General features: G+C 46.4%; 99 protein-coding genes and 1 pseudogene (1 of these 100 running past the window's edge). 64 read left to right on the top strand and 36 right to left on the bottom strand.

Going from position 1 to position 115,343, the window contains the following annotated elements:
* Both HII30_RS09025 and mobB read left to right on the top strand, forming a co-directional pair.
* Positions 1–437: the 3' end of a molybdopterin molybdotransferase MoeA gene (locus HII30_RS09025; RefSeq protein WP_169504690.1), read on the top strand. The gene continues 838 nt to the left of window position 1, outside the view; 437 of the gene's 1,275 nt are visible here — the last part of the coding sequence; the start codon falls outside the window, past its left edge; its stop codon occupies positions 435–437.
* Positions 434–955 carry a molybdopterin-guanine dinucleotide biosynthesis protein B gene (gene mobB, locus HII30_RS09020; protein WP_169504689.1) on the top strand — a complete coding sequence of 174 codons (522 nt, stop codon included), beginning with the start codon at positions 434–436 and terminating at the stop codon, positions 953–955. Before HII30_RS09025 ends, mobB begins: the two co-directional genes overlap by 4 nt.
* A 3-nt stretch (positions 956–958) precedes the next feature.
* Here mobB and xerS read toward each other — a convergent pair whose 3' ends face one another.
* Positions 959–2,047, bottom strand: coding sequence for a tyrosine recombinase XerS (xerS, locus tag HII30_RS09015; protein ID WP_169504688.1), 1,089 nt, complete (start codon positions 2,045–2,047; stop codon positions 959–961).
* A 115-nt stretch (positions 2,048–2,162) separates the two neighbouring features.
* Here xerS and HII30_RS09010 point away from each other — a divergent pair, with 115 nt between their 5' ends.
* The 3 genes from HII30_RS09010 (at position 2,163) to HII30_RS09000 (ending at position 4,447) form a co-directional block, all read left to right on the top strand.
* A complete protein-coding gene (locus HII30_RS09010; protein ID WP_169504687.1) occupies positions 2,163–2,669 on the top strand; it encodes a GNAT family N-acetyltransferase in 507 nt (168 codons plus the stop codon).
* Positions 2,670–2,712: 43 nt separating this feature from the next.
* Positions 2,713–3,486 carry an SDR family NAD(P)-dependent oxidoreductase gene (locus HII30_RS09005; protein ID WP_169504686.1) on the top strand — a complete coding sequence of 258 codons (774 nt, stop codon included), beginning with the start codon at positions 2,713–2,715 and terminating at the stop codon, positions 3,484–3,486.
* Positions 3,487–3,556: 70 nt separating this feature from the next.
* A complete protein-coding gene (locus tag HII30_RS09000) occupies positions 3,557–4,447 on the top strand; it encodes an aldo/keto reductase (RefSeq protein ID WP_169504757.1) in 891 nt (296 codons plus the stop codon).
* A 622-nt stretch (positions 4,448–5,069) separates the two neighbouring features.
* On the opposite strand, the gene HII30_RS08995 is transcribed toward HII30_RS09000, so the two are convergent.
* Positions 5,070–6,020 (bottom strand): helix-turn-helix transcriptional regulator, encoded by a 951-nt coding sequence (locus HII30_RS08995; protein ID WP_169504685.1) that lies wholly within the window; start codon positions 6,018–6,020, stop codon positions 5,070–5,072.
* Positions 6,021–6,229: 209 nt separating this feature from the next.
* Here HII30_RS08995 and modA point away from each other — a divergent pair, with 209 nt between their 5' ends.
* Positions 6,230–7,009 (top strand): molybdate ABC transporter substrate-binding protein, encoded by a 780-nt coding sequence (modA, locus tag HII30_RS08990; RefSeq protein ID WP_169504756.1) that lies wholly within the window; start codon positions 6,230–6,232, stop codon positions 7,007–7,009.
* Positions 7,009–7,683, top strand: a complete 675-nt coding sequence (modB, locus tag HII30_RS08985; protein WP_169504755.1) for a molybdate ABC transporter permease subunit — start codon at positions 7,009–7,011, stop codon at positions 7,681–7,683. The genes modA and modB overlap by 1 nt, the downstream gene beginning before the upstream one ends.
* Before the next feature lie 308 nt (positions 7,684–7,991).
* Here modB and HII30_RS08980 read toward each other — a convergent pair.
* Both HII30_RS08980 and rsgA read right to left on the bottom strand, forming a co-directional pair.
* Positions 7,992–9,003, bottom strand: a pseudogene (locus HII30_RS08980) (phosphotransferase).
* Positions 8,987–10,072: a ribosome small subunit-dependent GTPase A gene (gene rsgA / locus HII30_RS08975; RefSeq protein WP_169504684.1), complete on the bottom strand. Its 1,086-nt coding sequence runs from the start codon at positions 10,070–10,072 to the stop codon at positions 8,987–8,989. Before rsgA ends, HII30_RS08980 begins: the two are co-directional and overlap by 17 nt.
* A 626-nt stretch (positions 10,073–10,698) precedes the next feature.
* Here rsgA and HII30_RS08970 point away from each other — a divergent pair.
* A complete protein-coding gene (locus HII30_RS08970) occupies positions 10,699–11,622 on the top strand; it encodes a tyrosine-type recombinase/integrase (RefSeq protein WP_169504683.1) in 924 nt (307 codons plus the stop codon).
* Between the two features lie 117 nt (positions 11,623–11,739).
* Here HII30_RS08970 and HII30_RS08965 read toward each other — a convergent pair whose 3' ends face one another.
* Positions 11,740–12,669 (bottom strand): L-lactate dehydrogenase, encoded by a 930-nt coding sequence (locus HII30_RS08965; RefSeq protein WP_169504682.1) that lies wholly within the window; start codon positions 12,667–12,669, stop codon positions 11,740–11,742.
* A 137-nt stretch (positions 12,670–12,806) separates the two neighbouring features.
* On the opposite strand from HII30_RS08965, the gene HII30_RS08960 reads away from it, so the two are divergent.
* The gene (locus HII30_RS08960) at positions 12,807–13,415 is read left to right on the top strand and encodes a LysE family translocator (RefSeq protein ID WP_246246211.1); all 609 of its coding nucleotides are present in this window, start codon (positions 12,807–12,809) and stop codon (positions 13,413–13,415) included.
* A 44-nt stretch (positions 13,416–13,459) separates the two neighbouring features.
* On the opposite strand, the gene tlp is transcribed toward HII30_RS08960, so the two are convergent.
* On the bottom strand, positions 13,460–13,687 hold the full coding sequence (gene tlp / locus HII30_RS08955) for a small acid-soluble spore protein Tlp (protein WP_169504680.1): 228 nt from the start codon (positions 13,685–13,687) through the stop codon (positions 13,460–13,462).
* A gap of 245 nt (positions 13,688–13,932) precedes the next feature.
* Here tlp and HII30_RS08950 point away from each other — a divergent pair, with 245 nt between their 5' ends.
* The 10 genes from HII30_RS08950 (at position 13,933) to HII30_RS08905 (ending at position 23,274) form a co-directional block, all read left to right on the top strand.
* Positions 13,933–15,222, top strand: a complete 1,290-nt coding sequence (locus HII30_RS08950; protein ID WP_343045086.1) for a YCF48-related protein — start codon at positions 13,933–13,935, stop codon at positions 15,220–15,222.
* 168 nt (positions 15,223–15,390) lie between these two features.
* Entirely contained in the window at positions 15,391–15,792 is a 402-nt protein-coding gene (locus tag HII30_RS08945) for a DUF2500 domain-containing protein (protein WP_169504679.1), read from the top strand.
* Between the two features lie 103 nt (positions 15,793–15,895).
* A complete protein-coding gene (locus tag HII30_RS08940; protein ID WP_169504678.1) occupies positions 15,896–16,645 on the top strand; it encodes an SDR family NAD(P)-dependent oxidoreductase in 750 nt (249 codons plus the stop codon).
* Between the two features lie 393 nt (positions 16,646–17,038).
* On the top strand, positions 17,039–17,365 hold the full coding sequence (locus HII30_RS08935; protein ID WP_211184501.1) for a hypothetical protein: 327 nt from the start codon (positions 17,039–17,041) through the stop codon (positions 17,363–17,365).
* Between the two features lie 791 nt (positions 17,366–18,156).
* A complete protein-coding gene (locus HII30_RS08930; RefSeq protein ID WP_169504676.1) occupies positions 18,157–18,765 on the top strand; it encodes a copper resistance protein CopC in 609 nt (202 codons plus the stop codon).
* A gap of 2 nt (positions 18,766–18,767) precedes the next feature.
* Positions 18,768–19,850 carry a copper resistance D family protein gene (locus tag HII30_RS08925; RefSeq protein ID WP_169504675.1) on the top strand — a complete coding sequence of 361 codons (1,083 nt, stop codon included), beginning with the start codon at positions 18,768–18,770 and terminating at the stop codon, positions 19,848–19,850.
* Between the two features lie 125 nt (positions 19,851–19,975).
* Entirely contained in the window at positions 19,976–20,398 is a 423-nt protein-coding gene (locus HII30_RS08920) for a cell wall hydrolase (RefSeq protein WP_169504674.1), read from the top strand.
* Between the two features lie 137 nt (positions 20,399–20,535).
* Positions 20,536–20,943 (top strand): spore coat protein GerQ, encoded by a 408-nt coding sequence (gene gerQ, locus HII30_RS08915; RefSeq protein WP_169504753.1) that lies wholly within the window; start codon positions 20,536–20,538, stop codon positions 20,941–20,943.
* A gap of 383 nt (positions 20,944–21,326) precedes the next feature.
* Positions 21,327–22,649, top strand: a complete 1,323-nt coding sequence (locus HII30_RS08910) for a hemolysin family protein (RefSeq protein ID WP_169504673.1) — start codon at positions 21,327–21,329, stop codon at positions 22,647–22,649.
* A 142-nt stretch (positions 22,650–22,791) separates the two neighbouring features.
* Positions 22,792–23,274, top strand: a complete 483-nt coding sequence (locus HII30_RS08905; protein WP_169504672.1) for a hypothetical protein — start codon at positions 22,792–22,794, stop codon at positions 23,272–23,274.
* Positions 23,275–23,364: 90 nt separating this feature from the next.
* On the opposite strand, the gene HII30_RS08900 is transcribed toward HII30_RS08905, so the two are convergent.
* Together HII30_RS08900 and HII30_RS08895 are read right to left on the bottom strand one after the other, a co-directional pair.
* Entirely contained in the window at positions 23,365–24,207 is an 843-nt protein-coding gene (locus HII30_RS08900) for a DUF4367 domain-containing protein (RefSeq protein ID WP_169504671.1), read from the bottom strand.
* Entirely contained in the window at positions 24,188–24,775 is a 588-nt protein-coding gene (locus tag HII30_RS08895; RefSeq protein WP_169504670.1) for a sigma-70 family RNA polymerase sigma factor, read from the bottom strand. The genes HII30_RS08900 and HII30_RS08895 overlap by 20 nt, the downstream gene beginning before the upstream one ends.
* A 260-nt stretch (positions 24,776–25,035) precedes the next feature.
* Between HII30_RS08895 and HII30_RS08890 the strand changes: the two genes are divergently transcribed.
* A complete protein-coding gene (locus HII30_RS08890) occupies positions 25,036–26,907 on the top strand; it encodes a sensor histidine kinase (RefSeq protein ID WP_169504669.1) in 1,872 nt (623 codons plus the stop codon).
* A gap of 91 nt (positions 26,908–26,998) precedes the next feature.
* On the opposite strand, the gene HII30_RS08885 is transcribed toward HII30_RS08890, so the two are convergent.
* Together HII30_RS08885 and HII30_RS08880 are read right to left on the bottom strand one after the other, a co-directional pair.
* On the bottom strand, positions 26,999–28,228 hold the full coding sequence (locus HII30_RS08885; RefSeq protein ID WP_169504668.1) for an aminopeptidase: 1,230 nt from the start codon (positions 28,226–28,228) through the stop codon (positions 26,999–27,001).
* Positions 28,229–28,349: 121 nt separating this feature from the next.
* Positions 28,350–29,582 carry an aminopeptidase gene (locus HII30_RS08880; protein WP_169504667.1) on the bottom strand — a complete coding sequence of 411 codons (1,233 nt, stop codon included), beginning with the start codon at positions 29,580–29,582 and terminating at the stop codon, positions 28,350–28,352.
* Between the two features lie 149 nt (positions 29,583–29,731).
* Here HII30_RS08880 and HII30_RS08875 point away from each other — a divergent pair, with 149 nt between their 5' ends.
* A complete protein-coding gene (locus tag HII30_RS08875) occupies positions 29,732–30,001 on the top strand; it encodes a hypothetical protein (RefSeq protein ID WP_169504666.1) in 270 nt (89 codons plus the stop codon).
* Between the two features lie 84 nt (positions 30,002–30,085).
* On the opposite strand, the gene HII30_RS08870 is transcribed toward HII30_RS08875, so the two are convergent.
* Positions 30,086–31,444: a TrkH family potassium uptake protein gene (locus HII30_RS08870; RefSeq protein WP_169504665.1), complete on the bottom strand. Its 1,359-nt coding sequence runs from the start codon at positions 31,442–31,444 to the stop codon at positions 30,086–30,088.
* Positions 31,445–31,511: 67 nt separating this feature from the next.
* Here HII30_RS08870 and HII30_RS08865 point away from each other — a divergent pair, with 67 nt between their 5' ends.
* The 6 genes from HII30_RS08865 (at position 31,512) to HII30_RS08840 (ending at position 36,208) form a co-directional block, all read left to right on the top strand.
* Positions 31,512–32,438 (top strand): DMT family transporter, encoded by a 927-nt coding sequence (locus HII30_RS08865; RefSeq protein WP_169504664.1) that lies wholly within the window; start codon positions 31,512–31,514, stop codon positions 32,436–32,438.
* Between the two features lie 191 nt (positions 32,439–32,629).
* On the top strand, positions 32,630–33,343 hold the full coding sequence (locus HII30_RS08860) for a glycosyltransferase family 2 protein (RefSeq protein ID WP_169504663.1): 714 nt from the start codon (positions 32,630–32,632) through the stop codon (positions 33,341–33,343).
* 9 nt (positions 33,344–33,352) lie between these two features.
* A complete protein-coding gene (locus HII30_RS08855) occupies positions 33,353–34,588 on the top strand; it encodes a glycosyltransferase family 4 protein (RefSeq protein ID WP_169504662.1) in 1,236 nt (411 codons plus the stop codon).
* Between the two features lie 7 nt (positions 34,589–34,595).
* Positions 34,596–34,763, top strand: coding sequence for a hypothetical protein (locus HII30_RS08850; RefSeq protein ID WP_169504661.1), 168 nt, complete (start codon positions 34,596–34,598; stop codon positions 34,761–34,763).
* Between the two features lie 27 nt (positions 34,764–34,790).
* Positions 34,791–35,126: a hypothetical protein gene (locus HII30_RS08845; RefSeq protein WP_169504660.1), complete on the top strand. Its 336-nt coding sequence runs from the start codon at positions 34,791–34,793 to the stop codon at positions 35,124–35,126.
* A 20-nt stretch (positions 35,127–35,146) separates the two neighbouring features.
* Positions 35,147–36,208, top strand: coding sequence for a glycosyltransferase family 4 protein (locus HII30_RS08840; RefSeq protein WP_169504659.1), 1,062 nt, complete (start codon positions 35,147–35,149; stop codon positions 36,206–36,208).
* A gap of 148 nt (positions 36,209–36,356) precedes the next feature.
* Here HII30_RS08840 and HII30_RS08835 read toward each other — a convergent pair whose 3' ends face one another.
* Positions 36,357–37,268, bottom strand: coding sequence for an NAD-dependent epimerase/dehydratase family protein (locus HII30_RS08835; protein WP_169504658.1), 912 nt, complete (start codon positions 37,266–37,268; stop codon positions 36,357–36,359).
* Between the two features lie 187 nt (positions 37,269–37,455).
* Here HII30_RS08835 and HII30_RS08830 point away from each other — a divergent pair, with 187 nt between their 5' ends.
* The 4 genes from HII30_RS08830 (at position 37,456) to HII30_RS08815 (ending at position 42,242) form a co-directional block, all read left to right on the top strand.
* Positions 37,456–39,384 carry an LTA synthase family protein gene (locus HII30_RS08830; protein WP_343045085.1) on the top strand — a complete coding sequence of 643 codons (1,929 nt, stop codon included), beginning with the start codon at positions 37,456–37,458 and terminating at the stop codon, positions 39,382–39,384.
* Positions 39,385–39,533: 149 nt separating this feature from the next.
* On the top strand, positions 39,534–40,529 hold the full coding sequence (gene bioB, locus HII30_RS08825; RefSeq protein WP_169504657.1) for a biotin synthase BioB: 996 nt from the start codon (positions 39,534–39,536) through the stop codon (positions 40,527–40,529).
* A 61-nt stretch (positions 40,530–40,590) separates the two neighbouring features.
* A complete protein-coding gene (locus tag HII30_RS08820) occupies positions 40,591–40,923 on the top strand; it encodes an antibiotic biosynthesis monooxygenase (RefSeq protein WP_169504656.1) in 333 nt (110 codons plus the stop codon).
* 74 nt (positions 40,924–40,997) lie between these two features.
* Positions 40,998–42,242: a DHH family phosphoesterase gene (locus HII30_RS08815; RefSeq protein ID WP_169504655.1), complete on the top strand. Its 1,245-nt coding sequence runs from the start codon at positions 40,998–41,000 to the stop codon at positions 42,240–42,242.
* Positions 42,243–42,566: 324 nt separating this feature from the next.
* Here the strand turns inward: HII30_RS08815 and qoxD are convergent, their stop codons facing one another.
* From qoxD to qoxA, 4 genes are all read right to left on the bottom strand, one after another.
* Positions 42,567–42,854, bottom strand: a complete 288-nt coding sequence (gene qoxD / locus HII30_RS08810) for a cytochrome aa3 quinol oxidase subunit IV (protein ID WP_169504654.1) — start codon at positions 42,852–42,854, stop codon at positions 42,567–42,569.
* Position 42,855: 1 nt separating this feature from the next.
* The gene (locus HII30_RS08805) at positions 42,856–43,452 is read right to left on the bottom strand and encodes a cytochrome (ubi)quinol oxidase subunit III (RefSeq protein WP_169504653.1); all 597 of its coding nucleotides are present in this window, start codon (positions 43,450–43,452) and stop codon (positions 42,856–42,858) included.
* Positions 43,449–45,392 (bottom strand): cytochrome aa3 quinol oxidase subunit I, encoded by a 1,944-nt coding sequence (gene qoxB, locus HII30_RS08800; protein ID WP_169504652.1) that lies wholly within the window; start codon positions 45,390–45,392, stop codon positions 43,449–43,451. Before qoxB ends, HII30_RS08805 begins: the two co-directional genes overlap by 4 nt.
* 69 nt (positions 45,393–45,461) lie before the next feature.
* Complete coding sequence (qoxA, locus tag HII30_RS08795; RefSeq protein WP_169504651.1) at positions 45,462–46,475, bottom strand: cytochrome aa3 quinol oxidase subunit II; 1,014 nt, start codon at positions 46,473–46,475, stop codon at positions 45,462–45,464.
* Between the two features lie 553 nt (positions 46,476–47,028).
* On the opposite strand from qoxA, the gene HII30_RS08790 reads away from it, so the two are divergent.
* The 9 genes from HII30_RS08790 (at position 47,029) to HII30_RS08750 (ending at position 58,656) form a co-directional block, all read left to right on the top strand.
* Positions 47,029–47,934, top strand: coding sequence for a metal ABC transporter solute-binding protein, Zn/Mn family (locus HII30_RS08790; RefSeq protein ID WP_246246210.1), 906 nt, complete (start codon positions 47,029–47,031; stop codon positions 47,932–47,934).
* A gap of 2 nt (positions 47,935–47,936) precedes the next feature.
* On the top strand, positions 47,937–48,665 hold the full coding sequence (locus HII30_RS08785) for a metal ABC transporter ATP-binding protein (RefSeq protein WP_169504751.1): 729 nt from the start codon (positions 47,937–47,939) through the stop codon (positions 48,663–48,665).
* A gap of 4 nt (positions 48,666–48,669) precedes the next feature.
* Entirely contained in the window at positions 48,670–49,593 is a 924-nt protein-coding gene (locus HII30_RS08780; RefSeq protein ID WP_169504649.1) for a metal ABC transporter permease, read from the top strand.
* A 1-nt stretch (position 49,594) separates the two neighbouring features.
* A complete protein-coding gene (locus tag HII30_RS08775; protein WP_169504648.1) occupies positions 49,595–50,473 on the top strand; it encodes a metal ABC transporter permease in 879 nt (292 codons plus the stop codon).
* A gap of 281 nt (positions 50,474–50,754) precedes the next feature.
* Positions 50,755–52,221, top strand: coding sequence for a DUF3658 domain-containing protein (locus HII30_RS08770; protein WP_246246209.1), 1,467 nt, complete (start codon positions 50,755–50,757; stop codon positions 52,219–52,221).
* Positions 52,222–52,346: 125 nt separating this feature from the next.
* Positions 52,347–53,795, top strand: a complete 1,449-nt coding sequence (gene cls, locus HII30_RS08765) for a cardiolipin synthase (protein ID WP_169504646.1) — start codon at positions 52,347–52,349, stop codon at positions 53,793–53,795.
* 109 nt (positions 53,796–53,904) lie between these two features.
* Positions 53,905–54,966: an acyl-CoA dehydrogenase family protein gene (locus HII30_RS08760; protein ID WP_169504645.1), complete on the top strand. Its 1,062-nt coding sequence runs from the start codon at positions 53,905–53,907 to the stop codon at positions 54,964–54,966.
* Positions 54,967–55,000: 34 nt separating this feature from the next.
* Positions 55,001–56,779, top strand: a complete 1,779-nt coding sequence (locus HII30_RS08755; protein ID WP_169504644.1) for an ABC transporter ATP-binding protein — start codon at positions 55,001–55,003, stop codon at positions 56,777–56,779.
* Entirely contained in the window at positions 56,776–58,656 is a 1,881-nt protein-coding gene (locus HII30_RS08750) for an ABC transporter ATP-binding protein (RefSeq protein WP_169504643.1), read from the top strand. Before HII30_RS08755 ends, HII30_RS08750 begins: the two co-directional genes overlap by 4 nt.
* Positions 58,657–58,727: 71 nt before the next feature.
* Here the strand turns inward: HII30_RS08750 and HII30_RS08745 are convergent, their stop codons facing one another.
* Both HII30_RS08745 and HII30_RS21925 read right to left on the bottom strand, forming a co-directional pair.
* Complete coding sequence (locus tag HII30_RS08745; RefSeq protein WP_169504642.1) at positions 58,728–60,830, bottom strand: collagen-like protein; 2,103 nt, start codon at positions 60,828–60,830, stop codon at positions 58,728–58,730.
* 19 nt (positions 60,831–60,849) lie between these two features.
* Entirely contained in the window at positions 60,850–61,647 is a 798-nt protein-coding gene (locus tag HII30_RS21925; RefSeq protein ID WP_169504641.1) for a collagen-like domain-containing protein, read from the bottom strand.
* Positions 61,648–61,791: 144 nt separating this feature from the next.
* Here HII30_RS21925 and HII30_RS08735 point away from each other — a divergent pair, with 144 nt between their 5' ends.
* Positions 61,792–62,829, top strand: coding sequence for a YheC/YheD family protein (locus tag HII30_RS08735; protein ID WP_169504640.1), 1,038 nt, complete (start codon positions 61,792–61,794; stop codon positions 62,827–62,829).
* A gap of 117 nt (positions 62,830–62,946) precedes the next feature.
* Here HII30_RS08735 and HII30_RS08730 read toward each other — a convergent pair whose 3' ends face one another.
* The gene (locus tag HII30_RS08730) at positions 62,947–64,182 is read right to left on the bottom strand and encodes a nitrate/nitrite transporter (RefSeq protein WP_169504639.1); all 1,236 of its coding nucleotides are present in this window, start codon (positions 64,180–64,182) and stop codon (positions 62,947–62,949) included.
* Between the two features lie 410 nt (positions 64,183–64,592).
* Here HII30_RS08730 and nirB (HII30_RS08725) point away from each other — a divergent pair, with 410 nt between their 5' ends.
* Both nirB (HII30_RS08725) and nasC read left to right on the top strand, forming a co-directional pair.
* Positions 64,593–66,794, top strand: a complete 2,202-nt coding sequence (gene nirB / locus HII30_RS08725) for a nitrite reductase large subunit NirB (protein ID WP_169504638.1) — start codon at positions 64,593–64,595, stop codon at positions 66,792–66,794.
* Positions 66,781–68,895, top strand: coding sequence for an assimilatory nitrate reductase catalytic subunit NasC (gene nasC, locus HII30_RS08720; RefSeq protein ID WP_169504637.1), 2,115 nt, complete (start codon positions 66,781–66,783; stop codon positions 68,893–68,895). Before nirB (HII30_RS08725) ends, nasC begins: the two co-directional genes overlap by 14 nt.
* Before the next feature lie 572 nt (positions 68,896–69,467).
* On the opposite strand, the gene HII30_RS08715 is transcribed toward nasC, so the two are convergent.
* Positions 69,468–70,502, bottom strand: coding sequence for an anthranilate phosphoribosyltransferase (locus HII30_RS08715; protein WP_169504636.1), 1,035 nt, complete (start codon positions 70,500–70,502; stop codon positions 69,468–69,470).
* Positions 70,499–71,122 (bottom strand): ANTAR domain-containing response regulator, encoded by a 624-nt coding sequence (locus tag HII30_RS08710; protein ID WP_169504635.1) that lies wholly within the window; start codon positions 71,120–71,122, stop codon positions 70,499–70,501. Before HII30_RS08710 ends, HII30_RS08715 begins: the two co-directional genes overlap by 4 nt.
* Before the next feature lie 316 nt (positions 71,123–71,438).
* Here HII30_RS08710 and nirB (HII30_RS08705) point away from each other — a divergent pair, with 316 nt between their 5' ends.
* The 5 genes from nirB (HII30_RS08705) (at position 71,439) to HII30_RS08685 (ending at position 77,208) form a co-directional block, all read left to right on the top strand.
* The gene (gene nirB, locus HII30_RS08705) at positions 71,439–73,871 is read left to right on the top strand and encodes a nitrite reductase large subunit NirB (RefSeq protein WP_169504634.1); all 2,433 of its coding nucleotides are present in this window, start codon (positions 71,439–71,441) and stop codon (positions 73,869–73,871) included.
* A gap of 14 nt (positions 73,872–73,885) precedes the next feature.
* Positions 73,886–74,224 (top strand): nitrite reductase small subunit NirD, encoded by a 339-nt coding sequence (nirD, locus tag HII30_RS08700; RefSeq protein ID WP_169504633.1) that lies wholly within the window; start codon positions 73,886–73,888, stop codon positions 74,222–74,224.
* A 41-nt stretch (positions 74,225–74,265) separates the two neighbouring features.
* Positions 74,266–75,063, top strand: a complete 798-nt coding sequence (cobA, locus tag HII30_RS08695; RefSeq protein ID WP_169504632.1) for a uroporphyrinogen-III C-methyltransferase — start codon at positions 74,266–74,268, stop codon at positions 75,061–75,063.
* A gap of 208 nt (positions 75,064–75,271) precedes the next feature.
* Positions 75,272–76,072 (top strand): hypothetical protein, encoded by an 801-nt coding sequence (locus tag HII30_RS08690; RefSeq protein ID WP_169504631.1) that lies wholly within the window; start codon positions 75,272–75,274, stop codon positions 76,070–76,072.
* A 68-nt stretch (positions 76,073–76,140) separates the two neighbouring features.
* Complete coding sequence (locus tag HII30_RS08685; RefSeq protein WP_169504630.1) at positions 76,141–77,208, top strand: suppressor of fused domain protein; 1,068 nt, start codon at positions 76,141–76,143, stop codon at positions 77,206–77,208.
* A 124-nt stretch (positions 77,209–77,332) separates the two neighbouring features.
* Here the strand turns inward: HII30_RS08685 and HII30_RS08680 are convergent, their stop codons facing one another.
* Positions 77,333–78,148 (bottom strand): phytanoyl-CoA dioxygenase family protein, encoded by an 816-nt coding sequence (locus tag HII30_RS08680; protein ID WP_169504629.1) that lies wholly within the window; start codon positions 78,146–78,148, stop codon positions 77,333–77,335.
* 125 nt (positions 78,149–78,273) lie between these two features.
* Here HII30_RS08680 and HII30_RS08675 point away from each other — a divergent pair, with 125 nt between their 5' ends.
* Positions 78,274–79,080, top strand: coding sequence for an AraC family transcriptional regulator (locus HII30_RS08675; RefSeq protein WP_169504628.1), 807 nt, complete (start codon positions 78,274–78,276; stop codon positions 79,078–79,080).
* A 93-nt stretch (positions 79,081–79,173) separates the two neighbouring features.
* The gene (locus tag HII30_RS08670) at positions 79,174–81,576 is read left to right on the top strand and encodes a glycoside hydrolase family 95 protein (RefSeq protein WP_169504627.1); all 2,403 of its coding nucleotides are present in this window, start codon (positions 79,174–79,176) and stop codon (positions 81,574–81,576) included.
* A gap of 98 nt (positions 81,577–81,674) precedes the next feature.
* Here the strand turns inward: HII30_RS08670 and HII30_RS08665 are convergent, their stop codons facing one another.
* A complete protein-coding gene (locus HII30_RS08665) occupies positions 81,675–82,532 on the bottom strand; it encodes an AraC family transcriptional regulator (protein ID WP_169504626.1) in 858 nt (285 codons plus the stop codon).
* Positions 82,533–82,658: 126 nt separating this feature from the next.
* Here HII30_RS08665 and HII30_RS08660 point away from each other — a divergent pair, with 126 nt between their 5' ends.
* From HII30_RS08660 to HII30_RS08595, 14 genes are all read left to right on the top strand, one after another.
* Complete coding sequence (locus HII30_RS08660) at positions 82,659–83,531, top strand: amidohydrolase family protein (RefSeq protein ID WP_169504625.1); 873 nt, start codon at positions 82,659–82,661, stop codon at positions 83,529–83,531.
* Positions 83,531–84,481 carry an aldo/keto reductase gene (locus tag HII30_RS08655; protein ID WP_169504624.1) on the top strand — a complete coding sequence of 317 codons (951 nt, stop codon included), beginning with the start codon at positions 83,531–83,533 and terminating at the stop codon, positions 84,479–84,481. Before HII30_RS08660 ends, HII30_RS08655 begins: the two co-directional genes overlap by 1 nt.
* Positions 84,478–85,491 (top strand): zinc-binding alcohol dehydrogenase family protein, encoded by a 1,014-nt coding sequence (locus HII30_RS08650; RefSeq protein WP_169504623.1) that lies wholly within the window; start codon positions 84,478–84,480, stop codon positions 85,489–85,491. The genes HII30_RS08655 and HII30_RS08650 overlap by 4 nt, the downstream gene beginning before the upstream one ends.
* Positions 85,492–86,079: 588 nt before the next feature.
* Positions 86,080–87,876 (top strand): ABC transporter ATP-binding protein, encoded by a 1,797-nt coding sequence (locus HII30_RS08645; protein WP_169504622.1) that lies wholly within the window; start codon positions 86,080–86,082, stop codon positions 87,874–87,876.
* On the top strand, positions 87,873–89,675 hold the full coding sequence (locus tag HII30_RS08640) for an ABC transporter ATP-binding protein (RefSeq protein ID WP_169504621.1): 1,803 nt from the start codon (positions 87,873–87,875) through the stop codon (positions 89,673–89,675). Before HII30_RS08645 ends, HII30_RS08640 begins: the two co-directional genes overlap by 4 nt.
* A 306-nt stretch (positions 89,676–89,981) precedes the next feature.
* Positions 89,982–90,959: a substrate-binding domain-containing protein gene (locus HII30_RS08635; RefSeq protein ID WP_169504620.1), complete on the top strand. Its 978-nt coding sequence runs from the start codon at positions 89,982–89,984 to the stop codon at positions 90,957–90,959.
* Positions 90,956–92,425 (top strand): sensor histidine kinase, encoded by a 1,470-nt coding sequence (locus HII30_RS08630; protein WP_169504619.1) that lies wholly within the window; start codon positions 90,956–90,958, stop codon positions 92,423–92,425. The genes HII30_RS08635 and HII30_RS08630 overlap by 4 nt, the downstream gene beginning before the upstream one ends.
* Positions 92,400–93,965 (top strand): response regulator, encoded by a 1,566-nt coding sequence (locus tag HII30_RS08625; RefSeq protein WP_169504618.1) that lies wholly within the window; start codon positions 92,400–92,402, stop codon positions 93,963–93,965. The genes HII30_RS08630 and HII30_RS08625 overlap by 26 nt, the downstream gene beginning before the upstream one ends.
* A gap of 11 nt (positions 93,966–93,976) precedes the next feature.
* Entirely contained in the window at positions 93,977–95,098 is a 1,122-nt protein-coding gene (locus HII30_RS08620) for a D-xylose ABC transporter substrate-binding protein (protein ID WP_246246208.1), read from the top strand.
* Positions 95,099–95,365: 267 nt separating this feature from the next.
* Positions 95,366–96,469 carry a sugar ABC transporter substrate-binding protein gene (locus tag HII30_RS08615; protein WP_169504617.1) on the top strand — a complete coding sequence of 368 codons (1,104 nt, stop codon included), beginning with the start codon at positions 95,366–95,368 and terminating at the stop codon, positions 96,467–96,469.
* Positions 96,470–96,554: 85 nt separating this feature from the next.
* Complete coding sequence (locus HII30_RS08610; protein WP_169504616.1) at positions 96,555–98,075, top strand: sugar ABC transporter ATP-binding protein; 1,521 nt, start codon at positions 96,555–96,557, stop codon at positions 98,073–98,075.
* 113 nt (positions 98,076–98,188) lie between these two features.
* Positions 98,189–99,307: a sugar ABC transporter permease gene (locus tag HII30_RS08605; protein ID WP_246246216.1), complete on the top strand. Its 1,119-nt coding sequence runs from the start codon at positions 98,189–98,191 to the stop codon at positions 99,305–99,307.
* A 239-nt stretch (positions 99,308–99,546) separates the two neighbouring features.
* Positions 99,547–101,928, top strand: a complete 2,382-nt coding sequence (locus HII30_RS08600; protein WP_169504614.1) for a polyprenyl synthetase family protein — start codon at positions 99,547–99,549, stop codon at positions 101,926–101,928.
* A gap of 77 nt (positions 101,929–102,005) precedes the next feature.
* Positions 102,006–102,503: a lysozyme inhibitor LprI family protein gene (locus HII30_RS08595; RefSeq protein ID WP_169504613.1), complete on the top strand. Its 498-nt coding sequence runs from the start codon at positions 102,006–102,008 to the stop codon at positions 102,501–102,503.
* Between the two features lie 279 nt (positions 102,504–102,782).
* Here the strand turns inward: HII30_RS08595 and HII30_RS08590 are convergent, their stop codons facing one another.
* From HII30_RS08590 to HII30_RS08530, 13 genes are all read right to left on the bottom strand, one after another.
* Positions 102,783–103,295: a hypothetical protein gene (locus HII30_RS08590; RefSeq protein ID WP_169504612.1), complete on the bottom strand. Its 513-nt coding sequence runs from the start codon at positions 103,293–103,295 to the stop codon at positions 102,783–102,785.
* Between the two features lie 97 nt (positions 103,296–103,392).
* Complete coding sequence (locus tag HII30_RS21450) at positions 103,393–103,563, bottom strand: hypothetical protein (protein WP_211184500.1); 171 nt, start codon at positions 103,561–103,563, stop codon at positions 103,393–103,395.
* Positions 103,564–104,148: 585 nt separating this feature from the next.
* Complete coding sequence (locus HII30_RS08585; protein WP_169504611.1) at positions 104,149–105,639, bottom strand: hypothetical protein; 1,491 nt, start codon at positions 105,637–105,639, stop codon at positions 104,149–104,151.
* A gap of 13 nt (positions 105,640–105,652) precedes the next feature.
* Complete coding sequence (locus HII30_RS08580) at positions 105,653–106,504, bottom strand: hypothetical protein (protein WP_169504610.1); 852 nt, start codon at positions 106,502–106,504, stop codon at positions 105,653–105,655.
* 861 nt (positions 106,505–107,365) lie between these two features.
* A complete protein-coding gene (locus HII30_RS08575; protein WP_169504609.1) occupies positions 107,366–109,048 on the bottom strand; it encodes a UvrD-helicase domain-containing protein in 1,683 nt (560 codons plus the stop codon).
* Positions 109,030–111,174, bottom strand: a complete 2,145-nt coding sequence (locus HII30_RS08570) for an ATP-dependent nuclease (RefSeq protein ID WP_169504608.1) — start codon at positions 111,172–111,174, stop codon at positions 109,030–109,032. Before HII30_RS08570 ends, HII30_RS08575 begins: the two co-directional genes overlap by 19 nt.
* 603 nt (positions 111,175–111,777) lie before the next feature.
* The gene (locus HII30_RS08565) at positions 111,778–111,966 is read right to left on the bottom strand and encodes a hypothetical protein (RefSeq protein ID WP_169504607.1); all 189 of its coding nucleotides are present in this window, start codon (positions 111,964–111,966) and stop codon (positions 111,778–111,780) included.
* Positions 111,963–112,193, bottom strand: a complete 231-nt coding sequence (locus HII30_RS08560) for a hypothetical protein (protein WP_169504606.1) — start codon at positions 112,191–112,193, stop codon at positions 111,963–111,965. Before HII30_RS08560 ends, HII30_RS08565 begins: the two co-directional genes overlap by 4 nt.
* 93 nt (positions 112,194–112,286) lie before the next feature.
* On the bottom strand, positions 112,287–112,931 hold the full coding sequence (locus HII30_RS08555) for a DUF2711 family protein (protein WP_246246207.1): 645 nt from the start codon (positions 112,929–112,931) through the stop codon (positions 112,287–112,289).
* Positions 112,932–113,448: 517 nt separating this feature from the next.
* On the bottom strand, positions 113,449–113,757 hold the full coding sequence (locus tag HII30_RS08545) for a hypothetical protein (RefSeq protein WP_169504605.1): 309 nt from the start codon (positions 113,755–113,757) through the stop codon (positions 113,449–113,451).
* 266 nt (positions 113,758–114,023) lie between these two features.
* Positions 114,024–114,497: a GNAT family N-acetyltransferase gene (locus tag HII30_RS08540; RefSeq protein ID WP_169504604.1), complete on the bottom strand. Its 474-nt coding sequence runs from the start codon at positions 114,495–114,497 to the stop codon at positions 114,024–114,026.
* A gap of 154 nt (positions 114,498–114,651) precedes the next feature.
* Complete coding sequence (locus HII30_RS08535; RefSeq protein WP_169504603.1) at positions 114,652–114,888, bottom strand: hypothetical protein; 237 nt, start codon at positions 114,886–114,888, stop codon at positions 114,652–114,654.
* Between the two features lie 89 nt (positions 114,889–114,977).
* The coding region (locus HII30_RS08530) for an ATP-binding protein (protein ID WP_246246206.1) at positions 114,978–115,343 on the bottom strand (366 nt) is incomplete at its 5' end.

Genomic DNA, 115,343 nt, shown 5'->3' with positions numbered 1-115,343 from the left:
GCTGCGGTTCCATGGACATGCTGTTTAATAAAGTGGCCATGAGACCGGGAAGTGTTACTACTGCGGCGGTGAAGGATAGACGGCTGCTCTTTGCTCTTTCAGGCAATCCCGGAGCATGTTATGTCGGTTTTTTACTGTTTGTGAGACCGGCAATACGCAAAATATTAGGTATAGATAAGGATCAGCTGCTGCTCCCAAGGTGGACGGCAGAGCTCGGCAGAGCATACACCAAGGTAAACAATTTCACCCGGTTTGTGAGAGGAACTTTAAAGGTAACGGATGGTAAAGTGGTAGCGTACCCTGCACAACTGGATGAATCCAGTGTGATGGTTACGATCAAGGACAGCTCTTGTCTTATCATTATACCTCCAGAATTAAAAGGGGCGGCCGAAGGAACCAAGGTGGACGTCATCCTGCTGCCTGGAGCACTAGCATGAATGCGAAGCAGATCTGGCAGATTACCGGGTATAAGAACAGCGGCAAAACCACGTTGATTACCGCGCTGCTGCCTATGTTCAAGGGAGAGGGGAAACTGGTGGGCGTTATCAAGCATGATGCCCATGATTTTGTAATGGATCATCCAGGCAGTGATACGTTTCGCTTCACGGAATCCGGAGCAGATCTTACCATCATCACCTCGGCCCATCGCACGGCTGTACTCAAGCCGAAGCCAATGAGTTTGGATGATATCTTGGCGGAAACCGGCCCTCTGGACTGGACTCTGGTAGAAGGCTTTAAGCAGGAGAAATACCCCAAGCTGCTGATGCTTCGGGATTTCGATGATACCGTATTGTATGATGAACTGATCACTATTAGAGCCGTAATCCTTCATCCGGACATGCTGAAAAAACCGGAACGGCTTCATGCCTGGAAGGTAGAAGTAGGCATTACGGTTCCCGTTTTCAGCAGAGACGAAACTTCAGAGATTTTTCATTACATGGTTGATAATGCTTAGGACTCAGCTCGTGGATTCATTTCTGCGCTCAATAGCCTGGGACATGGTCTTATCTGTCAGATGAGCATATACTTCAGTTGTTTCTGTAGAAGCATGTCCGAGCTGCTCTTTGGTTTTGTAGATATCATTTTGGAGATAATAGTCGGTGGCGAACGAATGTCTCAGTTTATGTACAGTTAGAAACGGTTTGCCGAAACGTTTGGCATATTTAATGATCATGGCCTGAATAGCGCGTTTCGTCATACGCGTGCCTTCTTTTTGTCCGTTGCGGATAGCGACGAAAAGCGCCTTTTCCCGTTTGGGCACATGATAGCGTGACTGCCTCAGGTTGATGTAATGCTCCAAATCATCTTTTGCCTGATTGCGGAAATATACAGGAGTCTTGAAGGTCTCATCATTATTACCTTTACGGAACACATGCAGCATTTTGTTCGGGAGATCCAGGTCATCAATGTTGAGATTTACGACTTCAGACACCCGAAGCCCGGAATTAAGGATCAGGCTTGCGATACAAGCATCCCGTTCTTTATTCAGACCATGTGCATACAGCGCCTGTTTATTGTTCGCCACGTCCTCAGCATACCCTTCGTGAATGAAGGAAATAAACTCGATGAGTTCTTCTTCTTCAAGAATTTTACCCTTCAGCTTGGCGGCAGTGTCTTTGGGTTTATGTATTCTTTTGTTCTCGATTTTGGCCATAATATTACGTTTCAGCAGAGGATAAAAGTTTTCATCTTCCGCAATCTGACTTAAATAATGAAAGAGCGAGCGCAGTGATGACAGCTTCCGGGATACGGTGATCCGTGAGTTGGTTCCTTCGCGCCGGGTTGTCAGATACAGACGATATCCGGTTACACTCTCCATGCGCAGGGTTTCTAGTTCTTCCAATAAAATATGGCCATTATCTTCACTTTGTGAAAGCCCTTCTGCACGCAGCCAGTTGAAAAATGTTTCATAATCTCTTACATATTCCAGCAGCGTGGAAGGGGAAAGGTCAGGCAGCTTGTAATCAATAAACTGCTGCACGTACCAGGGCATCATCGGAATTTTCTCATCCAGCTTTGCTCGGTCGATGCCTTTTTGAATATTCATGTGGATGTGAGCTCCTTTCCATGGGTAGAACAGGTGTTTCTTCTTGTTTATCATATCAGACTTTATGCTGTCCTGCGAAGGGTTGGCATCATCCATATTGGGAAAGGAGAAAGTTATGGCGACGATACCCCAAACACAATGCAGGCTGAGCCTGGTTCCTGCCAGGCAAAAGCATATTATTCATAATCTCATGCAGTTTTATTTTTATGACTTCACCCAATTCCTTGACTTTGATGTCAATATGAATGGCGAGTTCGACCCTTATCCGGACCTGGATGAATATTGGATACACCGGGAGGAAAGGTTCCCGTTTCTCATTATCTGTGAGAACTTGCCAGCCGGCTTTGCTCTGGTTGAGCGTATGCCGAACTCCAAGGAGGCAGACTATTATTTAACCGAGTTTTTCGTGATGAAAAAATATCGAAGAAGTGGTCTCGGGACATGGGCTGCGTACGAGGTGTTCGACCGGCTGCAGGGAAGCTGGAAAGTGACGCAAGTCAGCACCAACCAGCCTGCCCAGTCCTTTTGGCGTAAAATTATTCATGCCTATACAGATGGGGATTATCTTGAAAGAACCGACCCCAGCAGCGGTAATCCGTCGCAGTATTTTCAGAGCCGCTAGAATAGAACATATGATTGAAAATACATCTTAAGGAGTGTGCTGCATGTATTTACCGGAATTTAAACTGGAAGGGCAGAAAGCGCTCGTAACCGGGGCAGGGCGGGGGATTGGCCGCGCAATCGCGATTGGTTTGGCTGAAGCGGGCTGTGATGTGGGACTGATCTCGAGAACGAAGCAGGACCTGGAGGAAACCGCTGGACTTATACATAAGCTTCAAAAAGGTAAAGCATTTGTTCTACAGGCGGATTTGAACCAATCCGAAGAGCTAACGGGTGTCATTCATGAATTTAACGAGAGGGCAGGGGGACTGAATCTTCTTGTCAACAATGCGGGGATGAATATCCGTTCCAAAGCGCTGGATGTGACGGATACAGAGTGGGAGCAGATTATGCAGACGAATTTAAAGTCTGCTTTTGTCGCATCTCAAGCGGCGGCGGCAGTCATGAAAGAGCAGGGCGGAGGCAGTATCATCAATGTATCCTCTGTTGCCGGGCATACGGCACTGCGTACAGGTGTTGTGTATGGGGCTTCTAAAGCTGCATTAAGCCATATGACCCGTGTGCTGGCGTTGGAATGGGCAGAATTAGGGATTCGTGTGAATAGTGTGGGTCCGTGGTATTTCAGAACCCCGCTGACCGAAACCCTATTGAATAATGAAGAATATCTTCAGGATATTTTGGATCGCACACCAATGAAACGGGTCGGGGATCTTAAGGAGATTGTAGGGCCTGTTGTCTTCCTGGCATCCGAGGCTGCCAGCTATGTGACAGGGCAGACCCTGCTTGTGGACGGCGGAATGAGCATCTACGGTTTTTAAATTTAGCGCTTTCATTATGATAGAGCAGGGTAATGTATAGAAGCGCTTATTACGAAGGAGAGTGAGAATGATGGAAACAAGAGCATTTGGCAAAACCGGTATGCAGGTTAGTGTGTTGGGATTTGGTGGAGCGGAAATTGGCCAGTCCGATCAAGGTACGGTAGATCGTCTGCTGCATTCTGCGATGGATGCGGGACTGAATATGATCGATACCGCGGAGTGCTACGGCAACAGTGAGGAACTGATCGGCAAATCGCTGAAAGGCCGACGCGATGATGTATATTTGTTCACGAAATGCGGTCATGCAGCAGGTATTGACGGTCCGGATTGGGATCCGTTGGTGCTGGAACAAACGATTGACCGCAGCTTAAAGCGGCTCCAGGTCGATCATGTGGATGTGATTCATCTTCACAGCTGCTCTGAAGAAGTGCTGCGTCAGGGCAGTGTGATTGATGTGCTGCAGCGGGCGAAAAAAGCAGGGAAGACGCGTTTTATCGGCTACAGCGGTGATGCAAGCGATGCCTTGTATGCTGTAAATACCGGAGTGTTTGACAGCTTTGAAACCTCGGTGAGTATCGCAGATCAGCAGGCTATTGAATTAACCATTCCTGAAGCGGTGAAACGTGAAATAGGGATTATCGCCAAGCGTCCGGTTGCGAATGTAGCCTGGAAACACGAAACAATGAGCGATGATAATTATGCCTATCCGTACTGGGTCAGATTGGGTGAACTTCAGTATGATTTTCTGAGCGACGTGCAGGAAGGGGTTAAACAGGCATTAAAGTTTACCCTTAGCATTCCTGGAGTAGCGACAGCGATCGTGGGAACAGCCAATCCTGACCGCTGGAAACAGAACGCCGCCATGCTGGCAGACGGATCGACGCTGAACAGCGAAGCTTTTGAGGCCATTCGGACCCGGTGGAAAGAGATCGCGGGTCAGGATTGGATCGGGAAGATTTAAGTGATTCTTTTATAAAAAGTTGATAAGATCTGGCCATATTGTGGTCAGGTCTTTGTTTGATTTAGTGAATTGAATATGAATCACTATAAGTTACAAAAAATATGTTATGTAAACTTATTTGATTATTTGATTAAGAATAAGTATATTTGTTGGATTATATTATAAAAAAACAACATGTGAAAAATTCACAATAGTTTATAATAAAATCGTTCTTCCTTGATCTTCTTAATACATAATCGAACTATTCCTCACTCTATCAACAACAATCAAGAAAAAGGAACTACCGATCCTGAAATAACCGAAAAGTAGATCTAGAAATAGCAATATGAAGAAAGCGAAACAAACAGCAAAAAACCGAGATGCTGTAACGGCTCTAACGGACATACAGTCCGTTAGAGCCGAAAATACAGGGGTCTTCAGTTTCTAACGGACATGGAGTCCGTTAGAGTTGGCCTTTAAGACACTCGTCAGTCAAAAAGCTCTTCTGGAGGTGAACTTTAGCGGAGGTGACCCGTGATTCTGGAGAGATGGCAGCGGTCGTAAAATCACTTGCCACCGCAGCCACCCAGGAGGGGTCTTCATAAGTTCATCCTATAAGCTTAAATATTTTATTGATCCTGTATTATGTCTCGTAAATAATCTGCCCGGTTAAAGATAAATCGTATCCTGAGATGGCTTGCAGTTCATTTTTAAAACTACTGGATCTTAAAATTTGCAAAACGGAATCCTGCCATTCAAGATTATTGCTGTTCTTCAGCAGTACCAGATCATACCGCTCCTGAATCAAAGGAATAAAGTCTACGTTGGTTACAATTGAAGCTGCTTTTTCAATGCCAACTCCGATATCAGCTTCACCAGAAGCTACTTTACCTGCTACGCCTAAATGATTGGTTTCCTCATTCTCATAACCGCTCAGGTCTTTCGAGCTGATTCCATGCAGACGCAGCTGTTCATCCAGCAGCACCCTGGCTCCAGAACCTTTTTCCCGATTGATTAATCTCAGACTAGGTCGCCTTAAATCTTCCCATGATTGAATGAGGTGTGGATTTCCTTGCTGCACGTATAATCCAGCTCGGCGAGATAGCAGGTTAACAACCAGGTAAGAAGAACTCACAAGAATTTTCCGTATGTAAGAAAGATTATATTCACCAGTGTCCCCGTCCAGCAGATGGGTGCTGACAATGTCCGATTCACCACGGTACATGGAGATCAAACTGTCCAGACTGCCGACATGAGCGCGTAGAGGGCGGACTCCGGTAATATGTTTTTCCATATGTTTAGCCAAAATATCCAAACTGATATCCTGTCCCGTAATGACGATAGGACGAATACCGGCTGTTGGAGGAGAGGAGAGTTGCGCAGGCAGCTGGTCCTTGGTCAGAAGCTTGTTATTCGTCATGAGACCTTTGGCTTTTTGCTTGTACGCTTCCAGATCAGCCGCATCGACTCTCATCTGTTTACCTACACGATAAGAGGGCAGTTCCCCTTTTTTGAGAAGATCGTACACTGTAAGCTTGGACACTTTGAGCAATTTTGCAATTTCTTCTGTGGTATAGGATACCTCGTTCGACATCGATATCATCGCCTCGATCAAGAAATAGTAGTAGTTTCTGTAATCATACCATATTGCGTTATACTGACTGAATTAAGATTTACAAAACACGATTAAGTTATATATAATCATAACTAATTATAACTAGATATAAATACATACGCTTGAGGAGTGGTTTGGTGATTGGAGTGGTGAAAAGAGGGTGGCACTATTTTGTTTTGTTTATATTCATGGTTTTCATGATATCAGGATGCAGCAGTGGGGGAGACTCAGCAGCTGACGGGACAGATTCAGCATCAGAGGAATCGGTGGATCAAGTAACTCTAATTGTGTCAGCTGCAGCAAGTTTAACAGATGCCTTAAATGAGGTTGAGGCAATCTTCGGTAAAGAACATCCGGAAGTGACGCTTAAATTCAATTACGGTGCTTCGGGTGCGCTGCAGAAACAGATACAGGAAGGTGCGCCTGCAGACCTGTTTTTATCTGCATCCCCACAATATATGAACCTGCTTATCGAACAGGGACTCGTTAAAGAAAATCAGCAGAAAACACTGCTAGCTAACACACTAGTAGTAGTTAGGGCGCCAGATAAGGGTGCTCTCACCAAGCTTCAAGACTTAAATCAAGATGATGTAAAACACGTGACGATCGGAATCCCTGAAAGTGTGCCTGCCGGCAGTTATGCCAAGGAAGTTCTAACCGAGGAAGGGCTTTGGACTCCATTACAGGACAAGTTGGTTCAGGCTAAAGATGTAAGACAGGTACTGCAGTATGTTGAAACCGGAAATGCTGATGTAGGGTTTGTGTATAAGACAGATGCTTTGACTTCAGATCAAGTTGAAATCGTATTTGAGCCAGCTCCAGAATCCTATTCATCTATCGAATATCCTGTGGGAGTGGTGGAGGCTTCGAAACATAAAATTGAAGCGGAGATGTTATTGGGATTTCTGCAATCAGAGCAAGCCGTGAATATTTTTAAAAAATACGGCTTTTCCGAGCCTGAACAATGATGACAGGTATTCAATGGGACGCTTATTGGGCACCGGTCCGTCTTTCCCTGGAGGTCGCTTTACTGTCAAGTGTCTTGGTAATTGTTATCGGACTGATTGCTTCATGGTGTATGACACGCAGGAAGAAATTTAAAGGCAAGCTTGTGCTGGAAACCTTATTTCTTCTTCCCTTAGTGCTGCCACCGACAGTGGTCGGCTTTCTACTTCTCAAGTTGATGGGACGGAAGAGCTGGCTTGGCCAGTGGATCGAGGCTTTGTTCTCTGCACCGATTATTTTTTCATGGTGGGCGGCCGTTGTGGCTTCAGTAGTGGTTGCCTTCCCCTTGGTCTATCAAACCTTGAAGGTCGGATTCATGTCAGTGGATCGAAATTTGGAGGATGCCGGCCGGTCGATTGGGGCTAATGAATGGCAGGTATTTCGGCATATTACACTACCACTCATTTTTCCTTCATTTATATCAGCTTGGATTCTTGGTTTTGCAAGGAGCCTAGGTGAGTTTGGCGCTACTTTGGTGATCGCTGGGAATATCCCTGGAAAGACCCAAACAGTACCTACAGCTATATATGTCGCTGTCGATTCCGGAAATATGACGATGGCCTGGATTTGGACGTATTCGATGATCTCGATTTCATTTCTATTGTTGTTTCTAACGGGATATCGCAGAGCGGAGTAGGCCTAAATGAGGGTTTCATACAATTTAGAATAACGGCGGCCTGGATTGGCGTCGTTTTTTTAGTAACACATTAAATTATTTCATCATATGAAAAATTCACAATAATGAAATTATAAAAATGTATTTTGTTACGACATCTTCATTGCATCATAACAACGTATCTTAAACAAATTAAAGTAAAAATAGACCTGAAACATAACTAACATTATGTAAACTATTAGAGGTGCCACTTGAAATAAGTAACCACAGCATACGGAGGAAACTCTGAAAACCTTTCATTGTAAAAGGTTTTCGGAGTCATTTTAAAGTCACATCTTCGCAGTACTTTTTTTCATTTCATAGATTTGTTGCAGCGTTTGGAAATGCTTCGCCTTCTCGTCATTGTCATCTGAGTGAAGATATCCCTCCACAAGTCTGTACCCGAATATGAGAAGAATCAGCTCATGGACACAATGATCCGCGACAGGGGAGACATCCGCATACTCTGAAAAGCCTTTATAATACGCCGGGACACATTGCTCATAGTATTCGACCATGTGATCAATATCCGCTTCATCCGCAATCAGGCTTGCGAGATCCTCACCCAGCCAGCCCCATCCGCATGTATCCCAATCGATGAGCACAATCTTCCCATCGGCATAAATGAGATTGGTCACCAAGAAATCGCGGTGTCATAACACTAGAGGCAGCTTTTCGATGCGGGCAAAGATCTCGTCCGAGTGCTCATCAATATCAATTAGCATCTGCCTGATGTGCTGCGGGAATGCGCATTCCTCAGAGCGGATATAATCGTAAACGAGCGGCCATGACCGGTAATGAAGATATGTATTCTTCATGAAAACCGAATGACTCAGATTGGTTAGGCGCTGCAGCACAGCAGGTTTCTCCACATACAGCTTGCCTTGATAGCGTCCTAACTCCAGCGCGGCTTGTTCAATCATATCGCTGGACAAGTCCGAACTATTAACACCATCGATATATTCCAGCCACAGCTCGTATTTATCTTCTTCCTCATTCATCTCGGAGTGGTAACATATCGGCCAGCGGAAGGCATCCGAGAACGTCGTTCCCAAGTCAGAGGCGTACAGATCATATTCCCGACGCCATGATTCCGGATCTGCGTATCGCTCCCATTTCTTTTGAGTTTTCACTACGATACGGTAGGATTTTTCCATCTGCCGTTTCGGCGGCCCCCGTTACCAGAAACACGTTTCCCACCGTTCCGCCTTGTAAGGTCTTCGTTTGGTAATCGGCGGAGATAATATTCGTTTTGAATTGTTGGCTTAATGCAGAGAATAACGCTTCACGTTTTATATTCATTTTTTCGAGTCTCCTTTTTTTTCGTTTCTCTGTTCGACAAAGCGGTCGTGTTGTTTCGGGATCTCTTATTAATCAAGTAGCTCGATTTATCCTGGACAAAGCTGTTCTCCTGCTGCTGGGAAATATACTGATTCCATCGTTCTCGCTTCAGTGAACCGTCCTCAATCGCAGTGAGAATGGCACAGTCTGGCTCGGACTGATGACGGCAATCATTAAACCGGCATTGTGAGAACCTTTGCTCCACATCGGTAAAGCCTGCGCGGATTCCTTCATCGGCATCAAAAAGCCCAAGCTCTCGCATGCCTGGCGTATCGATGACCATTGCTCCAGACAGGAGCATGAACAGCTGACGGTGCGTTGTCGTATGACGACCCCGGCTGTCGACCTTCCGGATCTCCTGGACCTTCATTACTTCCTGTTCCATTAACACATTGAGCAGAGATGATTTACCGACTCCGGACATGCCTAGAAATACGATTGTTTTACCAGGCTTCAAGTATGGATCCAATTCGTTCTTCCCCAGGCCTGTGTGACTGGAAATCGCGTGAACTGGCACATCAGGAATGCTTTGTGTGATTTCTGCGAGCGAAAGGCTATAATTTGGCGCGATATCCGCCTTGGTCAAAATGACGACCGGCTGACCACCGCTCTGCCTGGCTTGTGTAAGGTACCGCATGATGCGGGAAAAGTTGAAATCGTTGTTGAGAGAAGAAAGGATAAATACATAATCAAAATTGGCTGCAACGACCTGTTCCAGCACGGTTTTAACATAACCTGCACCATGCCCAGAGTAATCGGATCGTGAGAATTTGGAGCGGCGGGGGAGCAGCGTAACGATGAGTGAATCCCCGCTCTCATTAAAACGCAGCAAGACAAAATCACCGACACATGGAAAGTCTGCACGCATCTCAGCATTGTGATAAAATGCTCCTTTGAGTACCGCTGTTACTTCGCCGCACTCGGTCATGACTGTGAAGCGTTCACGCCGAAGCTCTGTCACTCTGCCGGGCAGTAGTCCGGAAGGAGGTGGTTCTGTTTCTGTATAACCATAGGTTTCTAATTTCATCATGGGTTATTGTTAGCTCCTTTAATGTTGTTTTTTGGACGCAAAAATGCCGCAAACAAGCAGCCTCTAAAGAAGCTGCTGTCGCGGCATCAGGACGCAAAAAAGATACGACCTTCATCGTATCCTGCAAACAGCAATATTCACGAAAGGTTACTGTGGATGACATACCAAATAATACGGGCTTATACCCGTCGACTCCTGATATGCCTGCTATTCTGTTTTAAGACTGAACCACCTTATAAATATATATAGCTGCCATAGAAAACATCTCCCTTCGTGTCAGGAACTTGCTTATCGCTAAGCTGTTTCTAAAATATCCTATTTTGTTAAATAGATCAATACTTATTTGTAAAACTTATCCTTTAGAGGTAATATCTTCGTTAATGCCGTCAGCAGAGGGCATTTATCATTGCTTTCACAATCTAGAATTAATCAAAAAAACACTGCATTTATGTCAACAAAAATATGCGTATAACATAAATTATACGCTGTTTTAATTTTAAGCCATTATAATATAACAGGTACGACACTATATCACATTAATCGACTTCTTTTTTCTCTACTATAATTACATTCCAATCAACATGCAGTATGTTAAAATATAATCCGGCACTTTAAGGGGGAGGATCATGTTGAATGATGACGTCAAAGACATTTACGAAGATGAGCTGGAAGCCTTTCGGATCTGGATGAAAGATGCGGGGTATACAGGTCATACTATAAAATCGTATACCGGCGATGTTCTTGAATTTCTTGTTTCCTTGAACGGTAAAACCATTCCTCAGGTCAAAAAAATTCATGTGATGTCCTACTTGTCTTCTGTAAGAGAACGGGGGATCAGTGATGCTTCTCGAAACCGGAAGCACGCAGCTGTGACGTGTTTGTTCAAGGCTCTGATGGAACTGGAGATGGCGGTGACGAACCCAGCCGCCGGGGTGAAGAAATCCAAAACAGATCATAACAAAGCGCCTACCTTTTTAAATGAGGAAGAGTTAATCCGTTTCTTTGAACTGGTACCAGGAAAGTATCGGAAACGGAATATTGCTGTATTCCTGCTGATGGCATACATGGGATTACGTATTGGCGAGGTTCATGCCCTCAACTTATCGGATTACCATGCCTCGCACCGGTCGCTCAGTGTGTTCGGAAAAGGCCGGAAATGGCGCACACTTCCCGTACCAGAAGCTGTTGCTGTCATGCTTGAAACGGCTATAGAAGATCGTCTGCAGCCGAGAAGAGTCAAAGAAGACGCCATGTTTACATCGCAAAAAGGGCGCAGATTATCCATTCGCTGCATACAGCAGATCGCTGCCGATACGTTTGATCGTTTCCAGCAGGACATACCGGCACAGCAGCGCTTGTCTTATTCAAGTCATAAGCTCAGACATTCATTTGCGACCATGCTGCTTCGAAAAGGAGCTGATCTAAGAACGGTTCAGGAATTGCTGGGTCATTCCTCCATCCAGACGACGACGGTGTATACGCATGTAACTAACAAAGAAAAAGTGGAAGCCGTGGAGAGGCTGCATATTCAGCTTCCATCAATTCTATGATTAAAGTATACATATAATACATTATGTAAACTTAATGATTGCATCTTTTTTCACACATATCACAAAAGAGTAATGTATCCACCGGCGATACTGCAGACCGGTGGATGCAGGAAAACGTTAGATATCCAGTTTGGCAATCTCACTCTTCAGCTTATCTGCTGATTTGTGAAACAATGCTTTTTCTTCTTCGTTCAGAGGCAGGTTCAGGACTTCACGGACACCTGTGCGATCTACAATGCATGGTACTCCCAAGTAAACATCAGAGACACCGTTGTAGTCCTGCAGCAGGGTAGATACGTTGAGTACAGCTCCTTGATTCTGCAAAATCGCTGTCACAATACGATCGAGCGCCAAAGCGATGGCATAAAAGGTAGCTCCCTTGGCATTAATGATTTCATAGGCAGCATTTTTGGTACTGTCAAAAATCTTCTCTTTGTCTTCTTCATCGAGTTCTAGAGCTACGCCGGCTACGTTAGCCAAACTCCATACCGGTACTTCCGAATCGCCGTGTTCTCCAATAATGTGAGCATGAATGCTGCGCGGGTCAATTTCTTTATGCTTTCCGAGCAGGTACCGATAACGGGCGCTGTCCAGCAGCGTACCCGAGCCGATGACACGTTCTACGGGGAATCCGCTGACCTTTAAGGTAACATAGGATAAAATGTCGACCGGGTTGGTTGCGATGAGCAGAATGCCTTCTTTGTTGTATTTCGTAATGTTCTTAACAATTTCATCAAAAATAGCAGCGTTTTTCTTTAGGAGATCAATTCGAGTTTCACCCTTTTTTTGGGACGCGCCGGCGGTTACGATCATAATATCGGCACCTTCACAGTCTGAATAGTCACCTGCCCAGATTTTTACACCTCCGACAAAAGGAAGGCCGTGATTCATGTCCAGAGCTTCACCCACTGCTTTTTCATGATTCACATCGATGAGGACGATCTCGGATACTCGTTTGCGAAGCATGAGCGTATAAGCTGTTGTTGTACCTACAGCTCCAGTTCCAATGATAACCGCGCGGCTGGGCCGATAAATAGAGGTGTTCATCTTATCGTCTCCTTTAGTTTCACATTTTTTGAATTACATGACTCTGGAATACATTGGTATGTATTTACCCATAATAGTACGCTATGATGGCCATGAATGACAATGGAAAGGATACAGATATGTTTTCAATAACCTCATTGATTTTTTTTGTAGGTGCGGCCATATTACTTATTCTGGTCCCGGGTCCGGATCTTATATTTGCGGTTACCCAAGCTGTTACGTTGGGGAAGAGAGCCGGAATTCTTACAGCCATTGGCCTTAGTTTAGGGAATGTTGTCCATACACTGGCAGCAGCTCTTGGTTTGTCGCTGATCTTGAAAACTTCAGCCGTCGCATTCACGATTTTTAAAATACTGGCGGCCGTTTATTTGTTTTATTTAGCATATATGTCGTTTAAACACCGTAAAACTCCGATTCAGATGAGAAATGGTATTCCGCAAAAAGGAGTTCAGCTGCTTGCTAAAGGTTTTATTATGAATGTGTTGAATCCGAAAGTAGCCTTATTTTTTCTCACTTTTCTGCCGCAGTTTGTGAATTATTCATATGGACATGCCGCGCTGCAAATGATCATTCTCGGCTTTGTTTTTTTAATTCTTAGTGGATTGATTTTCGGGGGGATTGCCTACTTTGCTGGAACCTTCAGTCAGCGTCTCTTGAGTCAGCCGAGGTTTGGGGAATGGAGCAGCATTACAGGTGGTGTTATTTTCACAGCACTGGGCCTAAATTTACTGGTAACAAAAGTCTGAACAAACAAACAGGAAGCCCAATGGCTTCCTGTTTGTTTTCAGGACTATTCCTGATTACGGTGAGCAGCTTCATCTTTGATCTCAGCCCGGAATCCTGAGATGCTTTTCTTGCGGCGTTCGTTTTTCTCGACGATTTGTTCCTTTTCACCCTCAGAAATCTCATCACCGTATTCATACAGATAATCCTTAGCTTCACGGAAGTTGGCAATGGTGTTCTGAACCGCTTCCTGAAGATGTTCTACATTGTCACTGCGGTCATCTGGTTTTGGCATTACATTCACCTCCTGATTATAATGCTGCTCCAAACTCCAAGCTCCAAGCATAAGGAACAGCACTTCGTCAGTCTTCCATACCTCGATCCAGATTATGCACAATTATGAAAAATCCAGCCAAATTACTACAATATTGTTACGAAATGTAGGGTGATTTTTCCTGATTAACATGTAGGTTTATGATATAATGACCCGGAATATGATGTCTAGGTTATCGTGGGCATGTGGTATAGGAGGGAACAGCTGTGAACATACATAACCACTACCAACTTAGAAAACTGGCGCTGATCGGATGGATGATCCTTATGTTATCTGCTTGTACCTCGGATTCCGGAGCTGAAGTAGAACCTGTCACCCCGCCGCCATCTGCTGAAGATCATCAGCCCGTGGAAGATGGTCAAATGATTACAGTCGTAACACCGGAAACGGCCAAAAATTCACCAGAAGAAAAGAGTAAATACCAGATACAGACCCGGCTGACAGATTTCCATATGCTGAGTGAGACATCAGGCGCTGCATGGGGACTAACCGGTTCGTCTTTACGTTTGTATTTAACGGAGGATTATGGAGAAACATGGGTTGATATTTCACCTTCTTCCCGTATCCATTTCATGGACAAGCTGGTCTATGGCCGCGACCTTTTTTTCACCGATCAAGATCATGGCTGGATCGTGCGAAGCGGGAAAAACCAGACCGACACGATTCTATTAAATACAACCAATGGCGGCCGGGAATGGAAACTTTCTGCGCTTCCTAACATGGGTGAGGTTACAGCAATCGATTTTTCATCCGAACGCGGATGGATTATGACCGCAGGCAAATCTTTTTCCGGTATCCAGGAGAAAGTGCTGCACCGGACAGATAATCAAGGGTCCACCTGGAATCAAGTTATGCAAAATGTAAGTTATCCTGCCTCTAGAGTACCGGACACGGTCATACCCAGAGCAGGTGCAGTAACGGGGATGTCATTCATGAACACCGCCACCGGATTTGCAGCCGTAAGAGAGAATCAGGGGACGGTACTATATGTGACACGTGACGGCGGTAAGACCTGGTCACCCTCCAAACGTGTCTTTGACCATGCAGAAAGCACTAGCTGTCGAATCGGATCAGACAGTTCACCTGTTTTTCTCGGGAGTACACAGAAGCTATGGGTGCCTGTTCAATGTGGAGATGACAGTAAGAGCCGCTATATGGGCTTTTTCTCATTAGACAGCGGGAAGACATGGGAGAAAATTCCTTTTGAGCTCTATCCAAAAACCGGTACAGGAAATATTAAACCGTTCTTCTATCGCATGGATCAGGGCTGGAGTATTATAGATGGTATCGTTTATAAATCCAATGATATGGGAAAAACCTGGACTGCTTTTGAAAAAGACGAAGGCCTTAGTAAAAATCTGGAGCGCTATCCCATCATCTCAAAAATTCAGTTCGCCTCACCTGAGGTGGGCTGGATGCTTGTAGAAACTCAGGATGGCTCAAGATCCAGACTGCTGCTGAGTTCAGATGGTGGTGAAAGCTGGAAGGTGCGTTAATATAGAAAAACTGCGCTGCAGATCATCCATTGGATGATTTGCAGCTATTTTTATGCGTTTTACGAACGGGTAGAGGGAGTACGAGTTATTTTTCGGGGGTGATGCATATAGTTAACTATTGTCAAAGGTCAGGACGTGAATGTACCAACCTGGGGGAGGGAACCGAAAATGGGATCGGATTCATATTGGATGTTCGATTTTTTCGGAAGTGTCATGCCTGTATTCTTGGTCGTTGTATTAGGCATCATCTTGCTGTCCGCCGGGAAAAATATACTACAGTGGAATCGTAACAATCACCAGCCGCAGCTTACCGTAGATTCCAGGATCGTCAGCAAACGAAGCGAAATCAAGCATACCCATGCAGCAGATGACAGTAGTGCAAGCCGTCCTCGAACCTTTTATTATTTAACATTTGAAGTGGAAAGCGGCGATCGGATGGAGTTCGCTGTAAGTGGAGATGAGTTCGGGATATGCGCTCAGGGTGATGAGGGGAGACTATCGTTTCAGGGTACCCGGTATTTGAAATTTGAGAGAAATCCAAAGTCACGCCATGAAGCTGCCGGCGGCTGAAATATTTGCTAAGTCCGGTTTAGATCACGGTTCTTCCATGGTATATACAATACAAGACATCGCATAGATGAATTATATTTGGAAGTAAACAAGGAGGAACAGCATGAACTTTAACAATCAGACTGTCATCATCACAGGGGCATCCAGGGGGATTGGAAGAGGAGTGGCGGAATCTTATGCTGAAGCAGGTGCCCATGTCATACTGGCAGACGTACAGGAAGACGAAGGCCGCAAACTGGAACAAAAATTGAAAGATCAAGGAAGATTGGCTGACTTTATACCCTGTGATGTGAGAAAAGAAGAAGATGTAATACGACTGGTGGATTTTGCAGCAGAGTCTGCTGGAGGCATCAATATCGTCATTAATAATGCCGGCGTATCACGGTGGAAATCTCCTTATGATTTGACGATTGAAGAATGGGATGATGTGTTAAACACGAATGTGCGGAGCAGTTTCCTTCTCTCCCGTGAAGCAGCCAAGCATATGAAAAAACAGGAATCCGGCGGATCCATCGTACAGATATCTTCAACTCGTTCCGTAATGTCAGAGCCAAATTCAGAAGCATATGCCGCTTCCAAAGGAGCCCTCGTTGCATTGACACATGCATTAGCGATCAGCCTGGGACCGGATCGAATTCGGGTTAACTGTATCAGTCCCGGCTGGATCGAGACAGGGGCATACGACAAGCTTAGACAAATTGACCATGAACAGCACCCCTCAAGGAGAGTAGGCGTCCCGCAGGATATCGTCAAAGCCTGCTTTTATTTGACAGACCCTGAGAATTCTTTTGTAACCGGATCACATCTTGTCGTTGATGGCGGAATGACCCGAAAAATGATCTATGAGCCTTAAAATAAATGTTGGATACCCTATTAATCATTAATGGCATTAATATTTAATAGCATTAATGAGTAAATCAGTTTTATGATTCCCAAGCCTTGATCTGTCTGAGTTTTTAAGCATAGAAAAAGGAGAACCTCCCACGTCGGTCTATTCATAAATCGCCAGGATCGTAGAATGAATCCCAACTATTAAGGACTTAATCAAACGTCTTCGTGAAGTATCCTGTTCCGATTAGACTGCGGATTTACCCTCATCAGAAAAATCATTCAAAGTGAAGCTCTGGAATAGATGCAGGAATAAGCGATGAACGAGGGTTTCATTCCTGCTGATAAGCGCTAAGCTTGGTTACAGTAATAACAAATAAAGAGGACCAAAAGCCCATCTTTTAAGGTTAGAAAAATAGTGGAAGATTCAATGGAATATTTAATAGTAGCTGTTTGGAATGAATGGAGGGATTGGAGTGTTCCAGGTGTAGTTATGGGAAACAAGCTCAAAAAATTCAAAGTGATTGGTATTAAGAAGTTTTCCAAAAAATCTTTGAGGGAAGCGATTATCGTATCAAACTTACTGTTATTAAACCAGCTTATTCAACAGATTGAGCAGGTAATGTTTATGAAAGCTAAATTAGTAAGAAAGAATTTCTGTAATGAGATTCTTTTTTATTGGATTCCAAAGCTTTATATGGTAATAATTATAATAAGAGGGGTGGTGAGTAAAAGTGAAGAATAAAGTATTGTCTTCCATATTTTTAGTGATAGGTGTGTTTATTTGTTATAAAGGGTTTGAGATACTTACGGTTTCTGCTAGAGGAGAGTCTATTTATAAGATAGGTATGATAATACCGGCAGAGAATTCTTCTCTAAAGCTATACGGTTCTATTTTTTTAGCTGTCGGAATTTTGCTTATATTGGCTCCAGTCCTGTTTAATAAACTAAAGGTATTTAAGAATAGCCAATAGCATGATGTGAATAAATATATAAGATGAATTAAAGTTAACCCTTCTTAAGCGGAGGTGACAAGTGATTCTGGAGAAGCGTCAGCGTCCGCCTTTGTCTCCAAAATGCCACCATAAAGTATAATTCCAAGCAATTTGGAGGCAACAGCGGTTGTAAGAACACTTGCCATCGCAGCCACCAAGAACGGTAACTTTTATCTTCATTCTATATAGCGTTAGAACAACTCATGAATATTTATTTATGCCGGACCAGTCCAAAATAACGGCCATTACTCATTATTCACGATAGCATGCATTATTGCAAATATCGTTAGGATTATTTGATTTAGCTGTATTGTAGAAATTGATTAGTTTAATAAAATTAAATAGTTTCTTAATGAAAGCGTAAACCCGGATGCATCTTCAATATATGATGCATCCGGGTTTTTATAATTTTCTCATAACATATAATATGTAAACTAGTGATAGTTCATAAACAAATTTCACAAAACTCTCATTAGCTTTGTCAGATCGTGTTTGTTATCATGGGGAGGATGAAATGAGGAATATATAAGGAGGAGCTTTTGTGTCTAAATCAACTACATTTATCTCTATGTTCATTGCTGTGCTTCTCATCGTGTCCTTTCCGTCAGGAGCTTTGGCACACTCAAAACTGGTCACAGCATCCCCCTCTGCGGAAACGACAACAACAGAGAATGTAACGGAACTGCTGCTTACGTTTAATGAGAAGATAGATCCCACGCTTAGTACCTTGATTATTTCAGGCACAGATGGACAATCTGCGGGTAAGCCAGAAATTACAGTCGAAGAAGATCAGTTAAAAGCCGTATTTGACAAGCCGCTTGATTCCGGTACGTACGAAGTGGAATGGAAAATCGTCAGTGGTGATTCACATCCTGTATCGGGCACGTACACATTTGCCGTAGAGGCACCTGAAACTCCGGCTGCTCCAGAAGAGAATACATCAGAGGAGGCCCCTACAGCAAACGAAGAGAATGCGGATACACCAGCAGCCCCTGAACCGGAACCAAATGCTGAACCCGAACAACAACCACAAACTTCATCCGAGGATAACAACAACGGCTCTGGAGTTATGCTCTGGGTTGTGGTCATTATTGTCATTGCAGCTGCAGGCGCATTGATTATCTTGAGACAATCTCGCAGCAAACGATAACGATGTACTGGATAAGTGAACCGTTTCTATATCTTGGTTATGCCACACTTGCCGGATTGTCCGTACTTAGTCTGCTGCCGAAGCATCGGAGGCCGGAAATCACATTGCCACTCTGGATCGGGCCTCTTGCTGCGCTGCTTATCATCATCGGCGGATTCATTCCTCTTCTTCAGATCATATTATTCTTTAAAAATGACCTGGGATTGTACGCGTCTTTCGAGTTTGTAATGTTCTCCTTTGATGAAGGGAAGCGGTATATATGGATGGTGATGCTGGCTTTATTGATGGCCGTCATTTCAAGGATAGTCATTAGAAAGCCTGCATCTGCCCTCCGTTTTCTCCTGCCGGTGTTAGTATTGGCCACAGCAGCAGCGATGGCATCATCCAACCATGCCGCATCCTTGATGGGCTGGAAAGGACAGGTGTTCCATTTTGCGCATATGACATCGATGGCTGCATGGACAGGCACACTTCTGCTGGCAGGATTTAGCAGCTACAATAACCAAAGAGACAGCTGGCGTTCGTTTCTAAAGTGGTTCCATCCTTTTGCAGTCATCTGCGTTGTGATTGTGCTGGGCTCCGGCATTCTGTTAATGACCGGCGTTGCACCTCAGCCTGTACAAAGCTGGATTATACCTTATGGACAAGCGCTGCTGATCAAGCATATTCTGGTCATTCCTGTGCTGTTATTCGCGTTCATTAATGGACCTCTTGTGAGAAAAATGCTGGATTACCGGCCCGGGTTTCAGCCGCGTCTCTGGGCCAAATGCGAAGCACTGCTCTTATTTATGATTTATGTTGTAACAGGCTATTTAAATCAACAGCCTGCGCTGCATGCGTTTCCTGAGCGTCTGGAAGCCTCCAATGCGGCCTCAATCTTCACGTTATTTCACCCCGATTACAACGGAGGCCAGATTGCATTTCAATTCAGTGTGACAGGAACGCTGCTTATGCTGACTGCGGTCGGGTTGTTTATTGGAATCATTGTGACATATAAAAAAAGAAAAAGTGCAGTTATGGCATTACTGTTCGCTTTGGCAGGGGCAGCCGCATTGTACTCCGGTATCATGCTCTCCGTTATGTAGTTCATCCAGCAGCATGCTGACCCTTTGGGACAGCATGCTGCTTTTTTTGCGTTTTGGTGTCACTTTTATAGGCGAATGCACATATCATACGATGTGTGAAATTGAAGTGCGGGAGGAGGAGAGCTGTGGCTGTCATTAAAGCGAATGCTGCGGATGTCGACTTGCTTGCAAGATTGCTGCGTGCTGAAGCTGAAGGCGAAGGCGAGCAGGGGATGCTGATGGTTGGAAATGTGGGCGTGAACCGTATTTTATCCAATTGTCTCGATTTCAAAAACATCCGGAATATGAATGATATGGTGTTTCAAAGTCCGGGTGGATTTGAAGCGACACAAAAGGGATATTTTTATCAAAGAGCACGGGAACGTGACCGCAGATTAGCTAGACGAACGATTGGCGGAGAACGGACGTGGCCTGCGAACAATGCGCTCTGGTTTTTCCGTCCAGTAGGTGATTGCCCTCCTACTTGGTTTAACCAGGAGAATACAGGGAGGTTTAAAGCTCACTGCTTCTTCAGACCAACGTCGGCAGATTGTCCAAATGTATACTAAAGATTTGTTTATAATGAAGGAGGAAAATACTTATGTTTAATTTTGGCGGATCAACCAATGGAGCGATCGGGAATGGATATCCTGGTCTGCAGCAGCAAGTTCCCAGCCGCAGCGCTTCTGGATATACCGGTCAGAATATGAATAACGGAGGATATACCGCTAATGTCCCTCAGCAGAACATGGGAGGAGCAGGATACAGCGCGAATGTACCTCCTCAAGTGATGAGCGGAGCACCTATTTCTCCTACCGGCAAAGTGATGCCTGCCCCGCAATTTGAACAGTCTTATATCGAAAATATTCTTCGTCTGAATTTAGGGAAACCGGCCACGTTTTATATGACATATGAGAACAACTCCCAGTGGAATGCTAAAATTTTCTCAGGAGTCATTGAGGCAGCGGGACGGGATCACATTATCATCTCCGAGCGTCAGACGGGCCGCAGAATTATTCTCCTCATGGTAAACCTGGATTATGTCGTATTTGATGAGCCGCTTACGTATCAATATCCAGGTGTCATCGGAAATCCGTCACAAGGTGGGCGGTAACGCCAATCACCAGAAATGCTCTAGAGCGTCAGACCGACAGCCTTCAGGCTGTTGATCTGACGTTTTTTTTCGATAATGGGACCAATGGAACAAACTCCCGATACAGCATGATTCGATGAATGAGGGAGAGAAAGTCATGTTTTGCTAAATATAGCTTGTAACATCACAGATTCATGGCATATCAGCAGGTTTGACTGTGTAGTGTATAACTATATAATTAATGGTATAGCTTCACTACGTTAATAAGACAAGGAGATGAGTCCATTGGGAAGTTGATGCTGAATACGAAGACGCTGAGTGACCTGTTGGCTTCAAACATTTTTAATAACCGAAGGAGGTGTTCCTATTCGCCCTGAGAATTAATGCGGCGGATAGGAGAAATATTGAGTGACCCCTTACCGAGTCTGTTAGGTATATCTTTAGTACTGGTTCTGGTGTTTATTAACGGATTTTTTGTCACTGCTGAAATTGCATTGTTGAAGGTGAAAGGCAGCCGGATCGATGCCTTGGCGGAAGAAGGAAATCGCAGTGCCATGCAGGCTCAAATGATTTTACGCAATCTGGATCCATATTTGTCCGCATGCCAGCTGGGAATTACATGTTCTACACTTGCATTGGGCTTTTTGGGTGAAAGGGCGATCGCGAACATGTTCGCGCCGTGGTTTTCCAATTTGGGATGGAGTGATGCGGCACTTCATGCGGTAGCGATTATTTTGGCGTTTGCCTTGATCGTCACGATGCACATGATTTTCGGAGAGCTGGCTCCCAAAACGGTAGCTGTGCGCAAAGCAGAACGTATGACCCTTTCCACCGTATGGGTGGTGAAATGGTTTCATACGCTGACATTTCCGGTCATATGGCTGGTCAATGGGGTATCCAATCTGATTCTCCGGATTTTCCGAATGACACCGGTTGTGGAGAAAGGATCTGTGCACACCGAAGAGGAAATTCTTGATCTGATGAAAGAGAGCAGTGAGGTTGGATTAATAAATGATACGGAGCTTGCGCTCGTGGATAATATTTTCGAGTTTGCTGACACGACAGCACGGGAAATTATGATACCGCGGACCGATATGATCTGCCTGTACTCCAATCTGTCGATGGAAGAGAATCTGGATATCGCACTGGACAACATGAGGACACGTTACCCGATTTGTGATGAGGATAAAGATCATATCTCAGGTTTTGTCCATATCAAGGATCTCATGCGGGGGCATGTCGGTGATCAGCTATCACTGATCCGTCCCATCATTGCGGTACCGGAGTCGATTAAGATTAGTGAACTTCTGAAACGAATGCAGCGCAGTAAAACCCAGATTGCCATCCTGATTGACGAATATGGTGGAACTTCGGGTCTGGTCACACTAGAGGATATCATGGAGGAAATCGTCGGGGAGATTCAGGATGAATTTGATGAAGAACGTCAGGTTATCGAAATGGTCTCTGAAGATGAGTATTCCATCGACGGCCTGATGTTGATTGAAGAATTAAACGACCGTTTCGGTCTGCAAGTAGATACAGAGGATTATGACACGATTGGCGGATGGCTTTCTGCACGCTTAGAGGCTGTAGTGCCTCACAAAGGGCTTTCCTATGATTATGAAGGGTATTTGTTTGTTGTTGAGGAAAGCGAGCATATGCGTATTTCACGCATTCATCTGATACGTCACCATTCTTCTGAACTGCTGGAGGCTGGTGCTTCATAACGGTATTTAAGAAACCAGCGGATCATCCGCTGGTTTTTTTACGATTGAAACTGGAAAAAAATGCAATGAACATCATCACTCGACATGTTAATATATGGATGGTATTTATTATAAGGGAAAAGGTGATATTATGTCCAAAGTAATGAGACGCACCAAAATCGGAGCTGCATTTATCACAAGCTTGATGCTCAGCTTGGCATTAGCGACCGCGGCTTCAGCTGATTCTTCGACCCATGAACCTTTCATGGAGCCTGGAGCCCTTACACCACCCCCGCCTGTTGAATACAACACCATGTCGGTGAATCAGTCGAATGTGTATTTAGCTGCTATTGAATCTTCATTATTCAAGAATGGTACGATTCAGTTTACCATCTCTGCGTCTACAAATGCGAACAGCATTGTCGATTCTCTGGGTGTAAATTACACACTGCAGCGCTGGAATGGGTCAGCCTGGGTTGACAATGGCACTGATGCTGGACAAGTTAATAACTCGCAAATTTATAGTGGGAACAAACAATTCAGTGCATTAACCGGCTATTATTACAGAGGCAGAACGGTTCACTGGATCAAGAAAGGAACAATTAACGAAGAGAGAACCGCATATACAGAAACGATTTTAAGATAATGGAACTAATAAAATAGGATAAACCAAACAGGCGTGCTCACCGTGGCAGCGCCTGTTTGTTTCGATACAGTATACACTTCTAACAGAAACCTACTGTTCCATACTGTTAGCAATCTTCAAGAGTTCGTCTTTACCAAACGGTCCAGAAATAATAATTCGAAGATTGTCGTGAATAAAGTCTACGTTGTTATGACCATTAGACAGTTCCATGAACTGGCCCTTGTCACCAGATTTTAACGTTATCTCGCTTAACTCCCCTAACACGCCTACAGTGACCTTCCTGCCATCGGCCAGGTTATGAATCGAGAAAGTCAAAGATTGACCCTTATCGTTTAAATAGAGTGTGGTTACCCAATTAATAGGATCCGTTCTTTTTAGCTCCGTAACTCGGATATCATCGAACTCAAATCCTTCAGGAATATACTTAAATTCAGGTAAAACAAAGGTCGCCTGCTGTTTGACTTCTTCCAGCGTAAAGTCGTAATCTGCGGAGTTTGACTCAGCAACAGCGCTATTCTCTTTGTAACCATGCATCTCCGCTTCCGGATCATCATCAAAATATCCAGGAGGAGGAGGTGTCTTGGCACGTGAGTAATCCTCTTGTTTAGGCTCGTCACGTCCGGATACGACCTGCAAGATTCCATCTCCAAAATCCTTGACTTGCTGGTAAATCGGGGATATAGCCTGTGTCATGGCAGGTGGCGAGAAGATAACCGCACCACCAACCACAGATGCTGCAATCACTCCAGCAATTTGATAGTGCTGTTTGCGCTTCCTGCGTTTCTTCTTGTGATCCAGCTGCTGTTTAATCTTTTGCCAGGACTGCTGTTTAGTATCAGGAGCAGGGTAGGGAGAATCAACTTTTGATGCAGCTGCATCAAAAGCTTCTTCAAAAGCTTGATCAAACCTCTCGTCAAATTTTTCGTTGCTCATCTAGTACACCCCATTCCCTCTGTAGCTTTTTCTTCACGGATTCCCTGGCGCGATACAGCCGCTGTTTCACAATCTCTTCCTTCGTGTCCAGCAGGTCTGCTATTTCTTTGTATGATAATCCGTGTTTCCAGCGGTATTCGATCAGAAGCCGGTACTCTGGTCTCATTTCAGCCAAATAGCCTGTAATGGACTCCTCCATTAATTTGGACTCGACTTGGTGTTCTACATTTGTAGAAGATGGGACCAATTCCTCTTCACTTATAAAAACACGGTCAACATCGACTTGGTTACGGTATTTTTTATTTTTTCTTAAAAAATTCATGGTGGAATTTTTAGTGACCACCCGAAGCCAGGCTTTCAGCTTACCTTCACTGTCAAATTCAGGCTTACTCGTGATCACTTTGAGGAAGGCATCTTGTATAATATCCTCTGCTGCCGCATGATCTCTCATGATATACATGATCTGTCCATAAACGAGATCATAAAACTCATAATATATCTCTTCCTGTAGAGATTCGTTAATATTCTCAAAATCTGCTGCCAGAAGCAGTTGTAAACGATTAGACACACGACAATCTCCTCTCCGGTGTATCTCTTTGCTAGTCTATTTTATATATTAACTTATTTCATTAAACAACGTCTATTAATCACTCATTAATTAAACAAAGTTATATTGATCATAAACCTTAAAACTAGGTGCCCAACAAGCAGGACTTTAGTCCGATTATCGTGAACTGTCTGGTTATGTCGACAGGGTTGCTTTTTTGTAAATCATACTCTTTAATGAGGATAGCAGGGTGGAGATCACTATGACAGGAGCGTCTTCTGATGCATGACATGATGAACGGATACAATGAATGGACCGTTGTTCTTTCTGTTTCAATAGCCGTGATTGCTGCTTATCTTGCATTAGATTTAATCGATTGGGTCATCATTCAACAAAAACAATCGTTGTTGTACATATTTCTGATTTCACTGATATTGGGTGCAGGAATATGGGGGATGCACTTTACAGGTATGCTCTCCCTGAATCTGGGTTATTCTGTGAATTACGAACCGGTGATGTTTACCGTTTCATTTCTTCTGCCTGTGATGGCTTCTTTTTTCGCGGTACGCCTGATGTTTAGTGATCATATCATTTCCAAAATGCGTTTTATTCTGAGTGGTCTGCTTATCTCCATGGCCATTGTTTCGATGCATTATGCGGGTATGCTGGCTATCCAATCACCTCTAATCTATCAGCAAAATCTTATGTATATGCTGCTTTCCGTCATTATCACGATGGCTGCTGTATTTACCGGTTTATACCTGGGCATGTACCGATCACCCCGCGACCAGTTCCGTAAAATAACCTTCAAAAAAGTATCAGGTGCTGTATGCCTCGGCATCGCCGTATCGGCTATGCATTACACAGCTATGGCTGGAACGATGTTCACATCGGTCAAACAAAAATCCGGCATTATCGCTGAACGTCATTTAGACACTACAGTGTTGTCTGTGATGGTGAGCGGTGCAGCAATTATACTCGTTTTCTTAATCTTGACCGGACTTTATCTTGACCGTAAAAAGGTGCTTTCGCATGCCAAGTTTAATGAGAGACGATATATGACCTTGTTTGAGCATAATCCGGACCTGGTCATTTGTATTGATCACCTTCAACGTAAAATATTAAGCGCAAATCCAGCCGTACTGGCCACCACAGGATATACGGCTGAAGAACTGCTTTCCGCAGATCTGGACGCCCTGTTCTGGAAGCGGAGAGACTTTCTTATTATGATGGCTGCGGTCCGTCAAGCTGCGGGAGGCAGCCCCAGGCAGGTCGAGGTTCGCTTAAAACACCAGGATGGAAGTATGGTAGTTCATAGCGCGACCGTATTTCCACTTGAAAATCCGGGACACCATTTATCCTATATCATCACCAAAGACGTTACCCACAAGCGTCTGTTCGAGCAGGAATTAATGGCCGCCAAGGAAGCGGCAGAAAGTGCAGCCAACATTAAGAGTGAATTTCTGGCAACAATGAGTCATGAACTCCGGACTCCGCTGAACGGTATTATCGGAATTAATGAGCTGCTCTCGGACGGGGAAGAGGATGAGGACCGCAAAGAACTGCTTGAGCTGCAAGCCAAGAGCAGTCATGCACTGTTAACCGTCATCAATGATATTCTTGATCTATCTAAAATGGAAGCCGGTAAAGTGACGCTGGTCAATGAAATATTCAGTATCCGGCAGCTGATAGAGGAGTGTTTTGACTTATTCGAGATTATCTCGAGAGATAAAGATATTGTTGTCAAGTACAGTCTGGATCAGGAGATCCCGGAGCTGATCCTTGGGGATCCCATGAGGCTGCGGCAGATCCTCGTTAATCTGATCGGCAATGCGCTGAAATTTACAGAGCAGGGCTCGGTTTCTCTGGAGGTTCGGATTGCCGGAGAGACTGCTGGCCGCTATATGCTTGAATTTACCGTTACCGATACGGGCATTGGCATTGACCCGAAGAAAGCGGACAACCTGTTCAAACCATTCTCTCAGCTGAACAATGGGGGAAGTGGTCAGCGCAGATATGAGGGGACAGGTCTTGGGCTTGCCATATGCAATAAATTAGTAGAGATGATGGAAGGGGAAATATGGCTGGAACCGCGTAAGGAACGAGGGGCCCGCTTTGCCTTCCGTGTTCAGATGGAAAAGGCTGCATCTTAATATACAGTCTGCTATGGGCAGAATAATAGAAAGAGGTGTCTATGATCATACGATCGCAGACACCTCTTTACACATAAATCTGTGAAATGATTTAAGCCCAGTTTCCTTTGATGAAAATAGGTTCCTCTTTACCATCGTTAGTAATTCCTGTGATATTGAGATCTTTAGAGCCCATCATAAAATCCACATGGGTAATGCTTGTGTTCAGGCCGCCTGCAGCCAGACCTTCGGCTGACATTGTTTTTCCGCCCTCAAGATTAAAGGCATAAGCACTGCCGATCGCCAGATGGCAGGATGCGTTCTCATCGAACAATGTCGTATAGTATAAAATCCCGCTTTTAGAAATCGGAGAATCAAAAGGTACCAGCGCCACTTCACCCAAGTAATGAGAACCTTCATCCATCTCTATAAGCCGCTGCAGGGTATCCTGACCTTCCTCAGCGGTGTAATCCGTGATCCGTCCATCCTTGAACGTAAGGGAAAAGTTGTTGATGAGATTACCGCCATAGCTTAATGGTTTAGTACTGCGGACCGTACCGTTCACACCGCTTTTTAGCGGGGCTGTAAACACTTCTTCGGTTGGAATGTTGGCGACAAATCGGTCACCTTTCTCGTTCAGGCTGCCAGCCTGTGCCCAAATATGACCTTTTGGAAGCTCAATGACCAGATCCGTACCTTCAGCTATAAAGTGAAGCTTGTGATATTTTTTCTGGTTAAGTTCATCTGATTTGTGCTGCAGAGTCTGAATATGCTCCTCCCAGGCGGCGATGGGATCCTCCTGATCTGCCCTCACCGCTTTGAATATAGCATCCCATAACAGACCTACCTGTTGATCCTGCGGTGCGTCCGGGAACACCTTGGCTGCCCAATCCGGGGACGGGAAGGCCACACCGGTCCAGCTCATCTTGTCTGCCTGCTGATACTGGCGGTATTTGGCCATCGCTGCACCGAACGTACGCTGATGGTTTGAGATACGCTCTGGCTGCACACCCTTCAATAAATCAGGGTTGGAGGAGAGTATCGTCATAAAAGCTGCACCGTTTTCAGCAAGTTCGGTCATCTCTTGAGCATAGTAGGTTGGAGGAGTCAGAAAATCCTCGTCCGGTGCCAGATCGAAACGGATCCGATTAACCTGCTCATCATTGTAATTGACCTTGACATGCTTCGCGCCTGCTTCATAAGCCTTCTTAACGACCAGGCGGACCAGCTGCGCGGAATCAATCATCGCATTCACAACAAGAATCTGACCTGGCTGTACATTGGATCCCACTCTCACAGCAAGATCGGCATAACGTTCCAATTTTTGTTCAAAACTCAGCATAAATACCCTCCATCGATCGAAATATAAATGTCTATTATTTACCATGGGTTAATTAATAGGTGAAAGCTGCCTGCATTGATATAGGGAGCAGCCGGCTTCCTCGTAAAGCCGGCTGCTGTGATTAAAATGCCCAGTTACCGTTGCGAAATACAGGCTCTTCCTTGCCGTCTGCCGTAATACCATTAATGTCCATATCTGCAGACCCGACCATAAAGTCAACATGCGTAACACTCGTGTTCAAACCGTGCTCTGCAAGCTGATCCTGTGACATTTCCTTACCACCCTGCAGACAGAACGCATAGGCACTGCCGATCGCAAGATGATTTGAGGCGTTCTCATCAAACAGTGTGTTGAAATACAGAATATTCGATTCGGAAATCGGGGACTGATGCGGTACGAGCGCAACTTCTCCAAGATAACGTGCACCTTCATCCATATTCAGAAGCCGCTCCAGCGTCTCATAACCTTCTTCTGCAGTAAAGCTGACAACCTTTCCGTTCTCAAAAGTGAGGGAGAAGTTATCTACAATATTTCCTGCATAGCTGAGCGGCTTGGTGCTGCGAACCGTACCATTCACACCTGTTTTCAGGGGCGCGGTGAACACTTCTTCGGTCGGCATATTGGCTACAAAGGCATGTCCCTGCTCATTGATGCTGTCGCCCTGTGCCCAGATGTGTCCGTCTGGAAGCTGTATCGTCAAGTCTGTGCCTGGAGCTATGTAATGCAGTGCCTTATACTGCTTGGCATTCAGCACTTTCGATTTGTTGTCCAGAACTTCCAGATGAGCCGACCAAGCTGCAACAGGATCTTGCTGATCTACACGTACGGTATGGAAGATCGCCTCCCACAGCTTATCCATCTGTTCGGATTCCGGTGCATCCGGGAATACTTTGGCAGCCCATGCAGGGGAAGGTACAGCAATCAGGCACCAGCTGAATTTGTCAGCCTGCTGATAAGCCCGATATGGCTTCATCGCTTCACCGCGGGTTTTGTAAAAGTTAGCGATTCGTTCAGGATCAATACCCTTCAGAAGATCGGGGTTTTCCGCCAGCACATGAAGCACCGCAGCACCGTTTTCTACCAGCTCAATCATTTCACCTGCGAACCATTTCGGTTTTTCGGTAAACACATCATCTGAAGCCTTCTCATATTGAAGTCGAGTTAATGTTTCATCATTCCAAATGATCTTTACCAGGCGTGCACCCGCATCATAGGCCTTGGCAGCGATCAGTCGAGTAAAATCGGCGGATTCCACCGGAGCATGAACGACCAGCGTCTGCCCCTTTTGAATATTGACCCCTACCTTGACGGCCAATTCCGCATATTTGTCCAAAGAAGCTGTGAAATCGGACATTGTGGCATCCTCCAATACAAAATGTAATGTCTAACACCCACATTATACTAAATTGTACTCCAGATGAAAAATGATGATGAATGGTCCTGAAAAGTGATATACTGACATGGATGCAGCAATACTTTTACAGAGTTAAAGGAGAGAACAGAATGCCCCCGTTTAACATTAAACGTGCGGCCATGCAGCTGGACGATGAGAGCCGTTTCGTGGGAAGCACGATTTTTGAGGTAGAAGGACATACCGGTGCTTATGAGATCACATTCTTGAGCAAGAACGGAAAGGACTGGGATTACAGTCTGCATTTCGCGGACGAGCCGGGTCCGGAAGAACAGTTTCTTCTCATTGATGCCCAGCTTGAGGAAAACGAAGATCTGTTTGATGATCTGCTGGATGCGGCTGTTGAAGCAGGAGGATTCTAATCGTATATTTCATTAAGATACGTAAAATAACCGTCCGTCTTCTTTAGGGAAGGCGGACGGTTTGTGTCTGAGGATAGCAGCAGCTTACCCGATAATAATACGGCCTTCCGGATGACGGTAAAGTTCCTTGTGTCCTCTCCGATTCAAGGCATAAGCAAGGGTAAGCGGGCCCAAGCGTCCGAGAAACATGAGGATGGCTACGGTAATTTTTCCAATCTCGGACAAATCTGTCGTCAACCCCATGGATAACCCGCAGGTGCCAAAAGCTGATACCGCTTCAAACAGGATGGCGAGGAACTGGCTGTCTTCCGTTGCGGCCAGAAACATGGAGAAGCCTACCAGCACGATCAGCGCTAAGACCGTCAATGTAACGGAACGATAAACAACAGCTTGAGAAATACGGTTGCGGAACAGAACAACATCGCGTTTGCCTTTAATCATGGCAATAACTGCACCGATGAGGATAGCAAAGGTTGTCACCTTAATGCCGCCGCCTGTAGACCCGGGAGCCGCACCGATAAACATGAGCATAATGAGAAAAAACTGGGAAGACTGCTGCAGGCTTTCAATATCGATCGTACTGATGCCGCCGGATCTCGATGTGATGGACTGGAATATGGACGCCATAATTTTTTGAGGCAGGGAGAGGTGACCCATAGCCGCTGAATGATTAAACTCCAGCAGAAAAAGCATAACGGCTCCGATAACAATTAATGCACCTGTCATGCTCAGAACAACTTTGGAGTGAAGCGAAAGCTTGCGGCATTTCGGATATTCCATAATGTCAAACATGACGATAAAGCCGATCCCGCCCAGGAATATAAGCGCTATATTTACAATGTTAAGATAGGGATCTGTACCATATACAGGAAACCCTGCAAATGGACCATGAATACTGCCTAGGAGATCAAACCCTGCATTGTTAAATATCGATACACTTTGAAAAATACCGAGGTATAATGCTTCGTCAAACGGCATTTCCCTCCAGAAGCGGAACGCAAGCAGCATGGCGCCAATCCCTTCAATCGTAAATGCATAGACCAGTACTTTCCGGATCAAATCGACAATCCCCTGGATCTGATATTGACCCATGGCTTCCTGAAGAATCATTCGTTCACGAAGGGAAATTCTGCGGTTGAGCATTAAAGCGATCCAGGTAGCAGACGTCATAAATCCCAATCCGCCCAACTGAAACAGAATGAGCAGCACAATCTGTCCAAATGTAGACCAGTGGGTTCCAGTGTCCACAACGACAAGTCCCGTAACACTGATAGCGGAGACGGCGGTGAAAAATGCGTCTATTAGCGGTGTACGCGTCCCATCTGCGGACGAGAGGGGGAGCTCCAGCAAAAAAGTGCCGGCTATAATAATAGCAGAAAATCCGAGTGCCAAAAATTTAGGCGGGCTTATCGGTTTTTTACGATCTTTACTTTTCGAAATCATAAACAAACTCCTTACCAGAATGATCAAACAAACTTATACTAATATAACATGAAAGGCAGGCGGCACAATGACAAAATCGGACAAGCCCGCCATTCCGGTTTCCATTCTTTTATTCGTAGGTATTTTGGCCATATCATTTTCTTCGATTTTCGTACGATGGTCGGATGCACCCGTATCGATCCAAGCAATGTACCGGCTCTTGATAACGGCAGTGATCATGATTCCTTTCGGGTGGAAGCACCGCAGGGGCATCTCAATCATTTCCATAAGAGAGTGGATGCTGTTAGCTGTATCTGGAATCATGCTGGCTGTCCATTTTCTACTCTGGATGGGCTCGCTGAACTGGACCAGTGTAGCGAGCTCGACGATCATTTTGGCGATGCAGCCCATTTTTGTGATGATTGGCGCTTTTATACTGTTTAGAGAACGGACACGTGCAGCCGCTTTGGCAGGAATGGCCATTGCTTTCCTTGGGGTTTTCCTGCTCATGGGTGCCGGTATCCAGGAAGGAGAGCAGGGTACTTTAACCGGTGACGTTATGTCCTTCCTTGGGACACTGGCTGTTGCCATTCATATGCTGCTCGGTCAAATGCTGCTAAGAAAAATGCATGCTTATCTCTACAGCTGGTTTGTATTTGTGATCGCTGCGGCAAGTTTAGCGGTATACAATCTGTTGGTTGATATCCCTTTCACAGTCTACAGCCTGAAAGAATGGGGAATATTTCTTCTCCTGGCTGTCGTACCGACCGTATTCGGCCATCTCCTGTTTAATTGGCTGATGACGTTCTCGAACGCCTCAACCATTTCGATGAGTGTTCTTGGTGAACCTGTAGGTGCCAGCTTACTGGCATTTCTATTATTAGACGAGGCGATGAACGTCCAGCAGTTCACAGGCGGTGCTGTCGTTTTATGTGGGCTTTTGCTTTTTCTGCGGCAGCAGTCCCGTGCTCGATCTCTTTCCATCTCTGCAGGAGATGCCGACATTCAAGTCTAGCATTCCTCCAATCATATAAAAATATAGCCGGTCCCTGGTATAAAGGGTCGGCTATTTCTGCTGTAAATGGATGAATGTACTGGGGCACGAAGCCGTTTCCGATAGTCTTTTATCGCATAATGTGTACTAACCCGCAAGCCGCAGCGGATTTTTAATTAGCATGATTTCACACCAGAAGGAGGGAAGTGCGGATGACGCCGAAAGTTACGATCGTCATACCCTTTTATAACTGCCCCTATATTCAGCAGGCATTAACCAGTGCATGTGGGCAAAGTTATCCGGATATCGAGATTATCGTGGTGGACGACGGCTCCTCAGTTCATACCAACCTGCTGGATCCCTTTAGAGACCGGATCTTTTATATGGGCAAAAAAAACGGAGGAACCGCCACGGCTTTGAATCATGGCATCATGCACGCATCCGGTGAGTATGTCGCCTGGCTCAGCTCGGATGATCTGTTCTACCCGAACAAGATCGAGAGACAAGTGACATTCATGCTGGAGCAGGGGCTTGATGTCAGCTATACGGATTTCTCTACCATCGACGCTCGCAGTCGTATTTCAAAAGTATCCAATGGCATCCCGATGGCCAGTCAATCCGACCTTGCACGTCAGCTCGTATACAGCAATCCGATTAATGGCTGCACGGTAATGGCCAGGAAGGATTTGTTTGTAGGGGTTGGTTTGTTTAATGAAAAGCTCCTGTATACGCATGATTTCGAGATGTGGGTGAAAATGGTGATGCACGGCGCTCGTTTTAATTATCTGCACGAACCGCTTACCATGTACCGGTATCACGCCGGAATGGGGACGATGAAGCATCGCAGGGTGATTAACCGGGAATATGGAAGACTCAAAAAAATGTACCGCGGCGTGTTAACCAATATCGCCGCTCAGGGCGGGTGAGGAGAACCAATGAGAATTTTACTCGCTACCATGTGGCTGGTACCTCATGTCGGAGGCGTCTGGAATTTCATGCAGCAGCTGCAAAACCGTCTGACTTATATGGGCCATACAGTCGACTTGCTTGGGAACAGTCCGGATTACGGCAAATTTCATATTGTGAACCGGGGGCAGGAACTGCCAAAGGAGCTTCTCCTGCCCATGCTGAACGCCAAACTTAATGCAGGGTCTTCGCCAATGGTAACCAGTGAAGAGATTCTCCAGTTCTATGAATTTGAGCGGTATTGTCTGGAGCTGTCAGCCGCTTTCTTTGGACTGGATCAGTATGACATCATTCATACGCAGGATATTTTTGCAGCCCGATCTCTTGGCCGGGTGAAGCCTAAGCATGTACCGCTCATTTCCCATGTCCATGGATCTGTAGCGAAAGAAATGCACGATCATTTTCTCTCACATCCCGAGAAAGGAATTTTACCCGGCTCACCGACCTGGAGGTACTTTCCCGAGGTAGAGTACCAGGCCGGAATGTCTGCCGATTTAACGATCGCCGCAAACCAATGGAGCAAGAACATGCTGGTGGGTGAATATGGGGTTTCCGATCATCAGGTGACGGTCTTTCCTTATGGGATGGAAACAGGAACCTTTTATGCGAAGATGCTGGCGGGAACACCAACGAAAAGGCCAGCGGGCAAAAAAGTTATCATCTGTGCCGCCCGTCTGGTAGCTGTTAAAGGCATTGATGTGCTGTTGACCGCTTTATCCATGCTGAAGCAGATGCGAAACGACTGGGTCTGCTGGATTGTAGGAGATGGAGAGATGAGAGATGCCCTCCAGGAATTAACGGTCAGCCTAGCACTTCAGCAGGAAGTGTTCTTCCATGGCACCCGTAATGATGTTCCAGGGATGCTGAACGAATCCGACATCTTTGTCCATACTTGTATCCAGGACAATCAGCCCTATTCTGTCATGGAAGCCCAGCTGGCCGGACTGCCATCCGTCGTCTCTAATGCCGGAGGGCTGCCGGAGATGGTACAGCATGGCGTCACAGGCTTGGTAAGCAGTGTAGGAGATGCATGTTCAGTGGCACAGCATTTATATTTGCTTCTGGATGATGATGAGTACCGGCTGACGCTCGGCAGAAATGCCCAAGCTTTTGCGAACAGCTACTGGTCAATGGACCTGATGATCGACCGTCTCATGGCGATCTACAACCAGGCAATAACCCAAAAATCACATTTGAAAGGGTGAAGGGGTCATGAATCCGGATTCCTATATTGTGATGAGTGATCTGTATAACCGGGTGTTCGCTGTACAAGTGTCCAATCCTGATCTGATGGTAGATTACGTCATTTGGAACCGGATCTTGTCACAGCTTCCCAGAGACTATGTGCTCCCTGATCCGCTTGTGTACAATATCGGCTGACTTATCAGCTGTAAAGGAGGACCTTCAATGTCGGTGTTTCGGATGGACGTGGTCGAGCATGGAACGCTTGACGCCAGATATATTCAAAGTAACGATTTGTGTATCAGCAACATCGGCAGCGAACCATTTGATGTACTGATACATGGGTACCATCCAGAAGGTGTGTTTTATTTAGGGTTAGTTCACGCTGCTCCCGGCAGTACGGTAACACTCCCTGAAATCACTAATCATCATCGCACGTTCAGCTTGCTGCTGGTCACGAATATTAATTATTCCCACACCACTGGAATTACGATATACGCTAAAGATCAGGGCAATCTGATCGCAGTATTCTCCAATTCCCACTTCAGTGTGATGGAGTAGAGAAGGGAGGTCTTTCTCGGATGAAAGTGCTGTTCGTGTATTATACGCCGAGCGGTGGTGTAGAAACATTGAACCGTCAGCGCTGCCGCGCACTGCGGCTTGCTGGAATTGAGGCTCACTGCTTATATTACACTTGGGGTTCAGGCATGCAGAATAGTGTCGACTTTCCGATTTACGTGACCAAGAATGATATTGCGATCAAGCATTATCTGGATGCCAACAATTATGACGCTATTGTCGTGACGACAGACCATGTCAGCTTCTGCCGGCTGCGTATGCTTGGTTACACGGGGAAGTTAATTCTTGAAATCCAGGGATATGGGCCGAAGGAAGTTGCCCGGGCTCAGCTTACATCCGCCGTTTCTTACGTTAACGCTTTTGCTTCTGGTCTCCTCAATCCTTGCACACCTCATATAGCTTCACTGTTTGCCGAACTGTATCCGCACATCCCGCAGTTCAATTTCAACAACTGTTTTGATACAACGACGTTCAGTTATGTGTCTGCGATCCCACCCGAATATCCTGTCATTGCCTGGCTCGGACGCATAGAGGATAATAAGAACTGGCGCGAATTTTTGTATATCGGCTACTATCTCAGTCAATATGTCCCGAACTTGAGATTGTGGATGTTCGAAGATAATCAGCTCAGCCAGCCGGCTGAACGGGAACAGTTCTATCAGCTGATACAAGAGCTGGGCCTCGGGGATCGTCTGTCGATTCGTTCCAATGTCCCTAATGCCGAAATGCCGTATTATTTCTCAGTCATCGGTGATTCCGGAGGGTTCCTGTGCTCCACTTCCAAGGTGGAAGGTGCACCTTACGCCATTCTGGAAGCGATGAGCTGCCGCTGTCCTGTCCTGACCACGGATTCTGACGGCGTGTCGACCTCGATATTCCACAATTATACCGGCAAGTTCTATACGCTCGGCAATATCGAAAATGCAGTTAACGAGGGCCTGCAGCTCATGCAGGAGCAAGGTCTTCGTGAACAGATTCGCGCCTCGGCAATGAGTCATGTACAGCAGGCATTTAACCCGCACATGTATGCGGCTAACTTCTCGAACATGCTGCATTCGATCTGAATGTGTCCCTAAATTTTTATGAGCATAAATCCTAAAAACTACAGATAAGGCGGTGTCAGGATAACTCCTCGACACCGCCTTGTTTTGAGTGTTTTATTAGCTTTATAGAACATTATAGCTTATGCCTATTACTTAACTTGGTAGTGAATCAAATCGGCCAGTGCTTGACGGTTTCTGCCAAGCCTTGCTCGATTGTGTATGCAGGCTTCCAATCCAAAGCTATTTTAGCTTTACTGCTGTTCAGGCAGCTGTGAACGATATCTCCGGTTTTAGCAGGTTTATAATGTGTCTCGATACTCTGATTTAACTGCTCAGCAACGATCTGAATCAACCGGTTAATACTTGTAGGTTGACCGGTACTGACATGAATAGTTTCCCCGTCTCCCTTATACATGGCTGCAAGATTGGCGCTCACAACATCTTGTACATAAATAAAATCTCGGGTCTGATTGCCGTCCCCATACACATTCAAGGACAGCCCCTGAGCCAGACGATCTCCGAATACGGCGATGACCCCGCCTTCTCCCTTAGGCGTTTGTCCAGGTCCGTAGACATTCCCGTACCGGAGAATCGTATAGGTCAGGCCGAAGCACTGCTGATACAGATGCAGATAGCGTTCTCCCGCCAGCTTGGATAAAGCATAGAAGGAGATCGGAGATACCGGATCATCTTCTAGAATCTGATCTTTATTCAGCTCACCGTAGACGCCGGAGGTCGAGGCGAAGATGATTTTACGCACGCCTGCTTTTCTGCTGGCTTCCAGCAGCCGGAGCGTCCCCATAATGTTGACCTCGGCATCGTGGGAAGGATCAGCAATCGATCGCTGAACATCTGCTTGTGCGGCTAGATGAAAGATGATGTCCGGTTTGATTAACGATATGCACGCTGCCGCCTGATCACCGCAGATATCGCATATATGAAGGATTGCTTCATTGTGAAGACGTCCTGCATCACCTGTGCTGAGATTATCAATAACGTGCACCTCACAGCCGTGGGATACAAGGCGATGTACAAGGTGAGAGCCGATAAAACCGGCACCCCCGGTAACGACCACTTTCATGCGGAAACCTCCAGCCTTTCATGGGATGATCTATCGTACGTCGATTGGAGGCATTACGCATGAGACAGGAGACTATTGCACAAGGATTGGGCGGCTGCCACCAGCCAAGCAGCATGGATTGCTATACCTATAACTGATATAATAAGACCTGCTGCGGCGAATTTAGACGCTAAAAGAGGGACGAGAAATGATGAAAGAAGTGCAAAAAAATCGATTAACCTGGTTTGGCGGCATGTTTTTACTGCTGCTGCTCAAGCTGATTGTTTTTCGGCTGTTTATCTTTAATGGTGTGCTTTGGGACAAAGTGCTGACGGACACCTTTTCACTGCTGGCCTTTATGGCTTTGCTGGAAATTGGTTTGACCCGAAGACTCCGGCCAGCCGTGTACTGGATTTTAAATTTGATCCTGTCTTTAATCTTGTTTGCCTCTGTTATTTATCACGCATACTACGGTTCAATCCCCACGTATACTGCTCTTTCGGGATTAGGTCAGGTCACTCAAGTCCGTGGAAGCATTCAGTCACTAATTGAACCTGTACAGTTTATCTTTTGGGCTGATTTGGTTGTCTTGGCATTGGTGTGGGGGATCAGAAAAATACGTAATAGAAGCCGTAGGGGGTTGACTTTTTATACTCCTCAGACGTTCTATGCCGGTGCAAGATCAACAAAACCGGTGTGGAGAATGGTAATGGCCGGACTGTGTGTCGTCGGTGCTTTGCTGTCTGTGATGTACACCCGCAAAGCCTGGTCCATAGAGAATGAACAGGTGCGTGCAGAGCAGATGGGATTTGTGAATTATCAGATATCGGCAGCCATTCGGGATTCGCAGGAGAAAAAGGCGCTGGCACAAGGAAACCTGACGGATACGATAAACCGGATAAACGAACTGCAATCCACATATCCGTATACAGATGAGAAGAAGGTCGGAAGCAAACCCAGATTGTTCGGAAGCGGTAAGGGGATGAATCTTCTGGTCGTACAGATGGAATCCTTGCAAAACTTTGTGATGCACGCCTCATTGGAGGGACAGGAATTAACGCCGGTCATGAATAAACTGGCTGATGAAGGCTTATATTTCCCTTATGTGTACCAGCAGATCGGTCAAGGCAATACATCCGATGCGGAATTCATGTCGAATACGTCGATATATCCGGTGGGATCCCTGGCGATGTCTACCGGTTTTGGAGACCGTAAGCTTCCCAGCCTGCCGAAGCTGCTGAGTGGTAAAGGATATGAATCCAGCACGTTTCACGTCAATGATGTGACGTTCTGGAACCGCAAGCAGATGTACCCGGCATTGGGGTTTGATCATTATTACGACAAACCAAGTTTCGAGAATGATCAGTTCAATGAATTCGGAGCTTCGGATGAGGAAATGTACCGGACTGGACTAGCAAAGCTTCAGACGGCACTTCAGGAGAGCAAAAACTTTTACGGCCAATTTATTACGGTATCGAGCCACTCACCTTTTACGGTGCCGCCGGAGGAGTCCCGAATCAACATCCCTGACTCCCTTCAAGGAACCCAGCTGGGCAATTATCTGGATGCTGCGAACTATTCGGATTATGCGTTAGGCACTCTGATTGAATATCTGAAACAAAACAATCTTTGGGACAATACGGTGCTGGTCGTATACGGCGACCATTTCGGTATCAATCCGAATGATACGGATCCTTCCCAAATTACTTCTACCTTGGGCGTGCCGTATCATGAGCAGATCAGCCGTTTTAACATTCCACTGATGATTCGTGTGCCGGGTTTGGAAAACGGGGAGAAGATTGAGATGACAGGCGGTCAGCTGGACATCATGCCCACGATTGCGAATATTATGGGGATCTCGCTGGCGGAGGAACAATTCACGGCCTTTGGGCAGGATTTGCTGAATATTGATCATAATGTGTTCGGCATGAGATATTATCTTCCTACTGGTTCATTCTTCAACGATGACATTATGTTTGTTCCCGGAAACGGGTTTGAGGATGGATCTGCCATCTCTTTAGAAACACTGGAGCCTGTTCAGGAATTCACGAAATATCGGGATGATTACGAATATGTGCTTCAGCTGATGAAGCTGTCAGATGAATATGTCAAGCTGCTCCCCAAACGGGCGCCTTAACTTTAAATAGTACCTCTGATCTGTTAACCAAACAGCGGGGGTGCTTTTTTTATGGGTGGTCAGTTGTTTAAAGGTCTTGTGTGTTAAATGTTAACTTGTTAATATATTTTTTAGGTTAACAAATAAATGATACATAAGGAGAACACAACATGATCACACTGCGTACCAATGACTGGATCTCGCTGGCAGAACAAGTGCTGGAGGGCAAAAGGTTAACAACCGAAGAAGCTGTAACTATACTTAGGTGTCCTGACGAGGATGTTCTTTCATTAATGCATGCCGCTTTTCAAATTCGTCAGCATTACTTTGGCAAAAAAGTAAAGCTCAATATGATCATCAATGCAAAATCAGGGCTTTGTCCGGAGGACTGCGGCTATTGTTCACAATCCATCGTCTCCGAAGCTCCTATTGATAAATATGCATGGTTAACCAAGGAGAAGATTCTCGAAGGCGCACAGGAATCCATTCGCCGCAAAGCCGGGACATACTGTATTGTTGCTTCCGGCCGCAGACCGACAGATCGCGAAATCCGGCATGTATCAGAGGCCGTCCGTGAGATTCGGGAAACGACAAACTTGAAAGTATGCTGCTGTCTGGGATTTCTGAATGAACATCAGGCGACAGAGCTGAAGGAAGCCGGTGTGCAACGTTATAATCATAATCTGAACACGTCCAAAGACAATTATGAACAGATTACCACCACACACACATACGAAGACCGGATCGGCACGATACAGCAGGTAGGACGGGCCGGAATATCTCCATGTTCTGGAGCGATCTTTGGCATGGGTGAAAGCGATGTGGAAGCGGTTAACATTGCGATAGCGCTCCATCAGCTGGGTGCCGAGTCGATTCCTTGTAACTTTTTGAATCCAATTGATGGGACACCGCTGGAAGGGAAGAGAGAATTGACACCGGCCAGATGTTTAAAGCTGCTTGCCATGATGAGGTTTGTGAACCCCGAGGCCGAAATTCGAATTGCTGGAGGCAGAGAAGTAAATCTTCGCTCACTGCAGCCATTAGGGCTTTATGCAGCCAATTCGATTTTTGTCGGAGATTACTTAACTACCAATGGTCAGGATCAGCAGTCCGATTGGACAATGATTGAAGATCTTGGTTTTGAGATTGAACAATGCGCTCTTTGACAATGATAATCTTTATCATTTAAAATGTTATAGAGAACTCATATATAGGGAGTGTAATTACGTGTTCATAGAAGTCAAAACAATTACAGCAAAAGCGGGTACGTCTGAACGTGTGGTGGAACATTTTACAGGTCCCGGTGAAATTGAAAAGATCCCAGGTTTTATTGATCTTAGTGTGCTTGTAAAAGAGAAACGCAAAAATGATGTGACAGAAGAAGTGATGGTGCTGATCCGTTGGGATTCCAAAGACGCATGGAAACACTGGGAAACAAGTAATGCCCATATTCAAGGACACCGTGAACGAAGAGGAGCAGCACAGCCGGATCATATCATAGGCTCCGAACATGCCACATATGAAGTCAGATCATCGAAAGGCCCTTGGACCGTTGATTAATATGGAAAAACAATGGGAATGTTATGGGAGCAGCGGATATCTGCTGTATTTAAGGAGAAGGAGCTGTTTCCCTGGTGTATTACGTATACAGTCATAACGATCTGGATGGTGTAAGCTGCGGTATACTTGCCAAATATGCATTCGGCGATGAGGTGGAGGTGCGGTACAATTCCATTGGCTCATTGAATATACAGGTTGAGAAATACTTGAACCGGGTGCCGGTCCAGGGAAATCCCGACGATCTGCTGCTGATTACCGATTTGTCCGTGAACAGCGATATTGAAAAAAGGATGGACCTCCATGTGCGCAATGGCGGACGTGCTTATCTCATTGATCATCATAAAACCGCGCTGCATTTTAACGATTATGAATGGGCGCAGGTTCATGTACAGCATCATGATGGTAAGCTGGCCTCGGCCACCTCACTTCTATATGAATATTTGATCCATCATCAGCACCTGGAGCCGAATGCTGCCTTGGATCAATATGTGGAATGGGTCCGCTTATACGATACGTGGGAATGGGAAATACACAATGAAACCCAGGCCAAACGGCTGAATGATCTGTTTTATATGATTTCACTGGATGACTTTGAAAGCCGGATGATTGAACGCTTAAAGAGCAGTGATTCTTTCTCCTTTGATGAATTTGAGGAAAAGATTCTCGATATGGAAGAGGACAAAATTGAGCGGTATATCCGGCGAAAGCGAAGAGAGCTGATTCAGACGTTTATTGGGGAGGAATGTGTCGGGATTGTATATGCGGAATCCTATCATTCCGAGCTGGCGAGCGAGCTGGGAGGATCTAACCCTCATTTGGACTATATCGCTATACTCAATATGGGCGGACGTAAAATGAGTCTCCGAACCATCCATGATCATATCGACGTTTCAGCTATAGCTATGCGCTACGGGGGCGGTGGGCATGCCAAAGCTTCAGGCTGTACTATGGGTGAAGAAGTGTACCGCCTGTTTGCTGCCGAACCGTTTGAGCTGGATCCGCTGCCTATGGATGCCATGAAAAATCAGTTTAATATTAAAGGTTCTGCCAATGGTGCACTCTATGAGGCTGGAGGGGATGCCACTCTTTTTCTGTTCCGCTGCCCTTCAGGGGACTGGGCTGCTGAATGGAACGGGGAACGACTTCCATTTCAATTCCCATCCTTTGAAGATGCCGAACGTCACATCAAACGGCAGTACGGTGCCTGGCTGGCGCGAGACGAAGCTTATGTCAGTCTGCTGTCAGACCATTTGAAGCGCTCAAGAAACCGGGGCCTTGCGCCCGACCACGATGAAGAGAAGATCATCGAAGAGCCGTAGGAAGCTATGCGATCGAAACGTTGTAGAAAAGCTATACGAATCAAAAAAAGAAGCAGCGGACGTAGATTACTCTACACCACTGCTTCTTTTTTTTAAACTGGCTTTTGTCATTATGAGACCTTAGTGTTTCAAAAAATTTATAAGAGTCCGCCTTTGTCTCCGAAATGCCTCCTTTAGAGCAGGATTCCGAGCATTTTGGAGACAACAGTGGTCGTAAGAACACTTGACATCGCAGCAACCCTGAAAGGTAGCTTTAACTTCAGTCTTTAAAATCTTTTGAGCGGACCCTTTTTTAAATTAAAACCTTACTGACTTCTGCTGCCTTTATGCGTACCAGCCCCATACGAAGATGAAGAGCGTCCCGAATATCGTGACCAGTGCCATGAATATCGCAAAGGCTATGTTGATATACAGGGATTTTTTCTCGCTCGATTCACCGATGTGCATGAACATGACCAGCTGGAGAGAAGCCTGTAGAATAGCTGTTACCGCCAGAATGCCTATTTCCACTGCTGCCGGAAGGTCCATCAATACGACCAGAGCAATTAGTGTAAGGACAAGCGAGGCGACATAGCCAACGACGTGCTTTACTGGAAACAGCTGCTTCAACATGTCACATCAGTCCTTTCAAATATACAAAGCTGAAGATAAAGATCCACACGACGTCCAGGAAGTGCCAATACAGAGAAAAGATAAAGGACTTGTTCGCTGTTTTATGATCCAGGCCGTATTTTCTTACCTGCAGAAGTATTGCTGTTCCCCACAGCAGACCGAAGGTCACGTGAGCACCATGTGTACCCAGCAGGGTAAGCAGGCTGGATGTAAACGCACTGGTTGTTATCGCAGCACCTTCGTGTACGTAATGGAAGAACTCATAAATCTCAATCCCCAGGAAAGCGGCCCCGAGAACAAGGGTGATGACCATGAAGATCATCATTTGCTTTTTCAATCCCAGACGCATGCTGTGGACGGCTAGACCAATCGTAAAGCTGGACGTCAGAAGGATGAACGTCTCTGCCAAGACAGGACCAATGACAAACAAATCTGCTCCGCTTGGCCCGGAAGCAAAGCGATCTACCAGAACGAAGTACACTGTAAACAGAGTAGCGAAAAGCGCGATCTCCGCTCCCATGAACAGCCAGAAGCCGAATATTTTATTGCGATTCTCTTCGGTTCCATATTCAAGCGGCTGAGTGGCATCTATCTTCATACCCGTTCACCCCGCAGTCTCTTTTCAGATTGTACAACTTCTTCCACAGGAATGTAATATCCATCGTCTCTGTCGAATGACATGGCTGCCATGGTCAGCAGAACGGCGATCCCGGCAACGATGGCCGGTGTCCACCAGCTGAATACGACAAAGAATCCAAGGAAGAAAAAGGCGATGCCGAGAATAAAAGGTTTGCCTGAATTGCTCGGCATATGAATTTTTTCAATCTTTTTATCCGACAAGGATTTACCTTCTTGCTTGGCGAACCAGAATTCATCACGCTTCGTAATTTCAGGAACAACTGCGAAGTTGTAGACTGGAACCGGACTCGGCATGGACCATTCGAGGGAACGTCCATCCCATGGATCACCTGTTGTGTCACGCGGCTCATAACGTGTGCTCCAGTAAATATTGTACACCAGCAGGATAAATCCGATCGTAAGACCGATGGCACCGACCATAGACAGCATGTTCAGCGGACCAAATCCTGTCTCTTCAGAGTACGTGTACATCCGCCGAGTCATCCCCTGAAGTCCGAGGAAGAAGAGCGGGAAGAAGGTAACGTTAAACGAAATAATGATAAACCAGAAGGCGGTCTTGCCTCTGCGCTCGTTCAAGCGGAAACCGAACACTTTCGGGAACCAGTAATGGAAGCCCGCGATGACCGCGAATACCGTACCCGGAATGAGCACGTAGTGGAAATGGGCAACCAGGAACATCGTATTGTGGTACTGGTAATCGGCGCTGGCCATAGCCAGCATGACGCCTGTTACGCCGCCGATCGTGAAGATCGGAATGAAAGCGAGCGAGTACAGCATCGGTGTCGTAAACTCTATTCGGCCCTTGTGAAGGGTGAACAGCCAGTTGAATATTTTAACCCCTGTCGGTACAGCAATCGCCATGGTCGTGATCGAGAAGAACCCATTGACCATTGCGCCTTGACCCATCGTGTAGAAATGGTGAGCCCAGACAAGAAACGATAAGCCGGAGATGACCAGCATACTGATGACCATGGACTTGTAGCCGTACAGATTTTTTTTGGCGAAGGTAGAAATGATCTCACTGAATATACCGAACGCCGGGAGGACCACGATATAAACCTCAGGGTGACCCCATACCCAGAACAGGTTGGCCCACAGCATATCCATGCCGCCATTTTGCATTGTAAAGAACTGGGTTCCGAATTGACGGTCAAACATCATAAGCAGCAGGGCAACCGTCAGGACAGGGAAAGCAAAGATGATAATTACACTCGTAATAAGTACGGACCAGGTGAACATCGGCATTTTCATCAGTGTCATGCCTGGTGCGCGCATTTTCATAATCGTTACGATAAAGTTCAGGCCTGTCATCAGGGTACCGATACCGGATATCTGAAGAGCCAGTGAATAATAGTTGTTACCTACGTGCGGGCTGAACTCTATACCTGCCAGCGGGAAGTATGCAGACCAGCCGGCATCCGGAGATCCCCCGATGACAAAGGAAATGTTGAACAGCATCGCTCCGGCAAAGAACAGCCAGAAGCTGATCGCATTCAGACGCGGGAAGGCGACGTCCCTTGCACCGATCTGCAGGGGGATAATCACGTTCATTAGTCCGAATATAAAAGGCATCGCCATGAACAGAATCATGATGACCCCGTGTGTGGTGAAAATTTCATTGTAATGCTGTCCATCCAGGAACTTCATATCCGGCATGGACGTTTGAGCACGCATCATGACTGCATCGACACCGCCGCGGAAGAGCATGATCAGTGCCGCTAGGATATACATGACACCTATCTTTTTATGATCAACCGTGGTCAGCCATTCTCTCCATAGATATCCCCATTTTTTAAAGTAGGTCAGACCTACAAGGATCGCCAGGGAAACAAGAACGATACTCACCATGGCTCCATATATCAATGGATCACCGGTAACGAAAAATTCGTCCCATTTCATAAAGGTTTATCTCCTTTCAGGATGTAAGAAGAACAGGGGAGAGAAAACATATGGTCTCCTCTCACGCTTCTAATGTCCTTCATGATGTGTTGATTCATCTCCGGGATCTACAGGAGTCGGATCATCAGGATGAACATTTGGATCAAAATCGAATTCCGCCTCATCTTCATCGGTAGAAGAAGGTTCAGGGAATTTTTCCTTATTATCTTGATGTTCCTGATTTCCGTTCTCTTTTTCTGTACTTCCGCTGTGATGATGGCCTTCCTCTGGTGGAGGACTGAAGGACAGATGGGTGCTGGCGAATGACATTCTGCCAACATGCGGCGTTTCCAGCAGCTTATCGAATTCTGCTTCCGTCAGCTCGCCTTCATTGTTCTTCACGTCCTGAACCCATTCATCAAACTCAGCCTGTGACATGGCCAGCGCTTCAAAGTTCATGTGGGCAAAACCTTCACCGTTAAAGTTCGCGTTCTTACCCATATAAGAGCCTGGAACATCTGCGACCAGATTGATCTTGGTCACCATATCACTCATGGCATACTTCTGGCCTGCAAGCTGTGGAATCCACAAGCTCGTAATCGGGCCGAAGGAATACATCCGGAATTCTACCGGACGGTGAGTTGGCAGATTGACATAATTGACAGTTTCAATCCCTTGCTCTGGATAACTGAAATGCCATTTCCAGTTCGAGGATGAAGCGTAAATGACCAGAGGCTCCTGATTCTCATAACCTTCCGGTACGTTTTCCACAGCCATGGTCGTTCTCACTGTAACCACGGAAAGAATAAGTACGATGATGATCGGAATAACCGTCCATGTGATCTCAAGTTTGGTACTTCCCTCCTCGTGTGGAGGCACGTATCCTTCGTTGGATTTCTTGGCGCGATACTTCACCAGCATGTACACATAAAGGATATAAACGACTGCCAAGACGCCGACCATCATTAATATAGAAAATATGATTGTATCGGACAGGGTTCTTGCAGCCGGTCCTTTCGGATCCAATACGGTGAGCGAGCTGCAACCCGATAAAAGCATGGTTAAACCGAAAAACAATGCAAGTAACGGCCCTCTTTTTTTCATGGTGTACCCCTTTCCTATCGTAATCAATCCTCAAGCGCTTTAGATTAACTATCCCTATAGTAAGTATTAACTGAATCCTTTGCAAAACCCATTTCATTGTTTTAATTACATATAATGGTCTAAGTTTGACGAAGTCATAAACGTTTTGTGATCAAATTGTTTCTAAAGATGTAGTATGGGGCAAAAAGTCCAGTGTTTATGCGGTTTTCTCTAAGTTCAAACTTTGTTCAAATATTCACGAGTGTTACCAACTTCGTCACAAATAACAGCCTATAAAACGCTGCGAACGCTTACTGTATAAGGATTTTTAGGCTAATAAAGATGCTAATCTCTGGCACATAACTGTAGAAGATGAAGCTGATATTGATTAGTTTTGCCCATGAGAAAGATTATTGACAAAACACAACAAAGAGTATATTTTGATATCAAGCATATATTTTGCACTGGGGAAAATTAATTGTTACAGGCCAAGCTGGAATGAATAAGATGATGGAAGAGGAGAGGGTAGTAAATGAGGTCATACTTTAAAAAGGGTTGGTTTCTTTTAGGTTTAATGTTTCTACTGGTTTTAACAGCCTGTTCATCAGAAAAGAATGGGGGCAGCCAGCAGAATGACGGGAAAATCACCATCGTCACGACCATTGCCCAGATTGCCGAACCAATCTCCGTCATTGGCGGTGATAAGGTGAAGGTAGAGAGTCTGATGGGTCCTGGTGTGGATCCCCACTTGTATAATGCGACCCAAGGAGATATCGGCAAACTGGATCGCGCGGACCTGATTTTATACAGCGGCCTCCATCTGGAAGGGAACATGACCAAGATATTCGAACAAATCGGAAAATCAAAATCTGTCCTGGCCATTAGCGAATCGCTGCCGAAAGATCAGCTGCTGCATGATGACAAGGGTGCCATTGACCCGCATGTTTGGTTTGATCTCGATTTATGGGAAGCGGCATTAAATGCTGCCGTTGAAGAAATGAAAGCCTATGCTCCAGAGCATGCGGAAGAATTTGAAGCGAGCAAACAGCGATATTTCACCGAACTTCATAATCTGCAGATTGAGATACAGGAAAAACTCTCTTCCATAGATCCGGACCAGCGTGTCATTGTTACTGCACATGATGCGTTTGGTTACTTCGGAAGAGCCTACGATATGAAGGTCGTGGGATTACAGGGATTAAGCACTGAAGATGAGATCAGTGTTACTGATATTGACCGGACGATTGACATTCTCATGGAGCATCAGGTTCCGGCTGTCTTTGTGGAAACCAGCATTAATTCAAAATCAGTGGAAGCCGTCATCCAGGGTGCTTCCAGTAAAGGGCTGGACGTCAAGCTTGGCGGAGAATTATTTTCGGATGCGATGGGTGACCAGGGGACGGAGGAAGGAACCTACATCGGAATGTACCGCCATAATGCCAATACCATTTATGAAGCGCTGAGCAGGAAGGGTGATTGATGATGAGTGTGATTGAAGTAAAAGACGTGAGTGCTTCTTACCGGAAAAATCAGGTTCTGCATAACGTGAACTTTGAGGTGCAGCCGGGCACGCTGACCGCTATTATCGGTCCCAACGGTGCCGGCAAATCAACGCTGCTTAAGGTGCTGCTGGAGCTGCATCCCAAGCTGTCAGGTTCAGTATCTTTTTTAGGATCAAACCTGAAGCGAATGAAAAAACGGATTGGTTATGTTCCGCAGCGCGGTTCCGTGGATTGGGATTTTCCAACCCATGCGCTGGATGTTGTCACGATGGGACTCTACGGCCATATCGGCTGGTTCCGCCGGCCGAATCGAAAGCATGTGGAGAGAGCTATGGCTTGCCTGAAACAGATGGGGATGGAGGATTATGCCTACCGCCAGATCAGCCAGCTATCGGGCGGACAGCAGCAGCGTGTGTTTTTGGCACGTGCCCTGGTACAGGATGCTGACCTGTATTTTATGGATGAACCGCTGGCTGGTGTGGATGCGGCAACGGAAAAGGCCATTATGCATACGTTAAAAGAACTCAAAGAGCAGGGCAAAACCGTCATGGTGGTTCATCATGATCTCCAAACCGTGGAGGATTATTTCGATCATGTATTATTGCTGAACCGCTCGGTGTGGGCGCATGGTCCAACAAAAGAAGTGTTTACTCAAGATAATGTCTACCGCACATACGGTGGTACTCTGCGCTGGATGAAGGAGGCATAAGACCATGCTGTCTTATCTTTCGCCCAATACACAATGGGTGCTGCTGAGCACACTCATTCTAGGTATAGCTGCCGGGATGATCGGCTGCCTTGCCTACTGGAAGCGTCAGAGTCTGATGAGTGATGCTTTGTCCCATGCGGCTCTGCCGGGTGTGGTCATCGCTTTTGCCTTAACAGGTGTGAAAAGCCTGCCTGTACTGGTTCTTGGAGCAGCCATCAGCTCACTGCTTGGCGCGCTGCTGATCCAGGGCATCCGGTCTTCCAGCCGAATTAAAGAAGATACTGCGATGGGGATCATCTTATCTGTGTTTTTCGGCTTTGGCATTATGATGCTGACCATAGTCAGCCGTTCCGCGGGAGGCAGTCAGAGCGGCCTGGACGGCTTTATCTTCGGTCAGGCCGCCTCCATGGTCAGACAGGATGTGTATACAATGCTCATCATGGCGGCTCTGGTCATCCTGGTTGTGTTTGCCGGCTTTAAAGAATGGAAGCTGTTCTTGTTTGATCCGGATTTTGCGAAAGGGATGGGCTTATCCGGCAAATGGATGAACAGTTTATATCTTTCGGTCCTGGTACTGGTTATTGTGATCGGTATTCAGGCCGTGGGCGTTATCCTGATGGCAGCGCTGCTCATTATTCCTTCGGTCAGCGCCAGATATTGGAGTTCATCATTCCGCAGCATGGTGATCTGTTCCGGGGTCTTTGGAGGTGCGGCCGGAATGACGGGGAGCCTGCTCAGCTCCATTGGAAATGGCTGGCCGACCGGGCCATTTGTCGTATTAGCATCTTCAGCAATTTTTCTCGTATCGCTTATTTTTGGGGCGGAGAAGGGACTGCTGGTGCAGGCGCTTCAGCTGCGGCGACAAAAAAAGAGGCACCACTCGAACTCATGGCAGCATAAGACAGTCCACGTGAAGGAGGCGGAATAAGATGAGTTATGCCATGTGGATTTTATTGACGGCATCTCTTGTTGGCCTCTCCTGCGGCATTGTTGGCGCACTGCTCATCCTGCGACGGATGGCGATGATGGCCGATGCCATCAGTCACAGTGTTCTCCTTGGCATCGTGGTCGCTTACTTAATCACCCGGGAATTAAGCGGAATTCATATGCTCATCGGAGCGGTTATTGCAGGGCTGCTGACCGCAGTACTGGTACAGTGGTTCCATTCCCGCGGTGTTCAGAAGGACGCTTCCATCGGGGTGGTCTTTACCACGATGTTTGCGATTGGAGTCGTCCTGATCGCAACCAAGGTCGGTAATGCTCACCTGGACACCAAGCATGCACTCATGGGGGAGATCACCTTTATTCCATGGGAGAAGGTTCAAGTGCCTTGGCTTGGCGAAATCCCGCAGGCGACCCTGACACTGAGTGCAGTGCTCCTCCTGGTTGTGTTCATTATCTTGATCTTTTATAAGGAGTGGAAAATCACTTCCTTTGATCCGGCGCTGGCTGCAAGTCTCGGTATTCCCGTTGTTCTGATGCACTATATCTTTATGTCAATGGTTTCGCTGACCACGGTAGCTGCTTTTGATGCGGTTGGTGCGATCATGGTGGTGGCGATGCTGATTACGCCGGCGGCCTCTGCCTATTTATGGACAGACCGCCTGTCCATCATGATGATGCTAAGTGCGCTCTTTGGGGTGGTCTCTGCTATAATGGGCTACTATATCGCCGTTTGGCTGGATACTTCGATATCCGGTTCCATGGCGTTTGCTACCGGTCTTGTATTCTTGCTCAGCTTCCTGTTCTCACCAAAGCATGGTCTGGCATCCAGGCTACATTATCGTTCGGCAGCAGCCGACAGCTAATTATATCGGCCGTTGAACGGCTTACAGCCTTCGGGACTTGAACCCCGGAGGCTGTATTATGTTCTATATAGAATGAACTAAAGATAAAACTTATATATAGCGGAGGCGACAAGTGATTCTGGAGAAGCGTCAGCGTCCGCCTAAAAGCTTTCCGAAGGAAAGTAGGATTAATCAGAAGTGCCAAAAATCATGAATAAGTTATAATGATTCCGGAGGTGTAGGCTGTGCATGATCGATCTTTGCAAACGATAGAAAATGCTAAAATGTTCGTACATCAAGAATTGAAACATGATCCAAGCGGTCATGATTGGTGGCACATCGTCAGGGTCACCCGTACGGCAAAAATGCTGGCTATGAGCGAAGGGGCTGATGAGTATATATGCGAGCTGTCGGCACTGCTGCATGATATCCCGGATGAGAAACTCAATCCCAGCAAGGAAGCGGGTACAGTCAAGCTGAAAAAATGGATGGATGAGGAACAGCTGCTGCCTGAAGACCAGGAAACCATTCTAAATATCATCAACTCCATTTCATTTGGCAAACTAAGTGAAGAGTCTCCATTAACACTGGAGGCTCAAATTGTGCAGGATGCGGACCGGCTGGATGCGATGGGAGCGATCGGTATTGCCAGGACATTTACCTATGCAGGCAGCAGAGGGAGACTGATGTTTAATCCAGATATCAAACCGAGAGCATATTTGACACCGCAGGAATACCGCACCGGGCGAAGCACAACGATCAATCACTTCTATGAGAAGCTGCTGAAGCTGAAATCGCAAATGAATACTGAAAGTGCGAAGATATTAGCACGCAAGCGCCACAACGAACTCGAGAAGTACCTTGAAGCCTTTCAGGCAGAGTGGAGCCTTGGTAATGAATCTTTTCTGGAAGAAATGCTAGGTCTGGAGTCTCCCATAAAAAAAGTCCATATCGTCTTTGATCGTCCCTCCTTTGACGTATTGGGAGCCGTTTTATCAGAGAGGCCGCACGAACACATTGTCCTGCTTGGTGACGATTTGAGTATCGGTCCGCTTCCTGGCGTAAACGATGCAGATACCCATAAGTTAAGAAGACAATGGCTGACGGGACTGGAGTCTGATTCAGAGACTAAAGATCAGATGCAGGAAGAGGTCTTGGACAGCGCGTTCAAGTGGAGGGCGCTTCCGGCCAAGCTGGCGATATATCCGCTGACCATCTGGGCTTCAGATTCAGCTCATGAACAGGTGGGATTGAGGAGACTCATGTCCCTGCTTCCGGAAGCAGCGGACATTGCGATCTTGAACCCAACCGCACTCCTGAGCAACCATGCTGTACAGTATTACTATACCGGCGAAATTGTTATGGATAAGCTGGAATCTCTGCTTGGCAAGGAGATTGTACCTTCAGCAGATATCCGCCGTGATCTGGTAATGGATTGGGAGAGACTGCTTCAAGAAGATCAGAAGCTTCGTATCTTGCAGAAAGGAGAGGTCATATCTGTATCAGAGTCTTACTTTGACGTGAACATTATGAAATCTGCGCTGGAGCTCGGTGCACGTAATAAATGGGTGAAAGCTCTCCGAGTTGCAAGTGAAGCCATGTTTAAATATACAGACCAGCGTGTATCTCAACTGTACTTCGAGGACCGGATTCAGCGGCTGGTGTCTCAAAATCTGCTGCAGGCACAAGGCTTACTGACTTCAATGAGAACGTACAGCGTAACCATAACGAAAAGCGGAACAGAATTCCTCTCTTCTCTTGAATCATAACAAAAAGGTTACAGCATTACGGTAGACAGAACCTTCCATTTGTTGATACTCTTATATTTTGAGGCCAATTGTTCTTGTGTAAGGCTTGATCATGGATACCATATATAAAGGAAGATGAATGGAATATGAGCTTATCCTCCGGTTTATTCGGATTCATTATTCTGCTGAACATTACATTTGCCATCGTTGTTATTTTTCAAGGCAGACGTGATATCGGATCGACATGGGCCTGGCTGCTGGTTCTTTTGCTTATCCCGATTGTGGGCTTTATCCTGTATTTGTTTCTCGCTCAGAATTTCAAACGCAAAAAGCTGTTTTACTGGGACGAGTTCAAGAAGAGCGGGCTGGACCGGGGCATCAAATCACAAGTATCCCAATTTCGATCCCAGCAATTCGAGTTTCGCAACAAGATTTCCGAAGAATATCACAACCTGATCACTATGAATTTGCTGAACAATCAGGCAGCGCTTTCGGAAGATAACAGCATGGAGATCATCACAGATGGTCATAAAAAGTTCGAGACCCTGTTTAAAGACATTGAAGCGGCAACCGATTTCATACATATCCAGTATTACATTATACGCAGAGACAAGCTGGGTAAGAAGCTGCTGGAGCTGTTATCCAAAAAAGCAAGAGAAGGCGTCAGAGTCCGGTTACTGTATGATGAGCTGGGTTCTCGAGGAATCGGCAAAAGATTGCTGAAAGAGCTTCGTGAATCCGGCGGACAAGCAGAAGCTTTTTTTCCTTCGAAGTTCAAACTGATTAATCTTCGTCTGAATTACCGGAATCATCGAAAGCTGGTCATCATTGACGGCAAAGTAGGCTATATTGGCGGTTTCAATGTCGGTGACGAATATCTCGGCTTGGACCCGAAATTCGGATATTGGCGGGACACCCATCTGAGAATCCAAGGCTCTGCCGTATATGCCATTCAAACCCGTTTCGTCCTGGACTGGAATCAGGCTTCTCAGGAGCATGACATCACGTATTTTCCTTCCTTATTTCCTGAGGTTCCTCATCGGGGTGTTGTCGGGATGCAGATCGTGTCCAGCGGGCCCGATACCGAATATGAACATATCAAGAACGGTTATCTGAAGATGATCACTTCCGCGGAGGAGTCCATCTACATTCAAACGCCGTACTTCATTCCGGATAACAGTATGCTGGATGCCCTCCGGGTAGCCTGCTTGTCTGGTGTGGAGGTGAACCTCATGATTCCGGACAAGCCGGATCATATGTTTGTTTATTGGGCGACCTTATCGTATATCGGCGAGTTGTTAAAAGCTGGTGCCAATGTCTATCAGTACAATAACGGGTTTGTTCATGCCAAGACACTCGTCGTTGACGAAAAGGCCGCTTCTGTCGGCACCGCCAATATTGATTATCGCAGCTTCCGTTTAAACTTTGAGGTGAATGCCTTTATCTATGACGAGAGTATTGCACGTGAGCTGAACGATAACTTCCGGAAGGATATGGCTGTATCTACACTTTTGACATTGGAGAAGTATCATGCGATGTCCAAATGGGTGAAGTTGAAAGAGGGGATCTCGAGGCTTCTTTCACCGATCCTGTAGCTATGGATAATTATAAAAGCTTGCAGCTTAACCCAAACAGCCCACCGGCTTAACATCCGCAGGCTGTTTTGTTTTACTATAAGATATATATAAAGGCTGGTGATGTTACGTGTTATTTACACAAGAGGAAAAAGAAAAGGTACAAAATCTTTCGCTGGAGATGGACCGGACAAGGACCGTTCATCCTGAACTGCTGGAGCTGATCTATGAGAAAAGATGGTTCCATCTTTTTGTTCCGGATCAGCTGCAGGGACATATGATGACGCTGCCTGAAGCCGTACATATATTTAAAGAATGTTCCCGTCTCGACGGCAATTTGGGGTGGCTGGTCACAATTGGAGCTGGCGGCGGTTTTTTTGCCGCATATATGCAGCGAGACACCGCGGAGGAAGTATATGCCCGCAGAGATGCTGTTATTTCCGGCAGTGGAACTCCCGGAGGTACGGCAGTTCGAGTCCCCGGCGGATATCGGGTAAGCGGAAGCTGGAAGTACAGCAGCGGTTCTACCTATGCTACTGCATTTACGGCCAATGCGATCATCCAGGATGATGAAGCCAGCAGTATGAAGGGTGCAGAAGAATCGCCTGTGGTTCGTTCCTTTACTTTTGAACCCCATCAGGTGGAAATTCAAAGAGACTGGAACGCGTTTGGTTTACGCGCTACGGAGAGCCACACCATTACGGTCAAGGATGCCTTTGTAAGCGAGAGCAGAACGTTCTCCCTAGACGAGCCCACTGCATTTAGGGACGAGCCAATATATCAATATCCATTTCTCCCGTTTGCACAAGCGTCATTTGCTGCTGTCGCACTGGGTATCGGACGTCATTTCATGGAGCTGGCGTATGACATCATCGAGGCCCGCACATCACATGAAGAGCTGATGGAGGAATGGACACGTCAGGAAAAGCAGCTGTTAATGGCGGAAGCAGCTTTTCATCAGACGATCGGTCAATCCTGGGAGATTCTGCTGGCTGAAGGCACACTGCCGGAAAATATTGGAGACAATGTGACTTCGGTCTGTGTGTCTGCTGCCGCTCTTTCGCAGCATGCTTGCGGCAAGCTGTTTCCAATGCTTGGACTATTGGCAGCGATGGAGGATCATCCTGTCAATATCTGCTGGAGAGACCTTCAGACGGCTTGCCAACATACTTTACTTCGAACACATTCGTGAATGTTATGAATTTAGATAGATAAGGAAGTGTTTCATGGAAGGAAATTCTCAGCAGGCTTACACCAAGAGTTGGAGCGTGTACAAGCATATGCTGGTCAAATATGTGTTGCCGCAGAAAAAGCTCTTGTTCAGCCTGTCAGCGCTCCTGCTTGCATCGATCGCACTGCAGCTTGTCAATCCACAGATCATACGTTATTTTATCGACAATGCCCAAGGTAATGGAAGCTTGAACGCCTTGTATTATGCAGCCGGATTTTTTATTCTGTTCTCTTTAATGCAGCAGGGTATTTCCGTGGCAGCTGCTTATTTCAGTGAGAACCTGGGCTGGAAAACAACCAACCGTCTTCGTTCCGAGCTCGTAGAGCATTGTCTGGCCCTGGATATGAGCTTTCATAAAACGCAAACGTCCGGCGCTCTGATTGAACGGGTAGACGGTGACGTCAATGCACTTGCTAATTTCTTTTCCAGTTTTATTATTCATCTGTTCGGAAATTTACTGCTCATGATTGGAATCCTGGTACTGTTGTTCCGTGAAAATATTTGGATCGGATCTACCATGACACTTTTTGTAATAGGCAGTATTGTGGTTCTTCAGTATATCCGGCGTTTAGCCGTTCCGACATGGAAGCGTTGGAGACAGCTGAATGCCGACTTTTATGGCTTTATTGGGGAACATCTTGAAGGGACAGAAGATACACGGGCGAACGGTGCGGCGGGTTATGTCATGAACCGGTTTTATGAAATGGCACGTATTATGCTGCCTGTGCGGGTCCGCGCATTCCTTGGCTTTTTCATGATGTGGAGTACGACCATTTTTGTATTTGCGCTAGGTAATGCTGCCGCTTTCATAGTCTGTGTATTGCTATGGAACCGTCCCGAAGCCGGTCTGACCATCGGTTCAGTATACCTTGTGTTTTATTATACAGAGCTGCTTGCGAAGCCCATCGAGAAGATCCGCACCCAGCTGGAGGATCTGCAAAAAGCAGACGCCAGCCTGCTTCGTGTCACGGAGCTGCTTGCCACCAAGCCGGCTATTCAGGACGGACCTGGTACACCTCTCCCGGAAGGTCCGCTGTCTGTACGTTTCCAAGACATGTCATTCTCCTATGAGGAAGACGGAGAAAGAACGATCAAGGACCTGAATCTTGAGCTTAAACCCGGACAGACCTTGGGTCTGCTTGGCCGCACTGGCAGTGGCAAATCTACATTGGCCCGTTTGCTGCTTCGGTTTTATGATCCGCAGAACGGCAGTATTGAACTGGCTGGCGTAGATATCCGGAAATGCCGGTTACATGAGCTGCGTAGCAAGGTTGCACTTGTGACACAGAACATTGAAATTCTGGAGGGTACCGTTCGTGATAACCTGACCTTGTTTGATGACCGCATACTAGATACCAGGATTACCCAGGTGCTGGATGAGCTCGGATTGAACAACTGGCGAGAATCCATTCCAGATGGTCTAGATAGTGTACTCTCGTCAGGCGGCGGAGGATTATCCGCCGGAGAAGCACAGCTTCTGGCGTTTGCGCGTGTCTTTTTAACCAATCCGGGGCTTGTCATTCTCGACGAAGCGTCATCCCGGCTGGACCCGCTGACCGAATCACGAATTGAAGCTGCCATTACGAAATTGCTGCAAGAAAAAACTTGTATTATCATTGCTCATCGTCTTACGACCGTGCAGCGGGCAGACCAGATTCTGATTCTGGACAAAGGCATAAGTGTTGAGAATGGCTCACGGGACAGCCTGGCATCGAACCCGGAATCCCGGTTCAGCCGCATGCTGGCCATTGGAATGGAGGATGTACTCGCATGAAAACCAGACATTTTTTCTGGCGCATGATCGCCTATCTTCCTGGACTTTATCTGCTGAACTTGTTCGTGTGGTCCTTAATTCACATGGCACCGCTTGTACCCGGCCTCCTTACCAAAGCCTTTTTCGATCATTTAGAGGGTACCTATGAATTCCCTTATGGCGTGTGGGCTATCGCTGTTCTGCTCATTGGTGCGGCACTTGCAAGAATTGCCGTGATCTATGCCGGTTTTATGACAGACGTGCATTTCAGGTTCCGGGTCAGTACGCTGATACGCAGAAATATGCTGGCACATGTTCTGAAGGAGCCTGGGGCTAAAGCAATCCCTTGTTCGCCGGGAGAAGCGATCAGCAATTTCAGGGATGATGTGGAACAGGCAGAGGAAGCGACCAGTTGGTCGGTGGATACGCTGGGACTGATCGGTTTTGTCATAGCCGCCAGTATGATCCTGGTTTCCATTGATGCGGAGCTGACCGTGCTCGTGTTCGTTCCATTGATTCTGGTTGTGACGGCAGCGCAGATTGCAACAGCCAGAATCCAGAAGTTCAGAGCGGCAAGCCGGGAATCCACAGCTAAAGTGACGGGCGCGATCAGCGAAATTTTTGCGAACGTTCAAGCCATTCAGGTAGCTGGGGCTGAGAAAAGAGTAGTTGATAAGTTCAGCAGGCTGAGCGAACAGCGCCGACAGTCGATGGTTAAGGATAAGCTGCTGAGTGAGACCCTATCTTCTGTGTTTACGAATTCAGTCAACTTGGGTACTGGACTCATTCTGGTTCTGGCTGGTTACAAAATGCGTGACGGCCAGTTTACAGTCGGAGATCTCTCGCTGTTCGTCTACTACCTGACATTTGTAACCCAGTTAATCGCGAACGTGGGGAATTTTATGACGTATTATAAGCAGCTGGGTGTCAGCTTTCAGCGTATGAAAACCATGCTGCAGGGTGCGCCAGCATCACTGCTGACAGCGGCTAACTACATCGGAGTTGGCAAGGTGAAGGGCTCTCACGATGAAAGAGGAGTGAAGAATCAGAGCAAAAGTGCGAGCATATCCGGTATGCCTGCTGCTGAAGTACATCTCGGGGCTAGCGAGGATGTTATTCCGAATGTGATGAACGAATTTCACCAGCAAGGCATGTCCGCACTGGCTCCTAAACTGCAGGTACTGCAGGCGAAAGACTTAACCTATCGGTATCCTGAATCCGGCAGGGGAATCAAAGATATCCATCTGCGGCTTGAGCAGGGATCCTTCACTGTAGTTACAGGGATGATCGGAAGCGGGAAAACGACACTCATTCGCACACTGCTCGGTCTGCTGCCTGCACAGCATGGGGAGATCACCTGGAATGGTGAGCGTATTGCGGCACCTGCGGATTTCTTCATTCCGCCGCAAAGTGCTTACACAGCTCAAATTCCGCGGCTGTACAGTGATAAACTAAGCAGTAATATACTGCTGGGATTATCAGCTTCTGAGGAACAGCTCAATAAGGCGATTCACGGCGCAGTCATGGAAGAAGATGTGGCACACCTTCAGCTTGGGCTGGATACGATGGTTGGTCCGCGCGGAGTCAAGTTGTCCGGAGGGCAGGTTCAGCGTACCGCAGCAGCCAGGATGCTGGTTCGTGACGCCCAGCTGTATGTGTTCGATGATCTATCCAGCGCGCTGGATGTGGATACTGAACGGCGCTTGTGGGAGCGCTTGTTTCAGGATCGGGGAGAGGCGACATGTCTAGTCGTATCCCACCGCAAAGCTGCTTTGTCCCGGGCCGACCATATTATCGTGCTGAACGGCGGTGCTATCGAGGCCGAAGGGACGGCAGAATACCTGCTGAAGGTAAGTGAAAGCTTCAGAAAGCTGTGGCATGGGGAAGAGGCGGGGTAGCTGGTAACGGGGCTCGAAAAAAATGATGAAGACAGAGAAGGAAAGGCCGTCCAGCGATGGACGGCCTTTTTTTATGGTGGAGGGGGGATGATTTCTTCATTATTAACAATTAAGAAGATGGTCAGCTGCAAGCCAGGAGGCGCTAAAGGACTAAATCCGGCAGGGAAGATTGGACTTACGGTGTCCGTCGGTCTACCCCAAGGGCGCGTATAGCTGTATTGGTTCTCAATGATCTGTATTTGACCTGTTGAAGGAGCAGAGGTGCCTCCGCTTCGATAATCAACAAATACGGCAAGTCGTTGGGCTACTTGTTGAATCAAAATATTATCTTCGATCAGAATTTCGACAATATTCTGGAAGTAGTTTGCTGCAGCGGCAAGAAAGATTATCGTACTGCCATCCAGTCCTTCATGATTAAAGTAATTCTCTTGAATAAATATAGAGGTGTTGGAAGTAGGTGCATTAATGAGCACAAACTGGGTCCAGCTTGTTCCAAAATTGTTATTAATAATAATGGTATCAAAAGCTAGAGGACCTTCTATCGAAACCATTCTTCGACTTGAGGCATTCCCGCTAAAAATATTACCGTAGACTAGCGTTCTTCCTCTTATCCGTTCAAAAACAAGTCCATCCCGGTTTCCGAGGTGAATGACTGTATTCCCGATAAAGGTGAAGTCCTGTGTATCAATAAATGCCGTTCTTCTGCCACCTTCAAAAATGTTATAGCGCAGAATAATTCCTTCATAGAGCAACACTACAGGTTCGGTTTGAATTGCGGGAATATTAAATAACGAGTTTTGATCTCCAGAAGTCGGTGTGGGACCTGACCATCTAATGTTCTCCAGGATCACGTCATTTGCCCGTATAGACATGTATGAAAAGTCAGGCAGGCCACCGGTTAACACAAAAACTACGTTGGTTTGTTCAGCGGATATTCCGCGAATCGTTAGCGTCTTGTTAATAACAAATTGAACGACAGGGGGATCAAACGGATTCGGACCTCCCTGAACGGGAACAACATAGGTACCTGGTGCCAGTTCAATAACATCTCCAGGATTCGCAGCGGCTACCGCAGCTGGAAGCGTTGCAGGTGTGGTGCCCTGCGTTCGGTTTCGAATCTGGTTTACGATGGCGACAATATTCGTTCCTAGCGTAATCGCGTTGAATTCCTGATTCGGATTAAAGGTTACCGTTGCGCTAGGTGCCGGGGACTGGAGACGGACAGCTGTAGTCCTGGCTATGACGGGGGAGCCGCTGATATCATAGATCCCGGGCTCAAGGATAATACGGCTGATCGACTCATTGTTTAAGGCGGCAAGCAGTTCATCACTGGTTGCAACCGTAACCGTAACTTGTTCACCTAATCGCTGCAGAAACAGGGATGCATTTACATTGCTGGCTGATCCGCCAGCCGGCGTGGTCAATTGGACTTCATTAATGGATACATTATTAAAGTACCTAACGTTCAAAACCGCCGGAGCGGTGTCCACGGTAAAGATGGCAGCACCAAAATTTTGCTGGTTCACATCATCTGAGCCATAAATCGTATTGACTACTAATGTATCATCGAGAAAGAATGCAAACTGATTCACGTCATTGCCTGTCACCGAAAATTGAGCGTAATAATCCCCGGTGTTCGTTATGATCACGTCTGCTGAACCTTCGACATGCGTAAAGCTTCCGAAAATGATTCCGTTACTATCGTATGGAATGTCTTCACCCGGATTTATCGTTTGTACGGTTAGATTATAAATATAGGCATGGTCTGCTGATATCCCGGCAGGTCCCACCGGACCCTGATCGCCAGTGGCACCAGTCTCGCCTTGAGCACCCGTTGCACCTTGGGGGCCTTGAATCCCTTGAAGGCCAACAATTCCTTCAGGTCCTGGCGGTCCCGGAGGGCCGGGAGGAGAGAATCCGATGAGACCGGCAGGCCCCCGCGGGCCTTGCTCCCCTGAAGGACCTGCAGGGCCGGCACGTCCTACCGCTCCTTGTGGACTAATTCCCTGTAATCCTGGCGGTCCCTGTTCACCGGTAAGGCCCGGCGGGCCAACCTCACCTGGCAGACCTTGAACTCCCTGGGGTCCTTCGGGGCCGACGGGTCCTTGAGGTCCTTGAGGACCTGTCAAACGATCGGGACTGCGGCGCCGTCGTCGTTTGTCTATTTCACTCACCATCATTCACCTCCTGCCGTTAGAGTCGTTGAATCAGAATGGATGCTGTCACATTTGCCTCTGTACCACCTGCCAGTGTTTCTAACAGAACAGCGCCAGCTGAAACATGATTTCGTAATGTAACAACCGCTGAATCCGCTACGGTAATGATGACGAAACCTGTATTCTGCTGGTCTACATCAGCTGATCCATATATAGAACCAGGTACGGGATCGGTGCCATTATCCAGGAATATGGCAAACTGATTGGCCTGCTGCCCGGTCACGGAGAACAAAACCTTATAGTTTCCGGGGTCTGTAATTGTTATTTCAGCATCGCCTACTGTGTGAAGGATCCCGCCAAACAAGGTGCCGTTGCTGTCAAATGTCACATCTACGCCAACAGGCACTTCTTGCGCCGTGGATTGGAAAATGTATCCGTAGGTGAGAGAGGCCGCTGTACCTGCAGGTCCAGTCGGTCCAATAGGGCCTGTTGCGCCTGCAGCTCCTTCAGGACCTGTCAATCCCTGAATGCCCGGTATCCCTTGAATACCCTGTGGTCCTTGTGCTCCGGGCGGACCTACAGGTCCTTGTGGTCCTTCAGGTCCAGGCGGCCCCTGAATACCTTGCGGTCCTGCGGGGCCAACAGGCCCCCTAGGACCCGGAGGTCCAGCCGGTCCTTGGGATCCCGGCAATCCAGGCGGTCCTTGAATGCCTTGTGCTCCCCTTGCCCCTTGAGGCCCTTGAGGTCCCTGGGGACCCTGCAGTCCCTGTGGTCCTTGAGGCCCTTGCGGGCCGCGCGGACCCGGAGGTCCTGGAGGACATTTTTTTCTGCCCATGAGACAATCACCCTTCCCTTTTAATCTAAGGCATGATATTCGCGGGTTATTTCACAGGTCCGGGCGAATGGGTTAACAAATTGTTTTTATTTTCCTAATATACGGTATAAGGTGTGACTGTGGCAGGGAGAGGGGGCTTGTAGATTGCAGCAGCCTTTAAAATACTTGGGGATTATGGTGGAGACCGAACCGCTTCGCAAGAAAATACTCAAACCATATGTCCTTTCCAATTCAACTCCTATGAAACTGTATTCGTTCACACCGTTGTCCATTCATTGGAGAACTGGTCTTGTCCGCGGATTGGAATATATCGCAGGCACTTGGAGGGAGCGAATGTTTCCCTTTCCGCATGTCGTATACAACCGCTGTTATAACCGAGAATCCCTACTTTTTAAACGTATAGAGCAGGTCATCGGAAAGGGCCGTTGCTTCAACCATACCAATTACTGGAACAAGATGGACATGATCAGATTTTTGTCCCAGTCTCTGCCGGATCATATTCCCGAAACTTATGTTTACCGGCCGCAGGATCTATTGATGTTATCTGAGAAGCATCCTCTGATGTTCTTTAAACCGTCTTACGGTTCAAAGGGAACAGGTGTCTATCGTTCAGAAAGAAAACCGGAAGGCTCATACTGGGTAGGGCTGCACTATAACCGTCCGATGGCGGTGCTCGAACAGCAAACGGAGTGGGTCGTTTACTTGGAATCCTTGATTGGCAGTAAATCGTACATTGTTCAGAAAGGGATATCCTCCATTTCGCACCCATCCCTTCGAATTTTCGATATTCGTGCACTGCTGCAAAAGAATCGGCAGGGTAACTGGGATCTCACCAACTTAATCAGCAGAATTGCGAATGAAGGCAGTTACAATACCAGCATTTGTGATGATATTCACCCCACTGCATTTTGGCTTCGTACTTTTTTAACAGAATCCAGCAAAAATACAGTTCTTCACGAAATCCTTCAAATTGGAATGCAGACTGCCCACATGCTGGATTCACTCGGAATGGGTTCGGGTGAATTCAGTATTGATTTTATGCTGGACGAACATCTTCATCCGTGGATCATCGAACTGAACGGCAGTCCGCAAAAAGAACTGTACGAAAATATGCCGGAAAGAAGAATCGTGTACCAGCGTCCGGTGGAATACGCCGCGTATCTGGCACGATCTAATGGGTGATAAACAGAAGGCGATCAGCCGGGCAGAAAAACATGGAGAAGGGGTGTCTCAGAGTCATTACTGACTTTGGGACACCCCTTCGATTTAAGCGTGATCATTCACTCGTGCATTTACAGCTCACACGTTCACGGAATCTGCTTGCACATTGACCGGCATACTGGCCAGCCAGCTTCGTTTCCATTTCATTTGCATGATAAAAGTCAGGATGAGAGAAGCAGCAACGATCAGACTAAGAATGATGAACCCTGGTGTATAGGATCCTGTGGCTTGATACAATCTTCCAAGAATTAATGGAAGTGCAAATCCTCCAAGACCGCCAGCTGCACCGACAATGCCTGTAACCAAGCCGATTTCGGCTCTAAAACGCTGCGGTACAAGCTGGAAGACAGATCCATTCCCGGCGCCAAGGCACATCATGCCGATGAACAGAATGACGACGACCATAGGCAGCGGCGGCAGGAACGAAACACCAAGCAGCATCAGTGCAGCAACCGCGTACAGCATCATCAGCATTTTTGAGCCGCCGATCCGATCGGCTAGATATCCGCCCACCGGCCGGAAAAAGCTGCCTGCGATGACGCAAATGGTTGTAATATCTGCGGCCTGTACTGCGGACAAGCCATACTGTGTATTGAAAAAGATCGTTAGATAATTGGCCAAACCGACAAACCCGCCAAACGTTACACAGTACAGGGCGCAAAATACCCAGGCGTCACGCTGTTTCAGCACATGCCCATACTCGGATAACTTTTTGGGTGCTGGGCGGTCGGGACTGTTTTTGGCAAAAATCGAGAAATAAATGAATACGAGGGCAATCGGAATGATAGCAAGACCGAAGACCGCTTCCCAGCTTCCGAAATGTTGAGCCAGCCGGTTGGCAAACAAGGTAGCGATCACCGTTCCGCTGTTGCCTGCACCTGCAATACCCATCGCCAGTCCCTGATGTTCTTTCGGATACCACTGACCAGCCAGCGGAAGAGCAGCAGCAAATGAGGCTCCGGCTATACCGAGAAGAACGGCGACAACATACAGCTGATCCAGAGAACTGACCCACAGCCATCCGAGGATTAAAGGGAGCAGGGTAATCAGCATGCCGAGCTGCGCGGTGAGCTTGGGGCCGATCCGATCAGCCAGATAACCGAGAACCAGACGCAGAATCGATCCCCCCAGGATCGGCAAGGCAACGAGATTCGCTTTTTGGACCGGGTCCATCGGGTAGTCTCCTGCGATCACGACGGCCAGGGGTCCCAGCAGCCCCCAGATCATAAAACTGATATCAAAATACAAAAATGAACCGAACAGGGTTGGCTTATGACCGCTTTGCCAAAAACTTTTTTTCTCTGCATTTTCCATCCATGTTTCACTCCTTCATCCCCATGATTTTTTGTTTATTTTGTTTCTGAGTGCACAAAAATGCCGCAAACGCCCCTGTAAACAACAACAGGTACCGATTGCGGCTTCATTGCCGGCAGACTAGCACTTCATTGTGCCGATCCGTTCAATTTGATACACATTATATGGAATCTCAATTGGATATGTCAATATACTTCACGTTATTTCTTAGAAAATTTAATTTTACCAGTGTTTAATGTTATGTATATTGACATGAAGGAGAGAATCCATTACCCTGAAGAAGACATTTTGATATTGATCCGTACAATGATGTGCGGTTAATGAGCGGCAACGGCGCCCTTTTCCTATACGACGGAGAAGGGCTTTTTGTGTGAATGTAATGAAGGTTCCACAGGGATAGGAGGGATTCCATGAATAAAGAAAAATTATTGATCATAGGAAACGGCATGGCAGGTGTAAGATGCGTGGAGGAAATTCTGGAACTGGATCCCTTGCGCTTTGACATTACCATTGTGGGTGCTGAACCTCGGCCGAACTATAACCGCATACTGTTGTCCAAGGTTCTGCAGGGAGAACAGGGGCATAAAGACATCGTGTTGAATGACTGGAGCTGGTATCAAGAACACAATATCAATTTATTAGCGGGTGAGCAGGTAAGTGAGTTGAATCCCGAAAACCGCCAGGCAATTACCGCTTCGGGGATGGTCATTCCTTATGATTACCTTGTGCTGGCGACAGGATCTGCGCCTTTCATACCGAATATCCCAGGCACAGAAAAAGAAGGGGTTATCACATTTCGAACGCTGGATGATTGCGAAAATATGAAGCGTTATGCCCTTACCTATCGCAAAGCTGTGGTAATTGGCGGAGGGCTGCTCGGGCTGGAAGCAGCCCGTGGACTGCTTCATTTGGGTATGGAAGCAGCTGTGATTCACAATGCTCCATACATTATGAATCGACAGCTGGATGCTCAGGCAGCCGGCATGCTGCAGCAAGAGCTGGAAGGTCTCGGGATGACCTTTTTGCTCGACAAGCATACGGCACGGATCACAGGCAGAAACCGTGTGAAGGAACTTCGATTTACTGACGGATCCAGACTTGGTGTCGATGTGGTTGTGCTGGCAGTGGGAATCCGTCCCCGAATGGAACTTGCGGAGCGGAGTGGCATTCGCACATCGCGCGGAATAGTTGTTGACGATTACATGCGCACCAGCGTTCCGGCAATTTATGCCGTCGGCGAATGCGCGGAGCACCGGGGGATCAGCTATGGTCTTGTGGCTCCGCTGTATGAACAGGCTAAGATTCTGGCAAGGACGCTGTGCGACTCCAATCCGGAGCCTTATACCGGTTCCATCCCTTACTCCCAGCTCAAAATATCCGGTATTGATGTATTTTCTGCCGGTCAAATAACGGGGCCTGACACCGAGGTGGCTGTTCAGCATTATGATGCCTTGTCCCGCACTTATAAGAAAGTCATGCAAAGACATGGCAGAGTAGCAGGCGCAGTGTTGTATGGAGACACCACCGAAAGTGCAGCACTTTTATCCATGGTGAAGACAGGTGCTGCTGCAGAACAGCTTCTCACAAGATCGTCTGATCATAACGAAGACCAGCTTGGAATCAGGGGAATGCCTCTTGAAGAGATCATATGTGCATGCAACAGCGTCTCGAAAGGTCAGATTTTAAGTGCAGTTGATGAGCATCGCCTGCAAACCGTGCAGGAAATCAAAGAGAAAACACGAGCTTCAGGTTCCTGCGGGGGCTGCCGCCCGCAAGTGTCAGTGCTGCTGCAGCTTGCCAAGGATGGCAAAACGAATCAAGCTGTGAAGGTGAAAGAAGGACTGAAACCTGTCTGTTCCTGTACAGATAAGGACCACGCAACACTTCATTCTCTAATCTCAGAGACCGTGATTCATCATGAAGACATAAAATCTCTTACTATGCATGTCCTTTTACAGCAGCTGGGCTGGAGAACCCCCGATGGCTGTCCGGTCTGCCGGCAGGCCATCACTTTCTATCTGCGCATGCAGGACGTGGATGTTCAGGTTTTGAGCCCGGAGTGCTTACATGCTGAAACTGAAGCTTCAGCACCTTGGGTAACCGGCATTAAAGTCTGGCTGGATCCCGGTCTAAAGAAGTGTGAGTTCTATGAACAAGCTCAAAGTCTGAGTAGCACATGTCTCGCCCGCTGGATCGATGTCCCGCTCCCGGATCACCTTAGTGCTGCCATTACCTTGTTGTCCGGGAGCTCGGTCAGTCTGCTGGTACACAGCATTGGTATCTCTGTCTCTCCAGCGGGCTGGGAGGTGTATGCCGGAGGACACTCGGCCCATCCCGTCAAGGAAAGCCAGCTGATCGGTGTTGCAGAAGAAGTGGAGGATGTTGTTGAGCTGGCATCCGCTGCTCTCCAATTGTATCGCCAAAGTGCGATTTCGGGAGAGTCGATATGGCAATGGGTGGAGCGCAGGGGTGTAATGGAAATCCGCCATCATCTCCTCGATGAATCGAGTCGGCAAGCTCTTGCCATTAAGCTGTACCGATCGTGCGGCCGCCCTGCAAAAGCGAATGTGAATTTAGAGAAAATGGAGGGACTGTGTTATGGCGAAGCTTGAGCAGAAATCCGCAGCGATAGAGGGACTTCACACCCAGTGCCCTTTCTGCAGTGTTCAATGCAAAATGACCGTGAAGATTTCATCGCGTGAGCCGGGTGAGACGAAGGAGCGCTATTTTGTCGAAGGAGCAGAGAACGAAGCCTCACAAGGAAGAGTCTGTGTCAAAGGGTTGAATGCCCATCAGCATTCGTTTCATTCACAGAGACTGACATCGCCTCTCATCCGAATCCAGGGTGATCTGGTTCCCTGCTCTTGGGAGCGGGCTATAGGTGAAATGGAACGCCGGTTCAATGAGAGTGCAGCTAGACTTGGTCGAGATGGAAATGCTGTATATGGCGGCGGCTCCTTAACAAATGAGACGGCTTATCTGCTCGGGAAATTTGCCAGAGTCGCTCTAGGCACCCGGTATATTGATTATAACGGCAGATTCTGCATGTCTGCGGCTGCTTCCGCAGGTACCCGGACATTTGGCATGGACCGCGGGCTTACCTTCAGGTTAAGCGATATCCCTAAAGCCCAGTGTATCATTCTGGCCGGAACCAATATTGCGGAATGCCAGCCGACACTGCTGCCGTATTTCAATCAGGCTAAAGACAATGGTGCGAAAATTATTGTCATTGATCCCCGTAAAACCGCCACGGCTGCCATAGCGGACATTCACCTGCCTGTGAAGCCGGGGAATGATGCCCTGCTGGGGGACGCTATCCTCAAGATCATGGTGGGGGAAGGGCTGGTCGACGAGAAATTTATTCTTTCCAGAACTAAGGGATATGAGGAACTGAAAGACTACTTGAACGGTATATCACTTGATGAAGCTGCTGAGACCTGCGGCGTAGAACTGCAAAAAATTCGTGATGCAGCGCTGTGTTTCGGTGCCGCTGAAACCGGAATGGTGCTGACAGCGAGAGGTGTGGAGCAGCAGGCTGACGGTCATCTGGCTGTCAGGCACTTTCTTAATCTATTGCTGGCTTCCGGCAAAATCGGCAGAGAAGGCTGCGGCTATGGTGCTATTACAGGACAGGGAAACGGACAGGGAGGAAGAGAACATGGGCAAAAAGCGGATCAGCTGCCTGGGTACCGCTCAATCGAAAACGAAGAGGACCGTGCGTATGTGGCTAAAGTATGGGGCATAGAACCTGGCAGCCTACCCGGTAAAGGTGTGTCCGCTTACGAGATGATGGAGCTGATCGGCAGCGGAGACATCTCTTCCCTGTTTGTCATGGGCTCCAATCCCGTTGTCTCAAATCCGAACGCGGGTTTCGTGGAAAAAGCTCTTCAGAAGCTGGATTTTCTGGTCGTCGCCGATATGTTTCTGTCCGAAACGGCGAAGATGGCGGATCTGGTGCTTCCGGTAACCAGTTACATTGAGAACGGAGGGACGCTGACCAATCTGGAAGGGCGTGTGCTGTTAAGAGAAGCGCAGGTAAGCCCGCCGGGAGATGCCAGGCATGATTGGGAAATTTTATGCGCGGTTGCAATCCGAATGGGAAAAGGCTCATTTTTTCAATATTCGGATGTTGAAGACATTTTTAACGAACTGCGGGTCGCCAGTCGATACGGTGCAGCAGATTATTACGGGATTACTTATGAACGTCTGCGGCAAGAAGGAGGTCTGTATTGGCCATGCCCATCGCTGGATAAGCCGGGAGAAGGCTTGTTGTTCCAGGATTCATTCCCGCTGCCTGACGGCCGGGCTGCTTTCACCACAGAGACAGGAGAAGTCTGGAAAGGGGAATCCCGGGAGTATCCGCTAACTTTAACGAACGGACGTGTGCTGGCTCATTACTTGACAGGCGTGCAGACGAGGCGCAGTCCATCGCTTCTTGCCAGGGAAATTGAAAATTTCATGGAAATTCACCCGGAGACAGCACGCAAATACGGGGTTCGGGATGGAGAATGGGTGGAGATTACCTCCAAAGAAGGTTTGTTTACTGTGCGTAGCCGCTATAAGGAGGGAATCAGGGAGGATACGGTATTTGTGCCTATGCATTGGGGCGGAGCCCAGAATTTGAACCGGGCGACCCGTCCCGATCTGGATCCTTACTGCAGGATGCCGGCGTTCAAAACGGCTGCCGTGTCAGTCAGGCCGTTAAGGTCTTGATATGATTTAGGTTGGAGCGGAATGTGTGCGAAAACCGCACACATTCTGGGGCACGAGCTAGGTTCGGGCTTAATGTGTGCGGAAAACCACATACATTCTGGCGTACCAGCCGGGTTCGGGCCTAATGTATGCGGAAAACCACATACATTCTAACGCGCGAGCTGGGATCGGGCCTAATGTATGTGGAAAACCACATACATTTCGGTGCACGAGCGGGATTTGAGTGCAATGTGTGCGGAAAACCACATACATTCTAGCGTACGAGCCGGGTTCGGGCCTAATGTATGTGGAAAACCACATACATTCTAACGCGCGAGCTGGGGTGGAGTGCAATGTATGCGGAAAACCGCATACATTCTGGCACACGAACTAGGTTGGAGTGCAATGTATGCGGAAAACCGCATACATTCCGGCGCACGAGCGAATAATCCCGCTATTCTGAATTGAAAAAATAAGCCCGGAAACCGAGCTTATTGAGTCAATCACCTGAAATCAGGGCGGCAGCTGCTTCATAATTTAAAAGCTTAATTATGAGATAGCCTCTTTGCTGCTTTTTTTGTTGTGGCTAGTCATCAAACCGCTTGCGGCTCTTTTTTCAGCATTTTCAGCCAGGTGGTGTACAGTTTGTAAGGCTCTCCTGACTCCAGGACGGCCTTACAGGTGTAGATTCCTTCCTCGATCGACAGAACCCGGCCTGCCAGATGCAGTCGAACACCCCCGTTCAAAAGAACCTGGTGTATAAAAGCCATATCGGCTTCGCCGCGAAGCACGGCATCTGTCGTCTCAGCCTGGAGGGGTGCTGACCATTCTCTCTCTGGCACCGGCGTATCCAGTCCGAAGGCCTCCGGATCGATCATCTGAAGAACGGCCTGGCCGTGTTCCATGCGGCAGGTTCTTGTTGGCCGGTGGATATAAAGCTCATCTGAACCCTCGCTTCCCTGTATAATCATGGACTGCTGATATCCCAGCTGCTCCATTAAGCGGGTCATGCGGTCGAACACCGTATTATGGAATACGCCGAACGACAGGAATGGGGAAGAAGAATAGTCGATCAACTTTTCAACCGTATTCAGCACTGTTCTCATGCCCAGTTCCTCACGAATCGGCCGAAGCTGTTTTAAGGGTGGGCACCATTCTTCAGCATGAACATATAACACCCCGGTCTTCTCGGCCGCCTGGATACAGCTGTCACGCTGCAGCGCTTTGGCATGGATTCCGGCAGACATAAATACATCGGAAAGAGTCACGCCCCATTTGGGAGGCAGAGCTGCTGCACCATGCAGGGTTACCGGCAGTCCGGCTGCAGCAAGAATAAAAGCTGTCGCAATGGAGGCGATAAATGAGGATTTTCTGCCATCATAGGGAGCAGCACAATCTATGCCTCCCTGCATCGGGTGCCGGTGTGCAGCCTTTCGGGCTGTTTTGACAAACGCCTGCAGCTCCTCTACACTTTCCATCTTGATGCGTTCCGCCATCAGGAAGGCTCCGATCTGGGCTGGTGAGGCCTGAAGTCCGAGGATCGACTCTGCTGCCTGGATCGCTTCTTCATAGCTTAAATCACGTGCACCGCGCTTTCCCCGGCCGACTTCTTTTAATAAGTGAATCATGGCTTTGATGCACCTCCTGAACCGGATTCCTGGAGCAGCTGATACAGCTTGACGATCGAGGTCGCCACATCGACCATTCGTTTTCTCTCATTCATGGCCTGTTTGCGAAGAATATCGTAAGCTTCGGATTCCGTAATGTTTTTCATTTCACACAATATGCCCTTGGCCATGTCAATCCACTTGCGTTCTTCGATTCTCGCCTGCAGCTGGCGCTTCTCATCTCTCCACTGCTGCCGGGCGTAAAAATGCTTGGAGCTGAAATGTAATGACCAGTGAAGCTCATGTTCATTCATCGAAGGGAACAGCAGTCCATCGATCACTACCTCATCCTCACATGCTTCGAGCGAGCGGCCTGCCGTAATATCACTGCACCACCAGAGGATCGGCATCGATTTATGCTGTTCCAGCTTATCATTCCAGCTTTTGATTCCCTCCAGAGGAAGGTGAAGAACGGCTCCATCCGATTCCTTCAAGCCGGCTAAGGCTTGTTTTTCATTTCGGGCTGCTATAACCTGGTAGCCGAAAGAACGAAGGATTTGTTCCGGAAGAAGCGTCTTGGTCTGTGAATCATGCTGGGCTGCAGCGGTTGTCATATGATGGATGACCAGCAGTGAACGCATGGGTTGACGCTCCCTTCATGAGTAAATACTTTTTACATGTTAAATTATATAACACAAATAATGTAAAAGTGTCGATATTTATTTTAAAATTTCGTTTTTGATGTTAATTATGTTGACAACCGAATTTAAAAGTTGTATATTTCGAACAAGAACTTCATATTTCTGGATACAACGATGTATCCTTATCACGGCAATGGAGCCTGTGTTTTCACAAGAAGAAGAGTCTGAACTCTTCAGTGGAAATACAGGCTTTTTATGTTTTATCAAGGACAGCGGTCATTACTAAGAGCATTTATCGTTGAGGGGAGAGATAAGCATGGCAAAACAAAAATTGGTGATGATCGGCAATGGAATGGCCGGAGTGCGAACGATCGAGCATTTGCTGAAGCTCGCTCCGGACAAATATGAAATTACGATTTTCGGGAGTGAGCCTCATCCGAACTATAACCGGATTATGCTTTCATCCGTGCTCGCCGGCGGAGCAGATATGCAGGACATTATCATTAACGGCTGGGACTGGTATCAAGAGCACGGTATTCAGCTCCTTTCAGGCCATACGGTAACGGGCATCGATACGGTGAATCGTCAAGTTATCTCGGATCGCGGAGCAGCTGCCACATACGATATTTTAATTTTTGCCACAGGCTCAAATCCATTTATGCTTCCACTGCCCGGTGCGGATAAAGAAGGCGTAATCGCATTTCGGGATATCAGAGATTGTGAAATCATGCTTCAGACTTCCAAGCAGTATAAGAAAGCGGCAGTGATCGGTGGCGGACTGCTGGGCCTTGAAGCTGCCAGAGGACTCCTGCATCTTGGGATGGAGGTATCTGTCATTCACATCGGAGATTATCTGATGGACCGTCAGCTGGATCGAGCGGCTGCCGGTATGCTGCAGGAGGAACTGGAGAAGCAGGGCATGACGTTTTTGCTTAAGAAAAACACCGAGGCTATTTTGGGCAGAAAAAGGGTAAAGGAGCTGCGTTTTACAGACGGCACTTCACTGGATGCTGATCTCGTGGTTATGGCAGTAGGAATCAAACCCAATGTTGCACTTGCCCAGTCGTCGGGTCTTGCAGTGAACCGCGGCATCGTCGTCGACGACTATATGCAATCCAGTATCCCTGGTATATATGCGCTGGGTGAGTGTGCAGAACACCGGGGGATCGCTTACGGTCTGGTAGCCCCTCTGTATGAGCAGGGTGATGTGCTGGCAAAACGTTTGGCGGAAGTGGAGACAATAGGATACGCCGGTTCGGTGACATCAACCAAACTGAAGGTATCCGGAGTCGATGTATTCTCTGCAGGACATTTTGGTGATCCCGAAGGCAGCCGCTCGCTGAGGTACCAGGACGAGTTGGATGGGATATATAAAAAAATCGTCATGAAAGATAACAAGCTGATCGGAGCCGTTTTGTTCGGGGACACCTCGGATGGATCCCGTTTATTCTCTATCATGAAGAGCGGAGAATCCATTCAAGGGAGAGAGAAAGAGCTCCTGCTCGGATTTGCACCAGGCGGCAGTACGGTGTCTGCGGAGCAGAGGCTGGCAGAGCTTCCGGAGGAAGAAATTATCTGCGGCTGCAATGGGGTGTCTAAAGGTACGATCAAGGATGCGGTGCTCAATCAGGGATGCACATCAGCGGCTTCCGTGAAAGCTTGTACCAAAGCTTCCGCATCATGCGGCGGCTGCAAGCCGCTGGTGGAAGGGCTAGTAAAGCTGTATGCCGGAGATGAGGCAGGAACGCCTGTTAAAGAAGGAATCTGCGGGTGCACAACGCTGAATCGGGATGAAATTGTTGCGGAAATCACCAAAATGGGATTGAAAAGCACGAAGGAAGTCATGAATGTTCTGGGCTGGGATCATCCGGAGGGCTGCGCGAAATGCCGTCCGTCGCTGAACTATTATCTGGGAATGCTGTACCCTGAATCTTATAAGGATGAGAAAGAGTCCCGCTTCACCAATGAAAGATATCACGGAAACATCCAGAAGGACGGCACGTATTCGGTTGTTCCCAGAATCTATGGCGGTGTCACTTCCCCAGCGGAGCTGAAGAAAATCGCCGAAGTCGCCGAACGTTTTGATGTCCCTATGGTCAAAATAACAGGCGGTCAGCGGATCGATTTACTCGGCGTTAAGAAAGAGGATCTTCCGCGCATGTGGGAAGAGCTGGATATGCCGTCCGGTTATGCCTATGGCAAGGCACTGAGAACAGTCAAAACATGTGTGGGATCCACCTTCTGCCGTTTTGGAACCCAGGACTCCATCGGAATGGGCGTCCGGTTGGAGAAAGAATTCGAACGTCTGAGCACGCCGGCCAAAGTGAAGCTCGCCGTATCGGGATGTCCCCGCAACTGTGCTGAAGCGACGATTAAGGATTTTGGCGTCGTTGCTATTGATGGCGGCTGGGAGCTTCATGTTGGAGGAAACGGCGGGGTTCATGTCAGAGCGACCGAGCTGCTGTGTGTGGTCAAAACCGAAGATGAAGTCGTAGAATGGGCCAGCGCTTTTCTGCAGTATTACCGTGAGCAGGCCGAATGGAATGAGCGTACTTCCATCTGGATTGGCCGGGTTGGACTGGATCATGTAAAGGAAGCTTTGAAGGACAAGGAAGTACGCACAGCTTTGGGAGAACGCTTGAAGACCGCAATCTCCACACAGAAGGACCCATGGAAAGAGATTTTATCCGAGCCCGAGCTTCGTAAAAATTTCATTCGGCTTACAGAGGCCGAGCCAATCCAAGGCTGAGGAGGAGAAAAGAAATGGTTAGAATACATGTGGGTTATGCATCCGAAATTGATCGCAAAGGCTCCCGGACTTATATATGGAATGGCGTAGAGATTGCATTATTCCGTTTATCGGATGGCAGTATCTTTGCTGTTGAGAATAAATGTCCTCATAAAGGCGGCAAGCTGTCGGAAGGTATGGTTTGCGGCAGCCATGTTCACTGTCCCCTGCATGATTGGAAAATTGAACTGTACAGCGGTACAGTCCAAGCACCGGATCATGGACATGTGAGAACCTACCCGGTCGAAGTCGACCCCGTAAGCGGAGCTGTTTACTTGGACGTGTTAAATGTAGGCGACAGCGCTGCTTCCTGATTGCAGCTGGTGACCAAACCTTTATAGAGGGAGTGAGGAGCATGAAGGAAGGGTTAAGGACGTTACCCCATAACCGTCCCGGGACTGTCCATATAGTAGGTGCCGGTCCCGGCGATCCGGAATTAATTACACTTAAAGCGCTTCGATGTATCCAGGGAGCAGATGTCATTATGTATGATCGGCTAGTCAATGAACAGCTGCTCCAGCATGCGAAGAAGGGAGCTCAACTTCACTATTGCGGTAAAGCTCCCGGGCTGCATTCTGTTCCTCAGGAACAGATTCAGAAACAGATGGCTGAGTATGCCTTGTCCGGTTTGGATGTAGTCCGCCTTAAGGGAGGCGATCCCTTTATCTTTGGCCGAGGCGGTGAAGAAGCAGGGGAGATGGCGGCCAAAGGCATCCCTTATGAGATCATTCCGGGGGTCACTGCGGCAGCAGGGGCAGCATCCTCATCAGGTATCCCGCTGACACACCGGGGCTGCAGCACCTCTGTAGCTTTGGTGAGTGGGACCTGCTGTTCTGAGAACAGCACCGGTGTCAGATGGGATCTTCTTGCTCAGTCTGTCGATACTTTGGTGATCTATATGGGCGTCAGCAATATGCCGGAAATCAGCCGCGCTTTAGTTAATGGCGGCAGACCGAAATCTACTCCTGCTGCCATTGTAGAACAGGGAACCTGCCCGGAAGAAAGAGTCATTACTGGCACGCTGGGAAACATTCATCAGATAGCCTCAGCACTGCATGTACAAAACCCGGCACTCATCATAGTTGGGGATGTGGTTCTGGTTCGCGAGCAGCTCCTTCAATTAGCCGCCGCAGCCCAGGAAAGAACGGGTTGAACGCTAGGGTGAAAGATGGGTGAATTTCATGAATCGATCTACCGGGAACAAATGTTCTTTATTTTGTTGACATCATTTGTTTTATGGATTATATTGTATTTAATATTTTGAAGCGGGAGAAGCACCTCGCTGAACGAGCTGTAGTCAGCTTGTTTGGCAGAGGTGCTTTTTTTGCGTTTATACCATTTGAAATAAGGAGAGGGTTATGATGAGGATGAACACGTCGCGTGCGCAGGGTTTGAAGCATTTATGGATGACATCTTTAATTTGTTTAGTTCTAGGCTTAGGGATTACAGGAATGGGGTCTCCGGCTCTAGCAGCCAGCTCCTCTTGGGATGCTGCATTGAAGAGTGTTGAGCTGCTCTACGATAGCTTTGAAGCTGTAGAGTTATCCAACAAGGTGATCAAGCAGGAGATTACTCAGCTTAGAAAGTTGAATAATAACAGGTTGAGCCGACTGAATGCATCGATCAAGGGGATCGATAAGAGCAAAGTGGATCAACTGCAGGCTTCATATGATAAGACGAAACAGCAGCATGCGCCGCTGCTTGCCGAGTATACCGAGCTGGGTAAGCAGGCTGCGGCCGCACGTAAAGCTAAGAACACTAAGAGTGCGCTGATGTACGACCTGAAGCGCAATAGAATTAAGGAGGAGGCAGCAGCAGCCCGGCTGGATATCAAGAAGAAATATGATGCATTGTCTGCTGCGAAGAAACAGAAAGCGGCAAAAGATAAGGTTGTCAAGGATGCACTCATCCCGGTAAGTGCAGTCAAAAAACTAATTACAGCGGAAAACAAAAGCATTGCAGACATGAATAAGCGTAAATCTGCAGCCGACAAACGTTACAAGAGTGCTGTAAAGACTGGGAATGCGATTACGGCTGCAGCTGAGCTGAATCTGCTGCTGACTGAGTTAAAGAAAATGAATGCTTCACATCAGAAAATACTAGGGTGGGAAAAGGAAATACAGCGCCTGATTGCTGCTGCGGAAAACAAACTAACCCGCTGATTGTACTGGCCCGGATATTTGTTCTGATTCCACCAACAGGTTATGATCATTCCTGGAGGTGTTGACTCTTGAAGAATGAGGAAGAAGAACAGGCTTACGGCTGGGATGCGATTGATCAGTCATTATCAACATTATATGGAGATTTTGAACCCAAACACTATGGCACGTTGATTCCGTATGAACTCGGCGGTCACGATCCACTGAAAGGGATCAGTGCATATGCAGTAAATGAACCTCTGCCTCATTGGCATTTTGTGACCTACGGGTTTACAGAACTGTATGAGAAGGAATCGGAAGACCCGGATATCAGCGGATACGGTTTTGAGCTCACGTTCAGGCTAATGAGGCAGTCAGGTGAAGAGGAGCCGCCGGCATGGGCACTTAACCTGCTTCAGAACATGGGCAGATATGTATTTAACAGCGGTAATGTGTTCCGTCCTGGAGATTATCTGGATGCGAATGGTCCTATCTGTCTCCAGGCTGAAACTGAACTGACAGCATTAGCTTTTATTCAGGACCCCGCTCTTTCACTACGAGAAACACCAAACGGGCGTATGGAGTTTATACAGATGCTGGGTATTACAGCAGATGAACTTGAAGCTATGCAAGTTTGGAACACAATCGGTGTACTCGAATCAGCTGTTAAATACATTCCGTGCTTCATTACTGATTTAGAACGGGAGTCTGTCATGCATATACCTGAAGTGCAGGAGAAAGTCCAGGATGGCATGGAAAATGACGGATCCAGTACCGGATTTCTCTTTGTAGATCAATTAGGATGGGAGCCAGGGAAGAAGAGCCTTTTTCGGAGAACACCAGCGATATTAACTTTAGGAGCGAAGCAGGCAGCCGCGGCTGGCAAGCTATTAACCGGCCGAATTCCCAAACACCGGGAGTTAACATTCGCAGGCAGGGAGCTTACTGTTCAGTTCCGGGCTGGTGACACATCTGGCTGGTCTGAGGAGAATGGCAAAGTCACCATCTCATTAGACCAAAGTGCTGTGGAAGAGATCAGCGGCAAACTTGAGCCTAAGAAGGGTCAAATTATTTTGACCTCGATTCCAAACCTTTCGATACACATTATCGAGACCAAGATCAAAGATCAGGATGGACATGTGGTGAAGGTCATCGGATAATTCAGGCTGGATTCATGCCCTGATAAGAATAGAGGATTCACACGATACGGGAAGATTTCCTAGCTTTATAGTTACAGACTTTCCCGCATCGTGCGTTTTATTTATCTGGATCTCTGATGAAACCTCAATGTGGATACAGGGGTTGAAATTCTACACCGCATGGTCCGCCATCAGGGTTAATATCGAGGTCCACTGCTGTTCCGTCAGCACGGTACAGTGGCCGGTAATGTTCGTTGATGCGAAGGGCTGAAGCGTTTGCGTAATGGCAGATAAAGGCTCGACGGAACTGATCCTTGGTTTTGTTGCGGTAGGAACCATGGATCAGGTTGCCGTTAAAGAATAACACATCTCCCCGATCCATAATTGCAGGAATAGGACTTGAATGTTTGGGAGGCTTAACGAAATGAGTCGTGAACGATTCACTTTCATCTGCCAGCTCCGGACATTCGATCTCATGTTCACTAGTTTTCGGAACAATGAGCAGGCCGCCGTTCTCCAGTGTAGCGGGATCGATGGCTGTCCAGGCAGCAATGCAGTTGCCGGGTTCGACCTGTAAATAAAAGTTGTCCTGATGCAGAGCCTGGCCGCGTGAGCCAGGAGGCTTGTAGTAGAACATACTTTGAGCCGCCAGCGCCTCTTCCCCATAGAGCTGTTCCAGGACTTCCAGTACCGGCTCATGCAGCATATATCTTTTGGCTGTTTCATTAAATCTGTGCGGATGCATGACCCGAGGATATCGTTTAAGCGGATCCTCTGTGCCTGCAGACAATTCAGGCTCATAATAGCCAGGTATGAATTGACTGCTCATTTCGTCAAAGGTATGATCGATTTCCAGCAAATGCTCCTCTGTAAATAATCCTTTGACGATGAGATAACCTTCGGTCTGAAAATGGTCCAGCTGCTCTTGTGTCAGTCTGTTTATATATTTCTCCACTTTCATACAGCTCCTTTATAATAAATAATAAGATTGACAACATCTTACCTGTATTCATAATGAAGGAGAAGCAGTATTTCAGCTGAAAACTGTATGGATTCTGCTATTCTTAATAAATCAGGAGGCTGATGATGGATACCCGCTTGCCGATTGTTCCTTACGAAGCCGCTGATATTGGAGAGATTATTTGTGGTCATATTACTGCCGATCACTCCTATGGAGTGCGTAGACCTCAGGGGCGTGGGGATCTGCTGCTGGTCTATACGCTGCGTGGACAAGGATATTTTCTTACACCGGGCGGCAGAAAGACGACAAGAGCACATGAACTATGCCTGCTGCGGGAATACATTCCACATGAATACGGCACAGTTAAAGGAGAGCAGGAGTGGGAATTCCTGTGGATTCACTTTCGCAGCCTACAGGAGATTGGATATCTACCACAGGAAGAGGTTTTGGCAGCTGGAATCCCTGAGGGGTATGCCAGGCAGCGGGTCTTGTCCGCATATGATCATGTGTTCTACCACGCTGGAGAACGCTCGGATTACTGGTATTCTTTCTGCGAAAATTCGATCCGTGAAATGATTCTTCTGCTTGCCCGGCAGTTCCGGAATAAACGTGATCCCCGGATTGTAGAGACGCTGCAAACTTTATCTCAGTCTATGCATAATCAAATCCGGGTGAAGGATCTTGCTGCCGCTGCTCGTCTCTCTGTATCCCGATTCTCTCATTTGTTTAAGCAGGAAACGGGTGAAGGTATCATTGAATATGTGAACCGCATGCGAATCACACAGGCTGCCAGTATGATGGAGCATATGGACCGGACGGCTGCTGAAGCCGCTCAAGATGTCGGATTTAACAATTATAATCATTTTGCCGCTTTATTCCGCAAACAGTTTGGTGTGAGCCCCCGGTCGTATAAATCACTAAAGAAGGAATAACAACACAGAGCATGAAAACGCTTGATTAGAGCGTATTCATACGGCGTTTTGTTGTTAGTATGGAACTAATACAACGTTTATAGGAGGTAGCGTATGCATTTAAAATACCATCATCCCGCTTCAAGGTGGACGGAAGGACTGCCATTAGGCAATGGCAGGATTGGAGCCATTGTCATGGGAGGGGTCGAGCAGGAGGTTCTGCACCTTAACGATGATACTTTATGGTCTGGAACACCTAAGGACCATAGTAATAAACAAGCCAGGCAGGCGCTTCAGGATCTTCGTCAATTGATCAATCAGGATCAATACGCTGAAGCAGATCAAAAAAGCCGGGAGCTGATGGGCCCTTACACGCAGTCTTACCTTCCCCTGGGGTCTTTACATATCCAGCATGATCACGGAAACTCGGCCTCCCGCTATGAGCGAAAACTGGATATCTCAGAAGCTGCGGTGCACACTTCTTATACCATTGGCACCACACAATATAAGCGTACTGCTTTTATTTCTCAACCTGCACAAGTTCTGGTGATGAAGCTGGAAGCGAGTGAGCCTGATCAATTAAATCTTACGGCAAGGCTTTGGAGTCCGCTGCGGCATAAGACCGGCAATACTTCCGACCGGTTCATTCTTCAAGGCAGGGCACCTGAACATGTGGATCCGAGCTACTATAGTAACGGTCAGCCGATTAAGTATGGGGAATCCGGACTGGATTTTGATGTCCGGATCGCTTGGAAGGTAGAGGGAGGTACCCATTATGCCGACCATGACGGCCTTCATGTTCAATCTGCCCAAAGTCTGACTCTGTACCTGAGTACCTCGACAAACTTTGAGGATTACAAGACCAAACCGGAAGACAGCTCGATCCAGGCTGAGGCACGCTCTGAACAGTGGTTGAAGGAAGCCTTGGATAAGGGTTACACAGAGCTGTATGAGGAACACATCAAAGATTATCAGTCTTTATTTAACCGGGTTGAACTAGATCTCGGTCCTGATTCTCTGGATATTCCGGCAAATCTCTCAACCGATGAAAGAATCTCGTCTTATCGTTCCCAGGACAAACGATCCATTGAGCTGTTATTTCAATACGGCCGGTATCTCCTGATTTCAAGTTCCAGACCAGGTACGCAGGCTGCCAATCTGCAGGGAATCTGGAATGATAAAATGAGACCGCCTTGGAGCAGCAACTATACGCTGAATATTAATGCAGAAATGAATTATTGGCTGGCCGAAACCTGCAACTTGTCTGAATGTCATGAGCCGCTGCTGAGTTTTGTTCAGCATCTTGCGGAATTGGGCCGGCGCACAGCGGATATCAATTACGGGGCAAGAGGATGGGTAGCCCATCATAACAGTGATGTGTGGTGCCAGTCTGCACCGGTTGGTGCATACGGTCACGGAGACCCGGTATGGGCCAGCTGGTATATGGCGGGACCTTGGCTGAGCCAACATTTATGGGAGCATTATGAATTTGGGGGAGACCTGCATTATCTTAGAGATCAGGCATTTCCAGTAATGAAAGATGCTGCGCTTTTCTGTCTGGACTGGCTGCAAGAAGAAGCGGATGGACATCTGGTTACCTCACCTTCATCTTCACCGGAGCATAAATTCAGGACAGAAGATGGTAAGCTGCACGGTACAAGCAAAGGTGCAGCTATGGATTTGGCTCTGATCCATGATCTGTTCACTCACTGTTTGCAAGCGTCAGACGTGCTGGACATTCAGGATGACTTTACGAATGAGATTGCGTCTGCATTAGAACGTTTGATGCCTTACCAGATCGGGAAACACGGTCAGCTTCAGGAATGGCATTATGATTTCGAGGATGAAGATATTCATCATCGTCATGTGTCTCATCTATTTGGCGTGTATCCGGGGAGTCAGCTCACGGTAGAAGAAACGCCTGAACTGATTGAAGCGGTCAAGACATCTCTGGAGCGGCGCAGTGATATTGGAACAGGCTGGAGTCTGGCTTGGAAAATCAATCTGTGGGCACGTCTGGGTGACGGCGATCATACGCTGGGGCTCATTGATAATGTCCTGCATGTAGTCAGGGAAGAAGGAACTTCTGTCACGGGCGGTGGAATCTACCCGAATTTGTTCGGAGCACATCCGCCGTTCCAAATTGACGGCAATTTCGGCTTTACTGCCGGTGTTGCTGAGATGCTTATGCAGTCACACAATGGAGTCATCCGGCTGCTGCCTGCTCTGCCATCTTCATGGACCGAGGGGTCAGTGAAGGGACTGCGGGCGAGAGGAGGATATACGGTAGATCTTGAATGGAAGGACGGACAAATTCTGAAAGCCGAGATCACATCAGACCGGGGAGGTTTGAGTGTCATTCGAACCAAAGCGGCCTCCATAGTAGATTCGATCCATTCCAATGGACAGGAGCAGAAGATTGCTGCGGCTGGAGGAGATGACCGTATTTCATTCGAAGCAGCCCCAGGCCGAACATACACACTGACATTTTCAACAGGGAAAGTAACCTCTGTTTAATACTACTAGAGCTATCTTAACAAGCTGACCACTGATAACAGCTTAAACAAACAGTCCGCAGGATCATGTGTAGAAGATTCTGACGGGCTGTTTCCTGTTTAAAACCGGTTTGTTTTTCGGTAATGAAGAGGAGTAACGCCTGTCAGTTTCTTAAACACTTTAAAGAAATAAGAGCTGCTCTCAAACCCGCACTGCACGGCAATGTCATGACTGGTGTCATCTGTACGGATCAGCAGTTCCTTGGCATAAACGACTCTTTTGGCAACCACGTAATCGGTTAGAGTCATACCGGTCAGCTGGCGGAATACCCGGGAGAAATGGGAGGGTGTTACTGAAGCTTTTTTGCATAATGAGGCAAGTCTCAAGTCAGCTGAAAGATTTCGGTCGATATACTGTAAGGATTCTTTCATCCAAAGCGGCTGGGAGGCAGAGGTCGGTACCTGATCCTTGTTCTGATCCAGCATATGACGCGTCATGAAGAGCAGAAATTGCTGCAGATGCAGAAAAGTCGCCTGACGGTATCCAGGTTTCTGCTGCAGCTGTTCTTCATGCATGAATTGAAGATGCTTGACAATCAAAACTCGGGCTTCATTTGAGAGGGACAGCCGGTACCGGTTGTTTCGTGCAGCAAGTTCAAAGCAGCGCAGCACAGAAAAGTCGGACTCCTGCTCGCCTTGACGTATCCAGGATGCGTTGAAAAATATGGCGGATGAAGTAACTGGCGCATCTGCATCAGGAAAAGCCCGGTGTATCGTGTCTCCAGGAATCAAAAACAGGCTGCCTTCATTCATGTCATAGAAGGTCTGATTAATAAAGAACACTCCCTGTCCATGATGTACATAAACCAGCTCGAACCAGTTATGGACATGATCCGGCAGCTCGCGCTGCGGTGATTTCGTATCCTGATAAACCAGGTGATATGGGTAACGCCCGTTATCGTCAAACTTTTTGTCCATGAGATTCAAGCTTCTCACCCCAATCAACATCAATATAGAGCATAATTTAGCATGATACAGCCCTTACATTCTACCATAATGATGATAAAATGAAATCAATTTCAGATGTATGCAGGAGGGACCTTCATGAACAGCAAGCATATCCGGATCGATGCACACCAGCATTACTGGAGTATTGAGCGAGGGGATTATGGCTGGATTACGCCGGATATCCCTGTTTTGTACCGCGATTTTTTGCCAGATGACTTGTTGCCAAATTTAGAGAAGCATAATATTCAGCACACCATCGTCGTTCAAGCGGCTCCCACTATAGAAGAAACCAAGTATTTATTAAAAATGACCGCAGATGAGCCCTCTGTCATTGGGGTCGTAGGATATTTGGATCTGCAGGATTTGAACCACTGGAATCACTATGAACAATGTGCAGCGTATGAGAAGTATGCCGGGTTTCGCATCATGATTCAGGATATGCCGGATCCATCCGTTATTTTGGATGACGCTTATATTGAAGCCTTGAAGAAGTACGCAGAACACGGTGTACCTGTTGATTTGCTCGTGACTTCGGATCAGCTGGAGACGCTGGCGGAAATGCTGGACAGGGTCCCTGGACTGCATGCGGTCCTGGACCATATCGGAAAACCGGATATTGCGGGATCTCAGAGGGAGACTTGGAGTGATCAGATTCATCGAATCGCAAATCATTCTAACGTGTACTGCAAAATATCCGGAATGGTAACAGAAGCGGATCCTCATGGGTGGTCGAAAGAAGATTTTGTTCCTTATATCACTGAAGTTATGGACAGCTTCGGCAGTGACCGCGTCATGTTCGGCAGCGATTGGCCGGTATGTCTTATGGCAGGTACCTATGATGAAGTGATGGATATTCTGGTTTCCGCGCTGCCTTCGAACTTTGGCGAGAACGAACAAGCTGGCTTGTTCGGGGAAAACGCCAAACGATTTTATAAGATCAAAGCTTCCGCAGAAAAGGAGAATTTGTGATGAAATACAGAACACTTGGCAATACAGGAATGGACGTTTCGGCACTCAGCTTTGGAGCTTCTTCTCTCGGTTCTGTCTTCCGCGAAACGGATGAATCCGAGAGTATCCGAACCGTTCACGAAGCCTTGGATGCAGGTATTAACCTGATCGATGTGTCCCCTTATTACGGATTAACGAAAGCGGAGACGGTTCTTGGCAAAGCCTTGAAAGATGTATCCCGGGACCGATATTTCCTTAGCACCAAAGCCGGACGCTACGGTGAAGATGAATTTGACTTCAGTGCATCGCGAATTTACGCCAGTGTAGAAGAAAGTTTGGCACGCCTGCACACGGATTACCTGGATATTTTATTTTTGCATGATATTGAATTCGTTGATAAAAAGATCATTTTAGAAGAGGCACTGCCAGCACTCCATGATTTAAAGACTCAAGGAAAAATTCGCAACAGCGGTATTTGCGGACTGCCTCTTGAGCTGTTTGAAATCATACTTCCGCAAGCCGATGTCGATGCCATTATCTCATATTGTCATTATTCGCTGAATGACACTTCTCTGCTCCGTCTGCTACCTCTGCTGCAGGAAAAAGGAGTGGGCTTGGTTAATGCTTCCCCGCTGTCCATGGGACTGCTGAGCCTGCGCGGTGCACCAGAATGGCATCCGGCAAGCCGTGAGATTCAAGAAACCTGCCAGAAGGCCGCTCAATTCTGCAAAGACCAGGGGGAGGATATTGCGAAGCTGGCTGTGCAGTTCTCTACCTCCAACCCGGATATTCCTACAACCCTTGTCAGCACGGCAACTCCGGCCAACATAGTGCGCAACGCGAAATGGAGTGCTGAGCCGATGGATGAACATCTGCTGTCTGAGGTGCTGAAGATCCTTGAGCCGATCCATAATCAGACCTGGGTCAGCGGCCGTCCGGAATACAACAGCAAGGCAGGTGAAGTACGTTGAAGACACTGATCTGTGAGCAGCCCGGGCAATGGGAGATGAAGGACAGTGAACCACCGGTACTGACCCAAGGGCATGCTATTGTAAACATTCAAAGAGTAGGCATCTGCGGAACCGACCTGCATGCCTTTCAAGGCAATCAGCCATTCTTCCAATATCCCCGCATTTTAGGTCATGAGCTTGCCGGCGTGATTGAGGAAGTGGATGGGCAGAACCATGGCTTTCAGGCAGGGGATCAGGTTACGATCATCCCATATCTGCATTGCGGCAGCTGTATCGCCTGCCGAAATGGGAAAACCAACTGTTGTACAGACATGAAGGTCATGGGCGTTCATGTCGATGGAGGTATGAGAGAGAAAGTCTCCGTGCCTGTAACTCATCTGATTAACACGCAGGGCCTCACACTGGAACAAACGGCTGTCATTGAGCCGCTGGCGATTGGCGCTCATGCCGTACGCCGGGCTCAGCTGACCCCTGGTGAGTGTGTGGCTGTTGTCGGCGCCGGACCGATCGGTCTCGGGGTTATGGCATTTGCAAAGCAGGCTGGCGCTTCGGTCATCGCCGTGGATATTAACGATGAGCGCCTTGCTTTCTGTAAAGAGTGGGCTGGGGCTTCTCATACGGTAAATGCCCGCAGTTCTGTACAGGAACAGCTGAAAGAAATCACCAATGGCGATATGCCATCTGTCGTCTTTGATGCAACCGGCAATGCTGGTGCCATGGAAGCTTCTTTTCTATATCCCGCTCATGGAGGCACACTGGTATTTGTGGGGCTGGTGAACCGAGAGCTTACTTTTAATGATCCTGAATTCCACAAAAGAGAGCTGTCTCTGCTTGCAAGCCGTAATGCGACACTCGCGGATTTCGAACATGTGATTGAGGTGGTCCGTCAAGGCAATCTGGATTTCGGCCGCTACATCACACACCAGGTTTCTTTTGTAGATATGCCGGAGCAGTTCAGCCGCTGGACAGATCCCGCCAATGGTGTGATCAAAGCCATGATTACCTTGTAAATGAAAGAGTCCATTAAAAAACTCTTTACAATTTTGTGAACAGCGACTAGAATGAAAATAAATTTAATTGAACGGGTGGATAATAATGAAAAACACAATGACAGGTTTTTTAGCTTAACTAAATAAAGCATGCAACAGGTGAATCATATTAAGGCTGCTATCGATACGTGGACGATTGTCTATGTATACAATTCTTAACAGTCTGATGATCTTGTCATGCTTCCTGTCATGAAATTCTTTCATTATTGCTGTGCTATTAGGAAATACAGCTGAATGCTTAGGCTTCAGCTGTATTTCTATTTTCACATAAAGCTGCAGATGAACTTGAATTCATCTGTGGCTTTTTAGCATGTTTATCCTTCCATTTTTTTGTAAGGGGGTGATGGTTTTCCACTATTAATGAACGAACTGCTGATCCAAACAAGTTGCTGTATATGATCAAAATTAAAAAGTGAGGAGCTGTTGGATATGACAATTTGGGTACATGACCAATTCTTTAGAGGAACAGGCTGGGCTTGTCTGGATTCTTCTTAGCTTCGTTCGTGAGTTTGGTATCTACATATTTGAATGTTTCGGAGGTGGGCGAACATGTCCCAACAAACTACAGTATCATCGAATCAAATTGAAAATCTCAAGCAAAAAGAAAATAACCAAAAATTATCCATGACGTGGCTGCTTCAATACTTAAAACCGGTAAAAGGGCGCCTGTTTATACTGCTGACCCTGCTGCTGTCCTCTACCGGCCTGCAGTTGATCCAGCCGCAGATCGTCAAACAATTTATTGATACGGCTGCTGCAGGAGAAGTGATGACCACACTGTTGAAGCTGGCTGGACTGTTTCTCATTGTGGCGGTCTTTAATCAGCTGATTACGGTATTTGTCAGTTACCTGGGAAACGATGTCGCATGGCGTTCGACTAACCGGCTGCGGGGCGATCTGCTTAAGCATTGTTTGCGCCTCGATATGAAATTTCATAATCAGAAGACGCCTGGTGAGATGATCGAGCGGGTCGATGGAGACGTAACGAATATTTCCAATTTCTTCGCGATGTTCATTGTGCAGGTTATCGGCAGCTTCGTACTGTTAGCCGGAATCCTCGGATATATGTTTACGGTGAACGTACCGATCGCGCTGGTCATGACCATCTTCACCGCATTGTCCGTCCTCTTCATGATGTTTGTTCGTAATCTCGGTGTCCAATCTTCCAAGAATGAACGGGAGGCGAGCGCTTCGTTGTTTGGTTTAATTGAAGAGCGGATCGCGGGTATTGAAGATGTGCAGACCAACGGACACGTATCTTATGTCATGAACCGGTTTCACCGGCTGATGCGTGCAGTATTCCTGAAGGGCCGCAGAGCCTGGATGATGCGCGTTATTCCCTGGAACACCACGGTCGTGCTGTTCGCGATCGCGGTCACTGTTGTCCTCCTTTTAGGCGTTCGATATTACTTGAGCGGGGATATCACACTGGGTACCTTGTTTCTCATTTATCAATATACACAAATGCTGAATGAGCCGATTGAACAGCTGGGAGACCAGGTCCAGGAATTTCAAAAAGCCAAATCCGGTATGCTTCGTTCCAGAGAGCTCTTATCCCAGCGCAGCGAAATCGTGAGCGGTACGAAGAATACCCTTCCGGATGGACCGCTTGGCCTGGCATTTAAAGATGTCACGTTCAGCTATAATCCAGATAAACCGGTGCTGCAGCATATTACATTCTCTCTGCGGCCTGGTGAACGGCTCGGTATTATTGGGCGCACGGGCAGCGGAAAGTCAAGTCTGAGCCGGGTTATGCTCAGGCTGTATAACATCAACAGCGGCCGTATTGAAATCGGTGGTGTGGACATTACTCAACTGGAGCTGCCTGATCTGTATCGCCGTGTCGGCATGGTGACCCAGGATGTTCAGCTGTTCGACGGGTCTCTTAGGGACAATCTAACGCTGTTTGATGATCAGATCTCGGATGAATTTATTATGGAGACGACACAGCGGCTTGGCCTCAGCCACTGGATTGACGCTCAACCAGAAGGGCTGGATACACATTTGTCTGCTGGCGGGGCGTCCTTGTCTGCAGGGGAAGCGCAGCTGTTCGCACTGACCCGCGTATTTCTGACACAGCCAAGTCTTGTGATCCTGGATGAGCCTTCTTCCAGACTCGATGCCGCTACAGAGTCCATACTGCAGACGGCAGTGGATCAGATGATGGAGCATTGTACTGGCATTATTATTGCTCATCGTTTGTCTACGCTGGAGCAGGTGGACCGCATCATGGTGCTGGGAGGCGGAAAGATTCTGGAATTCGGCGGGCGGGAGCAGCTTGCGCTGGATCCCAACTCCCATTACGCCAAGCTGCTGTCGTCCGGACAAAAGGAGGAATTGGCATGAGTATGACCACCTTTATCGGCCGTCTGTTTCGTTTCAGACCAGCACTCTTCCTGATCAATGGCATTCTGTGGTGCATCTTTCACTCACTGCCGCTGTTTATTGGACTCGGGATGCAGTGGTTCTTCGACCGGGCCACGGCGAACTCGCCTGACTACGTATGGCTGGCTGCACCGCTCATTTTTATAGCGGTCATCCGCTTCATGCGGGTAGGCACGTTTTTCGCTGCATTTTATGCATGGGTGACGTACATCTACCATATTCAGGCTATTTTAAGGACCAACATGCTGTCCGGGATTATGCGCTGGCCTGGCCGTAATCTCCCGGCTTCTCCGGGGGAAGCCATGAGCCGCTTCCGGGATGATGTTGATGAAGTCGTGGAATATGTGGAATCCTGGGTAGATTTTTGGGGCCGCTTGGTGTTTGCCCTGGTCTCTGTTGTCGTGATGGCGATGATTAACTGGAAGATCATGCTGGTCGCTGTGCTGCCACTCGTGGTAGTCACCCTGCTGAACAATCTGTCCGGAAACAGAGCACGGCAATATGGACAAAAAAACAAGGAAGCCACTGGACGCATCACCAGCTTTATTGCAGAAACTTTTGGAGCTGTTCAGGCATTGAAGCTGGGACAGGCTGAGGATGATGTACATCAACGATTTATGAAGCTGAATGAAGACCGCAGGCAGGCCGCTTTGAAAGATAATCTCTTCAAGCAGTGGATTCGTTCCTTGAATCAGCATGTACTCAGCATCTGTACAGGTCTGATTCTCCTGATGTGCGCAGCAGAGATGCAGGCCGGCCGATTCACCGTCGGAGATTTTGCTCTGTTCAACACGTATCTGGCGAATATCGGCTTCAGTATCTCACTATTCGGTTATATGGTTTTCCAACATAAACGGCTGAAGGTCTCATTCGACCGTATGTGTATGCTGTTCAGGCCGGGTGAAGAAGACCGGATTATGGAATACCGGGAAACGTATCTGAACCAGGATCCGCCTGATGTGGCGGAAGTAAAGCGATCTCCCGACGATCAGCTGCAAGAGCTTACGGTCTCTTCACTGACATATCAATACCCTGGAAGTGACAATGGTATCCGGGATATTGACCTTTCCATTAAGCGCGGACAATTCGTCGTCATTACCGGAAGGATAGGCTCAGGCAAATCCACACTGGTTCGCACACTGCTCGGACTGCTGCCAAAGCAGGCAGGAAGCATTACCTGGAACGGAACAGAAGTGAACCCGGCAGCATTCTTCATGCCGCCTCGGGCAGCGTATACGCCTCAGGTCCCTCGGTTATTCAGCGACTCGCTTCGGGAGAATGTGGTTTCCGGGAAGCGAAGTCAGGTTGAATCTTCGCTGGAACGTGCGATCCGGCTGTCAGTCATGGACAAAGACATCCAGAACCTCGATCAAGGCCTTGAAACTGCTGTCGGTCCTCGTGGCGTGATGCTCTCCGGCGGCCAAATCCAGCGGGCTGCAACAGCCCGGATGCTGATGACTGGTGCAGATCTGTATATCTTCGATGATTTATCCAGTGCGCTGGATGTGGAAACAGAGCAGCAAGTATGGAATGGCCTGTTCCAGGAACGTAACGTTACTTGCATCGCGGTCTCTCACCGGAGAGCTGCGCTCTCCAAAGCGGACCATATTATCGTGCTGAAGGATGGAGAGATTGAATCTGAAGGTACCCTGTCCGAACTTCTGACATCCAGTCAGGAAATGCGCCTCTTGTGGCAGGGTGAATCTGCTGCCGAGAAGACAAAAGAACCCGTGGAGACGGTACTAACCGCCAAAACTTAGTTACAAACCCGGCCCTCCTGTGGGAATGTATGTGGTTTTCCGCATACATTGGGGCTAGACCCGGCCCGGGCTCGGGAATGGCTCGATATGTGTGGCAGCCACAGCATCATGCTGCAGCAAAATGGGGCGGGGCCTCTAAGATCTTTGATCTTAGAGGCCCCTTTTTTGTCAAATTCTATATCGTTATAAGAACAGCTATAAAGGTTTGGTAACAAATCTCATCTTTATTTATATATCCCATGCCTATATAATTGTAAAAAAATGCGAATTAATGAAACTTATTCGGACATAAGGGGGCCGCTGGATTTGCGTAAGACGGCCGTAGTGATGTGCAGCATCGCAGGGCTTATCCTTTGTTTTTTCACCTCGTTGTCTGTTGGACGAATGTATGAAGCCGGAAGTGCCATGCCCGCAGAACTGCAAGAAGAGCAGGTGAAGTACCGTCTCGTGCTGGTTACACAAGAGCTGAATACCCCTTTTTGGGATAAAGTCGGCGAGACAGCAGTGGAGGAAGCTGCCAAGAACAATGTGAGCCTGCAGGTATGGGGAAGCTATGGAAGCAATGAAGATGATTTTTTAAAAAAGATGGAAATCGCTATCGCTTCCAAGGTGGATGGCATCATCGTGCAAGGCCTGGACACAGCTGAGTTCAAGGAGCTCACCAAAATTCAAGCCGGTCGCAGCGGGATTCCGGTGATTACCGTGGCTAGCGACGTACCGATGAAGGATAGTTTGAGAAGAACCTATGTAGGAACGGATCATACGGCAGCAGGCCGCATGGTGGCCAAAGAACTGATATCCAAGCTGGGAACTAAAGGTACAGTCATCCTGATCGGTGGCAGCAGACAGCAGTATGACCAGGATCAGCGTCTGAAAGGAATCCAGGAAGTATTACAACAATATCCGGAACTTGTAACTGTATACGCGGAGACCTCTGATGAACGGGAGAAGGTGATCAGCTCTGCAAGAGAGATGATGAACAAATATCCGAATGCGGATGCTTTTGTAGCGGTGAACACGCATATTACCGATGCCTTGGTTAATGCGGTTGGTAAGCGCTATCAGAGTGGAAAATATCTCATTTACTCATTTGATGACAGTCCAGAGACCAGATTTCTGCTGGAGAGAGGCGAGCTGGACGGGATGATTAAACAATCCCCCGAAGAGATTGGACAGATCAGTGTAAACCTGATGGTGAGCTGGCTTGATGGGAAGACCGTTCCACTGGACATGAACGGCTATTACACAGATATCACCATGATTAAGGCGAAGAACCGCCCATGAATATCAGTATTCTGAAAAAGATCTGGATTCTTGCCGCCGTCGTCCTCAGCCTCATGGCTTCCATTTGGATCGCGTTGACTTATTACAATCAGCAGACCCAGGAGCAGTACAACGATATTTTGCAGCGGTACATCAGAATGAATGAAGCGAGCATCGCCAGTAAAGAACTGATCTCCTCATTAAATAATTATTTACATTCACCTGAGCCAGCGCAGAAAGAAGTTCTGGGAACTAGCAAACAAAAGGTCCGTGAAGCAAAATATGAAGTGTACAAGCTGCGCAATACCGATAATGATTTTGAATTGAGCAATTATATCAATCTTATGGACAGTCTGACAGAGACCGTAGATCGGACCCTGCTGCTGCAGGCCGAGAAGGATACAGAAGAAGCAGGTAAAACGTTTGCAGAAGCTACCCGCATCTCTATGTACATCTCTGAAATGACCCTGACCCTGATTGATAAGGAATTGAATACGTATTATCCATTTTATCAAGGCATTATGGAAAAGTCAGAGGCTTTGAAAAGGCTGGGCTTGTGGCTGCTGTTATTAATTACGTTCCTGCTGATCATGTTTACATACTGGTTCTCCTTAAGTATCACGAGGCCGCTATTGTCACTGAGCAGAGCTGCCAAAGAGCTCTCACGGGGAAGGTTCGATTTGAAGATTGAAGTGCAATCCAGTGATGAAATATCGTTTCTTGCCAAAATGTTTGAGCGAATGAGGGTTAATATTAACAATTTGATCATGGAAATCCAGGAAAAGGCTCAGCTCGAAAAAGAGCTTCAGGATAACAAGCTGCTGCTTCAAGAAAGTCAGCTTCGCAGTCTGCAGAGCCAAATCAACCCGCATTTTTTGTTTAACACGCTGGATACGATCTCCAAAAAAGCCTATCTGGAAGGATCCGAAGAAACGAGTGACCTTCTGGTTAATGTTGCGGGTCTCCTGCGGTACAATCTCAAACGCTTAAACCGCTCGGTTACACTCTATGAAGAAGTGCGCGTGCTTCACCAATATGTAGAGATTCAAAAAGCCAGGTTCTCGGAAAGATTACAGTTTCACTCCGAAATTGACGAGTCCTGTCTGCACATCCAGGTTCCCGGGCTTACGCTTCAGCCCATTATCGAAAACGCTGTCATTCATGCTGTCGAGCCCAGAGAAGAAGGCGGAGTGATTCTGTTTGCGATTAGGGATGAAACGGATCACGTGTGCGTAGTTTTTAAAGACGATGGTCCCGGCATTCCAGAACATATTGTATATTCCATTCTAAATGAGCAAGATGTTGAGTTCAGCGGACATTCCACCGGGATCGGATTCAGCAATGTCGTCCAGCGTCTGAGATTGTTTTATCATGTTCCGAATGTTATTCAAATTGAAAGTATTTCAGGTGTAGGAACGAAAGTCATCTTAAATCTGCCAAAGATAAGGAGCAGCGAGAACGATGTACAAAGTACTGATCGTGGATGATGAACGGATAGAGCGGGAAGGGCTTCGTGTCATTCTACAGCATGGTCACCCGGATCTTGTGATAGAAGAAGCATCGAGCGGGAACGCTGCGGTTGAACTGGCCCATACGTTTCAGCCGGATCTTATTCTAATGGATATCAAGATGCCGGGTATTTCGGGTCTGGATGCGGTGCAGATCATTACAGAAGAAAATCCTTTTATTCGTTTTATTATGGTCACAGCGTTCGACACCTTCGACTATGCGCGCCAGGCCATCAAGCTGGGAGTTAAGGATTATCTGCTCAAGCCAAGCAAAGCCCGTGAAATTGTAGCGACGGTTGGCCGAGTGCTGGAGCAGATTGGAGAAGAACGCATGTACCGTTCCCAGCTTTCTCGCCAGCAGGCTGCTATGGAGAAGACCATGCCGCTGATCGAAACTGATATCGTGACCCAGCTGTTATTCGATCATGTACATGATATCCACTTGCAGGAGCTGCTGGATCTGCTCGGCGGAGGTTCGTCCAATGAGATGTTTGCCATCAAAGTCACATTACCTGAGAACACAGACTCACTATATGCTTCCGTAAAAAAAAGAATAAAAAACACTTCCTCCTGCTGGGTTGGAGCGATGTGCGGTTTACAAATCCCGGTGATCGTCTTCCGCAGGCCTGACCGGTCCTTCCGCGCTCAAGCGGTAGATCTCGCCCAAGAGATTCTGCGAGCGGCATCGTCTTCAAAAGAAGGATGGTTTGTGGGAATTGGCGGTGTATACAGCTCTCTTCACAATAGTAAACAATCTTTTCAGGAAGCCTTAATTTCCTCCATTCACACAACATCAGCGGTCAAGTACCGGTTCTACGAAGATGTTCCGGTGGTCAACTCGGTCAGAGAAACAATGAATTGGGAGCAGGAAAAACAGCTGCTGGATCATATCAGGCAGGGGCATTGGAAACAGGTGCTTGGCAGTGTGATGGAACTGATCGGTTCCTTTGAACAAGAGCAAATCACACTTATTCAAGCGCAGCAGCGGATTCTGGAGGTACTGTGGATGACCTCAAGGTTGTTGAACGAACTCGGTATTATACTTCCTGCTCCGATGTATACCTTTCAAGCTCAGGACTACCGGCAGTTCCGTGCGGAAACGCTAGGCATCCTGCAGCAGCTGGAGCAGGCTTATGAACAGTTTTACCAGCATGCATCCACAGAAACGATTCATACGATGAAGCAATACATTTTGGAACATTCCCATGAGAACATTTCCCTTGAGATGATCAGCAGACAGGTGGGCTTGAATCCGTTTTATATCAGCAAAATGTTCAAGGAACAGCTTGGCATCAATTATATTGATTTTTTGACGGAATGCCGAATCGAACGATCGAAGCATCTGATGCTGGATCCTAGCAAAAGTATGAAGGAAATCACATATGAGGTCGGATATCATGATCCGAATTATTTCAGCAAAGTGTTCAAGAAATCGAGCGGCCAATCTCCAACGGAATACCGAAAAGCACTGCTGCAGGGAAATGAACAAAGGCCGGTGAATGGATCACCCATGACTTAGAAGGAGGCTCTATGGGAAAACTGAAATCATTGTTGTTACAGGTTTTGGCTAAAGTTCCGAAAGGGCTATGGGTGCTGGTCGTTGTAATGTCTGTACTAGGAGTATTTTACTTGCCTGACTATTTGAACCCTGAACCAGAGCCTCCGGCAGTCCACACCAAGACACCGGACGTTGACGTTGATCCTGCAGCAGAAGCGGAGAAGGTTGTTATCGGGTTTTCGATGGATACGCTGCTGGAAGAACGCTGGCTAAAGGACCGTGATTTGTTTAAAGAGGAAGTCGAGAAGCTGGGGGCTGTAGTCGATGTCATGGCGGCGAACGGGGATGATGCGCTGCAAATTGTTCAGGCCGAAACGCTGATCAGCCGAGGTGTTGATCTGCTCGTTGTGGTTCCTCATAACGCGGAAGCCATGGCGATGATTGTGCATAAGGCACATGCGGCAGGTATCAAGGTTCTCGCTTATGACCGGCTCATTCGCAATGCCAGTGTAGACATGTACATTTCGTTTGATAATGAGGAGGTAGGCGAGCTTCAGGCGCAGGCGATCACAGCACTCGTTCCCCGCGGCAAATATGCCTATATTGGAGGAGCAGAGACCGATAATAATGCACTGCTGCTGAAAAAAGGGGTGTTCAATGTGCTCCAGCCCTTCATCGAACGAGGTGATATAACCGTTGTATATGACCAGTGGACCGAGGATTGGGAGACCGCTAAGGCCAGGGATAATATCAAGGCTGCCTTAGATGCGAATGGTAATGACATTGATGCAGTGATCGCAGCCAATGATGCCACAGCGAATGAAGTCATTTTGGAGCTTGCCGCAAGAGGCCTTGCCGGAAGAGTTCCGGTTGCCGGACAGGACGCCGATCTGACAGCAGCAAAACGAATTGTGGAAGGAACACAAACCATGACGGTGTATAAACCGATACATTCTATGGCTGAGGCAGCGGCTGCCATTGCAGTCAAGATGGCACGGAATCAACCCGTCACATCTAACCGGATGATGAGCAACGGCCAGCTGGGGGTTCCTTCACTCCTGCTGACGCCCATTGCCGTGAACCGACAAACGATGGATGATACGATCATTGCGGATGGCTTCCATCTGCGGTCGGAGGTGTATGGTACGGAATAAGCCTGATCCGACCGTTCCGCTTCTACAGATCGGTTCTCACTCTACGTTAAACATGTAAATTCCTATAGCCACAAATAAAACGCTTAATAGCGCCAGGACACCTCCTGGTGCTTTTTTTTTGTGTTTTAAGCGCTAAAGACTGGCGGGGTGCAAAAAAGTACAGACGATCTAAAAAAAGTGCTATGAATGGTTTCCTGAAGATACATGCTGCGGTGCTATATTCTAGTTGTCTTAAAACTTTGTAGATGGAGAGGGGTTCACCAATCAATGCAAAAGATACTTAAACCTATGGCTTTTATGCTGGTTATTATGTTGCTGGCTGTCTTTACAGCAGCTTGTAATCAGAACAGCAGCGGCAAAGTAAGTGTCGGCATCGTGCTGCCGACGAAAGACGAGCCAAGATGGATTCAGGATGAAGAACGTTTCAAAGCAGCACTGTCTGACTCGAAATACACAACGGAGATTTTGTTCAGCCAAGGGTCTTCGGCCAAAGAAAAAGAAAATGTAGAAACGCTAATTAACCGCGGTATTCAAGTGCTGATCATCTGTCCACAGGATGGAGACGCAGCAGCTGCAGCGGTCGAATCAGCCAAGAAAGAAGGCATCACGGTCATCTCCTACGACCGGCTAATCACAAACACCGATGCTGTAGACTACTATGTCACGTTTGACAGCGCAGCAGTGGGAGCGGCACAAGCTCAGTACCTGGTGGATCATGCGAACGGCAGCAATGTACCGCTGTATCTGTATGCAGGTTCCGCCGGTGACAACAACGCATTCCTGTTTTTCCAAGGTGCATGGAGTGTTCTTCAGCCTAAGATTGCTGACGGGACATTTAAAATCGCCAACTCCAGTGAAGCTGAAGCTCTGAAAGGCACAGCCGAGCTGTCCCGCGACCAGCAGAGCAAAATCATCGGCCAAGTGACTACGAACTGGGATCCCAACGAAGCAAAGAACAAAGCTCAAACGCATTTGACAGCAGCAGGCAGCGACCTGAAAGGGAATGTTGCCATCTTGGCACCGAATGACGGCACCGCCCGCAGCATCGCGGACGTTTTTGGCTCCGACAGCGCGATTACAGATTACGTGATCACAGGCCAAGATGCCGAGAAAGCATCCATTCAATACATCATTGATGAGAAGCAGTCGATGACCGTATTCAAGGATGTGCGGACACTGGTTCAGGATGCCATGGGTATGGCGGTTACAATTCTGGATGGTAACACACCGGAAACGACCGGTTCTTATGATAACGGAAACATTGAAGTGAAAGCGAAGCAAACCGATGTGATCGTGGTCGACAAATCCAATGTACAAAAGGAAATGGTCGACTCCGGTTATTACAAAGCGGAAGACTTCACCGGTCTGTAAGCTTCAGCATGGAAGCGTTGAGGGATAGAGGACTCTATCCCTTTTACGCAATCCATAGTGACTGTCCCATCGAAGGAGGCAAGCCATGAGTGAGAACATTTTGGAGATGCATCATATCAGCAAGGAGTTTGTAGGGGTCAAGGCGCTGTCTAACGTTCAGTTCGACGTGAAAAAGGGTGAGATCCATTGTCTCGTCGGTGAGAACGGAGCTGGAAAGTCTACATTGATGAAGGTGCTCAGCGGGGTTTATCCTTACGGTTCATATGAGGGAGATATCTTTTTTGATGGCGAGATCCAGCAATTTAATGAGATTAAAGATAGTGTGCAGGCTGGCATTGTCATCATCTATCAGGAGCTTGCGCTGTTTCCGGACTTATCGGTGTATGAGAATATTTTTGCCGGGAATGAAGTGAAGCGGGGACGGCTTGTGGATTGGAACCAAACGATCAAGAAGTCCAATGAGATGCTGGAAAAGGTCAAGCTAAAGGTGAATCCGGAAACACTGGTCAAGGATCTGGGAGTCGGGAAACAGCAGCTGATTGAAATTGCGAAAGCGTTAAGTAAGGAAGTGAAGCTGTTAATACTCGATGAGCCTACAGCTGCGCTTAATGAAGATGACAGCGAGAATTTGCTGGAGCTTTTGCGTGAACTGAGAGAGCAGGGGATCACGTGCATCATGATCTCCCATAAGCTCAAAGAGGTCATATCGATCGCCGATTCGGCTACCGTACTGCGGGACGGAAAGACAATCTGTACGCTTGATGCAGCGAAGGGTGAGATTACGGAAAAAGCCATTATCCAGAACATGGTCGGCCGCGAGATCGAGGATATTTACCCGAAGCGTCCTAACTCCTCATACGGTGATAACATTCTTGAACTGAAGAACTGGACAGCGTATGATTCCATGCTGGGTCGTCCTGTCGCGAAACAGATCAGTATGCATGTACGGAAAGGTGAAATTGTCGGAATTGCCGGGCTGATGGGTTCAGGGCGAACCGAGTTAGCGCTTAGTGTCTTCGGCAATCCGAAAGCCTACAAGGTCGAAGGAGATATGCTGCTTGCCGGTAAACCGGTGAAGTTCTCGCATACGAGCGATGCGATCAAGGCCGGTATTGCCTATGTGACGGAAGACCGCAAGGGCAACGGATTGTTCCTGGCACAAGATATTAAGAGCAACATTACGGCTGCACACTTAAAGGGAATATCGGAAAAGGGCATCATTAATGACAATGAAGAAATCAAGCAGGCAAACAAATATAAAGATTCCATGTACATTAAGGCACCTTCTGTAGAACAGCTTGTCGGGAAGTTAAGCGGAGGGAATCAGCAGAAGGTATCCCTGGGTAAATGGCTGTTCGCCGGTCCCCAGCTGTTAATTCTGGACGAACCGACACGCGGCATTGATGTAGGGGCTAAATTTGAAATTTACTCTATTATGAATCAGTTAATTAGCAGCGGCATGAGTATTATTATGATTTCTTCGGAGCTGGGCGAGGTGCTTGGGATGAGTGACCGTATCTATGTGATGGCGGAAGGCGAGTTAAAGGGCGAGCTCTTGTCTGCCGAAGCCGATCAGGAAAAAATTATGCAGTTGGCGACACAGTAGGAGGGGTGCACATGCAAATTAAACAAAACCGGGATCCGATCAATTCCGTCCCACAGCCTAATTTATTGCAAGAAACTCGACATTTGGTTAAAGAAAATATTCGGGATTACGGCATGTTTATCGCCTTGTTCGTCATTATACTTACCTTTACCATTATGACGAACGGATTATTTATGTCTTCCCGTAATATAAGCAACCTGCTTGATGCGACCGGATATATCGCTGTACTGGCCGTTGGGATGACGCTCGTCATTGTGATCCGTCAGATTGACTTATCGGTGGGCTTTGCAGCCGGTTTTCTGGGAGCTATCGCCGCCATACTGCTTACACAAGCCGGAGTATCTGTATACATTACAATTCCCATTATTCTTGTTCTTGGTGTTGTGCTGGGAATGGTGAACGGTCTGCTGGTGGCGAAGATCGGGATTCCGTCTTTTGTAGCCACCTTGGCGGGAATGCTTGTGTACCGCGGAGCTTTGCTGCAAATCACTGAGAAAACCGGAACCATTATTGTAAAAGATACTCATTTCAATGCGATCGGTAATGGATTTATTCCTTCTCTGTTTCAAATACAGGGTCTGCATGTTCTGAGTTTGGCCTTGGGTCTGATTTGTATCATCCTGTATGTTTCAAGTGAAATTTCTACGCGCCGCAACAAAGTGAAGTATCAATTTGAGGTCATGTCAAAATCTATCTTCGCATTGAAGTTAATATTTATTTCGGCCATCATTGCCTATATCACCTGGATTCTGGCGGGCTATAACGGGTTCTCGTGGACGGTGGTCATTATGGTGCTGGTCGTACTGATTTATCACTTTTTTACTACAAAAACGGTATTGGGCCGGCATATTTACGCTGTGGGCAGCAATCCGGAAGCGGCACATCTCAGCGGAATCAGCGTCAAGAAGATTACCTACATCGTCTTCGGCTCCATGGGCATGCTCTCAGCCCTATCGGGGATTTTATTCACCTCCCGTCTGCAGTCGGCTACGACCACGGCAGGGACATTGTTCGAGCTTGATGCCATTGCTGCAGCTTATGTCGGCGGCGTATCGTCTGCCGGAGGTGTCGGAAAAGTCACAGGCGCCATCATCGGAGCGATCGTGATGGCCTCGCTGTCCAGCGGCATGAATTTGTTAGGTGTCGGGATCTCCTACCAATATATGATTCGTGGGGGCGTTCTGGCCGCTGCCGTTATCTTTGATGTGATGACTCGCAGAAAAGGTGCATAAAGGTAAGAGTAGCTGTATGCTGTGATGGCATGCAGCTTTTTTTGTTTGTTTATCGATCACATAAACGTGCTTTGATCATAATTTTTGTCTGTATACTATACACTAGAACATTATTGCGGCAGAGTGGTGGTTATTACCGATGACTCGTTTCCGTAACTTTAATGCCACTGCTGCGTAGTATGCAGAAGATATGTCAGCCAAGATGAACAAACCTACATAGAAGTTGAGGTAAATCATAGATGATAAACGAAAATAAACAGGGTGCAGAAGACGGGTACAAGCATGCCGAGCAGAAGGCGGCACGATATTTGGAGCAGCTGCAGACACAGATCGATCAGCAAGAGTATGCAAAGACGCTGATTGCTGATTTTACTTTGTGGGGAAAGAAGCATAAAAGATCTGCTTTCTCTTTTTTCGCGGGAAAACGAAATCAGCCGGGTAGCGGGGATATTTCTACTTACTTGCAGTGGCTGCAGTATAAAGGGCGTCTGGATGATTACTTGAAGCGCAGTGTTACCTATATGTATATGAGAGATTTAGGTTTTTCTCTTGATTCGGTGCAGACGGAAAAACGCATTCAGGAGATGAGTGATCGGCTGCGGGGCCGGATTATATCGACGGCTCAGCCTCATGGTCAGAGCGGGAAATCGGATTGGTTCAGTCTGACCGATGTATACCGCTGGGCGCAAAAGGAGCATGTGGAGTCTGCCGTTATATGGGTTATTGGCAAGCTAAAGGACACTGCTTCACATATCCCGCAAGGGATGGATCCGGAGAATGCGCAAAGAAAACTGATCAAGATTATCCTTGGTGTAGTTCTCCATGTGCTTGAGGAGGTGCAGGAAAATACATCACCTGAAGAGCGAAGCCGGCGGCTGGATGAGGCCATTCGCCTGGGTTACTCTTACGGCCTGACCTATCCCTTCATTGATGACTTATTGGATTCGGATGTATTGAACGCTCATGAGCAGCAGCAGTACTCGAACATGATCCGCAGTGCGCTGCTGACCGGTGTTGTCCCTAAGCCAGGGGAATGGGCGAACCATCAAAAGGAACTTCTCACCTATGTGTATCAGGAACTGAAGCAGGCCTTCGAGTACATTCATTCGGTTCAGAGGCGAGAGACTGATGCGCTGTTCTTTGAACAGGCGTTTATCTTTTTTCATGCCCAGGAAGAGGACCGTGCCAAGAACCTGGAAAACAGTGAATATACTAATGAAGAATTGTATATCCCGATTATCCTGAAATCTGCTGCTTCCCGCTCCATTGTGCGTTCTGTGATCGCAGCGGATTATGATGAAGGTTATGATCAGCGTACCTTTTACTATGGACTATATAACCAGCTGGCCGATGATTTTGCAGATATGTTCGACGATATGGAAAAAGGCGCGGTGACCCCTTACACGTATTACATGCAGCATCATCAGCAGCGACCGGACCTGATCAACCCGTTTGAACTCTATTGGGCTGTGATTCATCATTTAATCCATCATGTATATCACGGCCATTCTGCAGCGCAGGAAGTAATCCTGGACCGGGCAGTCAATGGGTTGAAGCGATTCCGGGAACGGCTTGGAGCGAAGCAATACACAGAGATTATGGAGAGGCTGGTACTTCAAAATTCCTCGCTGATGACGTTGCTGCAGAACATGGTTCTGAGAGCAGATCATGTGGATTTTTTCGATAAGCTTCTTCGTGATCAAATGGTGGAGTCGTTAAGGAGTAACCGGACTGAGCAGGAGCAGTTTCATCAAACGGTTCGTGAGGTGCGGGAACAGATTAAGCATGGTCTGTCTATCGAAAAAATGGCAGATATGCCCTCCATGAAGCAGACGTTAATCGATGCAGCCAATTACAGTCTTCAGGGAGACAGCAAGCTCATTCGGCCGATCATTGCATATGTGATGGGTGTAGAGGAATACGGACTGGATGGGAAAGATATTTTTCCGCTGCTGCGATCTCTGGAATACATGCATACGGCCTCGCTGATCTTCGACGATCTTCCTTCTCAGGACAATGCTTCTGTCCGAAGAGGGCGCTCCACACTGCATCAGATTCATAACAGTGCGACGGCCGAACTGACCGGATTGTATTTAATACAGAAGGCGATGGAAGAGCAGGCATCTTTAGCAGGTTTTGATCCGCTTCGTGTTCAGTCGCTGATGAAATATTCCTCCCAAAGGGCCGGAGACATGTGTGCAGGGCAAGCGATGGATCTACACTCCAGAGGCAGGAAGCTTACCCTGGATGAGCTGAACATGGTTTGTTTCTACAAGACAGGCATCGCATTCGAAGCATCACTTGTGATGCCAGCCATTTTGGCAGGAGCGGGTGTTGAAGACATTGAGGTTCTCAAGCAGTTTGCCTACCATATGGGAATCGCTTTTCAAATCAAGGATGATTTGCTCGACGCTAAAGGGGATCCACAGCTGCTTGGAAAACCGACAGGGATGGATACCAGTAATGACAATTCGACCTTTGTAACCATTCTTGGATATGAGGGAGCAGAGCAAGCCTTGTGGGAGCATTATTGTGACGCCATAGAGATGCTGCAGCATCAGCCCCGGAACAGCAGTTTTCTCCATCATTTGCTGAGTTATATCGTGACCCGTGACCGCTAGGTCCGGGTTTTTAAATTTGAATTTAAGGGACAGTTGTGTTAGTTTACTGGGATAACATTTTCGAAAGGGGATTACTGTTGAAAAAAAGCATAGTGGTAATATCTGCAGTTTTATTTTTGGCAGGCTGTTCTGACAAGACAGAATCCAATTCGATTAACCAGGATATGGAAGGGAACCAAGAAACCATTGTTTCAGAAGAGGTTCATCAAAGCGAGAAACAAATATATTTAGATAAATTAAATGCTATTGAAGAAAAGAATATTGAATTTGAAAAAGTTATCCAGAAAGCTGAAGCGCCAACTCCGGAATTACAAATCGCAGCTGAGAAAATTTTCACAAGTTGGGATGATATTTTGAATGAAGTGTACGGTGTATTGAAAAAGAATTTGTCTGAGTCTGAAATGGCTGATCTGAAAAATGAACAACTTCAATGGATTGAATTGCGTGATCAGACCGCTGACAATGCAGCTGCTGATTATTTGAATACCACATCATACGGAATTTATTTATCCCAATCCTTAGCGAAGACAACAAAAGACAGAGTGTATGAACTTGTGAACCAGTACATTGAATGAACCCAGTAACTTATAATAATGAAATAAATGAAATAATTGAATGAACGGTAACGGGTTTAGGATTCAGTGTAAAATTCATTTTCCTTAAACACAATTACACAAAACTCGTATTTTGTACATATGTTAGTTTCTTTATTAATCCAAAGGATCTCCCAGTTGGAGATCCTTTTGTGTCGGAGGACAAGAACATGTACCTTTTGCCGTTACTTGCCCCTTTCCTCTTAGATTTCTTGTTTAATAAAAAATTAAACCCCGTTGAATCTAATCATTCAACGGGGTTTAAAAATTCAATTTTTTAACATATAGATCAACTGATTTTTGGAGTTGGATGTTCTCATCATCTGGTTTGCTCATGACGATCATTGCAATTTTTTGAGGTGTAAACGAAAACATAGATTGGATTGCTTCTTTGCTTAGTTCATCCTGATTCGGACAATTGCATTTGATAACTGATTGTTCTGAATCTAAATGATAAAATTCAATGGAACTTGATGAGCCATTTTCGTTCTGGGCAAATTTAAAAGCTATGTTCGGAAAACACAAATCCCTCATTTTTTCAATTTCATCCCAGCGAGGAACACTAGTTTCTTGACTTCTCTTCCCTGCTATACTCAACCACGCCTTAAAGAAGTTGTTACTAAACGTAGTCACTATTTTTTCTAGTACCCAGAATAAACTGTTTGGATGGATTCCCCCCGATACACTCATTTGATGACTGACAATTTGGTCTGTAAAGTACTCTAAATGATCCCTTATAATTAATGGTGATCTATAGTAAGAGTTATTCTCCATCGTTCTGCACAGATTATTACAGTAGAAATATTCTTCCTTTAGCAGGGACTTTCTCCAAAAAACATAAGCATATGCATACGGACATATGATGGGAAAATCAGCGTTTTGGTTGAGCTAACCTGCCCGTTAGTTCAATGATTATATTCAATTTCAATTCAAAATTCGGTTTAGTAACATAATCCATATAATGCGTTTTTCCATCGAAGCCTAAATTAGCTTGATAAAGTGTATGAATAGCTGAGGCTGTAATCAATGTTTCAAACTCCATATTCGTTGAGATTAACTGCCCATTAGCTTAAAGAAAAAGAAACCGATCATATTAGTCGACTGGTCATAACCCTGTCAAGTGGACAGGGTTATGATCACTGAATATTTCGTAAGCCCAATATGTTGGATTCTCATGAAATATAGGATCTACTTCGCCTGTTAGATCCACATCTTTCCACAAACTGTTAATACGATCTACTGCTTCTTGTTTCGATATCCCAAAATATCTTTGCATGTCTTCAACTATTGAAAGACAGTATCTATAAGAATATTCATTTGTATTAAAATTAAATACGATCTTCATTGAATCACTCATTCCTTATAGTATCTAGTATTAGTCGTTAACACGCGCATAGAGGACAAACTTGAGGGAGTTAACAGGGTTAGGCTGCAGAGTTGGTTACCAGCATCGATATTTCCTTGATCAGCAGCCCAGTCGAGCTTAACGGTCCGGACACCTTGACGACACCTCCCGCACTTGTACAATAAAACCGGACGCAATTGCTTTACGGGTTCATCGTCATTTCATTGAATGTGGGCAGGAGCCCGAAAAACCTATATGAGGGAAACTTAATCGTAAAAAAGCTCAGCCCAGGAAAAAAGCCTCCAGATCTACATCGTCTCTTAATATTTTGGATTTGTCTACGCCAAACTCGACAGCCAAATCCACGGAAGCGGCGGCAAGGACGGCTGCATTGGCATCCACGTCAAAGGCAGCCTCGATCAAGGAATCGAATCGCTGATAAGCCGCATCAATGCAGGCAATAATGTCCGCGTAGGCTTGATCAATCTGGGCCAGAATTGATGCGGTATATGCATCCAGCTTTGCCTTCAGCTCCTGCTCCTTCGCTCCCAGCCGTCCCTTAGCAAAACTCCAAATGAAGTTTGCGGTGACAGTACCGATGATCGAGCCTAGCACGGGGATCGGGATCAGTATTTGACCGATAGCCCCACCCGTAGCAGCAATACCGGCCTCTATGCACAGAATCTGGCCCTGGGTCACAAACTCATCCATTGTTATTCGGTCTTTCGATACATCGGCCATAAGCCAAGACAATCCTATCATCCCGCTGGCAACTGCACCGGCAAACGGCGCGGAGAGGGAAGTCAAGTTTGTTAAGGCATAAATCGTTCCTGCAGTAACGCCGCCCTTGGCTCCTGCCTTTACACCTTCCATACCGACTTCCTTCCAATCCTCTTTATCAAAATCCTGAATCCGCCGGCCGTCTTTAACCTTGCGGTAGATCGTCGTAATGACGCTTAATGACGCAGCGATGGTAGCGGCGGCCCCAGCGGCTTTGGCTCCTTCTTTAATGGAAGGTCCTCTTTTACCTTCAATCGCTTTGGCCTTCTCCCGCGCTTCGGAACGGATTTCCTCCTTGATGAGATGATTCTCATCCACCAGTTCATCCTGGTATCCCGAAACCGTCCCGCCGACCCGGCCGAGCTGAACCTCATCATAGTTCGAGACGGAAGGACGGACGATGTCATCAAAGCTCCGGCCGGTCTCGGCTTCAATTTCCTCGACTTTGCGAAGGATCGCACGGACGGATTTGTCACTTAAATCGGCTGGCCGACCTCCTGCCCGGACTGCTTCAATAACATGGTATTGATCCTTTGGAATAGAGTAATTCATGGAAGCATCCCGGTAGGTTTCAAAATGATCCAGCACATGCTTTAGGGTGTTATTCGTGCCATTGATAAATTTGGACTGGAATTTGACTCCATTTAATATAAAATCCTCCGGCGCCGTGCGGCCCACCCCGTCAAAGGTCGCCACCTCTCCATTCCCCTTTATAGCCGACCACGCATTCCGGACGTTGACTTCCAGATGCTCCGCGACCTCACCGTGTTTGGTCTGCTGTGATCCAAGAATCCGCTCCGGGTCCGACAAGAATTGCCGCATCTTCATCATATGTCCAAGTGCTTTTTCAAGATTTGCATTTTGCTGCTTCTCCGCCGCGAGCGCATCCTTAACCACCTGATCCAGTTGCGATGCATGCGTCTGCTGCTTCCACTCATTAAACGCCCCGATACCGCTGGCCGCAATCTGGTCCTTCAATATATTAGAAGACATAGCTACAGACATTTTATTTGCCTACTTCCTTCATAAATAAGGCGGACAGGCTTTCCGTGTTATTAATGATCGCTCTAAGTAAATGCCGTTCATCCTGCGAGAACTCAGCAAAAGAAGTAATGCTCTTCGTCATGCTCGTAAAGGAGATCAGGCTTTTCTCCAGGCCCTTGGCCAGCTGCTGCGTGGACTCCTTCAAAGCGTTAATTTCATGCGTAGTTGCCTCTAGGGTCCTGGTCACCTTCACCACCTCTACCCGCTCTTTATCCGCCTTGATTGCCGCTTCCTTGTTCTTTTTGCTGGCAAAAAAGCCGCCCGCTGCCAGACTCGCCGCGCCAATCCCCCAGCCAATGGGTCCTGCCAGTGCCAGTAGGGCGCTGCCACCCGCCATTCCGCCGCCGCCGGCGGCTAGCGCGCCGCCGCCTAACCAGGCTAATGCTGCATTCGTAGCTGCCGCACCCGTCAACCCCGAAATCGCAGCGCCTGTAGACGCTGTGCCGAAGGTTGTAGCAATCGCCATCGCCGCCGTTGGAGCAAGTGCCGCTGTCGCTACACCCGCTGCAACTCCGGCTACCGTGCCGCCGCCGGCCAGCTTGATCATTTGTTTTTCATCATAGGATATTTCCATGAGCGCCTTAAAGCTTGCCAGATTTACCCGGACCTGCTGAAAGGTTTTTTCGAATTCCTTAGGCGTGTTAGCCAGTGTATTTATGTATGCTTCCACTTTCTTAATGACATCTAAACCATAGGTTCTTGTATTATGTAATTTAATAGCGCTACTTTTCAGCGATTCTGAAGAGGTTTCGTATTTTTTGACGGCACTTTTCAGTTTTTCTATGGCTTCCTTTTTCATGGAACTGTTCAGCATATTATTTAAACTTCCTCTCTTCAAATTAGGATTATTTACATAGTAATATATTCCTAGATTCGTGACCAGAACCCTTGTAAATAATTCTATTGGCTGAACCGATGATCGTAGAGTCCCTACCGATCTCAATTCAATCTCCTGTGCATATTAACTTCTAAGGGATAACTGAACTGACTCTTGTCGCCATGAAAAGACACCTCCAAGGTTGTCTCCATATCTTACGACATGGTTGCATTCTCTTGAAGGTGATCTAATTTTTCTTACGTTATGGGATCAGTCCCTTTTTCAAGTTACCTTTGTTTTTCACAATTAGTATCGATCACTGAGTCCCAAATTGCACTCCCAATAAGGTCACTATGCTTGGTTTAATGTCCTATCTTCTGCGGATGACTCCAGTAAGAGCAACATTAAGTGAATCGTCAATCCTTTTGGCGACTCCTTATGTATGTTCTTATCCTCTAACATGATATTATTAACTCTTAAATTACTTAGTTTTCAACTAGTATTAAAAACACAGTCATTTCATTGCTGTGTTTTTTATTCAAGAAGATGTTAAAAACATTTCGGTAATTATTCTATTCGATTTTTGACACGCAAAAATAAGCATTTGGTGGTTTTATCTGAATGTATTGATGCGTTTTGAAACTTTAAAATTAGCTCTAAGAACCTTGTTTTATTATCAGTACTGTGGATGTTTTTGATATAAATCATAAGCATTTATTTCTTTTGTAATTTCACACCAATTCGTACGCTATTTGAAAAAATCATATCCCAACACATCTTATCTAATTACATCCTATATTTTTAATAAGTATATATTTTATTGAAAAAACAGTATTGAAGACGATTAATCTCTCTAGTTTACAAATATTCAATTTCACATATATTCTTTATTTTGTTTACACTGGTTTCTGATAAATAAGGGACACAAAAATAAAGATTTTTTTGAGCCCGACTAGCAGCGACATAATATACTCTATGTTCTTCATTATTAATATCTGGATTTAACAAAAAACCTAGATCTCTACTTTCATTATAATTCTGGTTAGGTTTAGGTTTAACAACAACTAGAACATTTTCAAACTCACCCCCTTTTGCTTGGTGAATGGTTCGATCAAAACCGACTTTCTCTTGGTTTTTAATAAGTAGAGCTAATTCAGCGTATTTAGTCGTCCTGTAAAAGTGTTCTGCAGGCGTTTGAGCACCCTTTCTTCTTTGAAAATTAGGTAAATGAATAATGTTCAAAGCCTTTATTTTTTCATAGAATTCTATTAGTGGATTAGAACTATATTCTGAATAAGAACTTAACAATCCGTGAATAATTGAAATGGCCTGCCTTTGGCTATCTTCATCTATCAGATGCCTGCTTACTTCACGAATTGCTTCCTTATAGCTTTTTTGTCTTGCAAACTCAACAGCCTTCATCAGAGAAGCTATAACTTTTCTTCGATTATTGTTGGAATCATTATCTATGAGAATTGATTCAATTGTTAATGATGAAATATTAGCAACATACTCCACTTTATCCCTCATAGAGTTTGCTGCAATATTAGAATAAGAAAGAGTATACAAATCGTTTGAATTAATTAAACCTCGAATATAATTAGCAACAGAAAAGGGTTCTCCAACAAGAAGAAGTGGCTTGTTTCCTTTTTTTTGTTCAGGACTTTCTTGATTAATATCTGTCCGCATTTTATTTAGCAGATTTAAGATTTCTTGTGTGCTTCTGTGGTTATCTTTCATTTTATAAACTGACATGTCTAACAAAAGGAAATTGTTGAATTGTTCAACGTTGGCCCCTTGGAAGCTGTAAATGGATTGTGCACTATCACCTATTACACCCAAAGTAGTTTCTTTCTCTGTGATTAATTTCAAAATTTCAGCTTGTATGGAGCTTGTATCTTGAAATTCATCGACAAAAATATAAGGAAACTTAGATCGAATGACTCTCAGTGTTTCAGGATGGTTATGCAATATTTCCCACGACAAAGCCAGTACATCGTCATAATGCAATATCCCCTTCTCCCAAAACAATTTTTTATATCTATACAAATCAGCATGCATATCAACTGTTTTTCCTCTTACATGTAGCTTGCAAAAATCTCCTTCAATAAACCAGAATGTTTTTTGAATTAACTCCTTATTCGATAAACGATGTCTGGTTCCCAAGTTGGTTCGATCAAAGTAACCAGAAACGAGATGTTCTGATGGTTTCATATTTTTTGTTACCCTAATATCGTGCTCACTCTTTATTAGAAAGGCAAAGGGCTTCAGTACGTGCGTAAATAAAAAACTATGAATGGTACACACCTCAATATGATCGACGCCTTCATCTAATCGATCTACAATAGTCTCCACACCAATATTGGTATACGTAATGCAAGCTATCTTTTTATTTCTTCCAAGGCGGTTTGAGTGGTGTAAAACATTACGTATGTGGTTGACTAAAAATCTAGTCTTACCAGCTCCAGGACCAGCGATTATCTTGAAGTGATTATTTATAGGAATGCTCATATCTGCAGTAATTATTTTTTGAGAATCCATTCTATCGCCTCCGCTATATATTTCGGTACTTTGAATGGTTGGGGTTCTTCCTTCAGCAGATTTGCTTCTAATGTATGGGCCAATTCAAAGGCATTTTCTCCCTTACTTACTGAATTCAAATATCTGGCGGCCAAAATATGTTCTCTTTTATCCTGTCCTTCATATTTGATTATGTTAACTCTAATCCTTTGATTTAATTTACCTCTTCTATTCAAAATTTGAAGGAGTTCCTCTGTCTTATTTCCCTCCAGATAGCTGTTAAACAATTTATTTAACTCCGAATAATTAGTCATCCCTTCAATAAGTAGCAGCGAATTACCAGGGTTTTCATAAGCGAGCGAATATTCAAATGTCCGACCATTACCAACATCTTGAGAAAAACATCTCATATTGTCTGATAACTCTTGATCAATTAATTTATTTGAGTATGGCTTATAGGAAAATTGTTCCGGGTCTAGCCCTAATTCGAACGGATAACATTTTTCTAGTTTATCGGCTTCTAATTCAATCTCTTGATCACCGGTGCTTGTTTCGTCAGTATCTGAATCTGCCTCACTAACTATGCTTTCTGCAGATTCCGACGCATCTTCACATTTTTCGGGTAGTTTTTCCCTTAATGGATCTAAGTCAGTGATACATGCAATGGGTTTGTGGATAGTATGAGGTTTTGTTTTATCAAATAGTTTAAGAAAGTGATTAAAAAACCGACCATTGATATTAATGACTGAAACATGATTACTTTCCAGATCCATACCCAGATACCTTGCAAATAGGGACATCGTCAATTGCTCTGCAAGTCCTTCTACCAAGATAACTGATTTTGCAAACAACATGTCTGATTTTGTAGTGTCCAAAAATCGTTCAACATAAGCCTTCCCAGCAGAATCGCCTTCAAAGATCTTACCTAAATAACCAATATTCAGTTGCCCTTGTTCTGTCCGATGAAAGCATAAAATTTCATCTAAAGGTACAGCCGAAGTTATATTAGGAGAATGGGTTGTTATAAAGATTTGACGAGCTTTGCTCTTTCCATTCTCTCTGAGAAATTTTAAAAATTTATATTGCATTGCAGGATGTAAATGAGCTTCTGGCTCCTCAATCACCAAGACAGGGAACGTTTTAGCATTACTCCCAAGATAATCTCCTGACGCATCTTTTTGCATTTTTGCTAGCAATAAAGACATAAAAATTAAATTATTATAACCAAGTCCATTATGGGTAGCAGGTATAGAAATGCCGGTTTCATACTTCACGATGAGTCGTAACGCTGAATATAATTCTGAATCCAGAATATTTCCATCAAAATCAGGAAATGCATTTCCAAAAGATGCCCCCGTATCATTGGCATAACTCAACATTTCTACTTTTCCTGAATTCATACGATCTTTAAGCGACTGAATAAGAGTTGCAGCATTACGAGAAAATTCTTTCTTCAATTGTTCTATCTCTTGCAATTGAGTTTGTTTATCTTTTCTAGAATTTTTGATACTATAGTCCATAAAAAAGTCAATCACTTCACGCAATAAAGTGTTCCTTCCCGTAAATAGATCGCGTTCAACATCACGAATTGCATCTATAAACTGGAAGTCGATTTTCTTTAGTGATTCATTATCAGCCACTTGTTTCAGACTTAAATCCCCAGCATAAATATTGGTCTTATACTTCCGCAAAAAACTATGTTTAATAACTTGCCAGTAATCTTCCGTAATATCCGAAGTAATGTTTGTCATTGCTTGTCTGTAGTCTTCTTCTTCTTTTTCTGGCAAATAAAACATATAAGTTAAACTGGCTTTATACGGTTTGTTTAATTCAGTAAGCCAATTTGAAACAGTCACCAAATCCTCTGAGAATTCGGCTTCATCCGCTGACTCGGTAAAGGTTACCGTGATTGAAATTCTTGGGGAAGCTGCTTTCAATTCACTTATAATCACTTCTTTGTTGAAATCATCGACAGTCAGTCTTTTTGAAGATCCAACGCTTAAAACTAGTTCCATTGCTTTAAGTAAATTAGATTTACCTGAGTTGTTGTGTCCTATTATTACGTTCATTCCCTCGTTGAATTCAACAATATTGTTCGGTCCTTTAAAATTACGAAAGTTCTCAATATTAATACTTGAAATATACATCTATAAATCCTCCTAATCATCATATGTTAAACATCAATATACATCCTATGGCCTACAATAATGCTACAACTAATATTTCTAATATAGGTATAATTATCTATACATTTTAGCACACTCTATCTTCTTACTCTTACAGAAATTTCTTATTAATTATTTGATCTCACGTTCTAAAAAGGTTTCTAGTAGATTAATATTCGGTTAGGAGACTGCCCATTAGTTGAGTAGAAGACCTTCCACACCCCTGTAAGTACCTTTCGGTATACGGCGGTTCAACCGCTTGAGTGCAATTGACGTAGACACTCGTACTGGGCAGGGAAGACATAATACCCTATCTGTGCGAGTTTTTCGTTCGTTGTGGAACGAGACAGTACGGCGCTTCCCTCGATACGCCAATACCCAGGTCGGGAGTTCACTCACGGGTATGTATGACCTTCCGGTAACCCTAGCTTACGCAGGTGCTGTACCTTCTTCTCGGCTTCTTCCAGCCCTTCTCAAGATTCGTTTTGCCAGCTAGCCGTTTCTTCTTTTTTATTGAACTATCCTGCCCGTTAGTTTAAAAAAAGGGTGTCTTATCTTCTTTATTTGCAGCAGCCATCAATGAGATCATATCGGTAATGTAACAATGTTCTTGTCATCTGTCGGGAATGTTATCAAGTTCTTGTCATTGCGTTTTGACAAGAACTTGATAACATAAATAAAAAAAACCGCATAATTAGCGATTTCTAATGTTGCTATGTTTTTGTCACCCGACACATATTCATAAAGCCATTCTTTTCTCCAAATGATATTCATTCAGTTAGCCCCCTTATGTGCCAGAGCCATGTAGATTTCAGATTCAATGTATCCAATTCAATGTATCCAGTAAGTTTAATCGCCTCTAGCCATTGCTGCGAAGTAATGCATTCATTCTGTTCACCATGAGCCCCATATATTTTCAAAGCATTTTCGACTGAGTAAGCAAAATACTCCATTGGAATCTCAAGATCTGAAGACACGCCATGTTCTCTTCGAAGTTCCATAAATTATTGATGAATTGTCCCTGCATCATTCTCAAGTCGATAGCCCTTATCGTATCCTTCGGGAAAAAAGTATCGGGTGTAGCTCCAACCACATTACTTAAGATACCAATTTATCATTGTATCTTCATTACATTCAATTGCTTCCCAACCTGCACTAAGAATTTTTTCCTTCGTGTTTATATTATTGGTTAACATGAGTGTAATAAATGAATCATAAACACTTAAAAATGCTGTCTCATTAGTTTCGTCCGTTACAATAATTTCTGAAGGTGCCATTTCATAAAAGTTTTGAATTGTAATATCATCTACTAGTATTTCGTCACTCGTATCAAATATCGGCTCTGTGTATTGAATTTTTGTCATTCCTTTTGATTTAAACACTTCAATTATGGTTGGAATTAAGAACTGAGAGATCTTATCTTCGTTAGGCAAATATACATCTTCTTGCAATCCTTGTTTAAGTTTCTCCATTAAATCAGACCTTGCATAGAACTTATTTAATGCAGATATATATGTTTTCATCGCTAAAGCTAAACTCTTTAAGTCTTCAAGTTCAGTTAGCTTTAATATTTGACTCCACAAAACAGGTTTACCATACTCAATTATTTCCTCATTTGTTGGGTATGCATATTTTTTATTGTTGTACCAACCTTGCGGCATCTGAATAAACGGATTAGTAATAATTAAAGCATATTTATATTGATCTTTGACCTGATTTAATATTGATGTTTTTGTCATCGATCCATATGTAATCAAGCATTTATTTACATCCTTTATTTTTATTCATTTCGATGATTTCCTATAACATTGTTGTATTCACGAACCCTCAATGGGGTAAGCGCGTAAGCGCGGGCCCGACGGACTTAGCCAGTGTAGGGTTGTCGCCTGATTCAACTTCTCCGCAATCTCGAATACCAGACGCGCAAATATCTTGTTAGGTAATCTCCCAGACTTCAAAGCATTTACTATCAAAACGTTTATTCTAATTTATTAGTTTATTTAATATTTCATTTACCAACTCTTCGGCTGTTAATTCTTAGCATCAATAATAATGTCAGCGAAAGATTCGTACAAAGGAGTTCTCTCTTCGTATAACTGTAATAAGGTTTGATTCTCTCTTAAAACGACACCTCTTTGTTTCACGTTAGTTTATTTCGACATGAAGGCCGAATAACATAACCAACATGTCCACCATGTTCTAGTAAATTATCATTCAGATAATGACGCAGTTTCCCATACCCACAAGGAAAGCCATCTATGTATAACCAGTAAATAGTTTGTTATCTATTAAAATCTGATCATTTGATTTCCATTCATACTCAACCTTCTTTTCTGCATCAACAATTGCACTTTCCTTCCCAGTTTCTTCATGAAGTTTTTGAAAAGTCAGATCTGAGAATGTCACACTTAAGTGATTAAATTGAATTAACTCTTCATTACTTCCTTCAACAGGTTGAGATGCTTGCACTGCTTTCCATGAACCAATAAATAAAGACTTATGATGTTTCGAACACCCAGATATTGTCGGGAATGTTATCAAGTTCTTGTCATTGCGTTTTGACAAGAACTTGATAACACGTGTCTGTTGATGGATCTAAATACTGGGCCTGAAGTTACGTTAGCAGCATCTAACCAAGACAAATACGATTTCACAGGACATGTAGCCACGTTCGCTCCATATGGTAATTTTGATGATGGATGGACTCTTTCCCTTCAAGAAAATCTCGATAAAGCGTGTTACATATTTTTGAAGCATGCGGTATTCTACTATTAAAAGTGCCAGGATGGCATCATGTCAAAAGCCAATCAAAGTGGCTTCTTTCAGGCAGGTTAGTTGACATCTAACTTAAATTTCTGACGACTACCGCCTTCTGGACCATTTGTAATTAACTCGTCTAATGGAATGAAACCAAACTTCTGATACAACTTTCTCGCAGGCTGCCCATCTGGAATATCTTCACCAAATGTAGTAACTACTACTTCTGATGGAAAAGTGATAAGTCTCAAAACATGATCTACCAAAGCAGTTGCTATTCCCATATTTCTCGATTTCGATGAAACAGATAACCAACCAATTTTATATTTTGGGGCATTTGATGCTGAAAATAAAATTCCACCGAGCAATTTAGAACCAGGTAATCCATCATTCTCTCTAACACAAAAAGCGCTATCTTGATTTATATTCTTCTCTAATGCTTGTATAAACTTTAGATCATTTACCATTGGTCCAAATAAGTATTCAACCTCAGAAGCTAGCTCTAACCACCCTTTGAGGTCATCTATTGTTGCAGTTACAACCTTCATAAATAACGCCCTTTCGTTTAAAATTTTTGCTTAGTCATACGGATATCTTTAACTGATTCCATTTTTTAGGACAATCCCGCTACTGTTATCTATTAAACAACATAATTTTAGAAAAAACTTATCTTTATTGAACTTTCGTATCCCATTAGCTTAATCACTCGGACGACTTGCCTCCGTCATCTACCTTCTGTTGTTGCCGGATCTTGACCAACTGATCATACCGCGCACGGATCTTTGGGATTGCATTTTCGAATAACTTCTCGTGTCTCTCTGCTGAGAAACGATCGAGTTCCTCTTTCTGCTCCGGGCTGACCTTGTACACTTTAGCTGTTATGATCTCGTCTGTTTCAAACACCATTGCTTTCTCCAGAGCCTTTTTCTCTTTGTCCATATTCGACACGTTCTCCTACCTGTTTTTTGCAAGTGAAAAATGCTGAGTTTTGCTGCGAAAAGTGCCGAGGTCACTTGCCAGCATAATCGTTACTGCGGAATTCGGTCCATAGCCTGCTTGAGACGGAAGCTCTCGCCTGTGAAAGAAAGAATATGAGCATGGTGTACCAGACGGTCCACTAAAGCAGAAGTGAGCTTGGTATCACCAAAGATCGAGGTCCATTGTCCAAATTCGAGATTGGACGTCACAATCACGCTTTGCTGCTCATAGCAATCGGCAATCACGTTAAAGAGCAGCTCGGATCCGGTCTGGCTAAAGGGTACATATCCGACTTCATCCAAAATGAGAAGGTCCAGTTTTCTCAGCTGTATTTCCCCGTATTTGTTCGCCACGGCTGCACTCATACGGAAGGCCTCATAACCGTGTTCCGGCAGAGTAAGCAGAACAGCACGGTC

It is taken from the genome of Paenibacillus lemnae (genome assembly GCF_012933385.1).
GTDB classification, from domain to species: Bacteria; Bacillota; Bacilli; order Paenibacillales; family Paenibacillaceae; genus Paenibacillus_AQ; species Paenibacillus_AQ lemnae.
This window is presented reverse-complemented; position numbering and strand designations above follow the sequence as displayed.

Coding starts and splice junctions, on each gene's coding strand:
- HII30_RS08660 (WP_169504625.1), top strand. CDS start 82,659: ATGAACAGCAAGCATATCCGGATCGATGCACACCAGCATTACTGGAGT.
- HII30_RS08940 (WP_169504678.1), top strand. CDS start 15,896: ATGAACTTTAACAATCAGACTGTCATCATCACAGGGGCATCCAGGGGG.
- HII30_RS08755 (WP_169504644.1), top strand. CDS start 55,001: ATGGAAGGAAATTCTCAGCAGGCTTACACCAAGAGTTGGAGCGTGTAC.
- HII30_RS08730 (WP_169504639.1), bottom strand. CDS start 64,182: ATGGAAAATGCAGAGAAAAAAAGTTTTTGGCAAAGCGGTCATAAGCCA.
- HII30_RS08860 (WP_169504663.1), top strand. CDS start 32,630: ATGACGCCGAAAGTTACGATCGTCATACCCTTTTATAACTGCCCCTAT.
- HII30_RS08905 (WP_169504672.1), top strand. CDS start 22,792: ATGAGACGCACCAAAATCGGAGCTGCATTTATCACAAGCTTGATGCTC.
- HII30_RS08580 (WP_169504610.1), bottom strand. CDS start 106,504: ATGCTGAACAGTTCCATGAAAAAGGAAGCCATAGAAAAACTGAAAAGT.
- HII30_RS08830 (WP_343045085.1), top strand. CDS start 37,456: ATGATGAAAGAAGTGCAAAAAAATCGATTAACCTGGTTTGGCGGCATG.
- HII30_RS08605 (WP_246246216.1), top strand. CDS start 98,189: ATGTTTATCGCCTTGTTCGTCATTATACTTACCTTTACCATTATGACG.
- gerQ (WP_169504753.1), top strand. CDS start 20,536: ATGAATAACGGAGGATATACCGCTAATGTCCCTCAGCAGAACATGGGA.
- HII30_RS08840 (WP_169504659.1), top strand. CDS start 35,147: ATGAAAGTGCTGTTCGTGTATTATACGCCGAGCGGTGGTGTAGAAACA.
- tlp (WP_169504680.1), bottom strand. CDS start 13,687: ATGCCAAAACCAGATGACCGCAGTGACAATGTAGAACATCTTCAGGAA.
- HII30_RS09005 (WP_169504686.1), top strand. CDS start 2,713: ATGTATTTACCGGAATTTAAACTGGAAGGGCAGAAAGCGCTCGTAACC.
- HII30_RS08680 (WP_169504629.1), bottom strand. CDS start 78,148: ATGAAAGTGGAGAAATATATAAACAGACTGACACAAGAGCAGCTGGAC.
- HII30_RS08880 (WP_169504667.1), bottom strand. CDS start 29,582: ATGTCCGATTTCACAGCTTCTTTGGACAAATATGCGGAATTGGCCGTC.
- HII30_RS21925 (WP_169504641.1), bottom strand. CDS start 61,647: ATGGGCAGAAAAAAATGTCCTCCAGGACCTCCGGGTCCGCGCGGCCCG.
- cls (WP_169504646.1), top strand. CDS start 52,347: ATGAGCTTATCCTCCGGTTTATTCGGATTCATTATTCTGCTGAACATT.
- HII30_RS08845 (WP_169504660.1), top strand. CDS start 34,791: ATGTCGGTGTTTCGGATGGACGTGGTCGAGCATGGAACGCTTGACGCC.
- HII30_RS08890 (WP_169504669.1), top strand. CDS start 25,036: ATGCATGACATGATGAACGGATACAATGAATGGACCGTTGTTCTTTCT.
- modA (WP_169504756.1), top strand. CDS start 6,230: ATGGTTTTCATGATATCAGGATGCAGCAGTGGGGGAGACTCAGCAGCT.
- HII30_RS08565 (WP_169504607.1), bottom strand. CDS start 111,966: ATGAATATCATTTGGAGAAAAGAATGGCTTTATGAATATGTGTCGGGT.
- HII30_RS08710 (WP_169504635.1), bottom strand. CDS start 71,122: ATGCGTTCACTGCTGGTCATCCATCATATGACAACCGCTGCAGCCCAG.
- xerS (WP_169504688.1), bottom strand. CDS start 2,047: ATGAATATTCAAAAAGGCATCGACCGAGCAAAGCTGGATGAGAAAATT.
- HII30_RS08945 (WP_169504679.1), top strand. CDS start 15,391: ATGGGATCGGATTCATATTGGATGTTCGATTTTTTCGGAAGTGTCATG.
- HII30_RS08785 (WP_169504751.1), top strand. CDS start 47,937: ATGAGTGTGATTGAAGTAAAAGACGTGAGTGCTTCTTACCGGAAAAAT.
- qoxD (WP_169504654.1), bottom strand. CDS start 42,854: ATGTTGAAGCAGCTGTTTCCAGTAAAGCACGTCGTTGGCTATGTCGCC.
- HII30_RS08535 (WP_169504603.1), bottom strand. CDS start 114,888: ATGGACAAAGAGAAAAAGGCTCTGGAGAAAGCAATGGTGTTTGAAACA.
- nirB (WP_169504634.1), top strand. CDS start 71,439: ATGGCAAAACAAAAATTGGTGATGATCGGCAATGGAATGGCCGGAGTG.
- HII30_RS08590 (WP_169504612.1), bottom strand. CDS start 103,295: ATGGAGAATAACTCTTACTATAGATCACCATTAATTATAAGGGATCAT.
- HII30_RS08835 (WP_169504658.1), bottom strand. CDS start 37,268: ATGAAAGTGGTCGTTACCGGGGGTGCCGGTTTTATCGGCTCTCACCTT.
- HII30_RS08865 (WP_169504664.1), top strand. CDS start 31,512: ATGACAAAATCGGACAAGCCCGCCATTCCGGTTTCCATTCTTTTATTC.
- HII30_RS08540 (WP_169504604.1), bottom strand. CDS start 114,497: ATGAAGGTTGTAACTGCAACAATAGATGACCTCAAAGGGTGGTTAGAG.
- HII30_RS08790 (WP_246246210.1), top strand. CDS start 47,029: ATGTTTCTACTGGTTTTAACAGCCTGTTCATCAGAAAAGAATGGGGGC.
- nirD (WP_169504633.1), top strand. CDS start 73,886: ATGGTTAGAATACATGTGGGTTATGCATCCGAAATTGATCGCAAAGGC.
- HII30_RS08750 (WP_169504643.1), top strand. CDS start 56,776: ATGAAAACCAGACATTTTTTCTGGCGCATGATCGCCTATCTTCCTGGA.
- HII30_RS08900 (WP_169504671.1), bottom strand. CDS start 24,207: ATGAGCAACGAAAAATTTGACGAGAGGTTTGATCAAGCTTTTGAAGAA.
- HII30_RS08970 (WP_169504683.1), top strand. CDS start 10,699: ATGTTGAATGATGACGTCAAAGACATTTACGAAGATGAGCTGGAAGCC.
- HII30_RS08585 (WP_169504611.1), bottom strand. CDS start 105,639: ATGTCTTCTAATATATTGAAGGACCAGATTGCGGCCAGCGGTATCGGG.
- HII30_RS08995 (WP_169504685.1), bottom strand. CDS start 6,020: ATGTCGAACGAGGTATCCTATACCACAGAAGAAATTGCAAAATTGCTC.
- HII30_RS08625 (WP_169504618.1), top strand. CDS start 92,400: ATGTACAAAGTACTGATCGTGGATGATGAACGGATAGAGCGGGAAGGG.
- HII30_RS08560 (WP_169504606.1), bottom strand. CDS start 112,193: ATGGAACTTCGAAGAGAACATGGCGTGTCTTCAGATCTTGAGATTCCA.
- HII30_RS08600 (WP_169504614.1), top strand. CDS start 99,547: ATGATAAACGAAAATAAACAGGGTGCAGAAGACGGGTACAAGCATGCC.
- mobB (WP_169504689.1), top strand. CDS start 434: ATGAATGCGAAGCAGATCTGGCAGATTACCGGGTATAAGAACAGCGGC.
- HII30_RS08870 (WP_169504665.1), bottom strand. CDS start 31,444: ATGATTTCGAAAAGTAAAGATCGTAAAAAACCGATAAGCCCGCCTAAA.
- HII30_RS09010 (WP_169504687.1), top strand. CDS start 2,163: ATGGCGACGATACCCCAAACACAATGCAGGCTGAGCCTGGTTCCTGCC.
- HII30_RS08715 (WP_169504636.1), bottom strand. CDS start 70,502: ATGATTCACTTATTAAAAGAAGTCGGCCGGGGAAAGCGCGGTGCACGT.
- HII30_RS08620 (WP_246246208.1), top strand. CDS start 93,977: ATGGGAAAACTGAAATCATTGTTGTTACAGGTTTTGGCTAAAGTTCCG.
- HII30_RS08615 (WP_169504617.1), top strand. CDS start 95,366: ATGCAAAAGATACTTAAACCTATGGCTTTTATGCTGGTTATTATGTTG.
- HII30_RS08875 (WP_169504666.1), top strand. CDS start 29,732: ATGCCCCCGTTTAACATTAAACGTGCGGCCATGCAGCTGGACGATGAG.
- HII30_RS08855 (WP_169504662.1), top strand. CDS start 33,353: ATGAGAATTTTACTCGCTACCATGTGGCTGGTACCTCATGTCGGAGGC.
- modB (WP_169504755.1), top strand. CDS start 7,009: ATGACAGGTATTCAATGGGACGCTTATTGGGCACCGGTCCGTCTTTCC.
- HII30_RS08925 (WP_169504675.1), top strand. CDS start 18,768: ATGTACTGGATAAGTGAACCGTTTCTATATCTTGGTTATGCCACACTT.
- nasC (WP_169504637.1), top strand. CDS start 66,781: ATGGCGAAGCTTGAGCAGAAATCCGCAGCGATAGAGGGACTTCACACC.
- HII30_RS08575 (WP_169504609.1), bottom strand. CDS start 109,048: ATGGATTCTCAAAAAATAATTACTGCAGATATGAGCATTCCTATAAAT.
- HII30_RS08555 (WP_246246207.1), bottom strand. CDS start 112,931: ATGACAAAAACATCAATATTAAATCAGGTCAAAGATCAATATAAATAT.
- HII30_RS08570 (WP_169504608.1), bottom strand. CDS start 111,174: ATGTATATTTCAAGTATTAATATTGAGAACTTTCGTAATTTTAAAGGA.
- HII30_RS08655 (WP_169504624.1), top strand. CDS start 83,531: ATGAAATACAGAACACTTGGCAATACAGGAATGGACGTTTCGGCACTC.
- HII30_RS08630 (WP_169504619.1), top strand. CDS start 90,956: ATGAATATCAGTATTCTGAAAAAGATCTGGATTCTTGCCGCCGTCGTC.
- HII30_RS08885 (WP_169504668.1), bottom strand. CDS start 28,228: ATGCTGAGTTTTGAACAAAAATTGGAACGTTATGCCGATCTTGCTGTG.
- HII30_RS08640 (WP_169504621.1), top strand. CDS start 87,873: ATGAGTATGACCACCTTTATCGGCCGTCTGTTTCGTTTCAGACCAGCA.
- HII30_RS08690 (WP_169504631.1), top strand. CDS start 75,272: ATGAGGATGAACACGTCGCGTGCGCAGGGTTTGAAGCATTTATGGATG.
- bioB (WP_169504657.1), top strand. CDS start 39,534: ATGATCACACTGCGTACCAATGACTGGATCTCGCTGGCAGAACAAGTG.
- nirB (WP_169504638.1), top strand. CDS start 64,593: ATGAATAAAGAAAAATTATTGATCATAGGAAACGGCATGGCAGGTGTA.
- qoxA (WP_169504651.1), bottom strand. CDS start 46,475: ATGAAAAAAAGAGGGCCGTTACTTGCATTGTTTTTCGGTTTAACCATG.
- HII30_RS08775 (WP_169504648.1), top strand. CDS start 49,595: ATGAGTTATGCCATGTGGATTTTATTGACGGCATCTCTTGTTGGCCTC.
- cobA (WP_169504632.1), top strand. CDS start 74,266: ATGAAGGAAGGGTTAAGGACGTTACCCCATAACCGTCCCGGGACTGTC.
- HII30_RS08675 (WP_169504628.1), top strand. CDS start 78,274: ATGGATACCCGCTTGCCGATTGTTCCTTACGAAGCCGCTGATATTGGA.
- qoxB (WP_169504652.1), bottom strand. CDS start 45,392: ATGAAATGGGACGAATTTTTCGTTACCGGTGATCCATTGATATATGGA.
- HII30_RS08850 (WP_169504661.1), top strand. CDS start 34,596: ATGAATCCGGATTCCTATATTGTGATGAGTGATCTGTATAACCGGGTG.
- HII30_RS08665 (WP_169504626.1), bottom strand. CDS start 82,532: ATGGACAAAAAGTTTGACGATAACGGGCGTTACCCATATCACCTGGTT.
- HII30_RS09000 (WP_169504757.1), top strand. CDS start 3,557: ATGGAAACAAGAGCATTTGGCAAAACCGGTATGCAGGTTAGTGTGTTG.
- HII30_RS08670 (WP_169504627.1), top strand. CDS start 79,174: ATGCATTTAAAATACCATCATCCCGCTTCAAGGTGGACGGAAGGACTG.
- rsgA (WP_169504684.1), bottom strand. CDS start 10,072: ATGATGAAATTAGAAACCTATGGTTATACAGAAACAGAACCACCTCCT.
- HII30_RS08805 (WP_169504653.1), bottom strand. CDS start 43,452: ATGAAGATAGATGCCACTCAGCCGCTTGAATATGGAACCGAAGAGAAT.
- HII30_RS08965 (WP_169504682.1), bottom strand. CDS start 12,669: ATGAACACCTCTATTTATCGGCCCAGCCGCGCGGTTATCATTGGAACT.
- HII30_RS21450 (WP_211184500.1), bottom strand. CDS start 103,563: ATGGAGTTTGAAACATTGATTACAGCCTCAGCTATTCATACACTTTAT.
- HII30_RS08645 (WP_169504622.1), top strand. CDS start 86,080: ATGTCCCAACAAACTACAGTATCATCGAATCAAATTGAAAATCTCAAG.
- HII30_RS08610 (WP_169504616.1), top strand. CDS start 96,555: ATGAGTGAGAACATTTTGGAGATGCATCATATCAGCAAGGAGTTTGTA.
- HII30_RS08780 (WP_169504649.1), top strand. CDS start 48,670: ATGCTGTCTTATCTTTCGCCCAATACACAATGGGTGCTGCTGAGCACA.